115 protein-coding genes and 1 tRNA gene (2 of these 116 running past the window's edge) are annotated in these 110,655 nt (G+C 71.1%); 50 read left to right on the forward strand and 66 right to left on the reverse strand.

Annotated elements, in window-relative coordinates; all coding sequences use genetic code 11:
• The 5 genes in view from resB to Q9S71_RS01965 are tightly spaced (at most 24 nt apart) and all read right to left on the reverse strand, a layout consistent with a single transcriptional unit that may run on beyond the window.
• Nucleotides 1-1,039, reverse strand: partial view of a cytochrome c biogenesis protein ResB gene (resB, locus tag Q9S71_RS01945; protein ID WP_311861672.1) — the 5' portion only. It extends 713 nt beyond the left edge of the window; 1,039 of the gene's 1,752 nt are visible here — the first part of the coding sequence; its start codon is at nt 1,037-1,039; its stop codon lies beyond the left edge, outside the window.
• A complete protein-coding gene (locus Q9S71_RS01950; RefSeq protein ID WP_311860210.1) occupies nt 1,017-1,832 on the reverse strand; it encodes a cytochrome c biogenesis CcdA family protein in 816 nt (271 codons plus the stop codon). The genes resB and Q9S71_RS01950 overlap by 23 nt, the downstream gene beginning before the upstream one ends.
• Nucleotides 1,829-2,428 carry a TlpA family protein disulfide reductase gene (locus Q9S71_RS01955; protein ID WP_311860211.1) on the reverse strand — a complete coding sequence of 200 codons (600 nt, stop codon included), beginning with the start codon at nt 2,426-2,428 and terminating at the stop codon, nt 1,829-1,831. The genes Q9S71_RS01950 and Q9S71_RS01955 overlap by 4 nt, the downstream gene beginning before the upstream one ends.
• The gene (locus Q9S71_RS01960; RefSeq protein ID WP_311860212.1) at nt 2,425-3,054 is read right to left on the reverse strand and encodes a histidine phosphatase family protein; all 630 of its coding nucleotides are present in this window, start codon (nt 3,052-3,054) and stop codon (nt 2,425-2,427) included. Before Q9S71_RS01960 ends, Q9S71_RS01955 begins: the two co-directional genes overlap by 4 nt.
• A 24-nt stretch (nt 3,055-3,078) precedes the next feature.
• Nucleotides 3,079-3,753: a DedA family protein gene (locus Q9S71_RS01965; protein ID WP_311860213.1), complete on the reverse strand. Its 675-nt coding sequence runs from the start codon at nt 3,751-3,753 to the stop codon at nt 3,079-3,081.
• Nucleotides 3,754-3,864: 111 nt separating this feature from the next.
• Here Q9S71_RS01965 and aspS point away from each other — a divergent pair, with 111 nt between their 5' ends.
• The 6 genes from aspS (at nt 3,865) to Q9S71_RS01995 (ending at nt 10,573) form a co-directional block, all read left to right on the forward strand.
• The gene (aspS, locus tag Q9S71_RS01970) at nt 3,865-5,205 is read left to right on the forward strand and encodes an aspartate--tRNA(Asn) ligase (RefSeq protein WP_311860214.1); all 1,341 of its coding nucleotides are present in this window, start codon (nt 3,865-3,867) and stop codon (nt 5,203-5,205) included.
• 87 nt (nt 5,206-5,292) lie between these two features.
• Nucleotides 5,293-6,456, forward strand: coding sequence for a mechanosensitive ion channel family protein (locus Q9S71_RS01975; protein WP_311860215.1), 1,164 nt, complete (start codon nt 5,293-5,295; stop codon nt 6,454-6,456).
• 136 nt (nt 6,457-6,592) lie between these two features.
• Entirely contained in the window at nt 6,593-7,729 is a 1,137-nt protein-coding gene (locus Q9S71_RS01980; protein WP_311860216.1) for an ABC transporter substrate-binding protein, read from the forward strand.
• Nucleotides 7,726-8,670: an ABC transporter permease gene (locus tag Q9S71_RS01985; RefSeq protein WP_422880326.1), complete on the forward strand. Its 945-nt coding sequence runs from the start codon at nt 7,726-7,728 to the stop codon at nt 8,668-8,670. Before Q9S71_RS01980 ends, Q9S71_RS01985 begins: the two co-directional genes overlap by 4 nt.
• Nucleotides 8,667-9,470, forward strand: a complete 804-nt coding sequence (locus Q9S71_RS01990; RefSeq protein ID WP_253035503.1) for an ABC transporter permease — start codon at nt 8,667-8,669, stop codon at nt 9,468-9,470. Before Q9S71_RS01985 ends, Q9S71_RS01990 begins: the two co-directional genes overlap by 4 nt.
• Complete coding sequence (locus Q9S71_RS01995) at nt 9,467-10,573, forward strand: ABC transporter ATP-binding protein (RefSeq protein ID WP_311860217.1); 1,107 nt, start codon at nt 9,467-9,469, stop codon at nt 10,571-10,573. The genes Q9S71_RS01990 and Q9S71_RS01995 overlap by 4 nt, the downstream gene beginning before the upstream one ends.
• A gap of 5 nt (nt 10,574-10,578) precedes the next feature.
• Here Q9S71_RS01995 and Q9S71_RS02000 read toward each other — a convergent pair whose 3' ends face one another.
• From Q9S71_RS02000 to Q9S71_RS02020, 5 genes are all read right to left on the reverse strand, one after another.
• Nucleotides 10,579-10,878, reverse strand: a complete 300-nt coding sequence (locus tag Q9S71_RS02000) for a Dabb family protein (protein WP_311860218.1) — start codon at nt 10,876-10,878, stop codon at nt 10,579-10,581.
• The gene (locus Q9S71_RS02005; RefSeq protein WP_311860219.1) at nt 10,875-11,132 is read right to left on the reverse strand and encodes a glutaredoxin family protein; all 258 of its coding nucleotides are present in this window, start codon (nt 11,130-11,132) and stop codon (nt 10,875-10,877) included. Before Q9S71_RS02005 ends, Q9S71_RS02000 begins: the two co-directional genes overlap by 4 nt.
• Nucleotides 11,133-11,228: 96 nt before the next feature.
• The gene (locus Q9S71_RS02010; protein WP_003792170.1) at nt 11,229-11,327 is read right to left on the reverse strand and encodes a 30S ribosomal protein bS22; all 99 of its coding nucleotides are present in this window, start codon (nt 11,325-11,327) and stop codon (nt 11,229-11,231) included.
• Between the two features lie 81 nt (nt 11,328-11,408).
• Nucleotides 11,409-11,600: a helix-turn-helix domain-containing protein gene (locus tag Q9S71_RS02015; protein WP_018186843.1), complete on the reverse strand. Its 192-nt coding sequence runs from the start codon at nt 11,598-11,600 to the stop codon at nt 11,409-11,411.
• A gap of 99 nt (nt 11,601-11,699) precedes the next feature.
• Entirely contained in the window at nt 11,700-12,104 is a 405-nt protein-coding gene (locus Q9S71_RS02020) for an ArsR/SmtB family transcription factor (RefSeq protein ID WP_064003902.1), read from the reverse strand.
• A 67-nt stretch (nt 12,105-12,171) separates the two neighbouring features.
• Here Q9S71_RS02020 and Q9S71_RS02025 point away from each other — a divergent pair, with 67 nt between their 5' ends.
• The 3 genes from Q9S71_RS02025 to Q9S71_RS02035 are packed head-to-tail and all read left to right on the forward strand — an operon-like array spanning nt 12,172 to nt 15,426.
• Complete coding sequence (locus tag Q9S71_RS02025) at nt 12,172-13,614, forward strand: TrkH family potassium uptake protein (protein WP_311860220.1); 1,443 nt, start codon at nt 12,172-12,174, stop codon at nt 13,612-13,614.
• Complete coding sequence (locus Q9S71_RS02030) at nt 13,607-14,278, forward strand: potassium channel family protein (protein ID WP_064003900.1); 672 nt, start codon at nt 13,607-13,609, stop codon at nt 14,276-14,278. Before Q9S71_RS02025 ends, Q9S71_RS02030 begins: the two co-directional genes overlap by 8 nt.
• Before the next feature lie 29 nt (nt 14,279-14,307).
• On the forward strand, nt 14,308-15,426 hold the full coding sequence (locus tag Q9S71_RS02035) for an ECF transporter S component (RefSeq protein WP_311860221.1): 1,119 nt from the start codon (nt 14,308-14,310) through the stop codon (nt 15,424-15,426).
• A gap of 29 nt (nt 15,427-15,455) precedes the next feature.
• Here Q9S71_RS02035 and Q9S71_RS02040 read toward each other — a convergent pair whose 3' ends face one another.
• Complete coding sequence (locus Q9S71_RS02040; RefSeq protein ID WP_311285354.1) at nt 15,456-15,953, reverse strand: MarR family winged helix-turn-helix transcriptional regulator; 498 nt, start codon at nt 15,951-15,953, stop codon at nt 15,456-15,458.
• 64 nt (nt 15,954-16,017) lie between these two features.
• Here Q9S71_RS02040 and Q9S71_RS02045 point away from each other — a divergent pair, with 64 nt between their 5' ends.
• Nucleotides 16,018-17,280 (forward strand): MFS transporter, encoded by a 1,263-nt coding sequence (locus Q9S71_RS02045; RefSeq protein ID WP_311860222.1) that lies wholly within the window; start codon nt 16,018-16,020, stop codon nt 17,278-17,280.
• A 9-nt stretch (nt 17,281-17,289) separates the two neighbouring features.
• On the opposite strand, the gene proC is transcribed toward Q9S71_RS02045, so the two are convergent.
• Complete coding sequence (proC, locus tag Q9S71_RS02050; protein ID WP_217530610.1) at nt 17,290-18,123, reverse strand: pyrroline-5-carboxylate reductase; 834 nt, start codon at nt 18,121-18,123, stop codon at nt 17,290-17,292.
• 42 nt (nt 18,124-18,165) lie between these two features.
• Between proC and Q9S71_RS02055 the strand changes: the two genes are divergently transcribed.
• Nucleotides 18,166-19,278: an alpha/beta fold hydrolase gene (locus Q9S71_RS02055; protein ID WP_311860223.1), complete on the forward strand. Its 1,113-nt coding sequence runs from the start codon at nt 18,166-18,168 to the stop codon at nt 19,276-19,278.
• Nucleotides 19,279-19,293: 15 nt separating this feature from the next.
• Here the strand turns inward: Q9S71_RS02055 and Q9S71_RS02060 are convergent, their stop codons facing one another.
• Nucleotides 19,294-19,722 carry a nucleoside deaminase gene (locus tag Q9S71_RS02060; RefSeq protein ID WP_311861676.1) on the reverse strand — a complete coding sequence of 143 codons (429 nt, stop codon included), beginning with the start codon at nt 19,720-19,722 and terminating at the stop codon, nt 19,294-19,296.
• Between the two features lie 67 nt (nt 19,723-19,789).
• On the opposite strand from Q9S71_RS02060, the gene upp reads away from it, so the two are divergent.
• A complete protein-coding gene (gene upp / locus Q9S71_RS02065) occupies nt 19,790-20,422 on the forward strand; it encodes a uracil phosphoribosyltransferase (RefSeq protein WP_217530605.1) in 633 nt (210 codons plus the stop codon).
• Between the two features lie 11 nt (nt 20,423-20,433).
• Here the strand turns inward: upp and Q9S71_RS02070 are convergent, their stop codons facing one another.
• Nucleotides 20,434-23,937, reverse strand: a complete 3,504-nt coding sequence (locus Q9S71_RS02070) for a TM0106 family RecB-like putative nuclease (RefSeq protein WP_311860224.1) — start codon at nt 23,935-23,937, stop codon at nt 20,434-20,436.
• A 100-nt stretch (nt 23,938-24,037) separates the two neighbouring features.
• On the opposite strand from Q9S71_RS02070, the gene Q9S71_RS02075 reads away from it, so the two are divergent.
• Nucleotides 24,038-26,104 (forward strand): NAD(+) synthase, encoded by a 2,067-nt coding sequence (locus tag Q9S71_RS02075; RefSeq protein ID WP_311860225.1) that lies wholly within the window; start codon nt 24,038-24,040, stop codon nt 26,102-26,104.
• 23 nt (nt 26,105-26,127) lie between these two features.
• A complete protein-coding gene (locus Q9S71_RS02080) occupies nt 26,128-26,685 on the forward strand; it encodes a nucleosidase (RefSeq protein WP_064003891.1) in 558 nt (185 codons plus the stop codon).
• 12 nt (nt 26,686-26,697) lie between these two features.
• Here Q9S71_RS02080 and Q9S71_RS02085 read toward each other — a convergent pair whose 3' ends face one another.
• Genes Q9S71_RS02085 through Q9S71_RS02110 form a run of 6 tightly spaced genes read right to left on the reverse strand, consistent with a single transcriptional unit; the run spans nt 26,698 to nt 33,248 of the window.
• Nucleotides 26,698-26,877 carry a hypothetical protein gene (locus Q9S71_RS02085; protein WP_311860226.1) on the reverse strand — a complete coding sequence of 60 codons (180 nt, stop codon included), beginning with the start codon at nt 26,875-26,877 and terminating at the stop codon, nt 26,698-26,700.
• 25 nt (nt 26,878-26,902) lie between these two features.
• A complete protein-coding gene (locus Q9S71_RS02090) occupies nt 26,903-29,905 on the reverse strand; it encodes an AAA family ATPase (protein WP_311860227.1) in 3,003 nt (1,000 codons plus the stop codon).
• Complete coding sequence (locus Q9S71_RS02095) at nt 29,902-31,050, reverse strand: exonuclease SbcCD subunit D (RefSeq protein ID WP_311860228.1); 1,149 nt, start codon at nt 31,048-31,050, stop codon at nt 29,902-29,904. Before Q9S71_RS02095 ends, Q9S71_RS02090 begins: the two co-directional genes overlap by 4 nt.
• A gap of 55 nt (nt 31,051-31,105) precedes the next feature.
• On the reverse strand, nt 31,106-32,587 hold the full coding sequence (locus Q9S71_RS02100) for an MFS transporter (protein ID WP_311860229.1): 1,482 nt from the start codon (nt 32,585-32,587) through the stop codon (nt 31,106-31,108).
• Nucleotides 32,588-32,633: 46 nt separating this feature from the next.
• On the reverse strand, nt 32,634-32,951 hold the full coding sequence (locus tag Q9S71_RS02105; protein ID WP_311860230.1) for a DUF2277 domain-containing protein: 318 nt from the start codon (nt 32,949-32,951) through the stop codon (nt 32,634-32,636).
• A gap of 39 nt (nt 32,952-32,990) precedes the next feature.
• Nucleotides 32,991-33,248, reverse strand: a complete 258-nt coding sequence (locus Q9S71_RS02110; RefSeq protein WP_064003985.1) for a hypothetical protein — start codon at nt 33,246-33,248, stop codon at nt 32,991-32,993.
• A gap of 119 nt (nt 33,249-33,367) precedes the next feature.
• Here Q9S71_RS02110 and Q9S71_RS02115 point away from each other — a divergent pair, with 119 nt between their 5' ends.
• A complete protein-coding gene (locus tag Q9S71_RS02115; RefSeq protein ID WP_311860231.1) occupies nt 33,368-33,700 on the forward strand; it encodes a hypothetical protein in 333 nt (110 codons plus the stop codon).
• A gap of 4 nt (nt 33,701-33,704) precedes the next feature.
• On the opposite strand, the gene Q9S71_RS02120 is transcribed toward Q9S71_RS02115, so the two are convergent.
• On the reverse strand, nt 33,705-34,004 hold the full coding sequence (locus Q9S71_RS02120) for a GNAT family N-acetyltransferase (protein WP_253036044.1): 300 nt from the start codon (nt 34,002-34,004) through the stop codon (nt 33,705-33,707).
• Nucleotides 34,005-34,427: 423 nt separating this feature from the next.
• On the opposite strand from Q9S71_RS02120, the gene Q9S71_RS02125 reads away from it, so the two are divergent.
• From Q9S71_RS02125 to Q9S71_RS02135, 3 genes are all read left to right on the forward strand, one after another.
• Nucleotides 34,428-35,153, forward strand: coding sequence for a winged helix-turn-helix domain-containing protein (locus tag Q9S71_RS02125; RefSeq protein ID WP_217529269.1), 726 nt, complete (start codon nt 34,428-34,430; stop codon nt 35,151-35,153).
• A gap of 70 nt (nt 35,154-35,223) precedes the next feature.
• Nucleotides 35,224-36,159: a DNA-3-methyladenine glycosylase family protein gene (locus Q9S71_RS02130; protein WP_311861677.1), complete on the forward strand. Its 936-nt coding sequence runs from the start codon at nt 35,224-35,226 to the stop codon at nt 36,157-36,159.
• A gap of 24 nt (nt 36,160-36,183) precedes the next feature.
• Nucleotides 36,184-36,396, forward strand: a complete 213-nt coding sequence (locus tag Q9S71_RS02135; RefSeq protein WP_064003883.1) for a hypothetical protein — start codon at nt 36,184-36,186, stop codon at nt 36,394-36,396.
• A gap of 61 nt (nt 36,397-36,457) precedes the next feature.
• On the opposite strand, the gene Q9S71_RS02140 is transcribed toward Q9S71_RS02135, so the two are convergent.
• Complete coding sequence (locus tag Q9S71_RS02140; protein WP_311860232.1) at nt 36,458-36,607, reverse strand: hypothetical protein; 150 nt, start codon at nt 36,605-36,607, stop codon at nt 36,458-36,460.
• Nucleotides 36,608-36,917: 310 nt separating this feature from the next.
• Between Q9S71_RS02140 and Q9S71_RS02145 the strand changes: the two genes are divergently transcribed.
• On the forward strand, nt 36,918-38,087 hold the full coding sequence (locus Q9S71_RS02145) for an RtcB family protein (protein WP_311860233.1): 1,170 nt from the start codon (nt 36,918-36,920) through the stop codon (nt 38,085-38,087).
• Nucleotides 38,088-38,113: 26 nt separating this feature from the next.
• Here Q9S71_RS02145 and Q9S71_RS02150 read toward each other — a convergent pair whose 3' ends face one another.
• Entirely contained in the window at nt 38,114-38,944 is an 831-nt protein-coding gene (locus Q9S71_RS02150) for an aldo/keto reductase (protein WP_311860234.1), read from the reverse strand.
• A 116-nt stretch (nt 38,945-39,060) separates the two neighbouring features.
• Here Q9S71_RS02150 and Q9S71_RS02155 point away from each other — a divergent pair, with 116 nt between their 5' ends.
• From Q9S71_RS02155 to Q9S71_RS02165, 3 genes are read left to right on the forward strand one after another with little or no spacing between them, the layout of a single operon-like run.
• Nucleotides 39,061-40,332, forward strand: a complete 1,272-nt coding sequence (locus tag Q9S71_RS02155; RefSeq protein WP_311860235.1) for a sensor histidine kinase — start codon at nt 39,061-39,063, stop codon at nt 40,330-40,332.
• Entirely contained in the window at nt 40,320-41,012 is a 693-nt protein-coding gene (locus Q9S71_RS02160) for a response regulator transcription factor (protein ID WP_311860236.1), read from the forward strand. Before Q9S71_RS02155 ends, Q9S71_RS02160 begins: the two co-directional genes overlap by 13 nt.
• Nucleotides 41,009-41,872 carry a DUF4097 family beta strand repeat-containing protein gene (locus Q9S71_RS02165; RefSeq protein ID WP_311860237.1) on the forward strand — a complete coding sequence of 288 codons (864 nt, stop codon included), beginning with the start codon at nt 41,009-41,011 and terminating at the stop codon, nt 41,870-41,872. Before Q9S71_RS02160 ends, Q9S71_RS02165 begins: the two co-directional genes overlap by 4 nt.
• Before the next feature lie 83 nt (nt 41,873-41,955).
• Here Q9S71_RS02165 and aztD read toward each other — a convergent pair whose 3' ends face one another.
• The 4 genes from aztD to aztB are packed head-to-tail and all read right to left on the reverse strand — an operon-like array spanning nt 41,956 to nt 46,077.
• The gene (gene aztD, locus Q9S71_RS02170) at nt 41,956-43,134 is read right to left on the reverse strand and encodes a zinc metallochaperone AztD (RefSeq protein ID WP_311860238.1); all 1,179 of its coding nucleotides are present in this window, start codon (nt 43,132-43,134) and stop codon (nt 41,956-41,958) included.
• Between the two features lie 23 nt (nt 43,135-43,157).
• A complete protein-coding gene (locus Q9S71_RS02175) occupies nt 43,158-44,054 on the reverse strand; it encodes a metal ABC transporter solute-binding protein, Zn/Mn family (protein WP_311860239.1) in 897 nt (298 codons plus the stop codon).
• Nucleotides 44,051-45,235 (reverse strand): hypothetical protein, encoded by a 1,185-nt coding sequence (locus Q9S71_RS02180; RefSeq protein WP_311860240.1) that lies wholly within the window; start codon nt 45,233-45,235, stop codon nt 44,051-44,053. The genes Q9S71_RS02175 and Q9S71_RS02180 overlap by 4 nt, the downstream gene beginning before the upstream one ends.
• Nucleotides 45,232-46,077: a zinc ABC transporter permease AztB gene (gene aztB, locus Q9S71_RS02185; protein ID WP_311860241.1), complete on the reverse strand. Its 846-nt coding sequence runs from the start codon at nt 46,075-46,077 to the stop codon at nt 45,232-45,234. Before aztB ends, Q9S71_RS02180 begins: the two co-directional genes overlap by 4 nt.
• 54 nt (nt 46,078-46,131) lie before the next feature.
• On the opposite strand from aztB, the gene aztA reads away from it, so the two are divergent.
• The 3 genes from aztA (at nt 46,132) to Q9S71_RS02200 (ending at nt 48,868) form a co-directional block, all read left to right on the forward strand.
• Nucleotides 46,132-46,824 carry a zinc ABC transporter ATP-binding protein AztA gene (gene aztA / locus Q9S71_RS02190; RefSeq protein ID WP_311860242.1) on the forward strand — a complete coding sequence of 231 codons (693 nt, stop codon included), beginning with the start codon at nt 46,132-46,134 and terminating at the stop codon, nt 46,822-46,824.
• Nucleotides 46,821-48,503, forward strand: coding sequence for a glucose-6-phosphate isomerase (gene pgi, locus Q9S71_RS02195; protein ID WP_311860243.1), 1,683 nt, complete (start codon nt 46,821-46,823; stop codon nt 48,501-48,503). The genes aztA and pgi overlap by 4 nt, the downstream gene beginning before the upstream one ends.
• Nucleotides 48,504-48,583: 80 nt before the next feature.
• Nucleotides 48,584-48,868 carry a hypothetical protein gene (locus tag Q9S71_RS02200; protein ID WP_311860244.1) on the forward strand — a complete coding sequence of 95 codons (285 nt, stop codon included), beginning with the start codon at nt 48,584-48,586 and terminating at the stop codon, nt 48,866-48,868.
• A gap of 7 nt (nt 48,869-48,875) precedes the next feature.
• Here the strand turns inward: Q9S71_RS02200 and Q9S71_RS02205 are convergent, their stop codons facing one another.
• Nucleotides 48,876-50,117, reverse strand: a complete 1,242-nt coding sequence (locus tag Q9S71_RS02205) for an HNH endonuclease signature motif containing protein (RefSeq protein ID WP_311860246.1) — start codon at nt 50,115-50,117, stop codon at nt 48,876-48,878.
• A 660-nt stretch (nt 50,118-50,777) separates the two neighbouring features.
• Between Q9S71_RS02205 and Q9S71_RS02210 the strand changes: the two genes are divergently transcribed.
• Entirely contained in the window at nt 50,778-51,401 is a 624-nt protein-coding gene (locus Q9S71_RS02210; RefSeq protein WP_311860247.1) for a hypothetical protein, read from the forward strand.
• Nucleotides 51,402-51,462: 61 nt separating this feature from the next.
• The gene (locus tag Q9S71_RS02215; RefSeq protein WP_311860248.1) at nt 51,463-51,837 is read left to right on the forward strand and encodes a VOC family protein; all 375 of its coding nucleotides are present in this window, start codon (nt 51,463-51,465) and stop codon (nt 51,835-51,837) included.
• A 3-nt stretch (nt 51,838-51,840) separates the two neighbouring features.
• Here Q9S71_RS02215 and Q9S71_RS02220 read toward each other — a convergent pair whose 3' ends face one another.
• Together Q9S71_RS02220 and Q9S71_RS02225 are read right to left on the reverse strand one after the other, a co-directional pair.
• Nucleotides 51,841-52,422, reverse strand: a complete 582-nt coding sequence (locus Q9S71_RS02220) for a hypothetical protein (protein ID WP_311860249.1) — start codon at nt 52,420-52,422, stop codon at nt 51,841-51,843.
• A 32-nt stretch (nt 52,423-52,454) separates the two neighbouring features.
• A complete protein-coding gene (locus Q9S71_RS02225; RefSeq protein WP_311860250.1) occupies nt 52,455-53,006 on the reverse strand; it encodes a helix-turn-helix domain-containing protein in 552 nt (183 codons plus the stop codon).
• Nucleotides 53,007-53,073: 67 nt separating this feature from the next.
• On the opposite strand from Q9S71_RS02225, the gene Q9S71_RS02230 reads away from it, so the two are divergent.
• Nucleotides 53,074-54,003, forward strand: a complete 930-nt coding sequence (locus tag Q9S71_RS02230) for an NAD(P)/FAD-dependent oxidoreductase (protein WP_311860251.1) — start codon at nt 53,074-53,076, stop codon at nt 54,001-54,003.
• Here Q9S71_RS02230 and Q9S71_RS02235 read toward each other — a convergent pair.
• Nucleotides 53,986-54,627: a YdeI/OmpD-associated family protein gene (locus Q9S71_RS02235; RefSeq protein ID WP_311860253.1), complete on the reverse strand. Its 642-nt coding sequence runs from the start codon at nt 54,625-54,627 to the stop codon at nt 53,986-53,988. The genes Q9S71_RS02230 and Q9S71_RS02235 overlap by 18 nt on opposite strands.
• Nucleotides 54,628-54,660: 33 nt before the next feature.
• Nucleotides 54,661-55,362 (reverse strand): NRDE family protein, encoded by a 702-nt coding sequence (locus Q9S71_RS02240; RefSeq protein ID WP_311860254.1) that lies wholly within the window; start codon nt 55,360-55,362, stop codon nt 54,661-54,663.
• A 42-nt stretch (nt 55,363-55,404) separates the two neighbouring features.
• Here Q9S71_RS02240 and coaBC point away from each other — a divergent pair, with 42 nt between their 5' ends.
• Genes coaBC through Q9S71_RS02255 form a run of 3 tightly spaced genes read left to right on the forward strand, consistent with a single transcriptional unit; the run spans nt 55,405 to nt 59,390 of the window.
• Entirely contained in the window at nt 55,405-56,610 is a 1,206-nt protein-coding gene (gene coaBC / locus Q9S71_RS02245; RefSeq protein ID WP_311860255.1) for a bifunctional phosphopantothenoylcysteine decarboxylase/phosphopantothenate--cysteine ligase CoaBC, read from the forward strand.
• 58 nt (nt 56,611-56,668) lie between these two features.
• Nucleotides 56,669-58,471, forward strand: a complete 1,803-nt coding sequence (locus Q9S71_RS02250) for an AMP-dependent synthetase/ligase (RefSeq protein WP_311860256.1) — start codon at nt 56,669-56,671, stop codon at nt 58,469-58,471.
• A gap of 19 nt (nt 58,472-58,490) precedes the next feature.
• The gene (locus Q9S71_RS02255) at nt 58,491-59,390 is read left to right on the forward strand and encodes a DUF1295 domain-containing protein (RefSeq protein WP_311860257.1); all 900 of its coding nucleotides are present in this window, start codon (nt 58,491-58,493) and stop codon (nt 59,388-59,390) included.
• 121 nt (nt 59,391-59,511) lie between these two features.
• Here Q9S71_RS02255 and Q9S71_RS02260 read toward each other — a convergent pair whose 3' ends face one another.
• The 3 genes from Q9S71_RS02260 to Q9S71_RS02270 are packed head-to-tail and all read right to left on the reverse strand — an operon-like array spanning nt 59,512 to nt 63,086.
• Nucleotides 59,512-61,596: a S9 family peptidase gene (locus Q9S71_RS02260; protein WP_311860259.1), complete on the reverse strand. Its 2,085-nt coding sequence runs from the start codon at nt 61,594-61,596 to the stop codon at nt 59,512-59,514.
• A gap of 44 nt (nt 61,597-61,640) precedes the next feature.
• The gene (locus Q9S71_RS02265) at nt 61,641-62,213 is read right to left on the reverse strand and encodes a cysteine hydrolase family protein (RefSeq protein ID WP_311860260.1); all 573 of its coding nucleotides are present in this window, start codon (nt 62,211-62,213) and stop codon (nt 61,641-61,643) included.
• A gap of 36 nt (nt 62,214-62,249) precedes the next feature.
• Complete coding sequence (locus tag Q9S71_RS02270) at nt 62,250-63,086, reverse strand: DUF72 domain-containing protein (protein ID WP_311860261.1); 837 nt, start codon at nt 63,084-63,086, stop codon at nt 62,250-62,252.
• Between the two features lie 93 nt (nt 63,087-63,179).
• On the opposite strand from Q9S71_RS02270, the gene Q9S71_RS02275 reads away from it, so the two are divergent.
• A complete protein-coding gene (locus tag Q9S71_RS02275; RefSeq protein ID WP_311860262.1) occupies nt 63,180-64,835 on the forward strand; it encodes a RecQ family ATP-dependent DNA helicase in 1,656 nt (551 codons plus the stop codon).
• 260 nt (nt 64,836-65,095) lie between these two features.
• Here Q9S71_RS02275 and Q9S71_RS02280 read toward each other — a convergent pair whose 3' ends face one another.
• From Q9S71_RS02280 to Q9S71_RS02290, 3 genes are all read right to left on the reverse strand, one after another.
• The gene (locus Q9S71_RS02280; RefSeq protein WP_311860263.1) at nt 65,096-65,980 is read right to left on the reverse strand and encodes an aldo/keto reductase; all 885 of its coding nucleotides are present in this window, start codon (nt 65,978-65,980) and stop codon (nt 65,096-65,098) included.
• A gap of 80 nt (nt 65,981-66,060) precedes the next feature.
• A complete protein-coding gene (locus Q9S71_RS02285) occupies nt 66,061-67,770 on the reverse strand; it encodes a long-chain-fatty-acid--CoA ligase (RefSeq protein WP_311860264.1) in 1,710 nt (569 codons plus the stop codon).
• A gap of 73 nt (nt 67,771-67,843) precedes the next feature.
• Nucleotides 67,844-68,461, reverse strand: coding sequence for a TetR/AcrR family transcriptional regulator (locus tag Q9S71_RS02290; protein WP_311860265.1), 618 nt, complete (start codon nt 68,459-68,461; stop codon nt 67,844-67,846).
• A gap of 75 nt (nt 68,462-68,536) precedes the next feature.
• On the opposite strand from Q9S71_RS02290, the gene Q9S71_RS02295 reads away from it, so the two are divergent.
• The 3 genes from Q9S71_RS02295 (at nt 68,537) to Q9S71_RS02305 (ending at nt 70,805) form a co-directional block, all read left to right on the forward strand.
• On the forward strand, nt 68,537-69,148 hold the full coding sequence (locus tag Q9S71_RS02295; protein ID WP_311860266.1) for a GNAT family N-acetyltransferase: 612 nt from the start codon (nt 68,537-68,539) through the stop codon (nt 69,146-69,148).
• Nucleotides 69,149-69,157: 9 nt separating this feature from the next.
• A complete protein-coding gene (locus tag Q9S71_RS02300; protein ID WP_311860267.1) occupies nt 69,158-69,676 on the forward strand; it encodes a DUF2087 domain-containing protein in 519 nt (172 codons plus the stop codon).
• Nucleotides 69,677-69,737: 61 nt separating this feature from the next.
• A complete protein-coding gene (locus tag Q9S71_RS02305) occupies nt 69,738-70,805 on the forward strand; it encodes a sodium:calcium antiporter (protein WP_311860268.1) in 1,068 nt (355 codons plus the stop codon).
• 7 nt (nt 70,806-70,812) lie between these two features.
• On the opposite strand, the gene Q9S71_RS02310 is transcribed toward Q9S71_RS02305, so the two are convergent.
• The gene (locus tag Q9S71_RS02310) at nt 70,813-71,859 is read right to left on the reverse strand and encodes an LD-carboxypeptidase (protein ID WP_311860269.1); all 1,047 of its coding nucleotides are present in this window, start codon (nt 71,857-71,859) and stop codon (nt 70,813-70,815) included.
• Nucleotides 71,860-71,976: 117 nt separating this feature from the next.
• Between Q9S71_RS02310 and Q9S71_RS02315 the strand changes: the two genes are divergently transcribed.
• The gene (locus Q9S71_RS02315) at nt 71,977-74,031 is read left to right on the forward strand and encodes a PhoX family protein (protein ID WP_422880343.1); all 2,055 of its coding nucleotides are present in this window, start codon (nt 71,977-71,979) and stop codon (nt 74,029-74,031) included.
• A 74-nt stretch (nt 74,032-74,105) separates the two neighbouring features.
• On the opposite strand, the gene Q9S71_RS02320 is transcribed toward Q9S71_RS02315, so the two are convergent.
• The 11 genes from Q9S71_RS02320 to Q9S71_RS02370 form a co-directional block, all read right to left on the reverse strand.
• Nucleotides 74,106-74,690 carry a TetR/AcrR family transcriptional regulator gene (locus Q9S71_RS02320; protein ID WP_311860271.1) on the reverse strand — a complete coding sequence of 195 codons (585 nt, stop codon included), beginning with the start codon at nt 74,688-74,690 and terminating at the stop codon, nt 74,106-74,108.
• Nucleotides 74,687-75,427 carry an SDR family oxidoreductase gene (locus Q9S71_RS02325; protein WP_251578392.1) on the reverse strand — a complete coding sequence of 247 codons (741 nt, stop codon included), beginning with the start codon at nt 75,425-75,427 and terminating at the stop codon, nt 74,687-74,689. The genes Q9S71_RS02320 and Q9S71_RS02325 overlap by 4 nt, the downstream gene beginning before the upstream one ends.
• A 216-nt stretch (nt 75,428-75,643) precedes the next feature.
• Nucleotides 75,644-76,351 carry a hypothetical protein gene (locus tag Q9S71_RS02330; protein ID WP_311860272.1) on the reverse strand — a complete coding sequence of 236 codons (708 nt, stop codon included), beginning with the start codon at nt 76,349-76,351 and terminating at the stop codon, nt 75,644-75,646.
• A 90-nt stretch (nt 76,352-76,441) separates the two neighbouring features.
• Nucleotides 76,442-76,837, reverse strand: a complete 396-nt coding sequence (locus Q9S71_RS02335) for a ubiquitination-like system serine protease family protein (protein ID WP_311860273.1) — start codon at nt 76,835-76,837, stop codon at nt 76,442-76,444.
• Nucleotides 76,834-77,970, reverse strand: a complete 1,137-nt coding sequence (locus Q9S71_RS02340) for a ThiF family adenylyltransferase (RefSeq protein ID WP_311860274.1) — start codon at nt 77,968-77,970, stop codon at nt 76,834-76,836. The genes Q9S71_RS02335 and Q9S71_RS02340 overlap by 4 nt, the downstream gene beginning before the upstream one ends.
• A gap of 2 nt (nt 77,971-77,972) precedes the next feature.
• Entirely contained in the window at nt 77,973-78,275 is a 303-nt protein-coding gene (locus Q9S71_RS02345; protein WP_311860275.1) for a multiubiquitin domain-containing protein, read from the reverse strand.
• An 81-nt stretch (nt 78,276-78,356) separates the two neighbouring features.
• Nucleotides 78,357-79,286 (reverse strand): ImmA/IrrE family metallo-endopeptidase, encoded by a 930-nt coding sequence (locus Q9S71_RS02350; protein ID WP_311860276.1) that lies wholly within the window; start codon nt 79,284-79,286, stop codon nt 78,357-78,359.
• 24 nt (nt 79,287-79,310) lie between these two features.
• A complete protein-coding gene (locus tag Q9S71_RS02355; protein ID WP_311860277.1) occupies nt 79,311-80,219 on the reverse strand; it encodes a hypothetical protein in 909 nt (302 codons plus the stop codon).
• On the reverse strand, nt 80,219-81,172 hold the full coding sequence (locus Q9S71_RS02360) for a sigma-70 RNA polymerase sigma factor region 4 domain-containing protein (RefSeq protein WP_311860279.1): 954 nt from the start codon (nt 81,170-81,172) through the stop codon (nt 80,219-80,221). Before Q9S71_RS02360 ends, Q9S71_RS02355 begins: the two co-directional genes overlap by 1 nt.
• A gap of 517 nt (nt 81,173-81,689) precedes the next feature.
• The gene (locus tag Q9S71_RS02365) at nt 81,690-83,501 is read right to left on the reverse strand and encodes an acid phosphatase (RefSeq protein WP_311860280.1); all 1,812 of its coding nucleotides are present in this window, start codon (nt 83,499-83,501) and stop codon (nt 81,690-81,692) included.
• Between the two features lie 156 nt (nt 83,502-83,657).
• Complete coding sequence (locus Q9S71_RS02370; RefSeq protein WP_311860281.1) at nt 83,658-85,448, reverse strand: DUF2207 domain-containing protein; 1,791 nt, start codon at nt 85,446-85,448, stop codon at nt 83,658-83,660.
• A 36-nt stretch (nt 85,449-85,484) separates the two neighbouring features.
• Here Q9S71_RS02370 and Q9S71_RS02375 point away from each other — a divergent pair, with 36 nt between their 5' ends.
• Nucleotides 85,485-85,913 carry a MarR family winged helix-turn-helix transcriptional regulator gene (locus tag Q9S71_RS02375; protein WP_064003846.1) on the forward strand — a complete coding sequence of 143 codons (429 nt, stop codon included), beginning with the start codon at nt 85,485-85,487 and terminating at the stop codon, nt 85,911-85,913.
• A gap of 74 nt (nt 85,914-85,987) precedes the next feature.
• Here the strand turns inward: Q9S71_RS02375 and Q9S71_RS02380 are convergent, their stop codons facing one another.
• A complete protein-coding gene (locus tag Q9S71_RS02380) occupies nt 85,988-86,437 on the reverse strand; it encodes an Hsp20/alpha crystallin family protein (RefSeq protein WP_253035427.1) in 450 nt (149 codons plus the stop codon).
• A 139-nt stretch (nt 86,438-86,576) separates the two neighbouring features.
• On the opposite strand from Q9S71_RS02380, the gene Q9S71_RS02385 reads away from it, so the two are divergent.
• Together Q9S71_RS02385 and Q9S71_RS02390 are read left to right on the forward strand one after the other, a co-directional pair.
• Nucleotides 86,577-88,628: a prolyl oligopeptidase family serine peptidase gene (locus tag Q9S71_RS02385; protein WP_311860283.1), complete on the forward strand. Its 2,052-nt coding sequence runs from the start codon at nt 86,577-86,579 to the stop codon at nt 88,626-88,628.
• 45 nt (nt 88,629-88,673) lie between these two features.
• Nucleotides 88,674-90,110: an alpha-amylase family protein gene (locus tag Q9S71_RS02390; RefSeq protein WP_311860284.1), complete on the forward strand. Its 1,437-nt coding sequence runs from the start codon at nt 88,674-88,676 to the stop codon at nt 90,108-90,110.
• A 54-nt stretch (nt 90,111-90,164) separates the two neighbouring features.
• On the opposite strand, the gene Q9S71_RS02395 is transcribed toward Q9S71_RS02390, so the two are convergent.
• The 7 genes from Q9S71_RS02395 to Q9S71_RS02425 form a co-directional block, all read right to left on the reverse strand.
• Entirely contained in the window at nt 90,165-90,587 is a 423-nt protein-coding gene (locus tag Q9S71_RS02395) for an organic hydroperoxide resistance protein (RefSeq protein WP_311860285.1), read from the reverse strand.
• A gap of 13 nt (nt 90,588-90,600) precedes the next feature.
• A complete protein-coding gene (locus tag Q9S71_RS02400; RefSeq protein ID WP_422880344.1) occupies nt 90,601-91,023 on the reverse strand; it encodes a MarR family winged helix-turn-helix transcriptional regulator in 423 nt (140 codons plus the stop codon).
• Nucleotides 91,024-91,193: 170 nt separating this feature from the next.
• The gene (locus Q9S71_RS02405; protein ID WP_311860287.1) at nt 91,194-92,237 is read right to left on the reverse strand and encodes a zinc-binding dehydrogenase; all 1,044 of its coding nucleotides are present in this window, start codon (nt 92,235-92,237) and stop codon (nt 91,194-91,196) included.
• A 32-nt stretch (nt 92,238-92,269) separates the two neighbouring features.
• On the reverse strand, nt 92,270-92,587 hold the full coding sequence (locus Q9S71_RS02410) for a carboxymuconolactone decarboxylase family protein (RefSeq protein WP_311860288.1): 318 nt from the start codon (nt 92,585-92,587) through the stop codon (nt 92,270-92,272).
• Complete coding sequence (locus Q9S71_RS02415; RefSeq protein WP_311860289.1) at nt 92,584-92,991, reverse strand: (R)-mandelonitrile lyase; 408 nt, start codon at nt 92,989-92,991, stop codon at nt 92,584-92,586. Before Q9S71_RS02415 ends, Q9S71_RS02410 begins: the two co-directional genes overlap by 4 nt.
• 55 nt (nt 92,992-93,046) lie before the next feature.
• Nucleotides 93,047-93,286: a DUF2255 family protein gene (locus Q9S71_RS02420; protein WP_311860290.1), complete on the reverse strand. Its 240-nt coding sequence runs from the start codon at nt 93,284-93,286 to the stop codon at nt 93,047-93,049.
• Nucleotides 93,283-94,185: a helix-turn-helix transcriptional regulator gene (locus Q9S71_RS02425; protein ID WP_311860291.1), complete on the reverse strand. Its 903-nt coding sequence runs from the start codon at nt 94,183-94,185 to the stop codon at nt 93,283-93,285. The genes Q9S71_RS02420 and Q9S71_RS02425 overlap by 4 nt, the downstream gene beginning before the upstream one ends.
• A gap of 209 nt (nt 94,186-94,394) precedes the next feature.
• Between Q9S71_RS02425 and Q9S71_RS02430 the strand changes: the two genes are divergently transcribed.
• Entirely contained in the window at nt 94,395-95,657 is a 1,263-nt protein-coding gene (locus Q9S71_RS02430; RefSeq protein WP_311860292.1) for a multidrug effflux MFS transporter, read from the forward strand.
• A gap of 295 nt (nt 95,658-95,952) precedes the next feature.
• Nucleotides 95,953-96,315, forward strand: coding sequence for a cyclophilin-like fold protein (locus tag Q9S71_RS02435; RefSeq protein ID WP_311860294.1), 363 nt, complete (start codon nt 95,953-95,955; stop codon nt 96,313-96,315).
• 197 nt (nt 96,316-96,512) lie between these two features.
• Here Q9S71_RS02435 and Q9S71_RS02440 read toward each other — a convergent pair.
• The 5 genes from Q9S71_RS02440 to Q9S71_RS02460 all read right to left on the reverse strand — a co-directional run bounded on the left by Q9S71_RS02440 (nt 96,513) and on the right by Q9S71_RS02460 (nt 100,831).
• A tRNA-Arg gene (locus Q9S71_RS02440) sits at nt 96,513-96,585 on the reverse strand.
• A gap of 62 nt (nt 96,586-96,647) precedes the next feature.
• Entirely contained in the window at nt 96,648-97,292 is a 645-nt protein-coding gene (locus Q9S71_RS02445; RefSeq protein WP_311860296.1) for an asparagine synthase, read from the reverse strand.
• A 49-nt stretch (nt 97,293-97,341) separates the two neighbouring features.
• Nucleotides 97,342-98,817 (reverse strand): serine hydrolase domain-containing protein, encoded by a 1,476-nt coding sequence (locus Q9S71_RS02450; protein ID WP_311860297.1) that lies wholly within the window; start codon nt 98,815-98,817, stop codon nt 97,342-97,344.
• A 29-nt stretch (nt 98,818-98,846) separates the two neighbouring features.
• Nucleotides 98,847-99,800, reverse strand: a complete 954-nt coding sequence (locus Q9S71_RS02455; protein ID WP_311860298.1) for an aldose 1-epimerase family protein — start codon at nt 99,798-99,800, stop codon at nt 98,847-98,849.
• Nucleotides 99,797-100,831, reverse strand: a complete 1,035-nt coding sequence (locus Q9S71_RS02460; protein WP_311860299.1) for a zinc-binding dehydrogenase — start codon at nt 100,829-100,831, stop codon at nt 99,797-99,799. Before Q9S71_RS02460 ends, Q9S71_RS02455 begins: the two co-directional genes overlap by 4 nt.
• 52 nt (nt 100,832-100,883) lie before the next feature.
• On the opposite strand from Q9S71_RS02460, the gene Q9S71_RS02465 reads away from it, so the two are divergent.
• Nucleotides 100,884-102,122 carry an FAD-dependent oxidoreductase gene (locus Q9S71_RS02465; protein WP_311860300.1) on the forward strand — a complete coding sequence of 413 codons (1,239 nt, stop codon included), beginning with the start codon at nt 100,884-100,886 and terminating at the stop codon, nt 102,120-102,122.
• A 3-nt stretch (nt 102,123-102,125) separates the two neighbouring features.
• On the opposite strand, the gene Q9S71_RS02470 is transcribed toward Q9S71_RS02465, so the two are convergent.
• Nucleotides 102,126-102,968, reverse strand: coding sequence for a sulfurtransferase (locus tag Q9S71_RS02470; protein WP_311860302.1), 843 nt, complete (start codon nt 102,966-102,968; stop codon nt 102,126-102,128).
• A 186-nt stretch (nt 102,969-103,154) separates the two neighbouring features.
• A complete protein-coding gene (locus Q9S71_RS02475) occupies nt 103,155-103,763 on the reverse strand; it encodes a hypothetical protein (RefSeq protein WP_064003835.1) in 609 nt (202 codons plus the stop codon).
• A 272-nt stretch (nt 103,764-104,035) separates the two neighbouring features.
• Here Q9S71_RS02475 and Q9S71_RS02480 point away from each other — a divergent pair, with 272 nt between their 5' ends.
• The 6 genes from Q9S71_RS02480 (at nt 104,036) to Q9S71_RS02505 (ending at nt 107,859) form a co-directional block, all read left to right on the forward strand.
• Entirely contained in the window at nt 104,036-104,746 is a 711-nt protein-coding gene (locus Q9S71_RS02480) for a WXG100-like domain-containing protein (protein ID WP_311860303.1), read from the forward strand.
• Nucleotides 104,743-105,360: a hypothetical protein gene (locus tag Q9S71_RS02485; protein WP_311860304.1), complete on the forward strand. Its 618-nt coding sequence runs from the start codon at nt 104,743-104,745 to the stop codon at nt 105,358-105,360. Before Q9S71_RS02480 ends, Q9S71_RS02485 begins: the two co-directional genes overlap by 4 nt.
• Nucleotides 105,357-105,824, forward strand: coding sequence for a hypothetical protein (locus Q9S71_RS02490; protein ID WP_311860305.1), 468 nt, complete (start codon nt 105,357-105,359; stop codon nt 105,822-105,824). Before Q9S71_RS02485 ends, Q9S71_RS02490 begins: the two co-directional genes overlap by 4 nt.
• A gap of 33 nt (nt 105,825-105,857) precedes the next feature.
• A complete protein-coding gene (locus Q9S71_RS02495) occupies nt 105,858-106,316 on the forward strand; it encodes a hypothetical protein (RefSeq protein ID WP_311860306.1) in 459 nt (152 codons plus the stop codon).
• A gap of 204 nt (nt 106,317-106,520) precedes the next feature.
• Nucleotides 106,521-107,222: a WXG100-like domain-containing protein gene (locus Q9S71_RS02500; RefSeq protein ID WP_311861679.1), complete on the forward strand. Its 702-nt coding sequence runs from the start codon at nt 106,521-106,523 to the stop codon at nt 107,220-107,222.
• 1 nt (nt 107,223) lies between these two features.
• Nucleotides 107,224-107,859, forward strand: coding sequence for a hypothetical protein (locus tag Q9S71_RS02505; protein WP_311860307.1), 636 nt, complete (start codon nt 107,224-107,226; stop codon nt 107,857-107,859).
• 137 nt (nt 107,860-107,996) lie between these two features.
• Here Q9S71_RS02505 and Q9S71_RS02510 read toward each other — a convergent pair whose 3' ends face one another.
• A complete protein-coding gene (locus Q9S71_RS02510) occupies nt 107,997-108,620 on the reverse strand; it encodes a TetR/AcrR family transcriptional regulator (RefSeq protein ID WP_311860308.1) in 624 nt (207 codons plus the stop codon).
• Nucleotides 108,621-108,686: 66 nt separating this feature from the next.
• On the opposite strand from Q9S71_RS02510, the gene Q9S71_RS02515 reads away from it, so the two are divergent.
• Together Q9S71_RS02515 and Q9S71_RS02520 are read left to right on the forward strand one after the other, a co-directional pair.
• Complete coding sequence (locus Q9S71_RS02515) at nt 108,687-109,721, forward strand: agmatine deiminase family protein (protein WP_311860309.1); 1,035 nt, start codon at nt 108,687-108,689, stop codon at nt 109,719-109,721.
• Nucleotides 109,718-110,655: the 5' portion of an amidase gene (locus Q9S71_RS02520; RefSeq protein WP_311860310.1), read on the forward strand. The gene runs 775 nt beyond the window's last position; 938 of the gene's 1,713 nt are visible here — the first part of the coding sequence; the start codon lies at nt 109,718-109,720; the stop codon falls past the right edge of the window. Before Q9S71_RS02515 ends, Q9S71_RS02520 begins: the two co-directional genes overlap by 4 nt.

Genomic DNA, 110,655 nt, shown 5'->3' on the forward strand with positions numbered 1-110,655 from the left:
TGATCGTCGGCGCGTAGCCGTTGCCCATGAGGTAGACCCGGTCGCCGGCCATCGTGATCGGGTGGTTCACTTCGATCACCTGGTCCTCGGGCTCCTGACCCGGGAACCGCGTCGTGACGTGCGCGGCGAAGTCGCCCGCCTGCCCCGAGCCGGGCGCGTAGGTCACGTCGAACCGGTCGAGGGTGATCGAGTACGGCGTCAGCGCCTCGGTGTCGACGAACCGGCCGGGGTTGAACGACGTGTACCCGAGGCCGAGCGAGTTGACGAAGCCGTCGCCCTCGGTGATCACGGTCTGTCCCGTGTAGGTGAAGCCGCCGCCGATGCCGACGGACAGGAGCACGCCGACGAGGGCGCCGTGGAAGATCAGGTTGCCGGTCTCGCGCAGGTAGCCGCGCTCGGCCGAGACCGACGCGACGCCGTTCCGGTCGTAGCGCTCGACGCGGTAGCGGGCCGAGCGCAGCTGCGCCTCGGCGAGGTCGACGGCGTGCGTGGCGTGGCCCGCGGCATCCTCTCCCTCGGGCACCGCGACCGTCGTCTCGCTGTGGTCGGCGAGGCGCGAGAGCCGCACGGGCGTCCGCGGCGGGCGGGCCTGCAGCGCCTTCCAGTGGTGCTTCGTGCGCGGGAGGACGCATCCGATCAGCGAGATGAACAGCAGGATGTAGATCGCCGAGAACCACACCGAGGTGTACACGTCGAACAGCTGCAGCGCGTCGAACGTCGGGTACAGATCGGGGTTCGTGGCGCGCCACTGCGTGACGCCGTTCGGGTCGGCGCTGCGCTGGGGCACGAGCGATCCGGGGATCGCGGCGATCGCGAGCAGCAGCAGGAGGACGAGGGCCGTCCGCATGCTCGTCAGTTGACGCCAGCCCCACCGGAGCCACCCGACGAACCCCAGCGCGGGCTGGGTGATGCCGTCGGACTCCTCGCGTCCGCGCACGGCGGGGTCGAGGCGGTCCTCGGTGCGGTCGAGGTGGTCGCCCGGTCGGAGCGGGCCGTCGACGACGTCGGCGCGCGGGTCAGAGGAACGTCGGGACACCAGCCACCACCCCCTGGAACGAGGCCATCAGGGTCGTCCAGATCCCCGTCACCATGAGGAGGCCGAGGAGGACGAGCATCGCACCGCCGATGATGTTGACGACGCGGATGTGGCGGCGGATGAACGCGACCGACCGCGTCGCCCACGACGCACCGAGGGCGAGCAGGACGAAGGGGATGCCGAGTCCCAGCGAGTAGGCGACGGCGAGCAGACCCGCGCGCGTCGGATCCGCCTGACTGTAGGCCATGCTCAGGATCGTCGCGAGGGTCGGCCCGATGCACGGCGCCCAGCCGACGCCCATCGCGACCCCGAGCAGCGGCGCCCCGACGAGTCCGAGGTTCTGCGTGAGCTGCGGACGGTACGTGCGCTGCGCGAGTCCGAACACCCCGACGAAGATCAGGCCCATGACGATCACGACGGCGCCGAGCACCCGCGTGATGACCTCCTCGTACTGCAGGAAGAGGCGTCCGAGGCTTCCCGCGAACACCCCCATCGACAGGAACACGACGGTGAACCCGGCGATGAACAGCAGCACGCCGACCAGCAGCCGGCCGCGTCCGATGGCGGGGCGGGCGGGTGCCGCGGTCGCCGTTGCGACGCCGGTGCCGGATGCCGCGGCCCGGGCCACCGGCATCCGTCGTCCGTCCTTCGGGGTCATCGCGCCGCCGAGGAAGCCGAGATAGCCGGGGACGAGCGGGAGGACGCAGGGCGAGAGGAACGAGACCAGACCGGCGAGCGCGGCGATCGGGATCGCGATCCAGAGCGCCCCGTCCGCGACGACCGCGCCGGGGTTCACTGCTTCTCCGCCAGGGTGTCCTCGACGAGGTCGCGGAGGGTCGTGGCATCCGGCAGCTGGCCGAACAGGCGCGCGGCCACGCGCCCCTCGCGGTCGACGACGAGGGTCGTCGGGGCCGCCTGGAGCGAGGTCCAGTCGGCGAACGCGAGCTTCAGGTCGACGTCGCCGCGGGCGAGGATCGACGGGTAGGTGATGCCGTAGGTCTCGTCGAACGAGGTGGCCTGCTCAGGGCCGTCGTAGATGTTGACGCCGAGGAACTGGGCGCCGTCGGCCTTCGTGTCCTGGAACGTCTCCTCGAGGACGGGCGCTTCGGCGCGGCAGGGGCCGCAGGCGGCGTACCAGAAGTTCAGCACGACGACGTCGCCCGCGAAGTCGTCGCTCGAGATCGTCGACCCGTCGACGGCGGTCCCCGAGAACGAGAGCGCCTCGCCGCGCTTGTCGGCGGGGATCGTCTCGACCCGCCCGTCGCTGGAGATGAAGCCCTGCGTGTTGCCTTCGCGGTAGAGGTTCGCGAGGTCGTCGTTCTGCCCCGAGCAGGCGGCGAGGCCCGCGGTGAGCGCGATCGCCGCGACGGCGGCGAGGATGCGGCGCCTCATACGGCCCCCACGTCCACGGCGCCCGCGGTCGGGGCGGGCTCGACGTAGTCGACCTCGCGCCACACGTCGCCCGCGAGCTCGAAGCTCGTGATGCTCGACAGGTCGCACCGGCGACGGCGCGGGTCGTGCCGCAGCGGCAGCCCCGCGACCGAGAGGTGCGTGATCCAGATCGGCAGCTGGTGCGAGACGATGACGGCGTCGCCCGACGGGGTCCGGTTCCACGCGTCGCGCATCGCGGCCTGCATGCGCTCGACCACGTCGAAGTAGGCCTCGCCCCAGCTGGGGAGGGCGGGGGTGCGCAGGTGCCACCAGTTGAGCGGGTTGCGCAGGGCACGCTGCATCCGCTTGCCCTCGAAGACGTTCGTCGGCTCGAGGACGCGGGCGTCGATGACGGGCGTGAGGCCGAACAGCTCCGCGATCGGCGCCGCGGACTCGCGTGCCCGTTCGAGGGGCGAGGACACGAGCGACTTGACCGGTCGCCCCTGTGCCTTGAGGTGCTCGGCGGCGAAGCGTGCCATGTCGCGGCCGTCGTCGCTCAGATGGAAACCCGGGAGGCGTCCGTACAGCACGCGCTCGGGGTTATGGACCTCCCCGTGGCGCACGAGATGGAGGCGGGCGGCGGGCACCCCCCCAGTCTACGTGCGGCCCTCCTATGCGGGGCCTGAGCGCCGGTCGCGCACGACGGCGCGGATGCGGACGAACAGGAACCACGCCACCAGCAGGACGACGATGACGATGACGATGTTCTGGAACACCCCCGCGTACTGCTCGACGATGTGCCAGTTCTCGCCGAGGAAGAAGCCTGCGAGCACGAAGATCGAGTTCCAGATGAGGCTGCCCGCCGCGGTGAGGAGGCCGAACTTCCACCAGTGCATCTTCGAGACGCCCGCCGGGATCGAGATGAGGCTGCGGAAGAGGGGCACCATCCGGCCGAAGAAGACGGCCGCGGACCCGTGACGGTCGAACCAGGCGACCGTCTTCGTGACGTCCTCGCCCTTCATGAGCGGCATCTTCTCGGCGACGCGCGTGAGGCGGTCGGCGCCGAGCACGCGGCCGAGCCCATACAGGAGGTAGGCGCCGGCGACCGATCCGAACGTGGTCCAGCCGATCGCCTCGGCGAGGGTGAACGAGCCGCGCGACGCGGCGAGACCGGCGACCGGCAGCACCGCTTCGCTCGGGATCGGCGGGAACAGGCTCTCGAGACCGACCGCGATCGCCGCGCCGATCGGACCGATCGTCTCCATCAGCGTCACGAGCCAGTCGGCCAGCGCGGAGAGCCAGGAGCCGCCGCCGGAGCCGGACGCGGCGTGGAACATGTCGGTCATCGGGTGCTCTCTCGCGCTCGGTGATCGGATGCCCGGCCGGGCCCCCTGTGGTGCTCCAGCCTAGGCGGGCGGGCATGGGCGCCGGCTGGGTGCCGCGTAGACTCGTCCCTCGTGAGTGAACGCACCCTCGTCCAGCAGCTGCAGTCCCGTGAAGACGGTCCCGTCTCGGTCTCCGGATGGGTCGAGACCGTCCGTGATCAGAAGAAGGTGCAGTTCGTCATCCTCCGCGACGAAACCGGCGCGGTGCAGCTCGTGAACCCCGCGACCCGTCCGGCCGAGGACGGCACGGAGCAGGATGCCGCGGCCCTGGCGCTCACCGACCTGATCTCGAACCTGTCGACCGGCACCTTCCTGACCGCGACGGGCGAGCTCAAGCACGACGAGCGGGTCAAGCTCGGCGGTGTCGAGATCAAGATCAGCGGACTCGAGATCGCGGCCGCCGCCCTCCCCGAGACGCCGATCGCGGCCGACTCGGGTCTCGACAAGCGCATGGACTGGCGCTTCATCGACCTGCGCCAGCGCCGCAACAACCTGGTGTTCCGGGTGCAGACGACCCTCGAGCACGCGATGCGCTCGTACTGGATCGAGCGCGACTACATCGAGGTCCACTCCCCCAAGCTCATGGCGTCGCCCTCGGAGTCCAACGCCGAGCTGTTCGAGGTTCCCTACTTCGAGGAGAAGATGGCCTACCTCGCGCAGAGCCCGCAGTTCTTCAAGCAGATGGCCCAGGTCGCCGGCTTCGGCAAGATCTTCGAGATCGCCCCCGCGTTCCGCGCCGACCCCTCCTTCACCTCGCGCCACGCGACCGAGTTCACCTCGATCGACGCCGAGATCAGCTGGATCGACTCGCACGAGGACGTCGCGCGCATGCAGGAGGAACTCCTGCAGACCGCGATCCGCGCCGTCGCCGAGAAGCACGGCGACGAGATCAAGGCCCTCTTCGACATCGACGTGGTCGTCCCCGAGCTGCCGTTCCCCCGCATCCCGCTCGCCGAGGCGCGCGAGATCGTCGCCGCCCGCGGCTACGAGATCCCCCGCACCGACGGCGACCTCGACCCCGAGGGCGAGCGTCAGATCGCCGCGCACGTGCAGGAGACCTACGGTCACCAGTTCGTGTTCGTCACCGACTACCACCCCGAGATCCGCGCTTTCTACCACATGCGCGACGAAGAGACCGGGCTGACCAAGTCGTACGACCTGCTCTTCAACGGCGTCGAGATCACGACCGGCGCGCAGCGCGAGCACCGCGTCGACGTCCTCATCGAGCAGGCGAAGGAGAAGGGTCTCGACCCCGAGCACCTCGACTTCTACCTCGACTTCTTCCGCTTCGGCGCGCCGCCCCATGGCGGCTTCGGCATGGGCCTGGCCCGTGTCCTCATGCTGCTGCTCGGGCAGGACTCGATCCGCGAGGTCACCTACCTCTTCCGCGGACCCACCCGACTCGCGCCGTAAGGCGACACCCGCACGTTCGGCAAGCGCTCGGCTTCGGCCGGGCGCTCGTCGTATCGTGGCTGATTCCCCGACGGAAGGATCAGCTGCATGTGGGATGGATGGTTGGACTTCGCGATCGCGACCCTCGTCGGGATCGCGGTCGGGATCGTCGTCGCCGTCGTCGCGACGATCGTGCTGGCGATCGTTGCGCGCCGCCGCCGGTGGGCGGGGGTCCTGAGCCGGCAGTCCCGGGCACCGTTCCGGATGCTGCTGCTCGTCGTCGCCCTCTGGGCCGCCGTGCGTGCGGCGTTCCCCGATGACACGTGGCGCGGCATCCTGGATCAGCTCCTGACGATCCTCATCATCGCGGCGAGCGCGTGGCTGCTGGCCTCGCTCGTCGTGGTCGCCACCGACGTCGCGCTCGGTCGCTACCGCATCGATGTGCCCGACAACCGGGTGGCCCGCCGCATCCGTACCCAGACGCTCGTCGTGCGGCGCCTCGCCATCGCGATCATCGTCATCATCGGCATCGGGGCGGTCCTCTTGACCTTCGACGCGGTCCGGGCGATCGGGGCGAGTGTGCTCGCATCGGCGGGGATCGCGTCGATCGTCGCGGGCCTCGCCGCGCAGTCCGTCCTCGCGAACGTCTTCGCGGGGCTGCAGATCGTCTTCAGCGACGCGCTGCGGGTCGACGACGTCGTCGTCGCCGACGGCGAGTGGGGGCGCGTCGGCGAGATCACCCTCAGCTACGTCGTGCTCGACCTGTGGGACGACCGCCGCCTCGTCCTGCCGTGCACCTACTTCACGACGACCCCGTTCGAGAACTGGACCCGGAGGGGCTCGGAGCTCCTCGGCGCCGTCGAGATGGACCTCGACTGGAACGTCTCCCCTGACCGGATGCGGGAGCACCTGCACGAGGTCGTGGCGGCGACCGAGCTCTGGGACGGGCGCACGGCCGTGCTGCAGGTGACCGACGCGGTCGCCGGCTATGTGCGCGTCCGCATCCTCGTGACGGCGAAAGACGCTCCGACGCTCTTCGACCTGCGCTGCCTGGTCCGCGAGGCGATGGTCACCTGGGTGCAGCGCACCCTGCCCGACGCCGTGCCCGTGCAGCGGGTGCGGATGACGGATGCCGCCGGTACGGCACCGGCCGACGACCCCGCGGCACGCCCCCACGACGGCCTCTTCACGGGCAGCGTCGAGGCCGAGCGCCGCGCATCGACCTTCACGAACGCGATCCAGATCGTGCGCGAGTCCGACGCCGAGCGCTGAACGGGCATCCGTCGCCCGGGCGTCACCGTCCGTTCATCCGCCGTGGGCCCGCCATCCATCCGGCGGTCGTAGCTTCCCCTCGTCCCCCCGTGCGCCGCGCTCATCAGCGCGCGCAGGACCACCCGAGAGGAACCGCATGTCCCGTCCCTTCCCGCGCCGCGCGTCCGTCGTCGTCGGCCTCACCACCATCGCCGCGCTGTCGCTGGCGGCCTGCGCCGGCAGCCCTGACGCGGAGAACGCCGCCGGCGAGACGCCGGTGGCCGCCACCGCGACGAGCGTCGCCGACTTCGGCTCGTTCGCGGATCTGGAGGCCGCGGCCAAGGCCGAGGGCAACCTGAACGTCATCGCGCTCCCCCGCGACTGGGCCAACTACGGCGAGATCCTCGACCTCTTCGCCGAGCGCTACCCCGAGATCACGATCAACGAGCAGTCGCCCGACATCTCGAGCGCCGAGGAGATCACCGCCGCCGAGACGAACGAGGGCCTCGACACCGCTCCCGACGTCTTCGATCTGGGCCTCACCGTCGCCCTGCAGAACACCGACCGCTTCGCCCCCTACAAGGTGCAGACGTGGGACGAGATCCCCGACGCGCTCAAGGAGCCGACGGGTCTGTTCGTGGGCGACTACGGCGGGTACATGTCGGTCGGCTACGACTCGGCGAAGTTCGACGCCCCCGCCGAGCTCGACGACCTGCTCGGCGACGGGTTCCGCGGCTCGGTCGCCATCAACGGCGACCCCACGCAGGCGGGCGCGGCCTTCGCCGCCGTGGGCCTGGCCGCCGTGCAGTCGGGCGGGACGCTCGACGACTTCCAGCCCGGCATCGACTTCTTCAGCGAGCTGAACAAGGCCGGCAACATGCTCAAGCTCGACGTCACGAGCGCGACGGTCGCGAGCGGCGAGACCCCCGTCGTCTTCGACTGGGACTACCTCAACGCCGCGCACAAGGCCGACGTCCCCACCTGGGAGACGGTGGTCTTCGACGGTGTCGGCTACGCCGGGTACTACAACCAGGCCATCAACGTCGACGCCCCGAACCCGGCCGCCGCTCGGCTCTGGCAGGAGTTCCTCTACAGCGACGAGGTGCAGAACCTGTGGCTGAAGGGCGGGGCGCGCCCCGTCCGCATGGAGGCGATGACGGATGCCGGCACGATCGACGCCGACCTGGCCGCCGCGCTCCCCGAAGCCCCGGCCGAGACCGTCGTGCCGACCGAGGCGCAGTCGACCGCCGCGGGCGAGCTGCTGGGCGCGAACTGGGCCGCCGCGGTCCAGTGACCCCCACGGCACCGGCGGGGATCCCGGCGACGGGCGTCCCGCGCGGCGCCCCCGAGGGGTCGGAGCAGCACGCTCCGGCCCCTCGCGGGCGGCGCCGCATCGACTGGTCGTGGGTCGGCCTCACGCCGTTCGCCGTCTACCTGGCGGCCTTCCTCGTCCTCCCCACCGTCCTCGCCCTCGCGACCGGGTTCGTCGACGGGTCGGGAGCCCTCACGGGGGACAACCTCGCGGCGCTCGTCGATCCGGTCGTCCTCGCCACCTTCGCGAACTCGACCTGGGTGTCCCTCCTGACCGCCCTGATCGGCGCGGTGGTCGGCGCCCTCGTCTGCCTCGCGATGCTGGGGCTCCCCGAGACCGGGATCGTGCGGACGACGGTGGATGCGGCATCCGGGGTCCTCGCGCAGTTCGGCGGCGTGATGCTCGCCTTCGTCCTCATCGCGACCATCGGGACCCAGGGCGTCGTGACCCGTCTGCTCAGCGACCTCTTCGGGCTGCAGATCTTCGCCGGCGGGGCGTGGATCTACGCGCTGCCGGGGCTCATCCCGGCCTACATCATCTTCCAGGTGCCCCTCATGGTCATCACCTTCATGCCGGCGCTGTCGGCGCTCAAACCCCAGTGGCTCGAGGCGCACCTCACCCTCGGCGGCACCCGGCGCGGCTTCTGGCCGCAGATCGGGATGCCGGTCCTCGCCCCGTCCTTCCTCGCCAGCTTCCTGCTGCTGTTCGCGAACGCGTTCTCGTCGTACGCGACGGCGGCCGCCCTCGCCAGCCAGGGGTCGCAGATCGTCCCGCTGCAGATCCGTACCGCCCTCACGAGCGAGACCGTGCTCGGACGCGAGAACCTCGCCGGTGCGCTCGCAATGGGGATGATCGTCGTGGTCGCCGTCGTCATGGTCGCGTACACCCTCATCCAGCGCCGCGCAGCCCGGTGGCAGTCGTGAGCCGCGCGACCCTCGCCCCGTCGGCGGCGACGCGCTGGGCGATCGGGCTCCTCGTCGGGGCGGTCTTCGCCGTCCCGTTCGTCGCGACGGCCCTGTTCACCCTGACCGCCGCCGACGGCTCGCTCACCCTCGACCGCTGGGCGGCCCTGTTCGACCCGGCGCTCTCGGCGAAGTACCGGCCGGTGTGGACGGGCCTCGTCAACTCGCTCATCCTCGCGGCGGTGACGGTGGCGATCGTCCTTCTGGTGTTCGCGCCGACGATGGTGCTGGTGAACCTGCGGTTCCCGCGCCTGCGCCGCGCTTTCGAGTTCCTCGCCCTCCTTCCCATCACGATCCCCGCGATCGTCCTCGTGGTCGGCTTGGCCCCCATCTACCTGCAGATCGGCCGCACCTTCGGGACGGGCGCCTGGACCCTCGCCTTCGCCTACGGGGTGCTCGTCCTGCCGTTCGCCTACCGCTCGATCCAGGCCGCGATCGACGCCGTCGACCTCGCGACGCTGACCGAGGCCGCCCGCACCCTCGGCGCGGGGTGGGGCACCGTGCTGGTGCGCGTGGTCGCTCCGAACCTGCGACAGGGGCTGCTCGCGGCATCCCTCATCTCCGTCGCGGTCGTCCTCGGAGAGTTCACCATCGCCTCGCTGCTGAACCGGCAGGTGCTGCAGACCGGGCTCGTCGTCATCAACAAGCAGGATGCCTGGGCCTCCGCGATCTTCACGCTGCTGGCCCTCGCGTTCGCCTTCGTCCTGCTCCTCGTCATCGGCCGCGCGGGACGCGTCGGCACCGGAAGGAAGACCCCGTGACCCTCGAATCCACCCCCACCGCCCGGATCCTCCCCCGCACCGCCGACAACACCCTGCTCGCCGGCGCGAGCGAGGGGACGCGGGTCGAGCTGCGCGGCATCGTGAAGGACTACGGCCCGACCCGCGTGCTGCACGGCGTCGACCTGGACGTCGCTCCCGGCGAGTTCGTATCGTTGCTGGGGCCGTCCGGATGCGGCAAGACCACCGCCCTGCGTGTCATCGCCGGCCTGGAGGACGCGACCGGCGGGATCGTCGCCTTCGGTGGAACGGACGTCTCGCGGACGCCCACCAACAAGCGCGACATCGGGATGGTGTTCCAGGCGTACTCGCTCTTCCCTCACCTGCGCGTCGTCGACAACGTCGCCTTCGGGCTGCGCCGGCGGCGCGTCGACACCGCCACCGCGCGCCGCCGATCGGGCGAGGCGCTCGAGCTCGTCGGCCTCGACCACCTCGCCGACCGCTTCCCGCACCAGCTCTCCGGCGGACAGCAGCAGCGCGTCGCCCTCGCTCGCGCCTTGGTGACCGAGCCGCGGGTGCTCCTCCTCGACGAGCCGCTCTCGGCGCTCGACGCGAAGGTGCGGGTCCAGCTCCGCGACGAGATCCGCCGCATCCAGCTGCGCCTCGGGATCACGACCGTATTCGTCACGCACGACCAGGAGGAGGCGCTCGCGGTCTCGGACCGCATCGCCGTCATGGCAGCGGGGCGCATCGCGCAGATCGGCACCCCCGAGGACCTGTACCTACGACCCGCCACCCCCGAGGTCGCCGGATTCGTCGGGCTCTCCAGCGCCGTCCCGGGGACCGCCGCGGCCCGAGCGGTCGAGGTCTGGGCCACGTCCGTCCCGATCCTCGGTGACGCTCCCGACGGCCCCGTCGAGGCGCTCATCCGTCCCGAGAACGTGCGCCTGGTGGGCGCGGGCGAGGGCATCGGCGCTGTCGTCGAGGAGAGCACGTTCCTCGGCAGCATCCGCCGCACCCTGGTCCGCACCGATGACGGCGCGCTGGTGCGGCTGCAGCATCCCGCCGACGACCGACTCGAGTACGGCGAACGGGTCCGCATCGCCGTGGCGCCGGTCCCGGTGCCCGTCCGGCCCCGCGGCTGAGGCCGTCAGACCTCGAAGTCGACAGCCATGCGGCCGCCGGCGACGCTGCGGATGTACGCGGCGACCTCCTGATGCGCGGGATGCGTCTGGTACGCCTCGAGCGCGTCGAGGTCGTCGACGTCCATCACGAGCGAGACGTCGGCGTTCGCCTCGGGGACGGCGACGTTGGTCCCCACGCTGAGGGAGCGGATGACGGGCACGGCGGTCTCGAGACCCCGCAGCAGGCGCACCACCTCGGCGGCGTGCTCGGCACGGATGTCCGCGTCGGTGGCCGCCATCTTCCAGATAACGACGTGGCGGATCATGCGGAGCCCTTCTCGACGAGCGCGACGCGCAGCCGGTCGGCGGACACGCGCCAGTGGGCGTGCAGGTCGCCGTCGATGAGGACCACGGGGATCTTCTCCCACCATGTCGCGTAGAGGGCCGGGTCCTCGGTGATCGACAGCTCCTCGACGTCGACCCGCCCCTCGGGGAGCTCGGCGACGACGGCGTCGACGATCTCGCGTGCGACGTCGCAGAGGTGGCAGTCGGGTTTGGAGATGAGGGTGAGTGCGGTCACGGCATCCATTCTCCCCCGCTCATCCACGCCGCGGACGCAACACGAAGCGCCCCGACGTCCGGCGGACCGGACGGGGGCGCTTGTGTGCGATGCCGCTTACTTCTTGTTGCGGCGCTGGTGGCGAGTCTTGCGAAGCAGCTTGCGGTGCTTCTTCTTCGCCATGCGCTTGCGGCGCTTCTTGATGACTGAACCCACGGTAAACCTCACTAAGTCGGGGTCTGGACGCGCGGTGTCGGCGTCCGGGAACGGCAAGACGGAAAAATGCCTCGGATCAGTCTAGCCGACGTCGGCGATGGGACGTTGCAGAGCGGCTGTGACCGCTGTTTCGGGCACTCGGTAGCTGCGACCGAAGCGCACGGCGGGGAGTTCCCCGGAGTGGACGAGGCGATAGACGGTCATCTTCGAGACGCGCATGAGGTCGGCGACCTCCGCGACCGTGAGAAAGCGCACATCCGAGATGTCCGACATCGTGTCCCCTTTGTGGTTATCAGCCCCCGTGAATCCCTCCACATTAGGGGGTGGGTGAGAGGCGTGTAAACCTGTGTGACTCGTGGGGCGGAAGGAGGGTCAGCGGCCCGGCAGTTTGTTGAACACGCTCGTCACGGCATGCTTCGCCGAGGCGGCCGCGCGACCCACGACCTCGGCGGCATGCGCTGCGCCGTCCGGCAGGGCGTGCGCCGCCGGCGCGTCGTCCTCGTCGACCGCGAAGAACGGGAACAGCCAGTCGTCCACCGCGTCCAGCGGCGCGGGCGACAGGCTGTAGTAGCGGTGCTGGCCCTCTTCGCGCACGGAGACGAGGGATGCCTCCCGCAGTACCTTCAGGTGCTTCGAGACCGTCGGCTGGCTGACCCCGAGGGCGGAGACGATCTGCGAGACGCTCGTCCCCTTCTCCCCCGACGCCCCTCGTTCACGGAGCAGCTGGAGGATGTCCCGACGGGTCCCGTCGGCGATCACGTCGAAGATGTCCGCCATGGCATTAGGTTAGCCCGCCCGCGCGCGGGAGTACCATGACAACGATCCGAACGAGGAAGGGGCGCGAATGACGGGCCTTGCCGTCGATGAGCGCGCCCCCCGGCGCGGACCGGCGTGGCATCGCCGCGCGTTCTCCGCGATGCGCGATCTCGCGACCGCGTCGCCCTCGCGCTTCGCCGTCCTCATCTTCTCGGCCCTCATCCTGTTGTTCACAGCGATCTTCTCGCTGCCGGTGATGGCCTCGGACGGGCAGGTGACGCCCCTGCCCGACGCCCTGTTCACGGCGGTCTCCACGATCTGCGTCACGGGCCTCGCGACGGTGGACATGGCCACGCACTGGTCGCCCCTCGGTCACGTGGTGGTGTTCATCGGTGTCAACGTCGGCGCCCTCGGCGTCTTGACCCTCGCCTCGATCCTCGGCCTCGTGATCTCCAAGCGCCTGGGGCTCCGCGCCAAGCTGCTCGCCGCCGGCGACAGCAACCCGATGCGCGCCCACGGCGGACCGGTCAACGAAGGCCAGGCCGTCCGGCTCGGCGAGGTGGGTCAGCTGCTGGCGACCGTCGCCCTGTCGACCCTCGTCATCGAGGCCGCCCTCGCCGTCCTGCTGTACCCCATGCTGCTCGCCAGCGGCATCGACCCGCTCACCGCGCTGTGGGAGGCGCCGTACTACGCGGCCATGGCGTTCACGAACACGGGCTTCGCGCCCAACTCCGAGGGCCTGGCGCCGTTCGCGCAGAACTACCTGCTGCTCAGCGTCCTCATGGCGGGCGTCTTCCTCGGCTCGATCGGCTTCCCGGTCATCTACGCCCTCTGGAAGCATCACTGGCACGTCCGTCGGTGGTCGATCCACGTCAAGCTGACGCTCATCACGACGGTCGTCCTGTTCTTCGCGGGCGCGATCGCGTTCGTGATCCTGGAGTACGGCAACCCCCAGACCTTCGGGACGATGGATGCCTGGGACACGACGTTCCAGGCCCTGTTCCTGTCCGCGATGACCCGTTCGGGCGGCTTCTCGATCATCGACATCGGCGAGCTGCACGAATCCTCGATCGTCGTCGGGTCGATGCTCATGTTCGTCGGCGGCGGATCCGCCTCCACGGCGGGCGGCATCAAGGTCACGACCCTCGCCGTCCTCGCCCTCGCGGTGTGGTCCGAGGCGAAGGGCCGGCCGAGCGTCTCGGCGTTCGGGCGCCGCATCCCGAGCGACGTCCAGCGCGTCGCCCTCTCGGTCGTCGCGTGGGGCGCGACGATCGTGGCGCTGTCGACAATCACGATCGCGCACCTGACGAAGGCGCCCCTCGACGAGGTCCTGTTCGACGTCGTGTCGGGCTTCGCCACCGTGGGGCTGTCGACCGGGCTGACGCAGGAACTCCCCGACCCCGCCGTCTTCGTCATGGCGCTGACGATGTTCATGGGCCGCGTTGGTACAGTGACACTCGCCGCGGCGGTGGCCGCGACCAGCCGAACGCAGCACTACGCGCTGCCCGTGGAAAGGCCCATCGTTGGTTGAGCAGTTGCGCAGCGATTCGCCCGTCCTCGTCATCGGACTCGGTCGCTTCGGCGCCGCGTGCGCGGGCGAACTCGACCGCCTCGACCGCGACGTCCTCGCGATCGACGACAACCTCGATCTCGTGCAGAAATGGTCCGAGCGCGTCACGCACGCCGTCCAGGCCGATGCGCGCAACATCGAGGCGCTGAAGCAGATCGGTGCGCAGGACTTCCAGGTCGCCGTCGTCGCCGTGGGGTCCTCGATCGAGGCATCCGTCCTCATCACGGCCAACCTGGTCGACCTGAAGGTCCCGCAGATCTGGGCGAAGGCGGTCTCGCAGTCGCACGGCAAGATCCTCGCCCGCGTCGGCGCCAACCACGTCATCTACCCCGAGCGCGAAGCCGGCGAGCGCGTCGCGCACCTCGTCAGCGGGCGCATGCTCGACTTCATCCGCTTCGACGACGACTTCGTCCTCGCCAAGATGTACCCGCCGCGGTTCATCCGGGGCGTCGGCCTCAACGAGTCGGGCGTCCGCTCGAAGTACAACGTGACGGTCGTCGGCGTGAAGAGCCCCGGCAAGCCGTTCCGCTACGCCGAAGCGACGACCGTCGTGACCAACCACGACCTCATCATCGTGTCGGGGACGAACTCCGACATCGAACGCTTCGCCTCGCTCGACCGCTGAGCCCGCTCAGGCGACACCAGGACACATCGATGGCATCATCCGATGACGCCGAGCGGGCGACCCCGCCGCACGACGCGCGGCTCCATGAGGCGCTGCAGTCGATGCGATTCGCCGCCGGCGGGCCGTCGTACGCCGAGATCGCCGCACGGGTCACACGGCTGCGCGCGAGCCGCGTCGGCGGCGCCCGCAGCGTCACCGTCGCGCGTTCGACCGTCTACGACCTCTTCCGGCCCGACCGAACGAGAGTCGATCGGGCCCTCGTCGCCGACGTGATCCTCGCCCTCGGCGGATCGGAGCACGACGCCGCCCACTGGCGTCGCCACGCCGCGGTCGTGAACTCCCTCGGACACCGACCGGAGTCCGTCGCCGAGGCACCGGCCCCGCCCGCCGCCGCCCCGGAGACCCCGGAGAACCCAGACGACCCCGAGCAACCGCCGCACGATCCCACACCATCGCGCAGGCACACCGCGACGCAGCGCGACGCCGACGAGCCACGGACGCTCGATCCGCGCCCGCCGCGCACGACGGCCTCGCGCGTCGGGGTGATGGCGATCATCATCGCCCTCTGCACCCTCGCGAACGTCGTCGGGGGCCAGCTCGTGCTCTGGTCGTCGCTCCCGCTGTTCCTCGACATGGTGGGCACGGCGATCGCCTCGATCGTCCTCGGCCCCTGGTACGGGGTGCTGGTCGCGATCGCCACCCAGCTGACCGGCGCGGCCTACCATTCGAGCCCGATCGGGCTGCCGTTCACCGCCGTCGGGATCGTCGGTGCGCTGCTGTGGGGGTACGGCACGCGCTCGTGGGGCCTCGGACGGACACCCGTGCGGTTCTTCGTCCTGACGGTGATGGTCGCGCTGGCCTGCACCCTGGTGGCGACACCGATCACCCTCGCCGTCTACGGCGGCTACTCCGCACATGTCGCGACCGTCGCGTTCACGGATCAGCTGCTCCACCTCGGCGATGCCCTCTGGACCGCGGTGCTGTCCGCGAACCTGGTCTCCTCGCTCATCGACAAGATGATCTCCGGATTCATCGCGCTCACCGTGGGGTCGTCGCTCGTCCACCGGATCGACTCGCATCGCCGAGGGCGCGGCGCCGACGCGCTGCTGTTCGACCCGCCACGTCTGATCTTCCGCGCCTCCGCCTGAGGTCGCAGCGCCCGGCCGCCGGCGTGGTCTCAGGCCTCGCGCTGCGCGTTCGCCAGCAGCCGGGCGAGCAGATCGGCGAGCGTCTGCTGCTCGGCCTCGCTGAGCCCGTCCAGCAGGCGGGCGTCGTGCGCGAGCGCGCGCGGCATCTCCCGCTCGACGACGGCACGACCGGCATCCGTCAACGAGAGCTCCACCGCCCGACCGTCGCGCGTCGACCGCTCCCGGCGCAGGAGCCCGGCGGATTCGAGCCTGCTCGTGAGCTTCGTGGTGGCCGCACCGCTGAGCATCGTCTCGGCGGTGACCTCGCTGGCACGCAGGGGCCGACCGGTGCGGGCCAGCGCGCAGAGGACGTCGAACTCCGAGCGCGAGACGCCGCTGTCGGCCAGCAGCCGCTCGATCTGCGCGGTCGCCAACGCGGAGGCGCGGTTGAGCCTGCCCCACACGTCGATCGGCGACGTGTCGATCGCCGGCATCTGCTCCGCCCACGCGGCACGGATGCGGGCGATGAAGTCGGCGCGCTCGGTCACCGCTCCACTGTACCGACGCGGACCATTTATTTCACTGGTGAAGCATCTGTGTATAATCGGAGGAATGACCGCGCTCGACACCGGAACCCGCCCCACCGTCCCCGCCGCGTCGACACGCGGACCGCGGCTGCTCTCGCAGCCGCCCGCCGTCTGGGCCATCGCCTTCGCCGCGATGGTCGCGTTCATGGGGATCGGCCTCGTCGGTCCGATCCTTCCGACGGTCGCCGCCGCGCTGCAGGCGACCCCCGTGCAGACCTCGCTGCTGTTCACGAGCTACCTGACGGTGACGGCCTCGGCGATGTTCTTCACGAGCTGGCTGTCGACCCGCATCGGCACCCGCGCGGTCATGATCCTCGGGCTCGCCGTCATCGCCCTCGCCGCGATCGGCTGCGCACTGTCGCCCAGCATCGGCGCCCTCATCGGCTTCCGCGCCGTCTGGGGCCTGGGGAACGCGCTGTTCCTCTCGACGGCGCTCGCCTCGATCGTCTCCGCCTCGGGCGGGCGCAGCGAGCACGCCGTGATCCTCTACGAGGCGGCCCTCGGGATCGGACTGGCGGTCGGCCCGATGCTGGGCGGCCTCCTCGGCGAGATCGGGTGGTTCGCGCCCTTCTGGGGAACGGCGTCGCTGTTCGCCGTGGGGGTCGCCGCCCTCCTCACCCTCGTCCGCGATCCGGGTCACGCGGCGGAGCGCAGCCGGGTCAGCGCCCCCTTCCGTGCCTTCGCCGATCGCGGACTGCTCGCGATCAGCGTCGTGGCTTTCCTCTACAACGCCGGCTTCTTCGTGACGCTGTCGTACACGCCCTACGCCCTGGAACTGCCGGCGGTCGGCATCGGCCTCGTCATGATGGGCTTCGGCGTCGGTCTCGCGATCGCGGGCGTCCTCATCGCTCCGCGGCTGACCCGGCGCTTCCCGGTCGTGACCGTGCTGCTCTGGTTCCTCGTCGCGTTCGCCGTGACGCACGTGCTGGCGGCGCTGAGCGCCGGATCCCGGCCGCTGCTCGTGGTCTGCGTCGTGCTGCTCGGCATCGAGATCGGTGCCGTGAACACGATCCTCACCGAGGCCGCGATGGAGGCGACCGCGCTCCCCCGCGCCGTCGCCAGTTCCGCCTACTCCGGCTTCCGGTTCTTCGGCGGCGCGATCGGCGCCCCCGTCGGCACCGCGCTGGCCGTCTTCGGCGTCGGCGCCCCGTACGCCGCTGCGGCCCTGGCGGCGGCCGCCGGCGCCGCGCTCCTGTTCGCGTTCCGGGGGCTCATCGGACGCGCCGACCACACCGCCCGGCTCACCGAACGGACGACCGCAGAGGACCTGACGCTCGGCGACGCTTGAGCGGATGCCTCAGACGCCGGTCGCGAGCTCGCGGGCGCGGGCCAGTGCGGCATCCGTCGCCTGCGAGAACAGCCCGTCGAGATTCGCTGTCTGGAGGACGCCGATCGCGCGCTCGGTCGTGCCCTTGGGACTGGTCACGCGGCGGCGGAGCTCGGCGGGGTCGTCGCCGGTGGCGGCGAGCAGAGCCGTCGCACCGATGAAGGTCTGCTCGGCCATGAGGCGGGCGTCGGCCTCGTCGAAGCCCTTGCCGCGGGCGGCCTCTGTGAGCGCCTCGACGAGCAGGAACACGTAGGCCGGGCCGGATCCCGAGATGGTCGAGAGCGCGTCGATCTGCGCCTCGGGCACCTCGATGACGACGCCGCAGGTCTCGAACAGCGCACGGACGAGCGCGACGTGCTCCGCGGTCGCGGTCGACCCGGCGGCGAGACCGGTGACGGCCTTGCCGACCACGGCCGGCGTGTTCGGCATCGAGCGGATGACGGGGATCTCGGGCCCGACGATCGACTCGAACGTCTCGATCGTGACGCCCGCCGCCAGGCTGACGACGATCGTCCCGGGGCGCAGGGCGCCGGCGATCTCGCGCAGCAGGTCGGGGACCATCGCAGGCTTGACGCCGATGAGGACGATGTCGGCGGATGCCGCGGCATCCGTGTTCGCCGACGGCACCTCCGCGAGCGCCGCACTCGAGACGGCGTCCAGCCCCTCGAGCTCGGCGGCCTTCGCGGCCGTGCGGTTGGTCACCACGACGGACGAGGCCCGGCCCGAGCGGGAGATCCCCTGCGCGATCGCACCCCCCATCGAACCGGCTCCGAGGATGGCGACGGGAGGGAGGTGGTGCGTCATGCCCCCATCCTGTCATCCACCCCCGCGGCTTATCATCGGCTCATGACCCTCCTCGACGGAATCACGTCCCGCATCATCGACACGGACCGGCTGAGCGTCAACATCCTCGAGCGCGCCGGCGATACGGTCGACGCCGCCCCCGAGCGCACCGTCGTCCTGCTGCACGGCGCCCTGTCCTCCGCCCTCGTCTGGCAGGAGCTCATGCAGGACCTCCCCGCCGAGTTCCGGGTCGTCGCGGTCGATCTGCGCGGTTTCGGCGGCACCGAGCACATGCCCGTCGACGCCTCCCGCGGGGTCCGCGACCTGAGCGACGACGTGGCGCTCACGCTCACCGAGCTCGGCATCGAGGCGCCGCACCTCGTCGGATGGGACCTCGGCGGAGCGGTCGCCTTGCAGTTCGCGCTCGACCACCCGGTGCGCACGATCCTGCTCGAGTCCCCCGTCTCGCCGTTCGGCCTCGGCGGCACGCGGCTCGACGGGTCGCGCCTGACCGACGACGACGCCGGCTGCGGCGCGGGGACCGCGAACCCCGAGTTCGTGCGCCGCTTGACCGCGCGCGAGGCGGGCGCGGAGGCATCCACCTCGCCGCGGAGCGTCTTCCGTGCCTCCTTCGTCGCCGAGGGTTTCGAGACCGAGCACGAAGACCTCTGGGTCGAGGCCATGCTCTCCACCTCCACCGCGACCGGCAACTACCCCGGCGAATCCGTCCCGAGCCCGCACTGGCCCGGCTACGCGCCCGGCCGGTTCGGTGTGCTCAACGCCCTCGCGCCGCGCAACTTCGACGTCTCGGGCATCGTCGACCTGCCCGAGAAGCCGTCGATCCTCTGGATCCGCGGCGTGCTCGACCCGCTCATCTCCGACACGTCCTTCTCGGACCCCAATCACTTGGGGTCGCTCGGGATCCTCCCCGACTGGCCCGGCGCCGACGTCGCCCCGGCCCAGCCGATGGTGTCGCAGACCCGCGAGGTGCTCCGTCGCTACACGGATGCCGGGGGCATCGCGACCGAGCTCGCCCTGCCCGGCGTGGGGCACACCCCCCACCTCGAGCGGCCCGCCGTGTTCCGGCGCGCGCTGCTCGAACTGACGGGGTACATCGGCTCGCCCGCGTCCCCCGCGCCGCCCACCGAGGCGATCATCCTCAGCTCGTCCGACTGACGAGCGAGGGGCACCTCAGCGCTTCGCGTCGAAGAAGCCGCGCAGGAGGGTCGCGGCCTCGCCCGCACGGACCCCGCCGAGGACCTCTGCGCGGTGCGGCATCCGTCTGTCGCGGAGCAGGTCGTGGACGGAACCGGCCGCACCCGCCTTCTCGTCCCACGCGCCGAATACGACGCGCGCCACCCGCGTCTGCAGGATCGCACCCGCGCACATGACGCACGGCTCGAGAGTGACGACGAGGGTGCAGTCGTCGAGGTTCCACGATCCGAGGGCGGATGCCGCGGCTCGCAGTGCCACGACCTCCGCGTGAGCGAGGGGGTCGCCGTCGCGTTCGCGGAGGTTGCGTCCCTCCCCGACGACCCGGCCCGCTTGCGTGACGACCGCGCCGACGGGGACGTCGCCGTGGACCGACGCGAGGGCGGCGAGCTCGAGCGCCCGCACCATCGCCGCGTCGTCGGCGGCGGGGACGGGCAGGCTCACGTCGTCAGCGTAGCCCCGGTAGCCTGGACCCATGCGTGTGCACGTCGCCGACCACCCCCTCATCACCCACAAGCTCACGGTGCTGCGCGACAAGCGCACGACGTCGCCGGTGTTCCGCCAGCTGACGGCCGAGCTCATCACCCTCCTCGCCTACGAGGCGACCCGCGGCGTACGTGTCGAGGAGATCGAGATCGACACGCCCGTCACCCGCACGACCGGGCTCAAGATCAGCGAGCCGCGGCCGCTCGTCGTCCCGATCCTGCGCGCGGGCCTCGGCATGCTCGACGGCATGACGACGCTGCTGCCGACGGCCGAGGTCGGATTCCTCGGCATGGCGCGCAACGAGGAGACCTTCGAGCCCTACACGTACGCCGAGCGTCTGCCCGACGACCTCAGCGACCGCCAGTGCTTCGTCCTCGACCCGATGCTCGCCACGGGCGGTTCGCTCGGCGCGGCGATCGACTTCCTCTTCGCGCGCGGCGCGCAGGACGTTACGGCGGTCTGCATCCTCGCAGCGCCCGAGGGTCTCGCGGCGATCGAGAAGCAGGTCGGCGACCGCGACGTCACCCTCGTCTTGGGCGCTCTCGACGAGCGCCTGAACGAGAAGGGCTACATCGTCCCCGGTCTCGGCGACGCCGGCGACCGCTTGTACGGCACGGTCTGACACCGCACGGCCTATCGCGGGACCGCGACGGCCTCCGATGGGATGCCGGTGGCTCCGACGAGGCGGGCGAACGCGCTGAGCCGCGCGACGCCGTCGGGGGTGCGCGGCAGGTCGTCGAGCACGCCGGTGCCGTAGACGACGAACGCGGTGTGCATCGCGCGCGAGACCGCGACGTTGATGCGGTTCTGCAGCAGCAGGAACTCGAGCCCGCGTGGCGCATCCCGCCCCGACGAGGCGGCGAGCGAGACGATCACGACGGCCGCCTCCTGCCCCTGGAACCGGTCGACCGTGCCCACGCGGACGCCGGAGAACCCGGCGGCGGTGAGGACCTCCTCGACGAGCACCTGCTGCGCGTTGTACGGCGTCACGACGATGACGTCCTCCGGCCCGAGCGGGCGTGAGGTCGCGCCGTCGGTCCACGGGTTGCCGACGAGGTCGCGGACGATCCGCAGGACCTCGTCCGCCTCCTCTGGCGACTGCGTCGCGTTGCGGGTGTGCGCGAGCGGCACGGGCACGACCCCGGCGGGGACGCCGTCGAGGCGGCGCAGCGCCGTGTCGGGGTGCGCCTCGAGTTGCCCCTCGTAGGCCAACTGCGACACCGGCTCGGCGACCTCCGGACGCATCCGGCGAGTGCGCGCGAGGAAGTAGCCGCGGTCGGCGGGGATCACCGCATGGTCGTCCATCACCCAGCCGAGCGCCGACGTGTCGACCGGCTCGGGGTGGGTGCCCTGGCTGACCTGCGGCAACTGCTGCGGGTCGCCGAGCAGGAGCAGACGGCGAGCGGAGGCGGCGACGGCGATCGTGGAGGCGAGCGAGAACTGCCCCGCCTCGTCGATGACGAGCAAGTCGAGCGAGCGGCGGCCCACCCGCCCGGTGTGGGTCAGGTCCCACGCCGTACCGCCCACGACGAAGCCGGCGGGCTGCGACCCGATGTAGGCCGCGAGCTGGTTCTTCGCGATCGCGGTGAAGCGCTCGACCCCCGTCGCCGCACCCTTGGGGGCCTTAGCGACCTGGGCCGCATCCAGCCCCGCCTCGACGATGCGATCGAGCATGTGCTCGACGACGTTGTGCGACTGCGCGACGACGCCGACCCGGAACCCGCGCTCGCGGACCAGCCGCGCCACGACGTGCGATCCGACATAGGTCTTGCCCGTGCCGGGCGGACCCTGCACGGCGAGGTAGCCGTCGTCGAGGCCGGCGAGCGCCGCCGCGATGTCGGCGACGTCGTCGCCCGTGCGCGGCAGCGGTGTCTCGCGCCGCGGCGGGCGACGCAACAGGAGGTCGGTGGCGGGATCGGCGGGCAGCGCGGGAGCGGCGGCCAGGACCGCATCCGCCCACTCGTCGATCGCCGCCTGCTGACTGCCGGCGCGCGGCGGTGCGGGCGGTGTCAGGGCGACCGGGAGCTCCTGCCACGTGAAGCCCTGTAAGGCGTTCTCCTCGATCACGACGCCGTCGTCGAGGACGTCGACGACGGACACGGAGCGCGCGGCGTGGATCCACCGCGGGCTGGTCTCGATCGGGAACGGCGCCGGCAGCTCGTAGACGGCGTACGGGTTCTGCCCCACCGTCAGCCGGGTGCCGGGGGCGAACTCGCCGCGGATCTCGACGACCCGGCGGACGGCCGTGAGCCCCTCGGGGCGGTGCCAGTCCGTCAGGACGCGGCACCGGTCGCGGTCGACGACGACGACGTCGCGGGTGTCCTCCCAGACCGACACCGGTTCGCGCAGGCGGAGGAAGTGCGTGGCCCAGAAGGTCTTCGCCTCGCGCGGGTAGTAGTCGATGGCCGCCGCGCCCAGGCGCAGCGCCTGCGCGGTGGCCTCGTCCTCGGCATCCGCGGCGAACCGCGAGAGCGCCTCGGCGCGCGGCGACGGCTCGTACACCGCCTCGCCCGCCTCCGGCTCGCGGGAGGGCACGAGCTTCGCTTCGCGCGCGCGGTCGACGAGCCAGTCGCGCAGGCGCCGCGTCGACACGCAGTCGTACCGGTTGTAATCGGCGAGGTCGTCGAGGATGCGGCGGGCCGCCGCGTCGTCGCCGGCGTCTTGCAGCGCCCGCGCCTCGACGTAGCGGACGATCGAGTCGTCGCCGCGCTGCACGTCGCTCGTGCGGACCTCGTCGCCCATGTACAGCGGCTCGAGCTTCTTGATCGAGTACGAGCGCGACCCGACCCGCAGCGCGCGGCGCACGATCGGGTAGAGATCGACGAAGACGCCGTCGCGCAGCAGCCGGTCGACGGCAGCCTCGCCCACACCGTGCCGGGCCGCCATCGCGAGCAGGTGCGTGGGCTCGTAGGGTGCGTAGTGGTAGATGTGCATGCCCGGGTGTGCTCGCCGGCGGACGGCGACGAACTCGAGGAAGTCCTCGAGCGCCCGCTTCTCGTCGGCGAACGAGTGCGCCCAGAGCGCGGAATACTGCTCGGTCTCGTCTACCCAGCCGAAGAGGTAGTCGATCCCCCACTGCACCGCCGCCCCTTCGGTGTAGAGCGGATCGCCCTCGAAGTCGAAGAACAGGTCGCCGTGGTCGGGTCGGGGAAGGGCACCCAGCGCCTTCGGGAAGACGACGTCGAAGGTCGGGATCGCGGGCCCCGTCTGCGCGGGGGCGTCGTCGACGCCGCCGGCGGGGCTCTCGAGCTGCAGCCGCGCCTGGGTGCGCAGCCCCGAGAAGGTGTCCCACGACATCCGCGGCGGTGCCTCGCGGGAGGCGGCGAGCGCGTCGATCGTCGTGACGTCAGCAGCCCGCAGCCGGTCGCGCTGGACCGGCCGCATCCCCGCCACCAGCAGCAGGTCGCGGTGCGCGACGACCTCGAGGTCGCACGTCGCGCACCGTCCGCACGCCACGACGCGCAGGTCGCCCCGGTCGTCACCCCACGGGATGGGCGACCCCGCGGACCCGGCGGCGACGTCGCGGTCGGCGATGAGGGCCCGGAGCCGGGCGCGGCGCAGCCCGAACACGGGAAGGAGGTCGCGGACCGCGTGGGTCGACACGGTGCCGTCACCCAGCAACAGCTGCACCTCGTCGGCGCGGGGGACACCGAGCCGATCGAGCTGGTCCACGTATGCCGCCAGCTGCATGAGGGCGGTCACCCGGGCGTGCCGGGCGAGCTTCGTGTCCTGCACGATCCACCGGCCGTCGTCGGCACGCACGAGGAAGTCCGCGAATCCGACGAACTCGTCGGTCGAGAACGCCGCCTGATAGACGACGTGCACGGCGGGGTCGGCGAGCGTCGCATCCGTCGCCGCCACCGCCGCGGCGAGGCCCGCGGCATCCGACGATCGCGTCTCGGGGATCTCGACCACCGCTCCGGGGTGCGCGGCACGGTACGCCTCGTACACGCGACGCTCGTGCTGCGTGCCCAGCCGACCCGCCCGCTCGAGCGTGAGGTCCTCGGGGTCCTCGACCGCCGCGATCCGGCCGAGCTTCGCGTCGATCGCCCGCAGCCAGGCGAACTCGCACTCGGCCGCGGCCTTCAGGTCGCTCGCGCTCCAGACGATCCGGCCGTCGTCTTCGATGTATCGCATGATCCCCTCTCGCAATCGACACTATCCGCGGTCACCGACACGCCTCCCGCACGCGCACAAGCCCCGTGGCGGCCGACGGGCCACCTGACAGACTGGACGCGTGACCCAGGACCTGCCCTTCGAGAACCCGTACCGGCACGGGTACGCGCGCGTCGCGGCGTGCACGGTGCCGGTCGTCATCGCCGACCCCGCCGCGAACGCCGACGCGATCCTGGCGAGCGCGCGCGCCTGCCACGACGACGGCGTCGCGGTCGCCGTCTTCCCCGAGCTGGGCCTCACCGGGTACGCGATCGAGGACCTCGTGATGCAGGACGTCGTCCTCGACGCCGTCCTCGTCGCGATCGAACGGCTCGCCGCGGCATCCGCCGACCTCTCCCCCCTGCTCATCGTCGGCGCGCCCCTGCGGATCGGGAACCGGCTCTACAACTGCGCCGTCGTCATCCACCGGGGCCGGGTGCTCGGCGTCGCCCCCAAGTCCCACCTGCCCACCTACCGCGAGTTCTATGAGTCGCGCTGGTATGCGCGCGGCGATGACGCCCCCGCGACCGTGACCCTGGGGGGCGACGCGGTGCCGGTCGGCACCGACCTGCTGTTCGAGGCGACCGACGTGCCCGGGCTCGTCGTCCACGCGGAGATCTGCGAGGACTTCTGGGTGCCCGTGCCGCCGTCCTCCCACGCGGCCCTCGCCGGGGCGACCGTGCTCGCCAACCTGTCGGGCAGCCCGATCACGATCGCCCGTGCCGAGGACCGCCGCATCCTCGTGCAGTCGCAGTCCTTCCGGTGCCTGGCCGCCTACGTCTACGCCGCCGCCGGACAGGGCGAGTCGACCAACGACGTCTCGTGGGACGGGCAGACGATCATCTACGAGAACGGCGCCCTTCTCGCTGAGACCGAGCGCTTCCCCGACGGTCCGCGCCGGGCGATCGCCGACGTCGACCTCGACCGCCTGCGCCAGGACCGGCTGCGCCAGGGCACCTTCGAGGACAACCTGCGCACGACCGGGGCGCAGGTGCGCCGCATCCCGTTCACCGTCGCCCCGCCGGCGTCGGTCCGGGGCCTGCGCCGCCCTCTGGACCGGTTCCCGTTCGTCCCCGACGACCCGGCCCGCCTCGACCTCGACTGCTACGAGGCGTTCAACATCCAGGTGTCCGGCCTCGAGCAGCGCCTGCGTGCGATCGGGCAGCCGAAGCCCGTCATCGGCGTCTCGGGCGGTCTCGACTCGACGCATGCGCTGCTCGTCACCGCGCGCGCGATGGACCGCATGGGACGTCCCCGGAGCGATATCCTCGCCTTCACGATGCCGGGCTTCGCAACCGGCGACCACACGAAGTCGAATGCGATCGCCCTCGCCGAGGCCATCGGCGCGACCATCGAGACGATCGACATCCGGCCGATGGCCACCGAGCTGCTGGCCGGCCTCGGACACCCCTTCGCGAAGGGCGAGCCGGTGTACGACGTGACGTTCGAGAACGTGCAGGCGGGCGCCCGGACCGACTTCCTGTTCCGCCTCGCGAACCAGCGCGGCGGCATCGTCATCGGCACCTCCGACCTCTCCGAGCTCGCCCTCGGGTGGGCGACCTACGGCGTCGGCGACCACATGGCGCACTACGGCGTCAACGCCGGCGTGCCGAAGACCCTCATCCAGCACCTCATCCGGTGGGTCATCGCGCACAGCGACGAATCCGGTACGACCCTCACCGACCGGGCGAAGGAGGTGCTGCAGGCGGTCCTCGACACCGAGATCAGCCCCGAGCTGGTGCCGGCGGACGCCGACGGCAAGGTGCAGTCGACAGAGAGCACGATCGGACCGTACGCGCTGCACGACTTCACCCTGTTCCACGTGCTGCGCTACGGGTTCCGCCCCTCGAAGATCGTGTTCCTGGCCGAGCAGGCCTGGGCGGACGCGGATGCCGGGGCGTGGCCGCCGGGCTTCCCCGAGGACGAGCGGTACGCCTTCGACCGCGAGACGATCGTGCGCTGGCTGCGGGTGTTCCTGCAGCGCTACTTCGGCTTCGCGCAGTTCAAACGCAGCGCGGTGCCGAACGCGCCGAAGGTGTCGCCCGCGGGCTCGCTGTCGCCGCGCGGCGACTGGCGGGCGCCGTCCGACGGGAACGCCGCGGCCTGGCTCGCCGAGCTGGATGCCGCCTTCCCCCGCCCCTCGGACTGACCGCCGGGTGGGATGATGGATCGGTGAAGCTCCTCGTCGCCGCCCTCGATTCCGAACTCGTCGCCTTCCCCGAGGAGCTCCCCGGCTTCGACCGGCTCGTGACGGGCCCCGGCAAGCTGCAGGCGACGTACGCCCTGACGCGCGCGCTCGACCGGGCCGACTACGACGAGATCGTCGTCGTGGGGACGGCGGGCTCGGTGGATGCCGCCGCCGTCGGCGTGCACGATGTGACCACCGCACTGCAGCACGACGTGTCGGACGTCGACGGCATCGCCGGTCAGCACGTGTCGCTCCCGACGACGGTGTCGATCGCGGGGCGGGAGGGGACGACGATCGCCACGGGCGACCACTTCGTCGACGACGCCGACACGGTCGAGGCGATCCGCTCCCTCGGCGGCACGCTGGTCGACATGGAGGCCTACGCGTACATCTGGGTGGCGCAGCAGTTCGGCGTCCCGATCCGGGTGCTGAAGGCCGTGTCCGACAGCGCGCAGGACGACGCGATCACCGACTGGCGGGAGGCCGTCGCCGCGTGCAGCGTCCAGCTGCGCGAGCGCATCACCGAGCTCTACGGCGTCTGAGCCCCGCGGTCGTCAGGCGTCGCGGCGCGCGAAAAGCGAGCGCAGCACGAAGAAGACGATGAGCGCGACGATCGCCACGACGACCAGCTTCGCCGCGAAGAAGACGAGCTTCAGCACGACGTCGACGACGATCCACGCGACGACGATCGCGACGATGACGCCCAGGACCGTCCAGATCATGCCCTTCTTCATGGGTCCAGCCTAGGGGGCGTGGCTCTCATCCGGCGGCAGGGCTCAGCGCCGCCTGCCGAACGACGCTGGGTCCTTCCGGCGTCGCCTCGACGACGAGTTGAGCGGGGATCTGGTCCTTCATCGCCTCGACGTGGCTGATGACCCCCACGACCCGCCCGCCGGCGCGCAGCTCGTCGAGCGTCCGCATCGCGAGCTCGAGGGTCTCGGGGTCGAGCGAGCCGAACCCCTCGTCGATGAAGAGGGTGTCGAGCCGGATGCCGCCGGCGCGCGAGGTGACCACCTCGGCGAGTCCCAGCGCGAGGGCGAGGGAGGCGAGGAAGGTCTCTCCGCCCGACAGCGACTGCGGCGAGCGGAGTCGACCGGTGTGCGCGTCGAGGACCTCGATGGACAGACCGGATGCCGCGCCCCGCGCCTGCTTGGCGTCGGAATGCCGCAGCGTGTACCGGCCCGACGACATCTCGGCGAGCCGGAGGTTCGCGGCGGCGACGATCTCCTCGAGCTCCCCAGCCAGCACGAACGTCTCGAGGTCCATCTTCATCGTGTTCGGCGCGCGGCCCGCGACGGTGTCTGCCAGACGTGTGACCGCCGCGGCATCCTCGGCCTGCGTCGCGACGGCACCGATGGCCGTCTCGATGCGCTGGAGGAGGTCGCGCAGCCCCGTCGCCACGCCCGCGGCATCGGCCTCGGCGGCGATGGCAGCGGTGCGCGCCTCGTCGGCCGCCGCAGCCGCATCCGCTGCGGCCTCGACCGCGCCGGGGTCGAGGGTCTCGTCGACGGAGGCGAGCTCGAGCTCGAAGGCGCGTGCCTTCGCGGCGGCGAGGGCCGCGGCGTGCGCGTCGATGCGCTCCGAGACCCGCGCCAGCTCGGCGGCGGGGAGCAGCGCGTCGAGGACGTCGGCCGGGCCGATGAACGCGGAGTCCGCGAGGCGTTCGTCGCGGTCGCGATCGGCGGCGTCCGCGGCCTCGCGACGCGTCTGCTCGTGGCGGCGGGCCTCGAGCAGACGACCGGCGAGCCGGCGGTGGTCGTCGTCCGCCGCGATCCGCGCGGCGACGCTGTCGTAGTCGCCCCGGGCCGCGTCGACGGCCCGCCGTGCCGAGGCGAGCGCGCCCTCGGCCGCGGCGATCTCCTCACGGAGTGAGCCGGAGCGCTGTCGCAGCTGCACCGCCTCGCCCTGGGCGGCGGCCTCGAGCTCATCGATCTCGGCGGCGGCCTTCTCGAGGCCGTCGAGACGGTCGCGGGCGGTGCGGGCGGCGGTGAGCTCGGCGTCGAGGTCGGCCAGCGCGGTCGCGAGGGCGTCGACACCCCGGTCGCCCGCGGTGGCCGCGGCGGCCGCGACGGCCTCCCGCGCGGCGGCGGCGGCCTGCGCGGCATCCCGCTCCGCTGCTGCAGCGTCGTCGCGGGCGCGCTCGGCGGCGGCGAGGTCGTCGTCGGTGACGTGCGCGGTGTCGTGCGCCGCGGGGCGGGGGTGCGCGGTGGCGCCGCAGACGGCGCACGGCTCGCCGTCGACGAGGGATGCCGCGAGCTCGCCCGCGTACCCGCGCAGGCGGCGGCGGAGCAGCTCGCCCACGTGCGCGGAGGCCGCCGCGGATCGTGCGTTGGCCTCGGCGTAAGCCGCGTCGGCGGCCGCGGCGCTTTGCGTCAATCGTTCGAGGGACCGCGCCGCGTCGAGGCGGGTCGCGAGCTCGGCCCGCGCTGCGGCGAGGTCGTCGTGTCGGCCCGCGACGGCACGGGTCTCTGCGAGGTCGGTCGCCACGCGCTGGCGGCGCTCGGGCACGGCGGCGAGCGCGGCGTCGAGGGCGTCGAGCGCCGCGTCGACCTCGGCCAGCTCCTCGCGGCGCAGCCGCTGCGCGTCGGCGAGGGCCGCGGCATCCCGCTCTTCCTCGGCGGCGGCCTGCGCGCGGGCGATGCGGCCGGTGAGGTCCTCGATCACGGCGGGCAGGTCGTCGTCCGCGGAGCCGCCCGCGGCGACCCACTCGGCCTCGGCCGCACGGCGAGACTCCTGCGCAGCGGACCATTCGCCCGCGGCACGGACGGCCGATTCGACGGGAGCCCGCAGCGCGTCGGCGGCGCGGGCCCGCTCGACCCGGGCGCGGAGGGCGGCGACCTCGGGGGTCTCCGCCTCGCGGGCGGCGAGGTCGTCCCGCGCCGTCTGCAGGTCGGCGAGCCGCCGAGCGACCTCGACGAGTCGTCGGTGTTCGGCGACCGCGGCGTCGGCGCGTGTGGTCGCGAGCGCTCGTTCGTTGCCGCGGGCCTCGACCCGGTACTCCGCCCGGACGAGCGCGCGCTCGACCGCGGACGTCCGCGCGATCACGTCCGCCTCGGCCGGCGGCTCGCCGCCGTCGGCGGGATGGAGTCCGTGCTCGGTGATCTCGCGCTCGGCGACGTCGAGCAGCGTCCGGACGCGGGTGCTGCTCTCGTCGAGCCGCTTCTGCGCGTCGCGGCGGCGCTCCTCGAGTGCCTCCTTGTAGGCCTCGAACCGCCGCGTGCCGAACAGGGTGCGCAACAGCTGCTGCCGCTCGGCGTTGGGCGCGAGGAGGAACCGCGAGAACTTGTTCTGCGCGAGCAGGATCACCTGCTGGAACTGCTGCGCGCTGAGCCCGAGCACCTCGTCGAGGGCGAGCCCGACCTCGCGCTGCTTCGCCGCGCGCCCCACCCATGCGCCGTCGACCCATTCCTCGAGCTCGGCTCGCGCGGGCTCGAGGGTGAGGCCGCCGCCGCGTTTGGCGGGACGCTCGTACTCCGGCGCACGCGTGACGCGCCACCGCGTGCCGCCGACGGTGAACTCGAGCCGCACCTCGGTCGGGTCGGTCAGGAAGCTGTGGTCGCTGCGCAGCCGGCGGTCGCCGCCGTCGTACCGGGGCACCGAGCCGTAGAGCGCGAAGCTGACCCCGTCGAGGATGCTGGACTTGCCGGCGCCGGTCCGCCCCGAGATGAGGAAGAGTCCGTCGTCGTCGAACGCGTCGAAGTCGACGCTCTGGCGCTCGCGGAACGGCCCGAAGCCGGTCAGTTCGAGGCGATGCAGCTTCACGCGAGCGCCTCCTGGCGCACCCGCTCGTCGAGCACGTCCTCGAGGATCTCGGCCTCGCGCTCGGTCGCCCCCTGACCCTCGCGCACGTGCGAGAGGAAGGCCTCGACGAGCTCGCGGTCGGTGCGCGCCGCGCGCACCCGCTCGACGTAGCTCTGCCGGTCGCCCTGTCGCACCACGGCGGGGGCATGCACGACCTTGGCGCAGAACGGGAAGCGCTGCTGCAGACGACGCAGCGGGTCGGCTTCGGGGAGGTCGTCGGTGTACTCGACGCACACCCAGGCGTCCTCGGCGTCGGCGTACGCCTCGTCCGCCAGGATGTCGGCGAACGGGCCGCGGAGGGTCACGAGCCGGCGCGGCACCGGCAGCGCCAGCCACTGGACGGTCGAGAATCCGTCGGCGTCGAGGTCGACGAGCCACGACCCGCGGGGCTTGTCGCCCTCGCCGAAACTGTAGTGCAGCGGCGCCCCGGCATAGCGGACGTTCTCGGCCAGTCGCTGACGGCCGTGGATGTGCCCCAGCGCCATGTAGTCGACCCCGTCGAAGGTCGACAGCGGCACCACGTCGAGCCCGCCCTGCTGGATGTCGCGCTCGAGGTGCGGCGTCGGCTCGACGCCCGCGGCGAAGCAGTGCGCGATCGCCACCGAGCGGCCACCCCGCTCGGCGAGGTCGGCGCGGACGAGGTCCATCGCCCGGCCGAGGACCGCGGCCTGGGTGCGGACCCCCTCCCACCGGTGCCGCAACAGCGCGGGCTCGAGGTACGGGATGCCGTAGAAGTGCACCGGCCCGTGGGCGTCGTCGATCGTGAGCGGGGTGCCGACGGCATCCGAATCGGTCAGGACGTGGATGCCGTCGCGCAGCAGCCCCGCCTGGAAACCCAGCCGCGCGGCGGAGTCGTGGTTGCCGCTCGTGACGACGACCCGGGCGCCGGCGTCGGCGATGCCGCGGAGCGCGTCGGAGAGCAGGGTGTAGCACGCGGCGGCGGGGGTCGCGGAGTCGAACACGTCGCCCGCGACGATGACGACGTCGACGTCGTGCGCGCGCACCTGGGCGGTCAGCTCGTCGAGCACGCCGCGGAGGGCGTCGAGCGTGGAGTGACCGTGGAAGGTCCGCCCGATGTGCCAGTCGGAGGTGTGCAGGATGCGCATGCTCACACGGTAGATCGGGCGTCGGACATCGCCCCCGAGGCGTGCCGGGACCGCGTCAGTCGGTGCCCGGGACGAGGGTGCCGCGGCGTCGCAGCCCGATGAGGTCGACGACCGAGACGAGCGTCGCGATCGCCAGGAAGACGCCGACCGCGGCCATGCCGTAGGCGTACGCGTCGTGGTACACCGCGAGGGAGTCGAGCCCGGCATCCTTCTCGCGGTAGATCGACGCGTAGAACAGCGACAGTCCGATCGCGGTGCCCACCGCCGTCCCGACGCGCTGCCCGAGCTGGCCGACCGAGCCGGCGAGGCCGCCCTCGCGCACGGCGATCTCGGACAGCGTCAACGTCTGGTTGGGCGAGACGACGAGCCCGCCGCCCGCCCCGGCGACGAGCAGGGCAGCAGCCATGCCGTAGGCGACGGTCTCGCGGGGCATCGTGTAGGCGACGATGGTCAGCGCGACGACGCTCACGAGCACCGTCACGAGCCCGATCGTCACGAGCTGCCGGCCGAGTCGGTTCACGAGCAGACCGCCGTAGTACGAGCTCGCCGCGCTCGCGACGGCGAACCCGATGGAGACCATGCCGGCGAACACCGGCTCGAGGCCCACCCCGAGCTGCAGGAACAGCGTGCCGAGCAGGAACATGGGCGGGATCGCGGTGAAGTAGGCGACGACCACGAGCGTGCCGTTGCGGAACGACCGGATGCGGAACATCCGGAACGGGATGAGGGGCTGACGACCGGATGCCGCGTACCGCCGCTCCCACCAGAAGAACAGCGCCGCGAACAGGACGAACGCGGTCAGCAGCCACCACCGGTTCGGGTCGTCCTCGGGTGAGCCGGTCGTGAACAGGAACGGCCACATGAGCGAGACGATCATGAGGCCGAAGAGCACGATGCCGACGGGGTCGAGCTGGAGGGGCCGGCCGCTGGCCTGACGGGTCTGCGGCAGGATCCAGATCACCCCGGCGAGCACGAGCAGGCACAGCGGCACGTTGAACCAGAAGATGCCGCGCCAGCCGTCGGTCTCGCCGCCGATCGCGATCATGAGTCCGCCGAGCGTCGGCCCGAAGGCCGTCGCGATGCCGATCGTCGCCCCGAACAGACCGAACGCGCGGCCTCGCTCCTTGCCGGTGAAGAGCTGCTGGATCGTGCCCATGACCTGCGGCATCTGGATGCCCGCGGCGATGCCCTGGACGAGCCGCGCGGCCATGAGCACCTCGATGCTCGGGGCGAGCGCGCAGGCCGCGCTCGTCACGGTGAACAGGCTCAGCCCGACGATGAACAGCACCTTGCGGGACCGCTGGTCGCCGAGCCGCCCGAAGGGCACGAGCGCGAGCCCGAACGTGAGGATGTAGCCCGAGACCACCAGCTGCAGCTGCGTGGAGGTCGCACCCAGCGACGCCTCGATCGCCGGCAGACCGACGTTGACCTTGCTGAGATCGAGGATCGTGAACGCCGCCACCGAGACGCAGACCCAGAAGGCCCGCCAGCGCTGTGAGGAGGAGAGGGGGATGCTGGCGGTGGCGGGGGATGTCATGACCGTCCCACGCTACCGGCCCGGCGGTGGCTCGAGGCGGGCGTGCTCAGGATGCCGCGGCGCGCTCCGCCTTCTTGCGCTCCTGGAACTCGCGCAGCGCCTCGTACCGGTCGGTCGAGCGCGCGCGGCGTTTCTCGGCCTCCTCGTCGCGGTCCTTCGGTGGCACGCTCGAGACCAACTCGTCGAGCAGGCGGCGCGTCGCGGCGGCGATCTGGTCGACGGCGCGGTCGAACGCTTCTTGGTTGGCACGCGAGGGTTTGGTCATCCCGCTGATCTTGCGGACGTACTGCAGGGCGGCGTCGTGGCATTCGGCGTCCGTCGCGGCGGGCTCGAAGTTGTGGAGCGGCACGATGTTGCGGCACATGGCCGCCACGGTACGCCGCGCACCACCCCGCCACCAGGGTCACTCGGCGCGACGCTCCGCCTGCTCGTCGGTCAGCACATCGGGGTCGAGCCCCTGCTGGATCTCGGCGCTCTCGACGAACGGGTCGGGGGCGGCATCCGGCATCGGTGCACCCTCGCCGCGACCGCGGTCGGCGGCATCCTGCTGTTCCTTCTCCTCGTTCGTCACCGCGCCTGCGGCGATGATGGAGGACTCGTCCTCCGACCAGCCGCCGGCCGGGGCGGCCTCGCTCGTCCGGTCGTCCGCGTCATGTTCCATGGCCGTCTCCTCCGTCATCTGGTGCAGCCATCGTCCGGTGCGGCGGCGTCGCCGTCGACGGGCTTGACCGCGTCGCCGAGGGACGGCTACGAACGAGGAGGACACGGAAAGGGAGCAGGATGTCGGGACACGGGCGCGACACGGCGGGAGGGCCCTTCGTGGTGACCCTCGTCGTCGATCTGCCGATCGCCAAGCCGGACGCCCTCGAGACGATCGCGTTCGCGTGCGACGGTGTCGTCGAGCACGCGCGCACCGCCTATCCGCGCGTCAGCCTGTCGCCGGGGGCATGGGCCGAGGTGCAGATCCCGAAGTTCGGCGATCCGCCGCCCCTCGCGGTCGACGTCTGCTCGGACGAGTCGGGCGAGGTCGCGCGGGCCGCGGCCGACCGCCTGAAGGGCGCGCTCGAGCGACTCGGGTGGCGGATCCGCGATCCGCGACCCGGCGAGGCCTGATCACTCAGGCCGTGCGACGCTCCTGCAGGAGCGTCTCGTGTCCGGGGTTCGCCTCGAACCAGTCGGCGACGTACCAGCAGACCGGGATGACACGACGGTCGCCGCGTCGCTCGAGGTCGTCGACCGCGCGGCGCACCAGCTCGCCGGCGTAGCCCGACCCTCGGAACGTGGGGATCGTGTAGGCGCGCGTGAGGGCCACGGTGCGGCCGTCGTCGTTGTAATCGAGGACGCTGACGAGGTCTTTGCCGCGGTGCAGGGTGTAGCGCGCGGCATCCTTCTCATCGGTGAAGATCAGGTCGCTCATGCGATCACGCTACGCCGATCCGGCGACGCGCGGACAACGCCCAGCGGATTGAGCAATCTGTCACATTCCGTCATGCGGACGTCGCCCCGGGCGGGCGGTTTGACACATGGCGACGCGCTTCGTCATAATCGGCCACATGACTGACTTCGCACGCACTCTGTCCGCCCGGGAGGCGAACGGAACTGCCGGCATCATGATGCCGCAGCGTGCTGTCATGTGTTGCCGAATGTGTCGCTGACACGGTGATCCCCGCCGGGTCGCGCCGCCGTTTCTGAACACGGCGTCGTCCGACCCCCGAGGCTCCGGCTCCTCCGCCCACAACGCGGATGCCGGTGGCCTCGCACATCGGCCCCAGTGAGGCCATCCGCGCAACACTCCCGAACCCACGTCCCGCTCCGGGTTCCCCCTTCGAAGGACATCGCCATGTCGACCTCCGCTCTCCTCTCCGCTCCCACCGCCCCCCGCCACCTCCGCGCCGTCGAGGACATCGCGCCGGCCCGTCCCGCAGCTCCCCGCCCCGCGCCGTCCGCGAGCGGACTGCCCGCCGGAACCGCGCCGCGCGGCTTCGCCCTCTACGTCGGCCTCGACGAGCTGAAGGCCGCCGCCGACGGTGTCAGCCTCTCCGTCATCGTCGACGCGCTCCGCCGCACCATCGCCGAGCTCGCGCCCTCCGCCGAGACGCACGCGACCGTCGCCCTCGCCCCCGTCGGCGCCGGCGGCCGCGACGTCGACGTCGTACGGCTCGCGCTGCACGAGCCGGCCGCCGTGGCACGCACGAAGCCCGAGGAGCCGCTCGACGAGCACGTCCCCGGCGGCGTCACGATCGACATCTCCCGTCGTCGCGTGCACATCGACGGTGAGACCGCCGCGCTCACGTTCAAGGAGTTCGAGCTGCTGCAGTACCTGGTGCTGCGCGAAGGTCGCACGATCGAGCGCACCGAGCTCGTCTCGTCGCTGTGGAGCCACGCCGACGGCGACGACGCTCCCGGCGAGCGCACGATCGACGTGCACGTGCGCCGCCTGCGCTCGAAGCTCGGCCGCTACGAGGACATCGTCCGCACCGTGCGCGGCATCGGCTACCGGTTCGACCGCCACGCCGACGTCGTCATCCGCTACGGCCACGGCACCCCTTCGCCCGACCGCTTCTGACCGTCGCGCCGGGTGCGCTGTCAGCACCCGGACGTAGGGTGTCGGCATGAGGACGGGACTGCGCGAACGGATGCCGCATCCGCCGCCGCCCTCGTCGGTGAAGCCGCTCGAGGCCGAGTACCGACCGAAGGTCCCGACCGATGTGGCGGGCGCGATCCGCTATCAGCAGCGGGGCGCGCACGACCCGTCGCAGACCACGGTCGACGGCGTGATCTGGCGCGCGACGCGGACACCGGAGGGCATCGCCACGGTCGCGATCCGGCCCGGGCTCCGGACCGTGCGTGCGGCGGCGTGGGGTCCCGGCGCGGCGTGGACGCTGGATCAGCTGCCGCGGCTGTGCGGGGCGGACGACGACCCCGAGGGGTTCGATGCGTCGCGGCATCCGCTCATCGCGGCGACCCACCATAGGCGACCCGACCTGCGGATCGGCGCCACCGACCTCGTCTTCGACGCGCTGGCGAGCAGTGTCTTCGAACAGAAGGTGACGGGGCTGCAGGCGTTCGGCGCGTGGCGCTGGATCCTGACGCACCACGGCGAGCCCGCCCCCGGCCCGACGCCGCGGCCGATGTACGCGCCGCCGGCGGACTGGCGCATGATCCCGAGCTGGTCGTGGCATCGTGCGGGGCTCGAGCCACCGCAGTCCCGAACGATCGTGGATGCCGCCCGCCGCCGCACCTCGATCGAACGCGCCGCCGTCGCGGCGATCACGGGCGACGAACGCGACCGGGTGTTCACGAGCCTGCCCGGCGTCGGCGTCTGGACGAGCGCCGAGACCCGCATCCGCGCTTTCGGCGACCCCGACGCCGTGAGCTTCGGGGACTATCACGTCGCCCATCAGGTCGGCTACGCGCTGACCGGATCACGCGTCGACGACGACGGCATGCGGGAGCTGCTCGAACCGTGGAAGGGTCACCGGCAGCGCGTGATCCGTCTGATCGGTGCGAGCGGCGTCGTGGAGCCGCGGCGCGGTCCGCGCCTCGCGCCGGAGGATCACCGGGCCCGCTGAGGACCCCGCCCGTAGGCTGGGCGCATGGCGCAGCGGCAGCGGGGACGACGGTTCTGGGTGATCGGCACGGTTCTGCTGTTCGTCGGCGGCATCCTGTTCGGACTGATCCTGCAGAACGTGTGGATCGGCCTCGTCCTGGCCGCCGCGATCTCGATCGGCTGGCTCATCGCCTACGAGTCGCGCCGCGGTCGCAACGAGGGCATCTACGACCGCGACGACGACGGCGCGCAGCTCTGACGTGAGCACAGACATTCCGCTCGACCTGAGCGACGGCTGGTGGGGCTACCTCGCCTGAGACCTACCCCACGCGGGAGCGACGGTCGGCGGCATCCTCGCTCCCGTGTCGTGCGGCCAGCCGCACGACCCAGTAGATCCCCCAGACGATCAACGCGATCATCAGGACCACTCCGAGGATGATCAGGAGATGCCAGCCGACGAGTCCACCCATGCGGCCACCCTGCCACACGTCTCAGGCATGCGCACGATCGACCTTTGACGCGACACGCCCGGGCCGCTAACGTAGCAGGGCTGTGCCGACCGGCACGGCGAGAACCCGGAGGACGCCATGACCACGCAGCAGCGTGATCTGCTCCAGCGGAACGAGACCAAGGTCCCGTTCCGCTACGAGCCGTACCCTCCGGCGCGCGCCGTCTGACGCCATCACCGTCCGACGCCCCGCACCGCACAGGTCCGGGGCGTCTTCTCGTGTGTTCCTCTCCGCACGAAGGCTCCCGGGCCCTCCACGAAGGAAAGGAACCATGGAGAAGCTCTCGAACAGGCTGCTGTCGTGGGCGAGCATCATCGACGAGAAGACCGTCGAACAGGCTCGCACCTCGTCACGCATGCCGTTCATCCACCCGCACCTGGCGCTCATGCCGGATGCGCACCTCGGCAAGGGGGCGACCGTCGGCTCGGTCATCCCGACGCTGGGCGCCATCATGCCGGCGGCCGTCGGCGTCGACATCGGATGCGGCATGATCGCCGTCCGCACGCAGTTCACGAAGGCGCAGCTCGTGGAGCGCGACCTCGCGAGCCTGCGGGAGCAGATCGAACGCGCGATCCCGCTGTCGGCCGGCCGCGACAACCGCAAGATCGTCGCCACCGCAGAGCCGCGCGTCGCCGAGCTGGAGGAGCTCGCCGCGGAGAACGGGTTCGACCCGGCATCCTACGCGGGGCACTGGCGGAACCAGCTCGGGTCACTCGGGTCGGGGAACCACTTCATCGAGATCTCGGTCGACGAGACCGACGCGGTGTGGATGTTCCTGCATTCCGGCTCGCGGGGCGTCGGCAACAAGATCGCCACGCATCACATCGCCGTCGCGCAGCGGCTGGCGACGCAGTGGTGGATCGACCTGCCCGATCGCGACCTCGCCTACCTCGTAGAGGGGACGGACGAGTTCTGGGAGTACATCCGCCAGCTGCGGTGGGCCCAGCACTTCGCCCTCCTCAACCGGGAGGAGATGATGGACCGGGTCTCGCGGCAACTCTCCGAGGTGATGGGAGAGGACGTCGTCGAGCACGAGCGGATCAACTGCCACCACAACTTCACCGAGCGCGAGAAGCACTTCGGCAAGGAGGTGTGGGTGTCGCGGAAGGGCGCCATCCAGGCGGACAAGGGACGGCCCGGGCTCATCCCGGGGTCGATGGGCACGGCCTCGTACGTCGTCTCCGGACTCGGCAACCCGCTCTCGCTGAACTCCTCACCGCACGGCGCAGGGCGGGAGTACTCGCGGTCGGCAGCCCGTCGGACGTTCACGCACGAGCAGCTGCGGGAAGCCATGACGGGCATCGAGTTCCGCGACACGGACGCGTTCATCGACGAGATCCCGCAGGCCTACAAGCCGATCGACCGGGTCATGGCCGACGCCGCCGACCTCGTCGAGATCCGGCACACGCTGCGCCAGCTCGTCAACGTGAAGGGCGACTGACCGGCGCTCTCTCCGGGCGGCGGCCCCTACATCTCCTCGTGGGTGTCGGGGTCGCCGTCCCACAGCCGGCCGCGCTCGAGCGCGGAGACTGCGGCGACCTCGTCGTCCGTGAGCGAGAACCCGAAGACGTCGGCGTTCTCGGCCTGGCGCGCCGGATCGGCGGACTTCGGGATCGGCGTGGTCCCCAGCTGCACGTGCCAGCGGAGCACGACCTGGGTGGGGGTGACGCCGTGGGCGGCGGCGGCATCCGTCACCACCTGTTCGCTCAAGAGCTCCGACCGCCGCGCGAGCGGGCTCCAGCTCTCGGTGCGGATCCCCTGCGACGCGTGGAACGCGCGCAGGTGCGCCTGCGGAAAGTACGGGTGCAGCTCGACTTGGTTCACCGCGGGCACGACACCGGTCGCCTCGATGATGCGGGCGAGCATCGGCTCGGTGAAGTTCGAGACGCCGACCGATCCGACGCGCCCCTCCTTCTGCAAGTCGACCATCGCGCGGTAGGTGTCGACGTACTTGTCGACGCTCGGGTTGGGCCAGTGAATGAGGTGCAGGTCGATGCGGTCGAGTCCGAGGCGTTCGAGCGAGCCCTCGGCGCTGCGACGCGTCTCGTCGTACCCGTGGTCGCGTCCGGGGACCTTCGTCGTGACGATGAGGTCGTCACGGATGCCGCTCTGCCGCACGGCCTCGCCGACCTCGCGCTCATTCTCGTAGTTCACGGCCGAGTCGAGCAGCCGGTAGCCGCCCTCGATCGCCGCGACGATGGCGTTCGTGCCGTCCTCGCCGCGGAGGTTGTACGTGCCGAGACCGAGCTGCGGGAACGCGGTGCCGTCGTTCAGAGAGACGGTGGGGATGCTGACCATTCCGTCACCGTACGCCGGATCCCGCACCCGAGGGCAGCATCTCCGGGGGATAACCCGAACGGAGGTCTCCGGACGGCCCCGATGTGGCCCGCGGACCCCGCCCCTAGCGTGGTGACATGACTTCCGACACCTCCGTCCCGCCCCGACGGCTCCGGCCGCTGCGGCGCCTCGGCGCCCTCGCGCAGCTGGCCGCCGTCGCGGTGGCGGGCACCGGCATCCTCACCACCGTCGTCACCCTGGTCAGCACGGGGATCGGCACAGTGCTCGTCCTCGGCATCGGCATCCTCTTCCTCATCGCGGCGCTGTACCTCGCGTGGGCGGCGTCGTGGCTCGAGCACGAGCGCGCCGAGGGCCTGTACCGGCACGGCATCCTCCCGCTCCGGATCCGCACGAGCGGGCAGCCCGGGTTCCGCGGACTGCTCCGCACCCTGTGGCTGCAGTTCGTCGACGGCGGGATGTGGCGCGGCATCGGCAGCCTCGCGATCGCCACCGTCCTCGGGTGGATCGTCATCGGGGCGACCTGGGCGGTCATCGGGTCGGTCGGCCTCGCGTTCTCGCCGCTGACCGGGGATGCGGGCGGCACGCTGCCCCTCACCGGGATCGCCGTCGCGGACGGCTGGGCCGTCGCCGGGGGCGTCATCGCGGCCCTGGTGAGCCTCGGCATCCTGTTCGGGATCTCCCTCCTCGACGACCTGCTGACCCGGTCGATCCTCGTCCCCTCGCGCGAGGCCGTCCTCGCCGAGCAGGCGCGTGCCGCCGGCGCGCAGCGTGCCGGCGCGGTGCGGGCCAGCGAGGTCGAGCGGACCCGCATCGAACGCGACCTGCACGACGGCGTCCAGCCGCGGCTCGTCTCGGTCGGGATGACCCTCGGGCTCGCGCAGCAGAAGATCGACTCCGACCCGGTCGCCGCGAAGGCGCTGATCGACGAGGCGCACACCTCGACGAAGGCCGCCATCACCGAGCTGCGACAGCTGGCCCGCGGCATCCATGCGTCCGTCCTCGACGACCGGGGACTGGATGCCGCCCTCTCGGCCCTCGCGGCACGGTCGCACGTGCCCGTCGCCCTCGACGTCCGCCTCGACGAGAGGTGCAGCGCCACCTCGGAGGCCGCGGTCTACTTCGTCATCGCCGAGTCCCTCACCAACGCCGCCAAGCACGCCCGCGCCACCGAGGTGCGCGTCGTGGTCCGCAGCCGCGGCGACGCCCAGACCGGCCGGCTCATCTGGGCGCGCGTCGAGGACAACGGCATCGGCGGGGCGCGCGTGCTCCCCGGCGGCGGCCTCGACGGGATCATGAACCGGGTGCTCGCCGCCGGCGGCACCGCGACACTCGACAGCCCGGCCGGTGGGCCGACGTCCCTGGAGGTGACGGTCCCGTGCGCATCCTGATCTGCGAGGACTCCACGCTGCTGCGCGAAGGCCTGGTGCGCGTGCTCGAGGACGCCGGTCACACCGTCGTCGCAGCCCTCCCCCACGCCGACGCCCTCGTCGACACGGTGACCGAGACCGGGCCCGAGCTCTGCATCCTCGACGTGCGGCTGCCGCCGACCTTCACCGACGAGGGCATCCGGGCGGCGCTGACGCTGCGGGCGCAGCATCCGACCCTCCCCGTCCTGGTGCTCAGTCAGTACGTCGAGGAACGCTACGCGAGCGACCTCATCACCGGTCAGAACGCCGCCCTCGGCTACCTGCTGAAGGACCGTGTCGCCGACGTGCGGGACTTCCTCGACTCGATCGATCGGATCGCCGCCGGCGCGACGGTCCTCGACCCCGAGGTGGTCGCGCAGCTGCTGACGCGCCGCGCCCGCGACGAGCGGATGTCGCGCCTCACCGACCGCGAACGCTCGGTGCTCGCGCTCATCGCCGAGGGCAAGAGCAACGCCGCGATCGCGTCGGCGCTGTTCGTCTCGGAGGCGAGCGTCGAGAAGTACATCACCTCCCTCTTCCAGAAGCTCGGCCTCGAACAGGACGAGCACGGCAACCGACGGGTGCTCGCGGCGCTCGTCCACCTCGAACACAGCGCACCGCCCGCCCCCGGGCATCCCGATCAGAACGGAACACTCCGATGAGCATCGACCTCACTCCTCCTCCCACCGCGTCGGCACCCACGGGCGCGCAGCCGCCGCAGCCCCAGCCGCCACGCGCGTCGGCGCAGATCGTCGCCATCATCGCGATGTGCCTGGGCAGCGTGCTGCTGCTCGGCGCACTGGTGTCGGGAATCGGCTCGATCGCCTACGCCGCGTCCGTTCGCGGCACCGGCGGCGGAACCGCCGACACGAGCGGGGTGGACGCCCTCTCGCTCGACGTCTCGGCGGGCCACGTGGTGGTGCAGTACGCCGACGTCGACCAGGCGATCCTCGAAGTCGCCGGCGGCGACGGGAACTGGAGGCTCGAGCGTCGCGACGCGACCCTCAGCCTCAGCAACGACCGCCCCTGGTGGGCGTTCCAGGTCGGGTTCGGCTGGGACGACAACCGGGCCACTCTGACCCTCCCCGCCGCGATGGAGGAGCAGCGGCTCGACGCGGACTTCGACGTCTCGGCGGGCTCGCTCACCACCGACGGAACCTACGGGCGCCTCGAGTTGCACGTCGGCGCGGGTGACGCGGACGTCTCGGGCACCGCCGACGACGTGCGGGTCGACGTCAGCGCCGGCGAGGCGGATGTGCGCATCGACGGCGCCGCGCGCGCGAACCTCACGATCGGCGCGGGCCAGATCATCGCCGACCTGACGGGCACTGCGCTCGACGAGATCCGGGCCGACGTCAGCGCCGGCACCCTCGTCGCGACCGTCCCGAACGAGCCGTACGACGTGACCTCCGACGTCTCGGCGGGCTCGTTCGACAACCAGCTCGACACGTCCGACGGCGCCACCCGCACCGTCGACGTGCAGGTCTCCGCCGGCTCCGCCACCTTCCGCCCCGCCGACTGACCCGCTTCGCGCCACGAGCCGACGCGAAGTGCGCTCCACACCCCGTGGAGGCAGCACTTCGCGTCGGCTCGACGCTGTGTAGGTCAGCCGACGACGGCGATCTCGTTGGGGACGTGGTCGAGGGCGACGGTGTGCACGATCTCGTCCGTCTCGAGGTCGACGACGACGAGCTCGCTGTCGGCCGGGTCGGTGACGTAGGCGAGGGAGCCGGCGACCTTCACGGACGGGTGCGGGTCCTGCCACTCGGCGGGGCCCTCCCACGGGTCGACGACGGGCAGCGATCCGGTGATCTCGCCCGTGGCGGGGTCGATCGAGTGCAGCTGACCGTCGGTGCCGATCAGGACCGCCTCGTCATCCGGGCCGCGCCCCACGCCGCGGTAGGTGTACTCGACACCGTCGGGCAGCGCGACCTTCTCGAGGGTGTTCGCCTCGGTGTCGATCAGAGTGATGTTGCGCAGGAGGTACCCCTCGGCATCCGGGTCGTCCTTGTAGTCCATGACGACGAGCGGGCTGCTCTCGGAGACGTAGGCGTTGCCCATCCGGCCGTACTCGTCGGGCGAGGTGAGCTTCGCGATCTCGCCGTCCTTCACGACGAGGGCTCCGTTCTCGCATCCGAACACGACGACCTCGTCCTTCGCGGTGCCCTCGCCGTGGACGCCGGGGCACTCGTCGTTCGACGCGATCTCGGTGCGGTCCTCGTCGAGGACGCGGATGCCGGTGCGCCCCGACTCGTCGCCGACGGTCGTCAGCAGGGTGCCGTCCTCCAGCTCGACCGAGACGCCGTGGTGCGCGGTGACGCCGGGGACGACCTCGGCCTTCGGGAGGGCGTCGCCGGTCTTCGCCAGCTCGGCGGAGTCGAAGATCGTGGTGTCGCTCGTCGCGTCGTCGTACAGTACGGTCTTGCCCGCGTGCGAGACGACGTGTCCCGCAGCCGCGGCGGGGACGACCAGCTCGGTCAGCTCCGGCTTCTGCACGTCGAGCAGCTGGAAGCCCTTCGAGGTGGTGACCATGACGTGGCGGCCGTCACCGGCGGAGTTCAGGCGGATGAAATCCTCCGAAGCGAACTCGCCGAGGTTCTCGTAGTCCTCGCCACCGAGGACGAGCACGCCGCCCTCGTATCCGACGGCGACACGGGGTCCGTCCGGTGCGGTCTGTGCGGCACTGTCGGCGGGAGCGGATGCCGGTGGTGCGGCGCTCGCGCATCCGGCCAGCACGAGGGCAGCGGCACCGGCGAGGGCGCCGAACTGCAGGGTCTTCTTCATGGGTTTCCTTTCCAGGGGATGCCTCACGGGGTGAGGCCGTCGGCGATGCTCTGCAGGTTGCGTCGCATCATGTCGAGGTAGGTGCCACCCGGGGAGCCTTCGGGGGCGAGGGATTCGGTGAACAGCGAGACGACGTCGACGTCGCGGCCGGCTTCGTCGGCGAGCACCCGCATGAGCCGGTCGGGTTGCGAGGAGTCGGCGAAGATCGTCGTCACGCCGGCCTCGTCGATCGCGTCGACGAGGTCCTGCAGGTCGGCGGCGCTGGGGGCGGCGAGCGTGGTGCCCCCAGGGATCGCCGCCCCGAGGATCCGCACGTCGTAGCGGCGCGCGAGGTAGCCGAAGACGTGGTGGTTGGTGACGAGCGCCCGGTGCTCGGCGGGGATCGCACCGAGGGTGTCGGCCATCTCGGCATCCAGCTCGTCCAGCTGGTCGAGGTACGCCGCCGCGGCGTCGTCGATGACGGATGCCTCGACCCCGTCGATCCGCGCGAGGGCGGGCGCGAGCGCCTCGACGACCCGCGCGGTCTGGGTGGGGTCGGTCCAGAAGTGGGGGTCGACGGCATCCGAGTCGGCGTAGTCCAGCGGATCGATGTGGTCGCCCGCGACGAACGACGTCGCGCCGTCGGCGACCGCGGCGTCGACCTGGTGCTGCACGCCCTCCTCGAGCCCGAGGCCGTTGGACACGAGGAGGTCGGCCGTGCGCAGGGTCGCGGCCTCGCGCGCCGACAGCTCGAACGAGTGCGGATCACTGCCGCGCGGCATGAGGGTGACGACCTCGACCTCGTCGCCGACGAGGTTCGCGGTGATGTCGCCGAGCAGGTCGGTCGTGACGACGACGGTGGGACGGTCGGGTCCGGCGGCGGCGCACCCGGTGAGTGCGGCGACGCCCGCGACCAGGACCACGGCGAGCGCGCGCCTCATCGGCCCGTCTCCGCGACGAAGGCGGGGGCGTCCGCGTCGAAGGTGCGGGCGATGCGCGCGGAGTCGACGTGGTCGATCTCGAACAGGGCGTCCTCGGCGGGTCCGTTCAGGTAGGTGCGGTTCGCGTCGATCTGCAGCGTGACGCCGGGGGCGAGGGCGGCATCGGCGAGAGATGCCGCCACGAGCGGCTCCGTGCGGGCGAGGGGCTTCCCGGTCTCGCCGTCGAGGACGAGCGCCTCGCCCGTCGCGGTGAGCGCCACGATGTGCTGGTCGGCGTCGTCGACTGCGACGACCCGCGCAAGGGGCTCGCCGGCGTCGATGCGGGTCCACGTGCGTTCGCGGGTGTCGAGCAGCCAGAATGCGGAGCCGCCGGTCGCGCCGGCGACGGTCGGGCGCCCCTCGCGCGCGGCGAACGAGACGGCGCGGTCCTCGGCGCCCGCGGGGTAGGGGATCCGCTCGAACGTGGTGCCGTCGGCATCCGTCACCGCCAGCACCGCTCCGTCGGCACAGCCCACGACGACGCCGACGTTCGTGGTGATCGAACCGGCGGGCTCGGTGCAGGGGACGGTCTCGAGCTCGGCGCCCGTCGCATCGACGTGGCGGAGGCCGTCGGCATCCGTCACGAGGGCGCCGGTCGGAAGCGGGACGACCATGCCGGCGCCGGCGGGCACGTCGAGGCGGAAGCGCTCCTCGAGGCGTCCTTTCTTGAGCGCGTCGAGGTCGAGGAGGACAGCTTCTCCCCCGTCGAAGTGGACGCCGGCGCCGAGGTCGCTCGCGACGACGGTCGGTTCGCCGTCGCCGGTGAGGTCGCCGAGCAGAGCCGCGGGAGCCTCGTAGTAGTGGAAGTGGTCGACGTGGTTCCAGGTCCAGACACCGCTGTCGACGATCCCGACGCCGCCGTCGCGGCCCGCGTAGAGGAAGCGGCCGTCGGTCTCGAGCGAGGTCGGCGGGGCGATCTCGCCGAGGCTCTCGCTCGTCTCGTCGAGCAGGTCGAGGTGGTGCACCTCACCGGCCGGGGTGACGCTCGTGAGATGCAGCGCCGGCTCGGCGAGCTCGGTCGCGCCGGCGATGGCGCCGTGTCCGTCGCCGGTCGGTTCGGGGGCGGACGACGGCGCCGACTGGCAGCCGGCGAGGGCGAGGGCGAGCACGGTCACGAGGGCGATCGGGGCGCGGCGGTTCATGCGGTCCTTTCGTCGAGGGCGGGGCGGGTGGGACGGACGAGGGCGCGGATGCCGGTGGACACCGCGCCCGAGCAGATCGCCGTGAAGGCGACGGTGGCTCCCGCGGCGGTGCCGAGGTGCCACGAGAGGACGAGGCCGGCCGCGACGGCGACGACGCCGATGACGGCGGCGAGCAGCATCGTGGGGACGATGCGGCGGGTCCACGCGCCGGCGGCGACGGCGGGACCGAGCAGCATCCCGACCACGAGCAGCGAGCCGACGGCCTGGTAGGCCGAGACGACGGCGAGCGTGACGAGACCGACGAGCAGGACGTGCGCGAGGCGCGGGCGCATCCCCAGCAGGTGCGCCTGGCGCGGGTCGACGGTGAGGGCGACGAAGGAGCGGTGTCCGGCGGCGGCGACCAGCAGCGTGACGACCGCGGCGCCTGCGAGCAGCACGAGGTCGCCCCGCTCGATCGCCAGGATGTCGCCGAAGAGGATGGCCGAGGCATCCGTCGCGAAACTGCGCGAGGCGGAGATGACGATCACGCCGAGCGAGAGGCTCGCGACGAAGAGCAGTCCGATGCTCGTGTCGGCCGACAGCCGCCCGCGGCGTTGGAGCGCGCCGACACCGACGGACATGACGGCGGCGCTGACAGCCGCGCCCGCGACGGGCGGGAAGCCGGTGAGGGTGGCGATCGCGATGCCGGGGAGCATGCCGTGGGCCATCGCCTCGCCGAGGAACGCCATGCCGCGCAGGACGACCCACGTTCCGACGACCGCGCAGACGACGGCGACGAGCGCGCCGCCGAGGAGGGCGCGCTGGACGAAGGCGACGGCGAACGGGTCGAGGAGGACGGACACGGTGCCCGACTGTACACGTAATTGAGAACGGTTTTCATTTGCAATAATTGCCGGATGCCGCGCCCCGAAGAGTCCGTCGTCCGCCTGCGCGACGTCCGCGTCGACCTCGAGGGGCACCGCGCGCTCGACGGGGTCGACCTCGACGTGCACGCCGGCCGACTCACCGCCGTCATCGGCGCGAACGGGTCGGGGAAGTCGACGCTCGTCTCGGTGCTCGCCGGACTTCGCGCACCCACGTCGGGGTCGGTGCAGCGGCGCCCCGGCACCGCCGTCGCCCTCGTCGCGCAGCAGACCGACGGCAGCGCGCGCCTGCCGCTCACCGTCACCGACCTCGTGACGATGGGCCGGTGGCGTGAGCGCGGCGCGTTCCGCCCGCTGCGGCGGAGCGACCGGGACCGCGTCGCCGAGGCGATCGACGCGGTCGGGCTGGCGCGACTCGCCAGGCGTCCGCTCGGCGCCCTCTCCGGCGGTCAGCGGCAGCGGGCGTTCGTCGCGCAGGCCCTCGCGCAGGACGCGGATCTGCTGCTGCTCGACGAGCCGACGAGCGGTCTCGACGACGCGTCGCGGCGGGCCGCGGCATCCGCTCTGCGCGTCGCGACGGGCAGGGGCGCGGCGGTCGTCGTCGTGACGCACGACCTCGGCGAACTCGGGGAGGTCGATGAGGTGGTGATGCTGGCGGAGGGCCGGATCGGCGCGTCTGTCATGCGTGGACGGAGCCTCGAGAACGTGAGTAGCGTTGAGGGGTGACCAACGCTCCGATCGATGCCACCACCACCTCCGCCTGGGCTGAACTCGAGTCGCTGAAGGCGGGCTTCACCCCGGACCTCCGCGGCTGGTTCGCGTCGGACCCGGAGCGCGTCGCCAAGCTGACGCACGACGTCGCGGATCTGCACGTCGACCTGTCGAAGAACCTCGTGACCGACGAGGTCGTCGCCGCGCTGGTGCGTCTCGCCGAGCAGACCGGTGTGGCCGAGCGGTACGCGGCGATGCTGGCGGGCAAGCACATCAACACGACCGAGGACCGCGCCGTGCTGCACACGGCGCTCCGCCGTCCGGCAGACGCCGTGCCGTCGCTGACGGTCGACGGCCAGGATGTGGACGCCGACGTGCAGGGCGTGCTCGACGCGATGGCGGAGTTCGCCGGACGGGTGCGGTCGGGTGAGTTCACCGGCATCACGGGCAAGAAGGTCGAGACGGTCGTCAACATCGGCATCGGCGGGTCGGACCTCGGTCCGGTGATGATCTCGGCGGCGCTGGAGCCGTATGCGGATGCCGGCATCTCGGCGCGCTTCGTCTCGAACATCGACCCGTTCGACATCGCGTCGAAGACGAAGGACCTCGACCCCGAGACGACGCTGTTCATCGTCGCGTCGAAGACGTTCACGACGCTCGAGACGCTGACGAACGCGCGCCTCGCGCGGGACTGGCTGTGGGAGGGCCTCGCGTCGGCGGGGGCGATCGACGGCAGCGACGAGCAGAAGAAGGATGCCGTCGCCCACCATTTCGTCGCGGTGTCGACCGCGCTCGACAAGGTCGCGGAGTTCGGGATCGACACGGCGAACGCGTTCGGCTTCTGGGACTGGGTGGGCGGTCGCTACTCGGTGGATTCGGCGATCGGGCTGTCGCTCGTGATCGAGTTCGGGCCCGACACGTTCCGCGAGCTGCTCGCCGGATTCCACGCCGTGGACGAGCACGTTCGCACGACGCCGCTGGCGCAGAACGTCCCGGTCCTGATGGGGCTGTTGAACGTCTGGTACACGAATTTCCTGGGCGCGCAGTCGCACGCGGTGCTGCCGTACGCGCAGCAGTTGAGCCGGTTCGCCGCGTACCTGCAGCAGCTGACGATGGAGTCGAACGGCAAGTCGGTGCGGTGGGACGGCTCCCCCGTCACGACCGACACCGGCGAGGTGTTCTGGGGTGAGCCGGGGACGAACGGGCAGCACGCGTTCTACCAGCTGATCCACCAGGGGACGCGGCTGATCCCGGCGGACTTCATCGCGTTCGCGAACCCGGCGTACGCGCTGACGGACGGTGATCGTGACGTGCACGGGCTGTTCCTCGCAAACTTCCTCGCGCAGACGAAGGCGCTGGCGTTCGGCAAGACGGCCGAGGAGGTCGAGGCCGAGGGCACGACCGGCGCGCTCGTCGCGGCGCGGACGTTCCCGGGCAACCGTCCGACGACGTCGATCTTCGCGCCGTCGTTGACGCCGCGGGTGCTGGGCGAGCTCGTCGCGCTGTACGAGCACATCACCTTCACGCAGGGCGTGATCTGGGGCATCAACTCGTTCGACCAGTGGGGTGTGGAGCTCGGCAAGCAGCTCGCGATGCAGATCGCGCCGGCGATCGAGGGCGACAGCGACGCGTTCGAGTCGCAGGATGCCTCGACGAAGGCGCTGCTGGAGTACTACCGCGACCACCGGGCCTGACGCGCCCGGTGCGCCTCGAGATCGAGGTCGGGGGCTGGGAGCATGACTGTTGCGGCCCTGAGCTCGTCCGATTCACGAACGTGGAATGGACCGTGATCCCCGTGGCCGACGGTCCATTCCTCGAGACGCATCACGGATTGGATGAGACGGACGGCCCCGAGGTCATCGACGTCACCGGCACGATCGTGGAGCTGGAGGCCATCGAGCGAGATGGTTCACGCACGACGATCGCACGTGTGCCCAGCGGGCGCGCCCTCCGCGGGATGGACGAAGACGAGGCGGGTGACGTCATCGAGCTGTACACCGACCGCGTCGTCGACGTATCTGACGATGGCTTCATCGTGACCGTAGAGGTGAGGGACTGACGATCGGCTAGAACGGTGGTGGTCCGGGTGGGTCGACGGTGAATTGCGGGATGCGGCGTTCGGGCCTCACGAGGTAGACCCGGCCTGCGGGTGAGGTCCATTCGAGTGCGCCGCCGGGTTTCGCTCTGACCTGCCAGTCGGAGTGGTGTTTGAGGGTGTGATGCCCGCGGCACAGCGGGGCGAGGTTGTCGGCGGCGGTGGTCCCGCCGTGATGCCAGTCGACGGTGTGGTCGAGGTCGCACCGGTCGGCGGGGATCCCGCAGCCGGGTGCCATACACCGGGCGGCCCGCCAGGCGACCAGCCGTCGAAGGTCGGCCGGGGGCCGGTACTGCTCGCGTCCGACAGAAAGGACGACTCCCGTCTCGGGGTGGGTGAGCACCCGCATCCACCCGGATGCTGCCCCGCACAGCTCCCGGGCGCGGTCGAGGGGGATCGGGCCGACACCGTCGACCTGCGCGGCCGGGCCGTCGCCGGTGAGGAGCGTGAGGGCGGGGACGGTGACCGCCACAGTCGGACGGATCCCGCGCGCGGTATCGGGCAACGCGTCGGTTTCGCCGTCGAGGAGGAGGTCCCCGAACACATCGGCGCGTTTCTGATCCGGGGTGCGCTCATCGTCGGCGGAGTCGAGGGTCTTCGCGATCGCGGTGAGCCTGCCGGCGATCGCGTGCGCTTCGACTGCGGGGAGGTGTGCGGTCAGCCACGCCATCCCGTCGACGCCCGCATCGACACGCACGTGCCGGTGTGCGACGGCCGCGGCGTGCTGTTCGGCGAGGGTCGCTTCCTGCTCGCGGTCGACGATGCGTTTCATCGCGCGCCGGAACGGACCCGTCGGCAACTCCTCCGCGAGCGACAGAACCTCCGCAACCAGCGCCGCGGTGACGTCGTCGAGCTGATCCAAACCGTCGACGATGATCGTCGCGTGGGTGTCGGTGATGTCCGCACGGCTCATCGCCTCCCACACTTGCGGGTACCGACGCATCAGCGCGTGCCCGACACCCATCAACCGTCCCGCGGCGTGCTCGGTGATCCGCAATGCGGCTGCGACCTCGAGCCGCACCGACCGTTCCACGAACGCCACCGGTTCCTCCCGGCGGCGGGCGTCGGCGATCGCGTCATCCCACAACTCGACGATGCACGCGTACCGCTGCCCGGCATGCACCGTCGCCATGTCCGCGCACATCACCACCCAGTCCAGGGTCGACGGGATCCCCTCCGGGACCTCGTCGCGACCCTCAACCGAACTGGACATAGTCCCAGACTAGGAGGGGGTTCCGACATCGCTTTCGGCACCGTGGCCTCGCGCTCGACACCCCGAACCGCCCGCCTCGCGCCCCCGGCATCCCCTCCCTGATCGACACCGGGGCCCTACGCCACCGCTCCCCTGTCACGAAGTGCAGGCCACCACGGCATGTTGCGACAGGCGAGCCAACCTTGCACTACGCCGCCCACCTTCCCCTGTCACGAAGTGCCGCAGGCGGCGGCGTGTTGCGACAGGGGAACACCACCCCCGGCATCCCCTTCCCGGAACGACACCAGGCCCCGCGGCCACCGCTTCCCTGCCACGAAGTGCAGGCCGCCGCGGCATGTTTCGACAGGCGAGCGGACCCCGCCTTACACCTCCCGCCCTCCCCTGTCGCAAAGTGCCGCAGGCGGCGGCGTGTTGCGACAGGGGAACACCACCCCCGGCATCCCCTTTCACGAACGACACCGGGCCTCGCCGCCACCGCTCCCTTGTCACGAAGTGCAGGCCGCCGCGGCGTGTTGCGACAGGCGAGCGAAGCTCGCCCTACGCCGCCCACCTTCCTCCGTCCCAAAGTGCCGCAGGCGACCGCGTGTTGCGACAGGGGAACGCCGCGCCTGCCCGAACCACACCACACCACACCGCGGCGGTACGCGCTAGCGTGCAGGCATGCGCGGACGCAGACTCACCTGGACGATCGGCGGCGTCGGACTGATCGGCGCGGGTGTCGCCGGGATGCTGCAGGGTGCCACCCTGGGAACGCCCCTCACCGACACGCTCGCCCTCCTCGTCGACATCCTGTGGGCGGCGTCGGTCCTCGTGTTCGCGATCGGCTCGTCGTCGCACGACAGCGTCACCGCGCGGAGGCCGCTCGGCACGATCGCGCTCATCCTCCTCGCGCTCTGGTCGCCCGCGATGCGGGTCATCGGCCTGTTCCAGGACCCGACGAACCCGACGCCGATCGTCCCATGGGAGGTCACGATCCTCGTCCCGCTCGCGCTCAGCGTCGTCGCCGTCGTACAGATCGCGCGCGCCGGTGTCGTGCCGCGCCGGTGGCGGTGGATGCCGGCGATCGCCCTCGGCGTGCAGGTGGCATCGGTCGCCCTCGGCCAGCTCCTCATGATGGATCAGGCGACCGCGATGCAGACCGTCGGACTCGCCTCCGCCCTCGGGATGATCGGCTTCCTCGCCGGCACCCTCGGTCTCGGCATCGTCGCACTCCTCGCTGTCGCCTCAGAACGACCGGCATCCGTTCCCGTGTTCTCGTCGCCGAACGACTTACCTACCGACTGACCCTGGACAACTCCCAGCCGCAGCGGGACCCTGGTCGCACACCTCGGCGAAGGAGACGACCATGTTCCAGGTAGACGGCGCTTACAGCGGCTTCGCGGTCGACGACATCGATGCGGCGCGAGAGTTCTATGCCGACACCCTCGACCTGAAGGTCGTCACGCTCGACAACGGCTTCCTGCAGCTCCACCTGGCGTCGGGAGCCGCTGTGCTCATCTACGCGAAGCCGCACCACGAGCCGGCCGGCTTCACGATCCTCAACTTCCCCGTCGACGACGTCGACGCCGCCGTCGACGAGCTCAACGCGAAGGGTGTCGATACCGCGATCTACGACGACATGCCCACCGACTCGAAGGGCATCATGCGCGAGACGGGCGGCCCGGTGATCGCATGGTTCCGCGACCCGGCCGGCAACGTGCTCGCCGTGCACGAGCGCTGAGGCTCAGTCCTCCCAGTACCCCACCGCGCACAGCAGCCGCGTTTCGTCGTCGGCACCCGCGGGCGGTTCGATCGCCGGCGGGAAGACACCCCACTGACGCCATTCGTCGGCGTGCGGCACGACGTGCTCATTCAACCCCGCGATGAGCTGGGGCGACAGGCGGAACGGGATGCCGAGCCGTTTCGCGATCAGCCACGCCTGGAACGCGCGGTACGTCGCCAGGTGCGCATACCCCTCGTTCGCGGGATAGTCGCCGTACTGGAAGCGGAACACCGTCCCGGGCTCGACACCTTCGCGCACCGCAGCAGTCGCGGTGTCGTTCAGCCGGTCGTACGACGCGATCGGGTCGTCGCCGAGCAGATCCGCGTCCCGGAACTCGTCGCCGTCGGCGACCGACTTCCCGGCGAGGACATCGGGGACCCACGCCTCGTCGTACGCGTGCGCGAAGAGGATGTCGCGGAAGGTGGGGTCAGGGGTGGACGTCCACTCCTGCGGCGCCGGCTTCGACAGGTCGGCCGCGTCGATGCGATCGATGACGGAGCGCAACGCGGCATCCGCCTGGAGGAACAGCTCATCGGCTCTCATGGCGACACGGTACGACCGGCCCCCGACATCCGTCATGCCCCGTGCACGTGGATGCGCTCGCCCGACGCGCTGAAGATGCTCACCACCTCGGCCGGGCCGTCCGAGCTGGCGCTGATGCTGTGCGGCAGGCGCGTGTCGAACTCCGCCGCCTCGCCCGCCCCGATGAGATGCTCCCGCCCGTCGAGCACGAGCCGGATCGTGCCACTCAGGACGTAGAACCACTCCACCCCCTCGTGCACCTTCGGCGACGGCGCGGCACGAGAGGCGGGGAAGCGGATCTTGTACGTCTGGACCGGCGAGTGCTCGAGCGTGAGCGGCGCGACCACTCTGCCGTGCCGCCGCTCGGTCGCCCGCCGCACCCGCGGGTCGGCGGGCTCCCCGCGCACGAGGTCGTCGAGACGCAGATCGAGGACCGAGACGAGCGGAAGCAGCAGTTCGAGGGATGCCTGGCGTCGCCCGGACTCCAGCCGCGAGAGCGTGCTCGTCGACATCCCCGCCTTCGACGCGAGGTCGGCCAAGGTCCATCCGCGCTGCTGCCGCGCCGCGCGCAGCCGCGCACCGACCCGGCTGAGATCCATCGCCATGCGGATCAGTTTGCCATTTCCGCAAGACCATTTGCCGAAAGGACAGCCACCGACACAGGGTGGAGTCATGACAGACGTCCGATACGACGGCGTCATCGTGGGCGGCGGCACCGCCGGCCTCAGCGCCGCCCAGATGCTCGGCCGCGCCCGACGCCGCACCCTCGTGATCGACGCCGGCGCGCCCCGCAACCGTTTCGCCGCGCACATGCACGGCGTCCTCGGTCACGACGGCCGCTCCCCCGCCGACCTCCTCGAGACCGGACGCGCCGAAGCACGCGCCTACGGGGTCGAGTTCCTCGACGGGGCCGTCCTGTCGCTCGCCGACGACGGCGACCGGATCACCGTCACCCACGAGCGCGGAGAGGTCTCCGCACGGGGCGTCGTGCTCACGACGGGTGTCGTCGACGACCTGCCCGAGATAGCCGGGCTCCGCGAGCAGTGGGGCCGCGGCGTCTTCCACTGCCCGTACTGCCACGGCTACGAGGTCGCGGGCCGCCGCCTCGGCGTGCTCGCGACGTCGCCCGCGAGCCTGCATCAGATCGAGCTCATCCGGCAGTGGAGCGATGACGTGACGGCGTTCACGGCCGCGATGGGCGAGCTCGACGAGACGGTCGCGGGCCGCCTCTCGGCGCGCGGCATCCGGATCGTCACCTCCCCCGTCACCCGTCTGCGCACCGAGGACGACGCGATCGTCGCGGTCGCGACGGCGGACGGAACCGCGCACCCGATCGACGCCCTGCTCACCGCGCCGACGCCCCGGCTGAGCCTCGCCTTCGCCGAGAACCTGGCCCTCGCCGTGTCCGACACCCCGGGCGAGGGAGTCCGTGTCGACATGCGGGGCGCCACCAGCCACCCGCGCGTGTTCGCCGCCGGCAACGTCGTCACGCCGTTCGGCAACGTGCCGCTGTCGATGGGTCAGGGATCGATGGCGGGCGCCGGGCTCAACGCGGCGCTCGTGACGGAGGACGCGGCGCGCGCGTCACTCCTGCGCGGCTGAGGCAGCCGCCGCGGCGGCACGTGCCAGCCACGCGGGTGGCTCGCCGTAGCGCTGGAACGGCACGAGCCGCCCGGCCGCGGAGTCTTCGACGAGCGTCGCGAGCCGGTCGGCGCGCGTCTGCTCGCGCTTCGCGCTCTGCACCCAGTTCGCGACCGCCCGCCGGTACGACGGTGTCGCGGCGTCCCAGAACGCCTGGGCGGCGGGGTTCGCGGCGAGGGATGCCGCCTGCTCCACCGTCAGCTCGTTGCGCTGCTCGTGCGAGTAGACCCCGGTGAGGTCGGCCGTGCGCTTCTCATAGGCGGCGAGCCCGGCCGGGTGCATGCGCCCCTCGGCCTGCAGGCGTTCGACGTGCGCGATGTTGACGGCGCTCCACACCGAGCGCGTTCTGCGCGGCGTCCACCGCTGGATGCGGGCGCCGTCGCCGATGCCGCGGCTGATCGAGTCGATCCACCCGAAGCGCAGCGCCTCGGGCACCGCGTCGGCCCACGTCAGCCCCTGACGCGGGTCACCCTTCTTGTAGAACACCGTCCACACCTCGGGAGCGGTCGCGTGGTGCGCCTCGAGCCAGTCGCCGAACTCCGTCGCCGAGGCGAAGAAGATCGGTTCGGATGCCGGTTCCACCATGCCCGCGAAGCTACCACCGGCATCCGACGCCGCTCAGCGCAGCTGCAGGCTGTTCCAGGCGCCGGGCTCCTCGAGCTCGCCGTAGACGACCTCGGCGCCACCTGAGGAGACGGATGCCGCGCACACGAGCAGCGACAGCGTCGGATACCCGTGCGGCCGGTTGTCGCGGATGATCGCTCGGTCGTCGGTCGGGGGCAGCGCCGTCGTGCGCTCGAGGGCACCCAGCCAGTCCGCCACCCAGTCGTCGTCCGCCGGCGCGGCGAAGGCGTCGTGCCACGCGACGATGCGCGCCGTCTTCGGATCGTCGACGTCGTCGTGCGCGATCATGTGGACGCCCGGGGCGAGGTCGACGGTGCGGACGGCGGCGCCGTCCCACATCGCGACGCGCGCACGACCGGGGGTCACCGTCAGGAGGTTGAAACCGTGGGTCGGCGGGGCGTCCGGCAGTCCGCCCCCGGAGGCGGCGTCGAGCACGATGTGCCCGCGCGAGCCGGTCGCGAGCGAATCGTCGATGAGGTCGGCGCGGTTGAGGACGACGGCCAGACGCGCACCGGCGGGATCGGCCGCGAGCCACGCGCCGCCGGCGCGGGTGTCGCGCACCCCGATGACACCGGGACGGTCCGGCCACCAGGCGCCGAGCGGATCCCACGCGCGCCCCGGGTCCTCGTCGCGCACGGCGAGCAGACGGATCGCCGCGGCGGGATCCTCCGGGACGTGGACGATGACGGTGCACATCGTTCCGGCCTTTCGCGTCCGACCCCGTGGGAGGATCGGACCATGTTCGTCGTCGTGGGCGTCTCGGGCGGCATCGCCGCGTACAAGACGGTGCAGGTGGTCCGTGCGCTGGTGACCAACGGGCACGAGGTGCACGTTGTTCCCACCGAGGACGCGCTCCGCTTCGTGGGGACCGCCACGTGGGAGGCGATCAGCCGCCATCCTGTCACGACGAGCGTGCACGACGACGTCGCCGAGGTGCGTCACGTCGCCCTCGGCACGCAGGCCGACCTCGTGATCGTCGCGCCGGCGACCGCCAACACGCTCGCGAAGATGGCCGCCGGGATCTCCGACAACCTGCTCGGCGTCACCCTCCTCGCGACGACTGCGCCCGTCGTCGTCGCCCCGGCGATGCACACGGCCATGTGGGACCACGCCGCGACGCAGGCGAACATCGCGACCCTCCGCGAGCGCGGCGTGCACATCGTCGGCCCCGCCGACGGACCGTTGACCGGCGGCGACAGCGGCCCGGGGCGCATGGTCGAACCCGACGAGATCGTCGCGGCGGCCCTCGCCGCCGCCGGAGCCCCGGCATCCGATCTCGCGGACCTCCGCGTCGCGGTCTCGACCGGCGGAACGCGCGAACCGATCGACCCGGTGCGCTACCTCGGCAACCGCTCCAGCGGAAAGCAGGGTGTCGCCGTCGCCCTCGCCGCCGCCGATCGCGGCGCGTACGTCCACCTCGTCGCCGCGCACGTCGAGGGCACCGTGCTCGACCGCGCTCTGCACCACCCGAGGATCGCCGTCGAGCGCGCACTCACGGCCGGGGAGATGGATGCCGCGATGCGGGCCGCGGCCGGCGAGGCCGACGTCGTCGTCATGGCCGCCGCGGTCGCCGACTTCTCGGTGCGCGAGGTCTCGGACGTCAAGATCCGCAAGGAGGACGGCACCCTCACGCTCGATCTGATCGAGAACCCCGACATCCTCGCCGGCCTCGTCCGGGACCGCCGTCCGGGACAGACCCTCGTCGGGTTCGCGGCCGAGACCGCGGCCGACGAGACGGAGCTGCGCGAGCGCGGCATCCGCAAGCGCGCGCGGAAGGGCGTGGACCTTCTCGCCGTGAATCGCGTCGGCTGGACGCAGGGCTTCGAGTCGGGCGAGAACGCCGTGCTGTTCGTTGACGCGTCGGACGAGGTCACTGCCCGCGCGAGCGGGACGAAGAGCGCCGTCGCCGACGCGCTCTGGGACGCCGTGCTGCGCCTGCGCTGACCGCGTCGTCGCGCGGAACCCGCGGCATCCGATTCGTCGAACGCTCCGAATCATCTGCGTGCCGCAGATTCACACTCCCCTTCTCGCGCCCGCGGACGGGTACCGCAACGTCACCGACCTGCTCGTCCGGCGGGCCGAGCGCGCGCCGGATCACGCCGCGTTCGACGTCCCGGTCGGCGACGGATCGTGGCGTCAGGTGTCGACGGCGCAGTTCCTCGCCGACGTCCGGCGACTCGCGAAGGGGCTCATCGCCGCCGGGGTCGCCGCCGGCGACAGCCTCGCGATCCTCGCCTCGACCCGCTACGAGTGGGCGGTCGCCGACCTCGCCGCGTGGTTCGCCGGCGCCGTCGTCGTCCCCGTCTACGAGACGTCCGCGCCCGTCCAGGTCGCCGGCATCGTGCGCGACGCCGACGTCGTGCTCGGCGTCGGGGGGACCGAGGCGCAGACCCGGCTGCTCGCGGACGCCTTCGCCGAGACCGGCACCGGCCGGCTCGGGGCGTACGCGATGGACCCGCGCGACCGGGTGACCGGCGGCATCCCGGTCCTCGACGACCTGCGTGCGCGCGCCGACGAGGTGACGGATGCCGACCTCGAGCAGCGTCGCACCGCCGCCGACCGCGACACGCCCGCGACCATCGTCTACACCTCTGGCACGACCGGCGAGCCCAAGGGCGCTGTTCTCACGCACGAGAACTTCCTCGGCCAGGTGCTCAACATCGCGGCGGCGTACGGCGAGGTCGTCCACGAGCGCGGGAACACGATCATCTTCCTGCCCCTCGCCCACGTCCTCGCGCGCGGGCTGCAGCTGATCTGCCTCGCGAACGGCATGCGGATCGCCCACCTCAGCGAGCCGAGCACCGTCGTCGAGACCCTTCCCGTCCTGCGGCCGACGTTCCTCGTGGTCGTCCCGCGCGTCCTCGAGCGGATCCAGGCGGCGGCCGCGCAGAAAGCGGATGCCGCGCACCTCACCCGTGTCTGGCGCGCGGCCGTCGCCACGGCCGTCTCGAGCGGGCGGGCTGCGGAGCGCAGCGCGGACGGGCGGGCACCGGCATCCGTTCGTCGGCGCCTGTTCGAGGTGCTGTTCTACCGGCGCCTGCGCGCCGTGATGGGCGGCCGGGTGGACTACATTCTGTCGGGTGGGGCGCGGCTCGACCCCGAGGTGTCGCTGTTCTTCCGCGGGATCGGTGTGCCCGTGATCGAGGGGTACGGCCTCACCGAGACCACCGCACCGCTCACCGGCAACCTGCCCGGCGACATCCGCGCCGGGACTGTCGGACGCCCCCTGCCCGGTTCCACCGTGCGGATCGGCGACGACGGCGAGATCCTCGCGAAGGGGATCGGCGTCTTCCGCGGTTACCGCGACCCCGCGCACGACGCGGACGCGTTCGTCGACGGGTTCTTCCGCACCGGCGACCTCGGCCGCTTCGACGCGGACGGACGACTCGTCATCGAGGGTCGCGCGAAGGACGTCATCGTCACCTCCACCGGCAAGACCGTCGTCCCGGCGCCGTGGGAGTTCGCCGTCGAGTCCGACCCGCTTGTCTCGCACGCCGTCATGGTCGGCGAAGGGCGCTCGTACCTGTCGGCGCTCATCCTGCTCGACCCCGAGGAGGTCGCCGCCCGCGGCGGCGCCCCCGCCGGCGGCGCGCTGCGCGAGGTGGCCGACGCGGACCTGCGCGCCCGCATCCAGCGCAGCATCGACGCCGCCAACGCGCGCGTCGCCCGCAGCGAGCAGGTGCGACGGTTCGTCCTCGTCGCGGCCGACCTCGCCGACACGACCATCGTGACCCCGACGCTCAAGATCAAGCGTCGCGTCCTGCTCGAGCGCGGTTCCGACGTCGTCGCCGCCCTCTACCGCTGACCCCACCCGAAAGGCCCCCATGTCCCCGCAGAACCGTTCCGCGCTCCTCACCGTCGTGGTGGGACTCGTCATCGGCGCGCTCGTCGCCCTCGCCGGCAGCCAGGGCGGCGCCACCGTCGGCGGCGTGCCCGTCTTCGCGATCGCCGTCGCCGCCGCGTTCGCCGTGCAGGTGCTGGTCTACATCCCCTCGGCGATCGCCCGCACCGAGCGCTTCTTCGACGCGACCGGCAGCGCGACCTTCATCCTCGTCACCGTCGGCGTCGTGCTGCTCTCGCCGTCCCCCGACGCGCGGTCGCTGGCCCTCGCCGCCATGGTGATCGTCTGGGCGGTGCGCCTGGGATCGTTCCTCTTCATCCGTATCCACCGCTCCGGCAGCGACGACCGCTTCGACGCGATCAAGGTCAACCCGCTGTCGTTCCTACGCGTCTGGATCATGCAGGGCCTCTGGGTGAGCATCACCGCCGCGGCAGCGTGGATCGCGATCGCCTCGGGCGATCAGCGCGGCTTCGACGTCTTCGCCGTCGTCGGCATCGTCGTCTGGGTCGTCGGCATGCTGATCGAGGTCGTCGCGGACGCGCAGAAGACCGCCTTCAAGGCCGACCCGGCGAACAAGGGCCGGTTCATCCGCACCGGGCTGTGGTCGCGGTCGCGGCATCCCAACTACTTCGGCGAGATCCTCGCCTGGATCGGCGTCGCCCTCGTCGCGGCGCCCGTCTTCGAGGGCTGGCAGTGGATCGGTCTGCTCTCCCCGGTCTTCGTGATCCTGCTCCTCACCCGCGTGAGCGGTGTGCCGCTGCTGGAGAGGAAGGCCGACGAGCGCTGGGGCGGTGACGCCGACTACGAGGCGTACAAGACCGCGACGCCCGTGCTCGTCCCCATGATCGTGCGTCCGAAGGCCGTGAAGGCCGCCGCACGCTGACCCGTTCGGGCAACGGGGAACGGAAGCGGGCACGGGGGTCGTGCCCGCTTCACCCGCTCCGGGGACGCGGGATGCCGCACGTCGGCATCCGACGCGACGACTCGCGTCCCCGGAACGCGACTCAGCCGAGCCCGGCGACCTTCGGCGCGGGCTCGCCGTGCACGTGCTCGCCGAGGAAGCCGAACACCGTCTCGTACCAGACGACGGCGTGCTGGGGCTTCAGTACCCAGTGGTTCTCGTCGGGGAAGTACAGGAACCGGTGCACCGTCGTGCCGTCGTCCTCGCCGAAGTGCTCGTTGAGCTCCGACCAGAGGCGCAGGCTCTCGCCGATCGGCACGCGGTAGTCGCGGTCGCCGTGGATCACGAGCAGCGGCGTCGAGATGTCCTGCACGAAGCGGTGCGGTGAGTTCTCGATCATTCCCTCGGGCGTGAAGATCTCCTGCCAGTACGACGAACTGTCGGTCGTGCCCGCGAACTGGTCGAGCGCCCACAGGCTCGCGTGCGTGACGATCGCGCGGAACCGGTCGGTGTGGCCCGCGACCCAGTTGGCCATGTACCCGCCGAACGAGCCGCCCATCGCCGCGGTCTTCGTCTCGTCGATGTCGGCCCGTGCCACGACCTCGTCGGTGATCGACATGAGGTCGGTGTAGGGCTTGGCGCCCCAGCTGTTCCAGCCGCGGGCGATGAACTCGAGGCCGTACCCGGTCGACAGGGCGGGGTCGGGCAGCAGCACGGCGTACCCGCGGGCGAGGGCGAGCTGCGGGTTCCAGCGCCAGCTCCAGGCGTTCCAGCTGTTCAGCGGCCCGCCGTGGATCCACAGGAGCAGGGGTGCAGGGGATGCCGCATCCGCCCCCTCGGGCAGGAGCAGCCAGCCGCGTACCCGGGCGCCGTCCTCGGCCGTCGTCTCGACCTCCGTCATCGTGCCGGCGGGCGTCGGCAGCGGAGCCGGGGTCGCCAGCACGGTCACGGTGCCGTCGGGGTCGATGCGGACCGGATGCGGCGGCACCATCCACGACGAGCGGAGCGCGACGAGCGCACCCGTCGCGCGGTCGACCGACACGTTCGAGTACGCGTGGTCGTCGGTCGTCAGCTGCACGGGGGCGCCGCCGTCGAGCGGCACGCGGAACACCGGCCCGCGCCCGTCCTGGTCGGCCGTCACGATGAGCGCGGTGTCGTCGTGGGCGAACGCGATGCTCGTCGGCCAGCGGTCCCAGCCCTCGGCGAGGCGGCGCGGCTCGGAGCCGTCGATCCCGGCAACCCAGAGCTCCTGATCGGCGGGCCCGGTGGGGTCGGAGAACGCCGCCCGCCCGTAGGCGATCGACCGGCCGTCATGGCTGATCACGGGTGATTCGAAGTACGTCGAGCGCTCCTCGAAGAGAATCGTCCGGTCCCCCGACGCGACGTCGATCGAGACGACCGCGAACCGCTCGGCACGCCCCTGCGGAAAGCGCATCGCGGCGATGAGCGTGCGCCCGTCGGGGGTGAGCGCGGCGCCGGCGGTGTCGGCTGTGCGGCCGGGCGCGGGCGTCAGGTCGCGCGGGCGCGGAAGGGATGCCGGGTAGGGGGTCGTGGCATCCGGTTCGTCCTCGGCCGTGTCGGAGGCGGCGAACGACCGGACCGAGTCGGAGAGGTCGCCGAGGTCGAGCGAGAGCAGGTGCGGCTCGGCGGGGCCGAGGTCGTGATCCCAGTACCGCACCGGGTAGGTCGTGTGCAGAATCGCCGACAGCTTGCGCTTCTTGCGCTCGGCGCGCAGCGTCGCGTCGGCCTCGAACGAGTCGGCCGAGGGCAGCAGGTCGGCCGACAGGACGGCGACGGATGCCGCATCCGCGACGGCCGCGATCCCCGATACTCCCCCGGCCAGGCGGGTGATCGCGCGGGCGTCACCGCCGCCCGCGGGCAGCAGCCAGAGCTGCGCCGCGTCGTCGTCTCCGTCGCCCTCGGCGTCGGGGCGGGCGCTCACGAACAGCAGGTCGCCGTCCGCCGTGAATGCGGCGCCCTGCTCGCCCTTCGCCGATCGCGTGAGCCGCCGCGCCGAGCCGCCGCCTGTCGCGGGGACCTCCCACAGTGCGCGGTCGTACCCGGTCTTGTCCTTGTTCAGCGTCGCGACGGTGAGGACGGCGCGGGTGCCGTCGGGCGACAGCGCGACGGCGTCGATGCGGGGCAGGGCGATGTAGTCCTCGAGCGAGGCGAAGGGGGTATGCGGCATCCCTCCACGCTAACCGCGCACCCGCCGGGGCGACAGGACCCGGCTCAGCGCACCAGGTCGGCGGTGGTGACGACCGTCGCGAACTCGCCGTCGAGGTTCGTCGCGGTGACAGCCGCCAGTGTCGCGGCCGGGACGACCGTGCCGTCGGGCGCCGTGCGGTCGAACGAGTGGGTCGCGTCGAGGGCGAAGTACACGTCGTACCCGAGGTTGCCGCCCACGCGCGCCGTGGTCTCGCAGCAGTGGTTCGTCGAGATGCCGGTCACGACGAGCTGCGCGATGTCATTCGCGCGCAGCCACGCGTCGAGGTCGGGCGACCCGTGGAACGAGGAGTTGACGCTCTTCGTGACGAGCAGATCCGGCGTGCCGGTGACCTCGGGCTTGAGGTCGTTGCCCGGCTGCCCGGGCCGCAACGGCGAGGCATCCGACGTCGAATCGTGCCGGACGAACACGACCGGCCACCCCCGCTCGCGCCACCGGGCCAGGAGCGCGGCGATGTTCGCCTCGCACGCCGGATTGTCACGCTCGCCCCAGTGGGCGGTGTCGTCGAATCCGCGCTGCACGTCGACGACGAGGAGGGCGGCACGGTCGAGGGCGAGGTCTCGCGGCGGGATCTGCACGCTCCGAGCCTGACACGTCGCACGTCCCGGCAGCTGTCACGGAACGGAGGGATCCTGCCGAACCCGCTCCCCCAACGCGAGGGCGTCGTGCGGGGCGAAGCCGCGCGCATCGTTGTCGAAGTAGACGTACACGTCCCGGGCCGGATCGCCCTCGGCCCACCCGCGGATGCGGCCGGCCCAGGCATCCAGCTGCGTCGAGGTGTAGCCGCTCGCGTAGAGATCCTCCGCCCCGTGCAGGCGAACGTAGGTGAAGGATGCCGTCTGTTCGCCGAACGCCGGGAACCGCCCTGCCGTGTCGGCCACCACGAGCGAAACGTCGTGCGCGCGGAGGATCGCCGCGGCATCCGGGCTCTCGAAGGAAGCGGACCGCGGCTCGAACGCGTAGCGGATCGGCCGGTCCGCCTCGATCTCGAGCCAGCTCCGTCCGTCCACGCGGGCGTCGTGCCGACGCGCGAGCTCGAGGGCCTCGCCCGTCGTGCGCGGGAGGCCCGCAACGAACGCCTCGAGCACCTCCGGCTCGAAGGCGAGCCGCTCGGGGAGCTGCCAGAGCACCGGCCCCAGCTTCGGGCCGAGCGCGAGCACGCCCGAGGCGAAGAAGTTGGCGAGCGCCGTCTCCACACCGCGCAGGCGCAGCATGTGCGAGACGTAACGGGAGCCCTTGACGGCGAAGACGAACCCGTCGGGCGTCTCGTCGCGCCAGCGCTGGTAGCTCGCCGGGCGTTGCAGGGAGTAGAACGATCCGTTGAGTTCGACCGTCGGCATCCGCTCGGCGACATAGGCGAGCTCGCGCCGCTGCACCAGGCCGGACGGGTAGAAGTCGCCCCGCCAGCGCGGGTAGCGCCACCCCGAGATCCCGACCCTCACCGTCGCCACCGCGCACTCCTCTCCATCCGCCCGACCCTGTGCCCCTGCGCCGCGGGTGTCAAGGGTGTCCGCGGATGCCGCATCCTCGACGACCGTGGAGGGATGCCACGCCGCTCCACCTCTGCACCGTCCGCCCCCGATCGCGCCGAGGTCGAGCGCGTCGCCGCCGAGCGGTTCGGACTGACGCACCTGCGCCCGGCCCAGCTCGACGCGATCGAGGCGGCCGCCGGCGGGCGCGACGTGCTCGTGGTCTGGGCGACGGGGTCGGGCAAGTCCGCCGTCTACCAGGTGACCGCGGCCCTGCGCCCGGGCGTGACCGTCGTGGTCTCCCCGCTCATCGCCCTGCAGGAGGACCAGCTCGCGGGTCTCGAGCACGCACCCGACGCCCCGAAAGCGGTCGCCCTCCACTCGGGTCGCGCCGAGAAGGCCCGCGCCGACGCGTGGCGTCGCCTGCGCGCGGGCGAGGCGACCTACGTCCTGCTCGCTCCCGAGCAGCTCGCCAACGACGAGGTCGTCGCCGAGCTCGCGAAACTCGACATCGCCCTGCTGGCCGTCGACGAGGCGCACTGCATCGCCTCGTGGGGGCACGACTTCCGTCCCGACTACCTGGCCCTCGGAGAGGTCGCGGCGCGGCTCGGGCGGCCCCCGATCCTCGCGCTGACGGCGACGGCATCCACTCCCGTCCGGGAGGAGATCGCCGCCCGTCTCGGGCTCGACGACCCCTCCGTGCACCTCGGCGACGTCGACCGGCCGTCGATCCGCCTCGGTGTGCGCCGTCACGGCGACGACCGCGAGAAGCGCGCCGCCGTCGTCGACGAGGTCGCGTCGCTGCCGGTCCCCGGGCTGCTCTACACCTCGACGCGACGCTCGGCGGAGCTCTACGCCGACGAGCTCGTCGGCCGCGGCAAGCGGGCGCGCGCGTACCACGCGGGCCTGCCGGCGAAGGAGCGCGCCGAGGTGCACCGGCAGTTCCTCTGCGACGACCTCGACGTCGTCGTCGCGACGAGCGCCTTCGGCATGGGGATCGACAAGGAGAACGTGCGCTTCGTCATCCACGCCGACGTCCCCGAGTCCATCGACGCCTACTTCCAGGAGCTCGGCCGCGCCGGCCGCGACGGCGAAGAGGCCCACGGCACCCTGCACTACCGCGCCGAAGACCTCGCCCTGCGCCGCTACTTCGCGACGAAGAATCCGGATGCCGCGGAGCTGCGCACCCTCATGCGCGCCATGTCGACCCGGGCTCGCACGAAGTCCGCCCTCGCGAAGGACGCGGGCCTGTCACCCCGGCGCGTCACCGGACTGCTGACGCTGCTCGTCGACACCGGGTCGGCGCGCGCGTCGAAGTCGGGCGTCTCGCTACGGCGGAATCTCGACGAGCGCGCCGCCGTGAAGGCCGCGCTGGAACGGGTCGAGGAGCGCGAGCGCATCGAACGCTCCCGCATCGAGACGATGCGCGAGTACGCCGAGACGCGGCGCTGCCGCCGACAGGTGCTGCTCGGCTACTTCGGGCAGGAACTTGATGAGCCGTGCGGCAACTGCGACACGTGCGCGGCGGGAGCCGCCGACGCCGCGCGGGCCGCGGCATCCCCCTCCGACGCGGGCTTCGAGATCGACGAGAAGGTCTCGCACCGCGAGTGGGGTGCCGGCACCGTCGTCTCGATCGACGACGACCGGATGCGGGTCTTCTTCGATAGCGAGGGTTACAAGGTGCTGTCGCTCGAGATCGTCGAGCGGGAACACCTGCTCAAGGCCGGCTGACGTCCCGAGTGCAGGTCAGCCGGCGGCTTCGGGCCGCCACGGTCGCCACTTCTCGCCCTGAACCTGCACTCGGCACAACCACCGCGGCTCAGGGTCGAGCTAGCCGCGGACCCCATCGCCGACGACGTACCGGGCGTCACCGCAGGCCGACGCGTGCCGAGTACAGGTCAGGCAGCCGCATCAGGCCCGTACGGGCCACGCAACGCACGCTGAATCTGCACCCGGCACGCCCGACCGGACCCCGGAGGTCGAAGCCCGCCTCAGACGTCGATACCGACCGCGGCGGAGCAGCGGGCGAGCTCGTCGGCCGAGAGCTCAAGGTTCCGCGCCTGGAACGAGTCGGTGATGGATGCCGGGCGGCTCGCCCCGGGGATGGGGATGACGGTCTCGCCGAGCGACAGCTCCCACGCGAGGACGACCTGCTGCGGGCTGACGCCGTGGTCGCGGCCGATCTCGGCGAACGCGGTGAACCGCTCGCCGACCGTGCCCGCGCCGCCGATGCCGCCGAGGGGGCTCCACGGCAGGAAGGCGATGCCGTGCTCGACGCAGTACCTCAGCTCGCCGTAGCTGCCCGGGTGCCGCGGCGAGAACTCGTTCTGCACGCTCGTGAGACCTCCCTCGCCGAGCACCTCCTGCGCGATCTGGATCTCCTCGACGCTCGCGTTCGAGATGCCGACCGTGCGGACGAGGCCCTCGTCCTGCAGGGTCTTCAGGTTCTGCATGATCTCGCCGTAGACCATCCACCGGTCGGGCCGGTGGTACTGGTACAGGTCGATGACGTCGACCTGCAGGTTCTGCAGCGACTTCTGCACGGCGCGGCGGAGGTAATCGAGCGAGCCGTCGCGCCCGAAGTCCTTCTCCGCGGTGCGCGTGATGCCACCCTTCGTGGCGACGACGATCGACGACCGGTCGCCGTCCCAGCCGGCGAGCGCGTCGGCGACGATGCGCTCGTTGTGGCCCATCTCGTCCCAGCTGGGCGCGTAGATGTCGGCGGTGTCGATCAGGGTGACGCCGGCGTCCAGCGCCGCCCGCACGGTCGCCACCGCGTCGTCGTGCGACGGGATGCCGTTGCCGTTCATCGAGACCGGCATGGCGCCGAGTCCGATGGCCGAGACGGTGAACGGTCCGAGAGTGCGCTGCGACATGGGTCTCCTTCGACGGGGTGGTGGGGGTGCGGCATCCACCCTGCCATCCACGGATGCCGGCGGCGAGAGCCCTTGACAGATCAGCGCGCGGTCAGCTGCTCGCGCACCTGACGGCGCAGCACCTTGCCGATCTGCGACCGCGGCAGGTCGTCGAGCTGCACGACCTTGCGCGGCACCTTGTACGACGCGAGGTGCGAGCGGGCGAAGTCCTTGAGAGCGGATGCCTCGAACACCGTCCCCTCCTTCATCACGACGGCGGCGACAACGTCCTCGCCGCCGGTCGGCCGCGGCACGCCGACGACCGCGGCGGATTCGACGTCGGGGTGGAGGGTGAGCACCTGCTCGACCTCGCTCGGGCTGACGTTGAAGCCGCCCGTGATGATGAGCTCCTTGACGCGGTCGACGACGGTGACGAAACCGTCCTCCGAGACCGTGACGATGTCGCCGGTGCGCAGCCACCCGCCGTCGAGGAGGACCGCGGCGGTGTCCTCGGGCCGGCGCCAGTACCCCTGGAACACCTGGGGTCCGCGGATGAGCAGCTCGCCCGCTTCGCCCGCCGGACGGTCGACGGTCGGATCGTCGGGGTCGACGACGCGGATCTCGGTGCTCGGGAAGGGCACGCCGACCGTGCCGGGGCGCCGCGTCGGGCCGATAGGGTTGCCGAGCGCGACGGGTGAGGTCTCGGTCATGCCGTAGCCCTCGACGAGCAGACCGCCCGTCGCCTCCTCCCACCGCGTCACCGTCGGGACGGGCAGGCTCATGGCGCCCGAGATCGCGAAGCGGATGCTGGAGAGGTCGACGCCCTTGCGGGTGCTCGCGCGCGACAGCGCGTCGTAGATCGGCGGGACGCCGGGCAGGAAGGTGGGCGGCGACTTCCTGAGCGCGCCGACGACGAGGTCGACGTCGAACTTCGGGAACAGCACGATGCGTGCGCCGATCGACACCGCGAAGGTGAGGCAGAGCGTCAGCCCGTAGGCGTGGAACATCGGCAGGACGGCGTAGAAGGTCTCCTCGCCTTCGCGGAGCCCCGGCACCCACGCGCGCCCCTGCGCCGCGTTGGAGCGGAGGTTGCGGTGCGACAAGACGGCGGCCTTCGGCATCCCGGTCGTCCCGCTCGTCAGCTGCAGGAGCGCCGTGTCGTCGAGGACGGGGCGCGGGTGCTTGCGCGACAGCCGGCGGGCCCTGGTGAACTGCGACCACCGGATGACGCCGCGCGCGGTGGGCTTCGAGGTCATCGCCTCGCGCCGCTCCCGCAGCGCCGGCACCGGCACCCGCAGGGCCGTGCGCATCGCCCACGGCAGCGCATCGGTCATGTCGACCGCGACGATCGCGCCGGGGGCGACGTCGCTCGGGAACTCCGCGACGATGTCGGCGACCTTGTCCCAGACGATCGCGACGACCGCCTCGTGCACCTCGAACTGGTGCCGCAGTTCGCGGGCGGTGTAGGTCGGGTTGTGCTCGACGACGATCGCGCCGATCCGCAGCGCGGCGTAGAAAGCGACGATGTGCTGGGGGCAGTTGGGCAGCACGAGCGCGACCCGGTCACCCGCGCTCACGCCCAGTTTGCGCAGCGCGTTCGCCGCTCGGGAGACCTGTTCGCCGAGCTCGGCGTAGGTCGTCTCGGAACCGAAGAACTCCGTCGCGACCTTGCTGCCGTAGCGCTCGACCGCATTGTCGAGCAGGTCCACGAGGGTCTCGTCGACGGGGTCGATGTCGCTCGGGACGCCGGGCGCGTACGCGGCCAGCCAGGGGCGGTCCTGCAGATCGGATGCCGGGGGTGTCGGGCTCATGGTGATGTCCTCCTCGGTGTCCCGCCAGCGTAGGGCGGCGCTCCATGCGTCGGCTGAGGGTTGACGCGGGGGGTCAACGGCGGCGCTCGAAGGCGGCGAGCCCGGCCGACAGCGCCTGGATGACGTCGTCGACATGGGCGTCGTCGCCGGTCGCGAGCCACCACCCCGCCAGTCCCTCGGCGGCCGCGTGGATGACGGCGACGAGCGTGGCGGTGGGGACCGTCGTCGCGGCGCCGCGGGCCGCCGCCCACGCCTCGACCAGCCCCTCGATCTCGGTGCGCACCGCCTCGGCGTCGGCGCGGGCCGCGTCGGCGAGCGCCGCCGACGCGCGGGCCATCGCGGTGAGCTCGGCCAGTCGCTCGTGGCGCACGCGGTCGCGCTGGAGTTCGGCGATCACGGTCGTCAGCGCCGCGGCGACCGCCTCCGCGAGTGGCAGGGGGGCGAGCGGCTCGGCCCAGAGTCGCCCCGTCAGGAGTTCGGACTCACGGCGCAGCAGTGCCGAGACGAGCTCGGTCTTCGAGCCGAACGCGTAGCTGACGACGCGGTGGGCGACGCCGGCGCGCTGGGCGACGGTGCGCAGCGACAGGGCGGAGACCCCGTCGTCCACCATCACCTGCACGGCGGCGTCGAGCAGTTGCCGACGTCGGTCGTCGACGTCGAGGTAGGTCCGGCGGGGTGACGGGTCGTTCACAGTGTTCTCCGAGCGGGCGGCGCGTGGGCGACTCCATACTAGTTTTATCCACCCGGACCAATTTAAGGAGAGATCATGATCACCGTGACCCCCGCCCGCGCCGACGACCTCGCTCCCGCCGCCGCGATCCTCGCCGAGGCGTTCGAGAAGGACCCGGTCATGGCGAGCGTCGTGCCCGGCTCGGCCCGGCGACGCGAGCGGCTCACCGACCTGTTCCACGCACTCCTCGCCAGCGGTCCCTACGCGACGGGCACAGTCGACCTCGCCCACGACGCCGACGGCACGATCCTCGGTGTCGCCGCCTGGGAGGGGCCGCACGCCGAGCGCGGCTCCCTCGCGCGCCAGGTGGGCGAGCTCCCGCGGTTCGGTCGCGCGCTGGGCTGGCTCGGCATCCCCCGCGCCCTCGCCCTGCTCTCGCGACTGGCCCGCCACCGGCCGCGCGCCCCGCACTGGTACCTGGCCGAGATCGGGGTGAGCGCCGCCGTGCGCGGCAAGGGCGTCGGCAAGGCGCTGCTGTCGGCGCAGCTCGACACCCTCGACACGACGCGCCAGGTCGCGTACCTCGAGTCGTCCACGCCCGACAACCGCCGTCTCTACCGGCGCCTCGGGTTCGAGGAGCTCAGCCCGATTGAGGGCGTGCCGGGAGCGCAGCCGGTCGCCATGCTGAGGCTGCCCGCCGCGCGGTAGCGTGCAGGAATGGAGCGATCAGGCGATGGCCAATGGCGTCCGCTAGTCGCGGCCCTCGCGAACGACCGCGTCCGCGAGGTGTTCGCCCGGTTGACGCTCGGTGCGGACGCGGACACCGCCCTCGAGAGCCCGTCGCCGTCACGTCGGCGCCATGTCGTCGAGACGCTGCGGCGCGCCGGTCTCATCACGGACGACCTGCGCGCAGACGGCGACGCGTTCGCCCGCCTCCTCGCCTCCGCACCCGCGACGCCGAGGCCGGCGGGGGTCGAGCGCTATCTCGCGCGGGACGGGCGTCTCGCCGGCTACCCGTCGAGCCCGAACGAGCGTCGCGAGCTGCTGACCGTTCTCGCCCGTCGCGTACTCCGACCCGGGGAGGTGCTCGACGAGCACGGGATCAACGAGCGGCTCGCAGCGCTCACCGACGACGTCGCCGTGCTCCGGCGTTACCTGGTCGATCACGAGCTCGTCGAGCGGACGCGCTCGGGCACCGCGTACGCGCTGGTCGCGGAGCCGCCTCCGTCGGAATAGACATCCGCAGCGCGTCGTCAACCGCTGTACCGATCACCCGGTCCGGGTGTGCACTGGTGCGGTGAACTCGCTTCCGTTCTGGCTGGTCGTGATCGTCTTCGTCGCAGCCGCCGCCGTCGTGTGGGTCGCCGGCATCCAACTCTCGAAGACCACCGACGTGCTCGACGCGCGCTGGCACATCGGCAGCGCCTTCGGCGGACTGATCATCCTCGCCGTCGCGACGAACCTGCCCGAGATCGCCATCACGGTCAGCGCCGCCGCGGCGGGCAATCTCGGGGTCGCCGTCGGGAACATCCTCGGCGGCATCGCGCTGCAGACCGTCGTCCTCGTCGTGCTCGATGCGTTCGGCCGCCGGGGCCGCGGGGTGAAGCCGTTGACCTACCGGGCGGCATCCCTCGTCCTGGTCCTCGAGGGGCTCGTCGTGGTGGCCGTGCTCGCCGCCGTCGTGGCCGGCAGTCAGCTGCCGGCCGGACTGGTGGCCTTGCACCTGACTCCGGACGTGGTCCTCATCACCGCGCTCTGGGTCGCGGGTCTGCTGCTCGTGCAGCGCGCCGGCCGCCACCTGCCCTGGAGCGGCAGCGGAACCGCCGACGGCGCCTCGCCGCACACCCCCGGGCACCGGCGCTCGAAGCCGCAGCATCCCCACAAGAGCCGGCCGACGTGGCTCGTCGTCACGATCTTCCTCGTCGCCGCGGCCGCGACCCTCGGCGCCGGCGTCGTCCTCGAGCGCGCCGGCGACGCCATCGCGGAGGACATCGGGCTCTCGGGCGTCCTGTTCGGCGCCACGTTCCTGGCTCTCGCGACCGCGCTTCCTGAGATCTCGACCGGCCTGCAGGCTATCCGCCAAGGCGACGACAACCTCGCGATGAGCGACATCTTCGGCGGCAACGCGTTCCTCCCGGTCCTCTTCCTCATCGCGTCGGTCATCTCGGGGCAGGCGGTCCTGCCGCGCGCGGGCGCGACGGACATCTACCTCACCGCCCTCGCCGCCCTCTTGACCCTGGTCTACGTCGTCGGGCTCATCTTCCGTCCCTCGCGGCGGGTGCTGGGGATGGGCGTCGATTCGCTGACGGTCCTCGTGCTCTACGCCGTGGGGATCGCCGGGCTGTTCGCCGTCGCCTCGGGCTGACCCAGGCTCAGTCGTACGACGCGAACACGCGTCGCTCGACGCCGTCGAGGCGCACGGTCCCGCCGTACGGCACGATCCACTGCGGCCGGGTGTGCCCGAAGGGCACCCCGACGCAGACGACGGCGTCGGGGTTGTACCGTCCGACCATTTCGGTGACCACCTCGCGCTGCGCCTCGCGGCGCGCGCGGCGCGTCTCGGCATCCGGCTCGTCGCCGAACGTGCTCACGGGCGGACGCGCGACGAGGACACCGGCAACCGCGTCCAGGACTCCGCGCTCCCCCAGCGCGCGGACCCAGCGCGAGACGAGACGGGGCGAGGGCAGTTCCTCGCTCGTCTCGAGCAGCAGGATGCCGCCGCGCAGGTCGTCGAGCTCCGGCATCCGTCCCGCCAGCCCGATCTCGTCGAGCACGTCGAGGCACCCGCCCCACGTGCGCCCTTCGACGACTCGCGCCGGGCCGGACCACGACCACGACTCGGTCGGGCCGCGATCGCCGTACGAGGTCAGCGCCCGCGGGTCGAGCCAGTCGACGCCGGTGTCCTCGGACTCGCCCGGCTCGGTCAGCTCGAGTTCGCCGCCGTCGAACAGCGCGGCGCGCAGCGACTGCAGATGGATGCCGTCGATTCCCGGTCCTGCGCCGATGTGCACCTGCGTCGACCCGCCGTAGAAGCCAGGGACGCCCGACTGCCACAGCGCGTTGAGCAGGTGCGTGTTGTCGCTGTACCCGACGAAGGGCTTCGGGTCGGCGAGCGCGCCCGCGAGATCGACGTGCGGCACGACGGTGATCTGGTCGTCGCCGCCGAGGCTCGCAAACACGGCACGGACGTCGGATGCCGCGAACGCCGCCATGGCGTCGGCCGCGCGGGTGCGCGGGTCGGCGCCCAGCATCCGCGTCGTCGAGAACTCGACGGGCTCGAGTTCCAGCTCGTCTCGGATGCGGCGGAGCGCCTGCTCGTGCACTGCGGGCGCGAAGCCGGGGGCGGCGAACGACGGCGACAGTACAGCGACGCGGTCGCCTCGGCGCAGTTTCGGGAGGGGCCGGAACGAGGCGGGCATGACCTCATCGTGGCATCCGCGCTACCGTCACCCGGTGTTCACCGGCGATTCACTCCGACGCAGGGACGCCGACGGATCCTGGAACGGATCTGCACGAGAGGACCCCCTGTGACCACTGTGGAACCCCCCACCACCCGCACGACGCTCCCCCTCGCGGCCCACGCCGTCGGCAAGCGCTCGGCGGTGACCTGCCAGTTCAAATGCGCGAACGCGTGCCTCGGCCCGGAATGCAACGGGTCCGCCAACCCAACGTTCCGCAGCATCGCCGAGATCGCGCTGTCGCGTCGCATGCTGATCGGCGCCGCCGCCGCGAGCGCGGTCGTCGTCGCCACCGACGCGTTCGGCGTCGTCAGCCCCTCCTCCGCCTCGGCGCATCCCGGCGGACCTGTCGAGTCGACGTGGGGCTGGGGACACCACAGCCTGCCGTTCCAGCCGATCGCTCCCGTCCCGGCATCCGTCGACGCGCTCACCGTGCCGAAGGGCTGGACCTGGTCGCCGATCATCCGCTGGGGCGACCCGCTCTTCTCCGACGCACCGACCTTCTCGCTCGACGCGCAGAGCCCGGCCGCGCAGGCCCGTCAGTTCGGCTACAACAGCGACTACCTCGACATCCTCGCCGATCGCAGCGGCAAGACGGGCGTGCTCGTCAACAACCACGAGTACGTGAACCCGAACATCATGTTCCCGCCGTCGACGGATGCCGCCGAGCTCCGCCGTCGCGGCGAGGTCTACAAGGCGGCGCAGGGCATGTCCGTCGTCGAGATCACGCGCCGTCGTCGCGGTGCCCCCTGGCGCTACGTCGTCGACGGCCGCCGCAACCGCCGGATCACCCTCGAGACGGTGTTCGAGCTGACCGGTCCCGCCGCGGGTTCCGACCTGGTCAAGACCGCCGCCGACCCCGAGGGTCGCTGGGTCAAGGGCACCCTCGGCAACTGCGCGGGCGGGACGACGCCGTGGGGCACGATCCTCTCGGGCGAGGAGAACTTCAACGGCTACTTCGCCTGGGCGGCCGACACGGCGGGCCAGAAGCGGTACCAGGCGAGCTCCTCGCGCACGACGTCGACCGGATGGGAGCAGTACGACCCCCGCTTCAACTCGTTCGACGCCGGCTACGTCAACGAGCCCAACCGCTTCGGGTACATCGTCGAGATCGACCCCGAGGACCCCACCTCGACGCCGAAGAAGCACACCGCGATGGGACGCTTTAAGCACGAGGGCGCGAACGTCATCGTGGCCGAGGACCGCCGCGTGGTGGCCTACATGGGCGACGACGAGCGCAACGACTACCTCTACAAGTTCGTCTCGAAGAACCGCATCAGCTCGTCGCGCAAGAAGAACATGACGCTGCTGTCGGAGGGCGACCTGTTCGTCGCCCGCTTCCGCGGCGACTCGCCGGCGGCGCAGATCGACGGCTCGGGCACGCTGCCCGCGGACGGCGCGTTCGACGGCACCGGCGAGTGGGTCCCGCTGACGCGCAACGGCAAGAGCGTCGTCCCGGGCATGACGATCGAGGAGGTGCTGGTCTTCACCCGCCTGGCCGCCGACAAGGTGGGGGCGACGAAGATGGACCGCCCCGAGGACGTGCAGCCGAGCCCCCGCACCGGCAAGGTCTACGTCGCGCTGACGAACAACACCGACCGCGGCAAGACCTCGATGGTGGATGAGGCGAACCCCCGCACGGGCAACCGGTACGGTCACGTGATCGAGCTGACCGAGCGCCGCGGCCAGGCCGGGACGAGCTTCGGCTGGAGCATCCTGCTGCAGTGCGGCAACCCGTCCGACCCGAGCACCTACTTCGCGGGCTACCCGAAGGACAAGGTGTCGCCGATCTCGTGCCCCGACAACCTCGCGTTCGACGAGGACGGCACCCTTTGGATCTCCACCGACGGCGCCCCCAGCACGATCGGGTTCAACGACGGACTGTTCCGCGTGCCGCTCGAAGGCCGGGAGCGCGGGCACGTGCAGCAGTTCCTCGCGGTCCCCCGCGAGGCCGAGACGTGCGGACCCGTCATCCACGCCCGCGAGAAGCTCGTGTTCGTCGCGGTGCAGCATCCCGGCGAGAACGGGACGGTCTTGGCACCCACGTCACTGTTCCCCGACTACGGGTCGACGCGACGGGGCGACGTGCCGAACGCGCCCCGCCCGTCGGTCGTGCAGGTCTACCCGGCCTAGCTCCGGCCGCAGCGCACGAGGGCTCGCACCCTCTCCGGGTGCGAGCCCTCGACGGCGTCCGAGGCGCGATGGCCTCAGTGCACCCCGGGCCACCACTCCGGCATCAGCCGGAAGATGCGGGCCTCGGCGGCTGCGGCATCCGTGTCGTCCTCGCGGATCCAGACGTCCATCACGCCGACCAGGCCCCCGGCGATGAAGGCCGCGGCCTCGTCGCGGTCGCGCGTGGACCGCGGTGCGTCGCGGACACCCGCCTCGGCGAGCTTCTCGAGGGCGATGTGTGCGCGTCGGCGCAGGCTGTCGCTCAGCGCGGCGTGCAGCGCGCCGCGGGCCGAGGACTCGAGGAGCGCCCGGTACAGCTCGCGCTGGCCGGCGAGCCACTCGAGCAGGCGACGGGTCACGGCGTGGTAGACGCGAGCCGCATCAGCTTCGGTGGCGATGTCCGCGCCGATCGCGGCGATCGCGTCGATCTCCTCCGTCAACATCGTGACGGCGAACTCGTCGACCCCCGCGGCGTGCTTGTAAAACGTGGTGCGGTGCACGCCCGCTTCACGGCAGAGTTCCGCGACCGACACCGCCGCGAGCGGCCGGTCCGCCAGCAGGCGGGCGAGCGCCGCGCGCAATGCGGCGCTCGTCCGGGCCTGCCGAGGGTCGATCGTCACGCCCCGTAGTGTGCCAGACCGGCCGTCTCTCCGCCGTCGGCGACGAACTCGGCGCCGGTCGAGAAGCTCGACTCGTCGCTGGCGAGGAACAGGACGAGCCGCGACAGCTCGACGGCCTCGCCCATGCGGTGCAGGGCGACGTGGTTCTGCGAGGCATCCAGCCCCTCGGTCATCGGGGTGCGGATCGCGCCCGGGTGCACCGAGTTGACGCGGATGTTGTAGCGCCCGAGGTCGAGGGCCGCGTTCTTGGTGAGCCCGCGCACGCCGAACTTCGAGGCGTTGTAGCCGGGCAGCGCTTCGTACCCCTGCAGTCCCGCCGTCGACGACACGTTGATGATAGAGCCGGCACCGCTGCGCTTGAGCGGCTCGATCGCCGCCTTGATGCCGTAGAAGACGCCCGTCAGGTTGATCGCGATGATCTGATCCCACTGCTCGAGGGAGTACTCCTCGATCGTCGCGAAGTTCGCGATCCCGGCGTTGTTCACGACGATGTCGAGCCGGCCGAACTCCTGCTCGGCCACGGCGACGGCCTTCTCCCAGTCCGCATATGCCGTCACATCCAGGTGCACATAACGGGCGGCGTCGCCCAGCTCGGCGGCGAGCGCTTCGCCCGCCTCGTCCAGAAGATCGCCGATGACGACCTTCGCGCCCTCCTGCACGAACAGCTTCGCGTGCTCGGCACCCATGCCGCGCGCGCCTCCGCTGATGAGTGCGACTTTCCCGGTGATTCGTCCCATGGTGGAACTCCTTTCGATCTGCCTCTAATCTACACCTGTCGATTAGCGACGGATCGGGTTCGCGTCGGCCTCAGCGCACCCCTCGTGTCCCTTCTCACAGAAGTTGGCAGTGAGTGAGAAGAATCGGACGCGGGATCCCGCGGGCGGCGCGCCAGCGATCTCCGCCGATCTGCCTCACGGAACATGTCAGCAACTGCGTTCGGTACACGAACGGGCTCACTTGAACGAGAACGTCTTGTAGCTGCTACGGACGTTGAATCGTCGTCCTTCCTTGCGTCGCTGCAGGAAGCCGGCGATCGTGTCGATGTCGTCGGGACGCATCTTCAGCGCACGACACTTCGCGCGCACCTGATCGACCGTGATCGGCACCCAGCGCTCGGGCCGGTTCATCATGTCCGCCTTGAGCTTGTCCTCTTCGTTCCACTTGAGCCCGGTCGAGTATCCGGCCGCCATCGCCGCGACGTACTCGAGGATGCCGTCGACGCCGTTCGGCAGCGGTTCGTACTCGACCTCATCCCGGCTCGCAACCGGCTCCACGATCCGGTCCGCGAACAGCTGGACGGGATTCACATCTTCGATCCACTCAGCAGCCTCGTCCTCGTTCCACTCGATCACGGCAAGCGCGTCGAGGTCCTGACCCCAGAGCTTCTTGAAGTGCTCACGATTCGGCCACGCGTGGAGGACTCTCCCCGACAGCATGCCGATGGAGAACCCGCGCCAGATCACCTGCCGCACGTTGGGGTGAGCGATCAGCTGCTTGAGGACCGGGCTATCCACCGCGCGCCGGGGAGTCACCACGACCACCTGGCCGCCGGGCTGCTCCAGGAGCCAACGGACTGCACGGACGTTCTGGGGCTCACGGGATCGCTCACCGTCGGTGAGACGTGAGATCGCGACCGGGTAGTTGTACGACTCTGACGACACGACATCTCCTTCACTCGGGATCCCGAAGGTAGCGCCCACCACCGACACTTCTCCTCCGCCTGCTGATTTCGCTGCGAGCCGCCCCGCCCATCAGCGCAACCAGTTGAAGATCGCCCTGAGCGCTTGTGCGAGCCGCGGCCCTCGCATCGCGTGAAGCTCCTGGACTGCCGCATGGTCTCGTGCGTGGGCTCGCGCGTGCTGCTTTTCGGTCATCTCCGAAAGCCATCGGATTTGAGAGTCGCGAATGATGTAATGCGACCGGCAAGCCAGCGCCCCGTTGCCGATGGACGGCGAGAGGGTGACCTGGCCGTCGTAATGGAGCGTCCACCCCGCTTTCCCCAGTGGGGTCACGATCTCCTCGTCACATCCGCAGCAGCAGAGGTGAGCGGCGATATTGTGCGTCCCGCTGATGTACACCAATCCGGGCTCCAAGACGGCCGGGAGTACCTCCACGAACTGGTGGTCGACCTCGAGATGGCGGCTCATCGGGAGAGCACCGTAATCGTGTTGTCGCTGACGGGATACGCAAACACCGCCGCGTCAGTGGCCATGTCGGCGTAGAACCCAAGGAGTCGCTTCCACTGGACGACTGCCAAAGCCGCGTTGAGCGCGTTGAGGTCTGAGATCTGGATGTTGCGCCCGTACTCATCCGGTGCCGTACCGCCGGGGATCCGGATGCGCCGCTCGGCCGTGCTGGCAGACACACGCAGTAGTCCTGTCAGCCCGCTGCCGGTATCCGTGACCCCCATGCCCACATCGATGAACGAGACTCCAGCCTCTTCTAGGGCGCCGACGATCCCCTCCCTGTCGGACCCGTCGTCGAGAGCGAGGAACACGAAGTCGAAGTCCGCGACCTCGGCGACGGTGTCGCGCTCGAAGAACACCGGGTGCGGAAAGATGCCACGCTTTAGCCGGGAGTATTGTGCAGACCAGTACTCCGCCTTGTTCGGCTTGCCCCGCAGATCCAGAAGGTTCGCAGCACCCGGCGCTCGAAAGGCGTTGTGGTTGAGGAAGACGTCGCCGTCGTAGAGGTGGATCTCTGCGACGGGCGTCTTCGCTACGAGATCCAGAATGTGCGACCCCGTACCGCCGAGGCCGACGATCGCGATCTTCAACCCGGTGAAAACTTTGTTCACGCCGGTGATACCAGCCCTGCTGGACGCGGAGTCGCGGTAGACAAACGGGGAGCCATCGACGGCAGCCTCATGGACCGGATAGGTGCGAGCGGTGGCACGCGGGTCGATGACACGCGCCCAGCGTGCGAGCAGCTCGACGTAGGTGATGACCTTGTCGTAGTAGTTCGCATAGTTGCCGGCGGGCGGCTTCGCCGAGAAGTAGAAGTCGGTGCTAAGTCCCGGCAGGAACTCGTTGCACTGGGGGCTGTTGATGACTTTGGAGAGCGGCCTGCCGTCGCTGTCGCAAGGTACCGCCCCGCCGAAGTGAGTGGTGTGGTCCGGCGGTGTCGTCAGCACGTCACCCGCGAGCGCGGCCGGCATCACCAGCCGACCGCGCTGCACGGTCTTGTCGGTGGTCACATAGGGCACGTCGTCGACGACCAGGAACCCGTCGATCAGCTGGACGTCGTACCCCTCGTCGAGGAGGCGAGTGAAGTCGTCCATGCTCAGGACCGCGTCGTGATCTGGACGGCGAAGCTCGTGCCCTTCTTGACCCGGACTCGTCCGCCCGGCGTCAGCGAGCCCGACTCGTTGCCGTGCTGCGCGCGAGTGTAGGTCACGATGTACTCTGTGTCCGCTCCGGGGGCCTGCCCCGGGAAGGCGAGCTCGACGACTTGCTCGTAGGTGACCTCCTTGCCGTCGACGAGGTGGGGGCGCGCGTTGACGAAGATCTCGATCACGTTGCCATTGGGGCGCCCCCGGTCACTGGTCTCGAACTCGTCGTCGGTGATGTTGTGCTGGTCAGCCATGAGGACTCCCGTCCGTTGGAGGGGCCGGTTGCCCCCGTCACTTGTGAATGACGAGACAGCTCCCGAATCGTCCAATGTGTCTCAGGCAGCGCACTCCCTGCACATCTCGGCACCGATGTCGAACTGGGCAGGGTGCTTTACGAGCCAGCACCTTTCGCATAAGCGCGCCTTGGGTTCGACAGGCTCCTCGACTTGCACCTTGCCGAACGTTGCGGTGCCGTCGCGGGGTGGCGAGTACGAGAGCCACGGCGCGGCCTCCTCCACCATGAGCATGATCATCCGATCACCCGCCCACGCTGCCTGCCCGTAAAGCGTGTTCGAGGTCCCTCCGTTGCTGTAGCGGATGTGAGCGTCGCTGCGCGTGACGATCTCCCCTTCGTCGCGGCGTTCCAGCATGGTTCGAACGAGCGGGTTCGCCGACTGGTCGCTCGTCCGGCGCGGCGGGAAGAGGCCACCGCGGGACGCCGCGAACGTGATTGTCCCAGTTTCGTCGAGAACGGCTACGACGCCAGCCGACGTGAGTAGCCCGGCCAATCGCACGCTGATTGCCGCGCGCGAAGCGTTCGAGAGCGCGAACAGCTCTACGGCGCTCCGGGCGCTGGGGCCGTCCCCGCCCAGAGCACTCGCGACCATGTCGTCCGGAAGCAGCACACGGGCCGCGAACGCGTCGCACGCCGCTTCCTCGAACGAGTCCGGCTCTGGATGCATGAGTACTGTCTCCCCGAGCGTCAGATCAGTGCGCTGCAGGTGATGGCCGAGTTCATGAAGCAGCGTGAAATGCTGGCGCCGTACCGACATCGACTGAGTGACGACCAGGGTCGGCGGACTATCGCGGTATCCGCCCGCAACGGAGCACTCCAGCTGCGCTTCGGCTGGCACGAACTCCGGAACGCTGGTCACCGTGACGTCCTCGCGTTGGTCGAGCGCACCGAACGCATCAAGCGTCAGCGCCTCAATGTCACCGTCACGGCTACACCAGACGGCGATCATCGCCGCGACCTGCGCGGCCACCCCATCCACAATCCTCGCCACTGGTCAGGCGCTCTCTGACGCAAGCACAGCCTGAATTCGTTGACGCCAGAGTTCGCGTCCGCTGCCCCTATCGCGCGCTGCAAGTGCAAACGCGCTTCGCCCCAACTCTTCACGGGCCTCGATTTCGTCGCGCGCACCGACGCGGGCACGAATCACAGAACGCCATCGCGGCTCCATCAGTTCGCGCTCCAAGTCGTCCGGGAGCGGCCGAGCCACAGCGAGCACGTCCGCGACCGGCACGCCCGCGACGTTTGCGACCGCCTCTGCCTGATCGGGGGTGAGCGCGCGCTGACCCTTGATAACCGACATGGCAACTGCCTGCGTGATCCCTAGCGTCTCGATGAGTGCCGGCAGGCTCAGCGGGAACTTCATCGCCTGCTGCGCCTTCGGGGTCCGCGTGCGCTGCGGACGCACCGACGCGAGTTCATCGATACTGTCGCGCAACTCGTCGATGGCGATAGCCGCGCCGGAGCCAGGCAGAGGAGTAGCGCCGAACCGTGGACTGTCACCGTGCCCGAGACTAGCGGCGCATGGCGAATGAGGTCCGCTAATTACCCGGTGCGTCACGTCCTTTGGGAGTTCGGCGATGACATCGTGGAGCACGATGAATGACATCGTCGCGTTGACGTTCGGCCAAATCGCCACGCGACCGCGCAGCGGGCTGTCCCCGCCGTCAAGTACCACCGCGTTGGCGTCTGCAACACCCGGTTCGAGACTCACCGGATTGACGGTGACCTCGGCTGCTTCGTGGTCGACGCCGACGACGAGAACGGTTGCCTCGTAGCGGCCCCAGATCACCTCGCGAAGCTGACCGGGACGCACGTCATCGCTGCGGTCGGCTGGTCGACCCGGTGCGCTCGGCGGGAACTGCGCCGCCAACGCCGCCCAACGACCCTCAATGTCCTTCGTCATCACGCTCCTCCTACTGGGATAGACGGGACGGCGAAGTCATCGTCCAGGATCAGCCTGAGTACGTCCGTCATCACCTGCCGGGCACGAGTCCGATCGCCCCCGAGTTCGAGAAGCCTCGCCTTCGCGCTCTGAATGCGACTGTATGCCGTACTGCGCCCGACGCCCAGGCGAGAAGCGACCTCCCGTGGATTATCCCCAAACCGCAGGGCAAGCCTTTCAGCCGCGGTGAGCCGGTCGAAGATCTCCTGCGCGCCGCGGGAGTCGGCCGCCTGTTCGGCCGCCTCGAAGATCGCGTCATCGCTCGGATGGGTGTCTTCTGCGTCCTCAACTTCTGCGGTGCGGTGTCGCGCCGTCAGCCAGTCTCCGTCCTCGAGGACGGATGGGAATCGCTGCGCGCACAGGTACGTAAGGTCGGAGATGTGCAGGCGTCCGCTCAACTTCAGGACCGCCGTGACCATCTCCTCAAGTTGCCCCGTCTTTCCAAGCACGAGTCCCCCGCCGGCGTCGACAATCACATCGACACGGATGTCTGCGGCTACTGCGTAAATCTCCTCGAAGCTCGCGACGCGGTCTGTATCCTCCTCGCCTTCGAGGAACCAGTGGTGCGCGACCGACGACGCATGGAACAGCGGAGACCGCTGTAGCCGCTTCTCAAGCCGATGTCTCAAGGCACCGTAGGGTGTGGCCCGAGCGCGATCGATCAACCAATTTCGCCCCCAACGTCGCGTCAGACGCGTTGCCGCCTCGTCGTCGGGGGCAGCGAGAACGGCGTCAACGTAGCTGGTGGCGCGGTCCGCGAAGAACTCGAGCGCCAGATCCTCAGCCGTATCGATCTCCGCCAGGCCTCGGAAGCTTCGCAACTCAGTGTCGAACACCCGCAGAAGCATCGACAGCGCAGTTGGGCCCAGTTCGCCTCGCGCGCGCGCCTCATCCCGGATGAGCGTCGTGATCACGCCCAGATCCCTCACCTCCCGGCCATGTCGCTGGTCCATCCGCTACGCGTGATTGCGCGGCAGCTCGCCCCACCTGTGATGCGGGGGCAGACCGAAAGCCCTTAATATTCGTTCAGGACCGCAGCACTACTTCATCTGCCCCGGCCTCCGTAAGACGGCCGCGAACGGCGCACCGCCAATGATCGCATCGTCCCGCCCTCATTCGTCGAACATACGCTCGGGCACACGCCGAGGTTCCGACAGGTCGGATCGAGCCCTGACGGGTCGAGTGAGAGGTTCTGACAAGTCCATAAGAATCTGACAGGTCCGTAGAGATGGGACACCAGTGCACCCCTTGCCCGCCCATCACAAATTGATAACAAGAAACCCTTGCCACCGTTATCTCGTCGTTATACATTCGTTGCACGGTAGATGTTTTGCTGTGGCAGCTACCGACATGTGATTGCAGGACACTCTTGGTGCAAAGGGACAAGGGCCGGCTGGATGCCTCTCCAGCCGGCCCTTACTGCGTGACGCGTCAGACGGTCGCGTTCCGACGGCGTCGCATTACCAGCAGGGCGCCGAGCGCGAGCAGCGCCGCACCTGCACCGCCTGCGATCCACACCGGACCCGACTGACCGCCGGCTGACGCGAGCTCGTCGCCGACGGCGACGACCTCTTCCGCGGCCACAGTGACAGAGGCCCAGCCGACCAGCTCACCCGACTCGTCGACGACGGCCACCCGGTGACGACCCTCGTCGAGGTCGGCCGGCAGCGCGAAGCTCGCCGAGCCGGCGGCATCCGCCGTCACCCAGCCGAGAGCGGTGGGCGTCGAGTAGAGGAAGCCGTAGTAGCGCTCCCCCGCGGTCAGGCCCGAGACGACGACGCGATCGCCGCGGACGGACACCTGGATGCCGCCTTCCGCCGCAGCCGGCAGATCGTCACCGTTCGCGACCGGAGCGCTCGGAGCGCCACCGGTCGAGGGGAGCGAGGGCTGCGGGGCCGGAGTCGGCTCGGGCGTGGGCGTGGGCGTCGGCTCGGGCGTGGGCGTGGGCGTGGGCGTCGGCTCGGGCGTCGGCTCGGGGCTCGGCGCCGGGGTCGGCTCGGGTTCGGGGGTCGGCTCGCCACCGGCATCCCCGATCACGACCGAACCGTCGTCCTTCACCGTCACCTCCGCCGCCATGGCCGCGGCGAGGTTGAGACGCTGCCAGCTCTCCTGCTCGCCGACGTCGAGCGGGTTGCCCGAATCCGAGGCGGTCAGCGCGAGCACCTGGCGGCGCTGCTCCGGCGTCAGGTCGGGCTGCGCCGAGACGAGGAGCTCCTCCGCTCCTGCCGGCACGACGACAGGCTCACCCTTCGGCCCGACGTCGGGGAAGCCGTAGCCGAGGTGCTCCTCGTAGTAGGCCAGGGCGTCCTCCGTCGACATGTACGGGGTGTCCTCGGCGATGCAGTTCTCGAGCGTGTCGCCACAGCCCGCCTCGAGGACGTCGCGGATCTCCCGGCCCGCTTCGTCGACGAGGGCGCGCATCTCGGGGTCGGCGAGTCGCAGGGCGATGATCTTCTGCCCCATCATCCGGCCGCTGATGACGTCGAGGGCGTAGTGCGCCGCCATGACGATGCGGTTGTTCCCGGCCTCGGCGGTGCGGGCGAGGATCTGCGGCGCGAGCTCGGGCAGCATCTCGGCGAGCGCCGTCCCCTGCCAGTACGCCTGCGAGGTGTGCCCCGAGGGGAACGATCCGCTCGTCGACCCCCAGGCGTCTCCGCCCTCCTTGTCGCGGTACTCGAGCTGCGTCGTCGTGTCGAGCCGCAGGTAGGGGCGGTCGTAGTCGAAGTAGTTCTTCGGCGGGTTGCTCGACGAGGTCGAGCCGAGCTTGCCGCTCTCCTTGCTGAGCAGCCACGTCGTCTTGGGCAGCTCGCCGGCCAGCGCCGCCTCGGCGTAGATCGCGCCGAGCTTCTCGCCGAACGCGTCGGCCATGCTGATCGACATGTCCTCGTACTGGTCGACGATGGCGCGCTGGACCTGCGCGCCGGATGCCGTCAGGTTGATGCGGCTCGTGATCTCGTCGTTGTAGTCCATGACGGCCGCGTCACCGCCCTCACCGCGGTCGGTGCGGAGGTCGTCGAAGACGTCCATCATCTGCACCGACCAGTTGCCGGCGCTGGGGGCGCTCGAATCCCCGGTCGACGCCGCCGCGTCCGACGCGTATGTCGCGTTCTTCTGCTCCTCGGTGAAGCCGGTGGCGGCGAATGCCGGCCCGGCGGTCAGGGTGCAGGCGACGAGGATGCCGAGTCCGCCGATCGCCGTGCCGGCGCGGACACCGGCTCGACCTGTCTGTTTCTTCACGCTCACGGGCGCGCCTCACTTCCGTTGGGGTGCGGGGGTGGTCGCAGACTATCGACGCTCGTGCCTCTTGTCAGGACATAGCAACAAGAGTCTTCGTGAGAATCCTCTCCTCGAGAGGCGAACGCAGCGTGACGGCGTGGTTACCGTCCGACGTCGGATCGGTCAGACCCCGCCGCCACCGCCGCCGCCTCCTCCGCCGCCGGCACTCCCGCCGCCGCTGGACCCGCCCGTCGACGCGGACGAGGTCGATGCCGCCGACAGCGACCCGATGCTCGACGAGAACGAGGCCGCGTCGAAACCGCCGGTGCCCGCGTACCAGACCGGCGCCGCGACGCCCGCGGAGGCGTAGAGCACCGCGAGGTGCCCCGCCCACTGCTTCTCCTGCCCGAACACGACCGCATAGGGCAGCAGGCGCTCGTAGAGGTCGAGCATCACCCGCGGATCCCCCGTGTCGACGGGACGGCGCTCCGCACCTCGGGGCGATTGCAGCATCCGGATGCGGTCCGCCTCCGCCCATTCGATGAACTGACGCAGCCCCGCGAGATGGTCCCGCACCTCGGCGCCGCTCTCCGTGAGCGGCTTGCGGGCGATCATCCCGATCACCACGACGGCCACCGCGATCCCGCCGAACAGCCCGATGAGCGGCCACAGCGGATCGACCGCCCGATCGGACAGCGCGATCGTCGCGATGACGAGGACGGCCACGAGCACCGCCGCGACGACGGCCGGGACCGCTCGCACCCACGCGGGGACCTCGCGTCGGAAACCGCGATCGCGGAGCGCCGACTCGGCATCCTTCAAGATCCGCTGCGCCGTCGAGGAGAGGCGCGTGTCCGAGGTGCCGAACTCGAAACGGTCACCCGTCCGGCCGTCGGGGAACAGTCCCGTCAGGAGCGCCCGGCCGTCGGCATCGGCACGCGAGGTGTCCACCAGTTCGGCGACGAGCTTCGCGGACCCCCATCGGGGCTTCTCCCCCTCGGTGATGCGGATGGAACCGACGATGGCCTGCTCGAGCACCTCGGCGGGGATGGCCTTGCCGGTCTTTTGCAGCAGCACCGCGGCGTGCAGCGCGTCGACCCCCGCGGGCGGTTCGGATTCCGCGATCACCGTCGGCCTGCCGGCTTCGTCGGAGAGGTGGCGGCGCCGCAGCCACAGCGTCCACCCCGCGACCCCGACGAGGCCCGCACCGGCAGCGGCGTGCCCCCAGCCCAGCGGTGTGCCGAGGTACGAGGTGTCGAGCGGCTCGAAGGTGCCGTCGGCGAACCCGACCGCGAAGGTCAGAGATTCGCGTGGGCCGAGCTCGGCCTGCCGCGCGACGATCGTCGCGCCCGAGGAGGACGTGTCGATGTCGATGCCGTCGCACGGCGTCTCGGCCCCGAACGGTCCGGCATAGCAGGCGAGGGAGCCGGCGGCATCCGCGATCTCGCCGTCCAGATGCAGCCTCACCGTCACCTCACCGAACGGCTGCGCCCAATCGAACCCGTTCACGTCCCAGTAGAGCTCGAGTCCCGTGTCGGGGAACTCTCGCGTCACGTTGTCGAGGGTGTAGGTGAGGACGAAGGTCTGGCGACCGTGGACGTAATCCTCGGATCTCGCCGTCACGACCAGTCCGTCCTCGCCGTCGTCGGTCTCGACGACCTCCCACGGGTCGCCCTCCGCGTCCACCGCCGATTCGAGGCTCGGCCGCAGCGGCTGACCGTCGTACTCGTCGGGGATCACCCGTCGGATGCCGCGGTTCTGGTCGGTCTCGGGGAACCGCGCCACGAACTCCTCGACCACCCGCATCCGACTCGTGCCGTCCTCGGCGCGGGTCAGCGTGTAGTCGACGGTCAGACTGTCGAAGGAGAAGTCCTCGACGTCGGCGTTCGCCGCCGAGGGAGCGCCCACGAGAACGCCGAGCGCGACGGCGACGACGGCTCCGGCACGGGCGAGACGACGGGACCAGGGCTGCACGCGGTCAACCCTATGAGCGACGCTACAGTTGACGCCATGACCGACCGCCGCCTCGCCATCGCTGCCTGGGAGAGCCTCTTCCGCGCGCAGCACGAGGTCCTGGCGGAGATCTCGCGGGACTTCGAGGACGACGACCTCTCGAGTGCCGAATACGACGTGCTCCTGACCGTCACGCGCTGCGAGGGTCACACCGCGCGGCTGCGCGACGTGACGGCGAACATGCTCATCAGCCAGCCGAGCGTGTCGCGCCTGGTCGACCGGATGGTGGCGCGGGGGCTCGTCGCGAAGTGCCCCGACCCCAACGACGGCCGCGGCGCCGTGCTGCGCGCCACGGAGCAGGGCGCGGCGATGTTCCGCCGGCTCGCGACGACGCACGGCCGCACCATCGCCGAGCGGATGTCGGTGCTCACCGACGACGAACTCGCCGAGCTCGAGCGGCTCACCGCTCGCCTGCGCGGCGTCTGACGACAGGAAGATCGCCCCGCACCCGAGACGGGGTGCGGGGCGATCGTCGTCTCACCGCCGGAGCGGTGCGCCGGTCACTGGTCGATCGGCTGCGGCTCGCTCTCGCGAGTGGTGATAGTCGGGGACGAACCGTCGGCGACGACCTCGACCTTGCGCGGCTTGGCCTTCTCGCTCACCGGGATGGTGACGGTCAGCACACCGTTGTTGTAGGTCGCGGTGATGGCGTCGGTGTCGATGCCCTGGCCGAGGTTCAGCTGGCGGAGGAAGCTCGCGGTCTCACGCTCGCGCGTGATCCACTTGACCCCCTCGCCCGACGACAGCGTGCGCTCGGCGCGGATGGTCAGCAGCTGGCCGTCGACGTCGATGTCGACCGACCCCGGGTCGATGCCGGGGAGGTCGGCGTTCAGCACGTAGTGGTCGCCGTCGCGGTACAGGTCCATCGGCATCCGTCGCGGGCCGCGGCGCGTGTCGAAGAGCGTCGACGCCAGGCGGTCGATTTCACGGAACGGGTCGTAGGTCGCCATGATTCTCTCCTTTGTGCAAGTGGTCTGAAAGTTGAGCCCCTGCGGCTCAAGTACGTCCAGATTAGCACTCGCGCATGGAGAGTGCCAATGGTTCTCGCACGGCGAACGACGCGGCGGAGGTGCCCCGTAGGCTGACCGCATGAGCGCCCACGAGATCGCCCCCGAGCCCGCCGACCCGTTCCTCTGGCTGGAGGAGATCGACGGATCCGCGGCTCGCGCGTGGGCCGCGGAGCGCACCGCCGAGACCGAAGGCGCCTATGCGGGCGCTGCCCGCGACGCGCTCGAGACCAGGCTCACCGGCATCCTGCAGGACCCCGACCGCCTCGTCGTCCCCAGTCGTCACGGCGACCTCATGTACGACCTGTGGCGGGATGCCGACAACCCGCGCGGCCTCTGGCGCCGGACGTCCCTTGCCGCCTTCACGGCGGGCACTCCGGACTGGGAGATCCTGCTCGACGTCGACGCACTGGGCCGCGAGGAGGGAAGGACCTGGGCCTTCGCCGGCGCGACGCACGGCCCGGCCGGCAGCGGCCGCGCGCTCGTGCGCCTGAGCCCCGACGGCGGTGACGCCGCCGTGGTGCGCGAGTTCGACCTGGAGACCCGCCGCTTCGTCGAGGACTCCCCCTTCGCCCTCGACGCGGAGAAGTCCATGATCGCGTGGGTCGACCGCGACACGCTGCTCGTCGCCACGGCCCTGCACGGCGGCGGCGTCACGGACTCGGGCTATCCGATCACCGCCCGCGCCTGGCGCCGCGGCGAATCGCTCGAGGACGCGCCGCCGATCCTCACGGGTGTCTCGTCGGACGTCGGCGTCTTCGCACACGTCGATCACACGGGCGGTTCCGCGACGCCGATCGTCGTCATCGCGCACGACTTCTTCCACTCCGAGGCGTGGGTGTGGAACGGCGCCGAACCGCACCTGATCGCCGTGCCGCAGGACGCGCACGCCGACGTGCACGGAGACCTGGTCGCCGTCCGGACGACGACGCCGTGGCGCATCGGCGACACGACGCATCCGTCGGGCACCCTCCTGCTCGGCCCCCTCGAGACCGTGACGAGCGGGGACGGGTCGGGACTCCGTGTCGCGTTCGCGCCGACCGACACCGCGGTGCTCGAGTCCTGGACGTGGACGAAGACCCGCCTCGTGCTGACGATCCTCGACCGCGTGCAGAGCCGGCTGGTGTCGCTCGACCCGGCGACGCTGACCGGTGTCGAGCTCGACCTCGGGCTCGGCGACGACGACCTCTTCAGCGCGAACGTCGCGACAGCCGACGACGACGAGGACGACCAGCTCTGGGTCGTCGCGCGCGGCTTCCTCACACCGCCCACCCTGCTCGTCCTCGACCCGGGAGCGGAGCCGCGGGTCGTCGACCGCAGCCGCGCGACCTTCGACGCGACGGGTCTCGTCGCCGAGCAGCACTGGGCGACGTCGGCCGACGGCACCCGGGTGCCGTACTTCGAGGTCGGCCCCCGCGAGCGTCACGGCGCTCTGCCCGTGCTGATGAACGGCTACGGCGGCTTCGAGCACGCGCTGACGCCGGAGTACCCGACGATCGTGGGCCCGGCTTGGCTCGAGCAGGGTCGGGTGTACGTCGTCGCGAACATCCGGGGCGGCGGTGAGTTCGGCCCGGAATGGCACCTCGCGGCGCTCCGTGAGAACCGCCACCGCGCGTACGAGGACTTCGCCGCCGTCGCCCGTGACCTCGTCGCCCGCGGCGTCTCGACCCCCGACCGCATCGCCTGCCACGGGCGCAGCAACGGCGGGCTGCTCGTCGGCAACATGCTGACCCAGTACCCCGACGACTTCGGCGCGATCGTGTGCGGCGTCCCGCTGCTCGACATGCGGCGGTACACGCGCCTGTCGGCCGGCGCGAGCTGGATCGCCGAGTACGGCGATCCCGACGACCCCGCCGACTGGGAGTTCGTGAAGACCTTCTCGCCGTACCACCTCATCGAGCCCGGGCGGCGGTACCCGGCATCCCTCATCTACGCGGCGGCCAGCGACGACCGGGTCGGGCCGGTGCAGGCGCGCAAGATGGCGGCGCGGTTGGCGGACGAGACGGATGCCGAGGTGCACTACCTCGAGCCCGTCGAAGGCGGTCATGCGGGCACCATCGACGCGGCGGCCACCGCGGCGCTGCATGCGACGATCCACGCGTTCCTCGACAGCACGGTGGGCCGCGCCGACTGAGGCGGGAACGCCCGCCCTCTACGCTGGGAGCGGGAGGTCCACCGCATGAGCACCATGGGGGCCGTCGAGGAGGAACTCGCGGCCACGCTGTCGACCGTCGCTGAGTGCACCCGCGTCGACGAGGCCGCGGCGGACCGCATCCGTCGGCACCTTCCCGCGCTGCACGACGCCCTCGCCGAGCGGGCGGACTCCTCGTCGTCGCTGCTGGCCGATCTCGTGACGGCAGCGGTAGTGGCGGCGAACGGTCGCTCGCTCGAACTCAAGGTGCACGGTGAGCAGCGCGCGGCCCACGCGCCTACTTCCCGCTCGCGCTACGCCCTCGGCGCGGCGTGCTTCGCGGATCGTTACGCCGGCAACCTCGCGGGGCTCCGCGACGAGATCCCAGCGCTGCGCGAACTCGGCGTGAGCGTGCTGCACGTGCAGTCGCCGTTCGCCCGGCGCGAGGACGGCGCCGTCGACCTGCGCCGCGGCGACCCCGGACTCGGCTCGATCGACCGGCTCTCCGACCTGGCGGCCGAACTGCGCCTGTCGGGGATCGCCCTGGCCGTCGACGTCCCCGCCGCCTCGGATCTGCGCGTGTTCGTCGACGATCTGCTGTTCCTGGCCGGCCGCGGCGTCGAGGTCTTCCTCGTCCCCGACCGCGAGACGGCGGCGGTCACCGCCCCGGTGCTCGCGATCGGTGCGCCCGGGGTCGAGGTGCTGCCGGCATCCCCCGGGTCCGCGCCGCTGTGGCAGGCGTTCGCCACGGGGGACGCCGCTCCCCTGCAGCACGCGCTCGAGCGGCGTGACGGACGCAGCGTCGTCGTCGCCGTCCGCGACGCCGACGCGGTCGTATGGCAGACGGATGCCGCCGAGCTCACCGCGCGCTACACCGACGGCTCCGCCTTCGGCCGGGGGATCGCGACCGACGGCGGCGTCGCGGGGACCACGGCCTCGCTCGCCGGCGTCGAGGCCGGCGACCCGCTCGGCGAGGCGCGGGTGGTGCTGGCCCACGCGCTCCTGCTGAGCCTGCCGGGGCTGCCGATGCTGTGGCTCGGCGACGAGGTGGGCCAGCTCAACGACCCGACGTTCCGCGACGATCCGGAGCGACGCGACGACGCCCGGTGGACGCACCGGGGCCAGAAGCCGCGGGACCGCTACGCCCAGATGACGGATGCCGCCACCTCGGCCGGCCGGCTCCGGCGCGACATCACGAAGCTCATCGCGGTGCGTCACACGACGCCGGAGTTCGACGGGGCGCGCCTCATCGGTTTCGACGTGCCGGCGCCGTCGGTCGTGGGCTACCAGCGACCCGGCGACGGGACCGTCGTGCTGATGCTGGCGAACGTCGCCGCCGAACCGGTGCACGTGCCGGCCGTGACGCTGTCGGGCTTCGCGCCGACCGCCCTCGATCTCGTCGAGGGTGTCGACGTCGGGATCGACGAAGGGCTCACGCTGCCCGCCTGCGGATTCCGCTGGCTGCGCGTGAGCCCTGTCGCTTGAGTCCGGTCCTCTGAGACCGGCCCTCTGAGTCCGGCCCTCTGAGACCGACGGAGGTCAGTCCTCGACGACCGTGACGGTGACCTCGATGTTGCCCCGGGTGGCGTTCGAGTAGGGGCAGACCTGGTGCGCGGCATCCGCGAGCGCCTGCGCCTGGTCGTGCGGGAGGTTGGGGATGACGACCTCGAGCTCGACGGCGAGGCCGAATCCGCCCTGGCCGTTCGAGCCGATGCTGACGCGCGAACCGACGCTGGTGTCCTCGAGGGTCACCTTCTGCGCGCGGGCGACGGACTGCAGGGCGCTGTGGAAGCAGGCGGCGTAGCCCGCGGCGAAGAACACCTCGGGGTTCGGAGCGCCACCGGCGCCACCCATCTCCTTGGGGACGCGCACGTCGGTGTCGACGAGACCGTCGGCGGTGCGGACGTGCCCGTTGCGGCCGCCTCCGGTCGCGAGGGCCTCTGCGGTGTAGAGGGCTTCCATGGGGGTCCTTTCGTCAGGAGGCGATCGCCTCGTCGGTGGTGCGCATGACGCGGTTCAGGTCGTGGACCACGTCGAGCAGCATCCGCGCCTTCTCTTCGTTCAGCCCGGTGCAGCGCGCGATCTCCGCGCCGACGACGGACAGCTCCGAGCGGAGAGTGCGGCCGTCGTCCGTCAGCGCGACCTCGACGACACGCTCGTCGTGGGGGCTGCGCGAACGGGAGACGACACCGCGCGCTTCGAGGCGGCGGATGAGGGGCGAGAGGGTGCCCGAATCGAGGAAGAGCTCTTCGCCCAGTTCCTTGACCGACCGGGGCTCCTGCTCGCCGAGGGCGACGATGACGAGGTACTGCGGGTACGTCAGCTTCCACGGCGCGAGCACACGCCGATAGGCCTGCGTGAACGCGTGGCTGGCCGAGTACACCCCGAAGCACACCATCTGCTCGATCGCTCTCATACGACAATGGTTGCACGCAATTGAATTGTGCACAACTTACCTGTCGTCGTGGACAGGCAATACTGATCGGATGACGACGACGGATGCCGCGACGGGCGATGAGCCGGCGGGACCTCGCGCCATGACGCAGGCTGCGCAAGGTCCCGCTCCCGTCAGATCGTGACGAGCGCCTTCAGCGTCGACCGTGCATCCATGTCGGCGTACGCGGCGGGCACATCGTCGATCGTGTAGGTGCGGTCGAACACCTTGCCGGGAGTGATCGTTCCGTCGAGGACGAGCGGGATCGACTCCTCGATGTAGGCACGAACAGGGGCCGGGCCGCCTGTGAGGGTCAGATTCCGGCCGAACAGCGACATGAAGCCGACGCCGGCCTTCTCATACTGCGGCACACCGACCCGCGAGATCACGCCGCCGGTGCGCGCGACGCGGTGCGACTGCTCGTAAGCGGGCATGAGGCCCACGGCTTCGAGCACGACGTGCGACCCGAAGCCGCCCGTGAGGTCGAGGACCTTCTGGATTCCCTCCTCGCCGCGCTCGGCGACGACATCGGTCGCGCCCCACTCGACGCCCAGATCGGTGCGATCCTTGTGTCGACCCATGAGGATGATCCGCTCCGCGCCCAGCTGCTTCGCGGCGAGCACCGCGGACAGACCGACCGCGCCGTCGCCGACCACCGTGACGGTCTGACCGGGCTGGATGCGTGCCATGTGCGCGGCGTGGTAACCCGTCAGGTACACATCCGACAGCGTCAGCAGAGACGGGAGGAGTTCCTCGTCCTTCTCTGTCACGCCGGGCACGACGACGAGACTGCCGTCGGCCAGCGGGATCCGGGCGAGCTCGGCCTGCAGTCCCGCCGTCTCGGGCGTCGCGTAGAAGCCGCCGTGCGGGCACGCCGTCTGGAACCCGTCCTTGCAGATCGGGCAGGTGTTGTCGGCGAACGCGAAGGGCGCGATGACGAGGTCGCCCTTCTTCACCTGGGTGACCGCTGACCCGAGCTCCTCGACGACGCCGAGGAGCTCGTGTCCCATGCTCTGACCATGCTCGCTCGCGCCCATTGAGTGGTACGGGTGGAGATCGGACCCGCATACGCAGGTGCGGACCGTGCGCACGATGGCGTCGGTGGGCTGCTGGATGACCGGATCTGCGACAGTCTCGACGCGGACGTCCCCCGCGCCGTACATGATGGTGGCCTTCATATGTCCTTCTCTTATATTCGGGTTGTCGTGGGTCAGCTGTGGGCGAAGACGGCGCGGACGACGCCAATCGCCGCCATGGCGCGCGGCCAGCCGACGTAGAACGCAAGGTGGGTGATCGCCTCGACGAGTTCGGTCTCGGTGACCCCGTTGTCGCGCGCGAAGCTCGCGTGGAACGTCAGCTGCTCGGTGGCGCCGAGCGTGACCAGAGCGGTCACGGTGACGAGGCTGCGGTCGCGCTTGGACAGCTCACTGCGCTCCCAGACCTCGTCGAAGAGGATCTTGTCGGTGTAGTGCGCGAGAGCGGGGGCGATGTCGCCGATGGCATCCGCTCCGCCCGTCCAGCCGCTCATTCGGTCTTCCCTTCGTACTCGGCGTCCGTGATGTGCTCTTTCCACACCGTCGTCGTCGCGGGGTCGTCGCCGTTCTCGAGCATCGCGATGTGCTCCATGAACGTGTCATCAGCAGACGCGTGCCAATGGTCCTGTCCGGGCGGCGTGTACAGCGTCTCGCCGGGACGGACCTCGATGATCTCGCCGTCGCGCGTGCCGAATCGGGCTACGCCCTGCGTGACGCGGAGGTACTGGCCGCGGGCGTGGGAGTGCCACGCCGTGCGCGCCCCCGGTGCGAACTTGACGACGGCGACGCTCATGCGCTGATCGGGTTCGTTGGGCACCGCGATCATGTCGACCCACACGTCACCGGCGAACTGCTCCGGCTGATTCTTGGCTGTCGGGCGCTGGGGCTCGATCCTCATAGCCTTCCTTCTCTGTTGTCGGGATTCTGGGGGGCGCCGCGCACTCGCACGACGATCAGACTCGCGGGCGGGTCGATCCGGCCGCCGTAATCTGTCCGGCGCGCTGTGACACCGCCGCCCGGTACCACCGCGATCCGACACCGTTCCACGCCCGCACGAACAGCCGGCCGTCGACGACGACGGACCAGATCCACGTCGGTGTCCCGGGAGTGATCCCGTCGGCCCGGAGCGGTGCGATATGCGGGTCGTCCGTGGCTGCGATGGCGGCGAGGTCCTCCTCACCCCACTCGGTCATCGGCCCACCGCCGACTCAGTGTCGGTCGACTCCTCGGGGGCAGACGGGTGTTCGGCAGCCCACGACGCCAGCAGGCGCAGTCGGTCGGCAGACGCGGATCCGGGTTCGGCCGTGTACACCAGCAGGACGTTCCCCGGCTCCGCCGTCACCGCGAGCTCCTCATACGCGAGGGTGAGCTCACCGACGACGGGATGCTGGAATCGTTTCGTCCCGGCCCCGTGCGTGCGCACGTCGTGCGCTGCCCACAGCCGCCGGAACGTCTCGCTCCGGGTCGACAACTCCCCTACCAGCTCCTGCAGGGCACGATCGTGGGGATCGCGGCCGGCCTCGGCCCGCATGATCGCGACACACATCCCCGCGAACACCTCCCAATCCGGGTAGAACTCGCGCGCCGCCGGATCGAGGAACTGGAATCTCGCGAGGTTAGGGACGCGACCGCCGTCGCCGATCACGGGCGAGTAGAAGGCGCGCCCGAGTTCGTTCACTGCGAGGAGATTCTGACGCGGGTCCCGGACGAACGCGACAGCGTCGGTGATCGCCCCGAGCGCCCAGTGGAGGCTCGCCCGCGGTGCCCCCGCCCTCGGTGCGCGTCGACGGGAGCGGCCGCTGGTCGGGATGCCGTCCGCCGCGCGCGCGAGGTCGAGCAGGTGAGCGCGCTCCGTGTCGTCGAGCTGCAGCGCATCGGACACCGCATCGAGCACGGCCGCCGAGGCGCCGGCGATGGCACCGCGCTCCAGCTTGGCGTAGTACTCGACACTCACGCCGGCGAGAGCCGCGACCTCACTGCGGCGAAGCCCGTCCACGCGCCGGTTCGATCCTGCGGTCAGCCCTGCCGCCTCCGGGGTGACCCGCGCGCGGCGCGACATCAGGAACTCACGCACCTCGGCCTTGTTGTCCATGCGTCGAGGCTAGATCGCAGGGCACCGCCGTGGGAGACCCTCCGGGTACACCCCCCGCGAGGCATCCCCGAAGCGAAATCGCTCACGCGTACCCGCGCACGGCCCGTGAGATCATCCCGCCGCGCAGACCATCGCCCCAGGGATGCCCCGCCGGTACACCCTTCACCGGTGACTCCCGCGAGCCGGGCGACCCGCGAGAGGGTGGCACCATGACCGCTCGCCAGCCCGCACGCGCCGCACACCGACGACTTCTGCCGGCTCTGTTGCTCCTGCTCACCGTGTTCGGCCCGATCTCGATGGACCTGTATCTGCCCGCGTTGCCCGCCCTGGCGGGGGAGCTCGGGGCGGCGACCTCGGTCGCGCAGCTCACCGTGACCGCCTGCCTCATCGGGCTCGCCGCCGGCCAACTCGTCGCAGGCCCTCTCTCCGACCGCTACGGCCGCCGCGGCATCCTGCTCGTCGGAATCGTCGCGTACATCGCAACGTCCGCCCTGTGCGCCGCGAGTCCGACCATCGAACTGCTCATCGCGGCGCGCGTCGTGCAGGGCATCGCCGGCGGCGTCGGCGTCGTGATCGCGAACGCCGCCGGGCGCGACACCTACTCCGGTGGCGAGCTGATCCGCTTCTACGGACGCCTCACGGTGGTCGGCGGGTTCGCCGCGATCGTCGGGCCGTTGATCGGAGGCCTGCTCAACACGATCGTCGACTGGCGCGGACTGTTCACCTTCCTCGCCGCCGCCGGAGCCGGCATCATGATCGCAACGCTGCTCGTGTTCACCGAGACGCTCCCCGCCTCCCGACGCACCCGCGGCGGATTCGCTCCCACCCTGCGTGACTTCCGCACCCTGCTGACCGACCGAGTGTTCCTGGGAGCCGTCCTCGCTCAAGGCTTCCTGTACGCAGCCCTGTTCGCCTATCTGTCCGGCGCGACGTTCGTCCTGCAGGACATCTACGGACTCACGCCGCAAGGGTATGCCGCCGCGTTCGGACTGAACTCCGCCGGCTTCATGGTCTTCGGCTACCTCGCCGGCCGCGCCACCGAGAGATGGAGCGTCACGGGCACGCTCCTCACCGGTCTCGCCGTCGCCGGGGTCGGCGCGCTCGGGCTGCTGCTGTCCGGCACCACCCCGACGCCACTGTGGGTGGTCATCGTGTCGCTGTTCACCCTCGCCAGCGGAGTCGCGATCACCTCGCCGCCCGCAACCACGCTCGCCCTCGCCGAGTACCCCGACATCGCAGGAACGGCGTCGTCGCTGCTCGGCATGGTGCGGTTCGGATTCGGAGGCGCCGCCGCACCGCTCGTCGGCGTCGCGGGAGCGCTGAGCATCCTCCCGCTCGGCATCGTCACGACCGCCGCCGTCGCGCTCGGCGCCGTCAGCTTTACCCTCGCGCGCCCGACAGTCGGCGCCGCACTGTCGATTCCCGTCGGCGAGCGTGCAGAGATCGAAGACGCGCCGGAAGCGATCGCGTGAACCGGGATGCCTTCGGAGTTCGCCTGTCGGCGGTGACTCCCCCGTTCGACACGAACTTGCTTCATCGGAGCAGACGGTATCCGCCCCTCTCGTCGGAGACATGATGACATCGAAACAAACGTGGCGCAGAACGTTGCCCCTCGGGACGCTCACGCTCGCGCTCGCCCTGACCGCGTGCGGCGGCGCCCGCGACGCGCAGCGTGAGGCCGCGGCAAGCAATCCGCCGACGCCGATCACCCCATCGGAGTCGGGAGCGACGGCATCCAATGATCAGCCTGACGACACGGAGGACGACATGCTGGGAACACGCGTAACCTTCGCCGCCGGTGACGTAACCGTCGAGGTGACGATAGAGCAGGACACTCCCACTACGCGGTCGTTCCTGGCGATGCTGCCGATGACTCTCGAGTTCTCCGACTTCGGCGGTAAGGAGAAGGTCGCGATGCCGACGGGCGAATGGGACTTCACCGGAGCGGCCGGCTTGAACCCGAAGGTCGGCGACCTGTTCTCCTACATGCCGTGGGGCAACCTCGGCTTCTTCTACAACACCGACGGCAACACCTTCGACGAAGCTCTCACCAAGATCGGCGAGACCGGAGACATCGATCAGATCCGACTGCTCGATGGGCAGCAGGTCATCATCGACGTCGCCGACTGAGCTGCAGATCGCGGTCGAGGATCTGTTCGAGAGACCTCATCGACACCACCCAGCGTCACTGCGCGCCGCCACACGCCATACGTATGTGTGCACCACGTCGCCACTCGCCGTTCGAACGTGGTGGCAGTACCCCGCAGAAACCACGAAAACCCGCGGAATTCCGCGGGTTTTCGTTGAAGGACTGTCTCAACACAGTGTGCGCCCGAAGGGACTCGAACCCCTAACCTTCTGATCCGTAGTCAGATGCTCTATCCATTGAGCTACGGGCGCATGGCCTGTTTCCGGGCCGAGGAACAGCATACGTCACCGCGGGCCGCATCCGAAATCGAAGCCTATTCGAGCTCGCCCGGATCGATCCCGCCGGGGCCGGCCTCGAGGATCGGCTCGGGCTCCGCGCCCTCTTCGCGCAGGGCCTGTTGCTTGGCGACGCTGCGTCGGTGCGCGCGGAGCTTGGGCAGGTCGACCAGGCGCAGCGCCTGCATGCGGGCCACCCGCATCCGCTCGTAATCAGCGTCGAGGTCGGGGCGCGCCGCCGTGATCCGCAGGGACCGGTCGATGTTCTTCGACACCTCAGCCCAGGCGGCGTCCCGCGCGTCGACGACGAGCTTGCGCAGCTCCTCCTTGTCCTCGGCCCGGGCGCGCAGCTCCTTCGCGACGTGCAGCGACTGCTTGCGGCGGCGACGGAGGTTGCGGACGTCGCGGCTGCGGTAGTCGTGCGTGCCGCTCGAGTCGGAGTAGCGCGTGCGCGCCGCCTTGCGCTCGCGGTCGGTGCGGGCGGCATCCGCTTCAGCCTCTTCGGCGAGCGAGACCAGGATGTCGCGGGCATCGCCGAGGAAGCGCTCCGGATCGAAGTCGTCACCGTCGACGAGGATGTCGACGAGGATGCGGTTCTTCAACGCCAAACGCGTCGCCGCGGACGCGATGTAGAGCCCCTCGGCGACGACGTCCCGGGTCCTGACCCGCTCATTGTCCGTCACGCTCACCCCTCACCGACGATTCTACCGAGGCAGGCGCAGCGGATGCCGGTCAGCCGAGCGACGGCAGCGCGTGACCGGCCGGGCCGTCGCCGCGCAGCGGCGGGAACCGCCAGGCGATCGAGGCCGCGCCGCCGGGGGCGATGTCGACGAGGAGCGAGTGCGGTGTCTGGATCATGCGCAACCGCGCGTGCCACGCACCGTCCGCGTCCACGCCCGCGACGGCGCGGAAGGGCACCGCGTCGAGCCCGTCGGCGGGCGCCGGCCACTCCCCCTCCGCCCACGTTCCGCGACCGACGGGAAGAGTCACATCGAGAGCGTCCCCCAAGAACCGGAGAGTCCACCCGTCGCCCGCCTCGGCGACCTCGACGCGCTCGGCACCCGGCACGGCCTCACCGAATGAGAACGGGCCCACGACCGGCGACGACACGTCGGCGTGGAAAGTCCCCGCGAAGCCCGCACCGGTGTCGTCCGGCAGCGGGAGCGCCAGCGACGAGAGCCGCTCCGCGAGTGCCGCATCGGCCTCGGCGGTGCCCGCCCCCGTCATCGCGGGGCGCAGGTGCGTCGTGATGAGGCTCAGCAGCTCCTGCATGTCGATCGTCTCGCCGGTCGTGACGATCACGGCATCCTCTTCGGGCCACACGATGATGAACTGCCCGTACGCCCCGTCGCCGCGGAAGCCGTGCCGGTTCATCCAGTACTGGAACCCGTACCCCTGCTGCCAGTCGATCGGCTCGGGTGCGCCGGGGCCGCGGTGCGCGGTGTCGTTGTCCATCTGCTTCGACGTGGCGGTGGCGACCCACTCGGGGTCGAGGATCTGCTCGCCCTGCCAACGGCCGCCGTCGAGGACGAGCTGCCCCGTCTTGGCGAGCGATTCGGTGAAGACGTGGATGCCGCTGAAGCCCATCTCGACGTCGCCGAGCATCATCCACTGCGCCTCGTGGATGCCGAGCGGTTCGAGCAGGCGGGGGCGCAGGTAGTCGAGGATCGTCCCGCCCGTCGTCTTGGCGACCAGCCGCCCGACGCCGTAGATGGTCGGCTGGCTGTAGGCGAAGACGCTGCCCGGCTCGCGCTCGGGCGGAACGCGGAAGAACCCGGCCAGCACGTCGCCGCCCGCACCCTCCGCCGCGGCTGCGGCACGGTCGAGCGCCTCGCTCTCGTGTCCGCTCGACATCGTCAGCGCGTGACGCACGAGGTACCGGCGGTACTTGTCGTCGACATCGTCGGGCACCAGCTCCGGGAAGTGGTCGATCATGACGTCGTCGAGTCCGAAACGTCCCTCCGCGACGGCGAGACCGGCAGCGGCGGACGTGAAGGTCTTCGACAGCGAGTACACGAGGTGCTTCAGATCGGGCGCGAAGGGCGCCCACCATCCCTCGGCGATCACGTTGCCGTGGCGCAGCACCATGAGGCTGTGCATCTCGGCTTCGGTCTGCCCGACGGCGTCGAGCAGGCGTTCGACACCGGCGGCATCCACCCCCTGCGCGGACGGGGTGGACCGGGGCAGGGAGGAGGACGTCGACGTCATGTCGCCATCCTAGGGATGACGACGCAGGGTCAGATCGCGGCGATGCGCCACGACGCCGAGAACTCGGCGCCCGGCTCGAGCACCAGCAGGCCCGCGTCGTAGTCGTACGAGCCGGCGTTGAACGCGTCGGGCGCGCACGTCATCGGCTCGACGGCGACACCGTTGCGGTGCGCCGGGTTCGCGGGCCCATCGGGCTTGTCGCCCGTGTACACCTGCACCCACGGGCACTCGGCACCCCAGGTGACCTCGACGCCGACACCCGACGGGTCGGTCAGGCGCAGGAGGGCCGTACCGGCGGCATCCGTCTCGAGATCGGTGAACGCGTGGTCCAGCTCGACGGTGCCGAGCGGCCGCGGCGCGCGCCGGTCGAACCGCTCGGGGTCGTGGTCGGTCACGGGGCGCAGCGCGAGGGGGCTGAGCCGGTCGGGCGTGACTTCGAGAACGGATGCCGCGGGCAGCGCGAGCGTCCATTCGTCGAGCGGCGCGGGGCCGGCCTTCAGGTACGGGTGCGGGCCGGTGCCGAACGGTGCGGGCCGGTCGCTGAGGTTGCGTGCACGCACCGTCTGCGTGAGGCCGTCCTCGCCGAGGGCGTACGTCGTCTCGACGCGCACACGCCACGGGTACCCCGACTGCGGGACGACGGTCGCGCCGAGGGTCACCGCGCTCTCGGTGCCCGAGACGCGCTCGAAGTCGGCCCACGAGAGCAGGCCGTGGAGGGCGTGCGAGCGTTCGGGTTCGGTCAGCGCCGCCACGAGCTCCTGGCCGTCGAAGGTGTACGTGCCGTCGACGATGCGGTTGGGCCAGGGGGCGAGCGTCGTGCCGCGGTAGTCGGGGCGCACCTCGTCGGCGTCGAACGGGACGATGAGGTCGCGGCCGTCGTGGCGGAGGACGCGCAGCGAGGCGCCGGTCGAGGCGATGACCGCCTCGTACGGGCCGAAGCGAAGGGTGTGCTGGGTGCCGGAGAGCGGCAGGGCGGAGGTCACGGGCGGAGCATCACTTTCAGGGCGGCGCGGTCATCCATCAGGCGGTAGCCGTCGGCGGCTTCGCCGAGGCTCAGTTCGCGATCGAAGACGGCCCCGGGGTCGACTGTACCGTCGAGGACGCCCGGCAGGAGGTCGTCGATGTAGGCCCGCACCGGTGCGACGCCGCCGGTGACCGTGACGTTCTTCTCGAACTGCACCCGCTGCAGCGGCGCGTCGGCGTACTGGGGCACGCCGACGCGGGTAACAGTGCCGCCGGCGCGCACGGCGCCGAGGGCCTGCTCGTACGCCGGCAGGTGACCGACCGCGTCGATGACGACGTGCGCGCCGAGGCCGCCGGTCAACTCGCGGACGGCGGCGACGCCCTCGTCCCCGCGGGCCGCGACGACGTCGGTCGCGCCGTAGCGGCGGCCCAGGTCGGTGCGCGCCTCGTGACGCCCCATGAGGATGATGCGCTCGGCGCCGAGCCGCCGTGCCGAGAGGACGGCGAGGAGGCCCACGGCGCCGTCGCCGATCACGACGACGTCCTTTCCGGGTGCGACACCGCCGGTCACAGCGGCGTGCCAGCCCGTGCCGTAGACGTCGCTGAGGGTCAGGAGGCCCGGCATCCGCGGGTCGTCCTCGGCGACGTCGACCCGATACAGGGTGCCGTCGGCGAACGGGGCGCGCCGACGCTCGGCCTGCGCACCGCCGGCACCCGTGGGCACCGAGAGGCCCGCGAAGCGGCACGAGGTCTGCAGCCCGGCGCGGCAGAACTCGCACGCGCCGCACGAGAACACGAACGGCACGATGACCACGTCACCGGGCGCGACCGTGCGGGCCTCGGAGCCAACCTCCTCGACGACGCCGATCATCTCGTGCCCCATCGAGCGCCCCCGCTCGGACGGGGTCATCGAGTGGTACGGATGCAGGTCGCTGCCGCAGACGCACGCGACGACGGTGCGGAGGACCGCGTCGGTGGGCTGTTCGATCCGGGGCTCGGGGGCGTCGATCACTCGGACGTCACCGGGACCGTACATATACGCAGCTCGCATCCTTGAATTCAACTACGGATGCCGGGGCGACGCGCTGTGCGAGGCTGTCGCCATGGCCGCACTCCACGATGTCGTCGTCATCGGCGCGGGCCTCGCCGGGCTCCGCTGCGCGACGCTGCTCGCTCGCGCCGGACGCGACGTCGTCGTCCTCGACGCGGCCGACGAGGTCGGCGGTCGGCAGCGCACCGACCGCGTCGACGGATTCCTGCTCGACCGGGGGTTCCAGGTCGTGAACCCCCGCTATGACGCGCTCGCCCGCGCGCTCGACCCCGCCGACCTCGACCTTCGTCCGTTCCCCGTCGGGGTGCGCGTCGTACGCGGCGGACGGTCGGACGTCCTCGCGGATCCGCTGCGGCACCCCGGGCTTCTGCCGGCCACCGTCGCGGGTGCGCTCTCGGGTCTCGTCTCGGCGCGCGACCTGGTGGCCGCGGCGCGGTGGCTCGTGCCGGCGCTGGTGCGCCCGGCATCCGTCGCCGACGGACACGACGAGACGCTGCACGAGACGTGGGACCGCGTCGGTCTGACCGGGCCCCTGCGCCGCTCGGCGCTCGAACCGTTCCTCACCGGCGTGCTCGCCGACGACGGCGCCGCGACGTCCAGCGCGTACGCGACGCTGCTCGCCCGGCTGTTCGCGCTCGGCCGCCCGGGCGTGCCCGCGCAGGGCGTCGCGACCCTGCCGCGACGGCTCGCCGACCTCGCCCGTGCGTCGGGGGCCGACATCCGTCTCTCCCATGCCGTGCGCGGCATGGACGTCCGCGCAGACCGTGTCGAGCTCGACGGGGCCGCGACGATCGCCGCGCGCGAGGTGGTCGTCGCCGTGGGCGGCGAGGCGCTGGCGGGGCTCACCGACCTGCCGGCACCGGCGATGCGGGGGCTGCAGACGTGGTGGTTCGGCACGGGGCCGCAGGCACCGGCATCCGCTCTGCTCGCGGTGGACGGCGAGCGCTCTGGCCCGATCGTCAACAGCGTCGTGATGTCGCGGACGGCCCCCGCCTACGCGCCGGCCGGCCGGCACCTCGTGGCGGCGAGCTGCCTGCTGGGCAGCGGTGCCGACGAGCGTGCCGTGCGCGCCCACATGGAGCGGATGTGGGGCGGCGAGGCGCGGAGCTGGGAGCTGCTGCGTCGCGACGACATCCCCCACGCGCTGCCGGCTCTGCCTCCGCCGCTGCGGCACGCGTCGCCGGTGCGGCTGTCCGAGCGGGTCATCGTCGCCGGCGATCACCGCGAGACGCCGTCGATCGCGGGCGCGCTCGTCTCGGCTGAGCGCGCGGCCCGGGCCGTCCTCGGCTGAGCGTTACGGGCGGTCGCCGGTCGCGACCGGGCGGTCGGGGTGGTTCGCCCACTGGCTCCACGACCCGCCGTAGAGCGCCGCGTCGACGCCGGCGAGGCTCAGCGCGAATGCGGCCTGCGCGGCCGACACCCCCGAGCCGCAGCTGACGCCGACGGTCGTGTCGCCGGTGACGCCGAGCGCCGCGTAGCGCTCGCGCAGTTGCTCGGACGAGAGGAAGCGCCCGAGCTCGTCGACGTTGCCGCCCGTCGGCGCGTTGACCGCGCCGGGGATGTGCCCTGCCCGCGGGTCCATCGGCTCGACGTCGCCGCGGTAGCGCTCGGGCGCGCGCACGTCGAAGAGGATCCCGGATGCCGGCAGTGCCGCCGCCTCGTCGATGTCCAGGCGCGGCAGGTGCCCCGGCGTCAGCGCGACGTCGCCGCGAGCCGCGTGCACGGGGCCCGACTCGAGCGGGAGCCCGGCGTCTCGCCACGCCCCGAGGCCGCCGTCGAGCACGCGAACGTCCGGCACACCGGCATCCGTCAGCACCCACCAGGCGCGCGCGGCGCCGAACGTCTGCCAGTCGTCGTAGACCACGACGGTGTCGCCCGTGTCGACGCCCCAGCGCCGGGCGGCGGTCTGCAGGTCGGCGATGTCGGGGAGCGGATGCCGGCCGTCCTCCGGCGCGCCATGGGCGGCGAGCTCGTCGTCGAGGCTCACGTACACCGCACCGGGGATGTGACCCGCCTCGTAGTCGGCCCGGCCGTCGGGCCGGTCGAGCCGCCACCGCACGTCGAGAACCGTCAGCGGCGCGGCATCCCGCATCATCCGCTCGAGTTCATGGGGGTCGATCAATCGCGCGCGTGCCATGGCTCGACCCTACGACCGCCCGCGCCGCCGCCCCAGCGCCGAGCCGACGCGAGGTGCCGGCATCCACTCCCGATGGCGGCCGTTCGCGTCGGCTCGACGAGCCTCACAGCGCAACGAGGCCCCGAGCCGGAAGAGCTCGGGGCCTCGTTGACGCGAGCGCAGGGCGGAGCGCCCTGCCGCGGGCGGTCAGTCGCCCAGGATGCCGTCGACGAGGTCGTTCACGTCGGACGTCACGTCGCCGACGGTGCTGTCGACGTCGCCCGTGATGCCGTCGACGAGGTCGCCAGTCGTGTTGGTGACGTCGCTCGTGATGTCACCGGTCTCGGTGGTGACATCGTTCGTGACGTCGCCCACCTCACCGCTCACGTCCGGCGAGACGTCCGTGTTCGTCTCGGGCGAGACGTCGGTGTTCGGCGAGACGTCCGTGTCGTTGCCCGAGCCGACATCGTTGCCGTTGCCGACCTCGTTGCCCGAACCGACCGGGGCGTCGAGCGACGTGTCGTTACCCGATCCGATCGGTGCATCGACGCTGTTGCCGGAGCCGATGGGCGCGTCGTTGCCGGAGCCGATGTCGCCCGTCGAGATGTCGCCGACCGACAGCAGATCGCCGCCGTCGACGGATCCGCCCAGCAACTCGTTGATGTTGAGGACGTCGGTGAATGCTTCCGTCGCCGTCGTGGTGGTGGTGTCCTCGCTCTCGGCCGCGTTGGCCGGCAGGGCGAAGCCGGCGGTCAGGGCGACCGCCGCGAGTCCGGTGGAGCCGAGGACGAGGGTCCGCTTCAGGTTGGTACGCATGTGTCTGTTTTCCTTCCTTCAGTGCGGCTTTCGCACGACAGGTCATCCGGGGGGCACCGCGGATCGGATTGGCCGGGCTGAGCGGAATCGGCCTGGCCGGGTGCTCTCGCGCTCTCGAGATCCGCGTGTTCACGCGGGCGAGCGGCGGAACCTGGAAACTCCTTATGAGACGCGCCGAGGCGACCCGGATGGCGGGTCGGACTCGAAATGGGGAGTTCTCCCCCTTCCCCCTCTCGCACCTCGCGCATAGCGTCGTGGCAGGAGGGGGCGCCATGGGCATGATGTTGCCGAACGAGCTGGTCTGGATCATGCAGAAGCTCGGATTCGAGTGGCCGGACATCGACGAGGACGAGATCCGCCGCGCAGCGACGATCGTCCGGACGTTCGGCGGTGAGCTGGAGGGTGTCATCCAGTCGGTCGACCGGGTCGTCAACAACGATCTCGCCACGGCCCTCCGGGGCCAGACCGGGCCCGCCACCGTCGCCGCGTGGAACACCACGCGCTCGCAGAACCTCCAGCGGCTCGTCGACATCATGCCGCCCGCCGCGACGGCGATGGATGTGGGGGCGGGTGTCGTGCTCGGACTCAAGATCAAGGTCATCGCCGACGTCACGACCACTGCACTGGCTCTCATCGGGATGCTGACCAACCCGATCACCGCCGCCGGCGCGGGTCCCATGCTCATCATCAAGAAGAAGCTGCTCAACGCGGCCGTCGACACCGTCGTCGAAGAGCTGGTCGCACAGCTCGCTCCCATGGTGATCGAGCCCCTCGCAGACGAGCTGCCCGCCATCATCGACGCGGTGCTCGACGCGCCGGTCGTCGAGGGCCAGGTCGGCGACTCGGATGAGTTCTACGCCGATCTACAGGCCCTCGGCAACGCGCAGGCGGCCCTGAACACCCACAGCACCGATCTGCAGCAGCTCACGGGCGACTTCATCGCGGATCTCGCTTCCCTCGACTTCGGAGGAGACGCCTCATGAGCGCCGTCGGCCGCGCCGTCAAAGACTCCCTCGACGCGCTGCGCCGCGGCGCAGACGACCTGCACGTCCGCCTCGACACCGGCGTCACCCGCAAGATCGACACCCACCTCACCCGGACGAACAGCGACGTGGAGGTGCTCGACGGGAACACCGTCGACCTGGATGCCCCGACCGTTCCCCCCACGAACCGGTTCGACGGCGACGGGTCGGGGTCCGGCGGTGAGCGCCGGCGCGGCGTCGATCGCGGTGACGGCCGCGACGACTACGGCCACTTCGTCGGAAGTGGCAACCGCCCGTGGGTCGACAAGGAGGGCCAGGGCCTCGACATCATCGAGCGTCGCTACGGCGCGCCGGTGTTTCGCGACCAGGTCAATGCCGGCATCCCGGGGCACAACCGATCCGGCACCGACGTCCCCCAGGTCCGTCGGTTCGATGGACTGTTCCGCAACGCCGACGGCACGTGGACGGGCGTGGAGATCAAGAGCGGCTCGGCGACGAGGAACCCCGCACAGCAGGGGTTCGACGACGCGATCAGCGGCGACAACCCGGCCTACGCGGTGCTCAACGGGGAGCGGATTAGGATCGTCGATGTGATCCTGCAGGAGGTACCGTGAGCACGCCGACGCACATCTTCCAGGAGAACGGTTCGAGCAGGTTCCCCCTGATCGACAATCTGCGGTCCTTCGAGGAGCAGATCCGGTTCACCCTGACGCAGATGGACGGCACCTCTTTTTGGGCACTCAGCCTCTGGCGGGCGCCCGAAGGTGCGAACCTCCGGGCGAGCTTGCCTCCGGCAGAGAACTACATCCAGTGCGCGGGCGACGCGGCGGGCGTGACGGTCGAAGTCCGCTCCGTAGACACGTTCGGCGCGGCGCACCAGTGCACCGTCGGCAAACCCGCCACGGGACTCCCGTCGGAGCCGACGGAGACGATTCGATGGGACAGCGGCCGGCACAGCACGCGGGTCTTCACGAACGAGGTCTTCACCCTCGACGAGGCAGCAGACCTGTTCATCGCCTACTACCGCGACGATCGCGTGCCCGCCGAGTACACCCTGCGTGAGCTCGGCGGCGTCTGACCCCGACCCCCAGCTGACCGGCTGGGGAGTTCTGTGACGACGCCGACGCACATCGTGCAGCTCAACGGGTTCGCGCGCTCTCCCTTGGTGGACGTGGCCCGTCCGTACGAGGACCAGATCCGGTTCTCCGTCCGGCGGATGGACGGCGCGAAGCTGTGGGCGTACAGCCTCTGGCGCGCACCGGACGGCGCCGACCTGTTGGCGGAGATTCCGTTCTCCGAGGAGTACATCCAGTGCGCCGGGGATGCCGAGGGGGTGACCGTCGAGGTCCGCGTGGTCGACGAGGCAGGCACGGCCCACCAGTACACCGTCGGCAAGCCGACCGGCGGCAGCGAGTCGGAGCCGACCGAGACGATCCGGTGGGACGAGGGACGACACAGCACGAAAGTGCACCCGCACGAGGTCTTCACTCTCGACGAGGCCGCCGACCTCTTCGTCGCCTGCTACCGCGACAACCACGTACCCGCCGACCACACACTGCGCGAGATCTGACCGTCGCCGAGCCGACGCCACCGGCATCCATCGCCACCCGATGACCGCCGTTCCCGTCGGGTCGAGGCGTCGCAGATGGTCGCGCGGCGGGCGGAGGGGCGACCATCTGGGACGTCTCGCGAGCGCGGCGGAATGGGTCGTTCTCCCCATCGCCGTCGGGGTGACTGCTCGCTACTGTCGACGGCGGAGGTGGTACCCGTGGGGATGATGTTGCCGAATGAGCTGATCTGGATCATGGACAAGATGGGGCTGGAATGGCCCGACATCGACGAGGACGAGGTCCACAAGGCCGCCGACCTCGTGCGCGGCTACCGCGACGACATGGAGTCGATCATCCAGGCCGTCGACAGCCGCGTGAACGGCGACCTGGCCACGGCGCTGCAGGGCAACGCTGGCACGGCGCAAGTCGAGGGGTGGAACCGCAACCGTTCCGACAACATGCAGAAGCTGCTCGACGTACTCGGTCCCGCGGCGACGGGCATAGACATCGCGGGCGGCATCGTCCTCGCGATGAAGATCAAGGTCATCGCCGAGGTGACCCTGACGCTCATGCAACTCGTCCCCCTGCTCGCCGCGGGTCCCTTCGGCGCCGGCGGCGCGGCGGTGCTGCTGCTCGCCCGCAAGAAGCTGCTCGCCATGGCGATGGAGGCCACGATCGAGCAGGTCATCAACGAGGTGCTGCCCCTCGCCGTCGAGCCGCTCGTCGAGCAGGTCCCGGTGATCGTCATGGCCCTCATGGACGCGCCCGTCGTCGAGGGCGCCGTCGGCGACGTGGACGAGTTCGAGGCCGACATCGCGGCGCTCGAGGCGGCCGCCGACGAGATGGACGCGCAGGCCGTCGACATCGAGGACCGCACCGATCGGCTGCTCGCGGACCTTGCCAACCTGCAGATCTCGGGAGACTGACATGACGATGAAGAGCCTCATGCGCGAGATCGTCGACGCCGTCGACGGCGCCGGCCGCGAGTTCAAGAAAGGGTTCGGGAGCGCGTTCCGCAAGCGCGGCGGCAAGCACCGCGCCGACGCCGCCCGCATCCGCGGCACGGACCGGCGCAACGCCGCGGACGCCGGGAAGCACCGTCGCGACGCCCCGGTGGCCAGCCACGCCAAGAAGTACGACCTGCTCACGGACGTCACTCGCGGGCGCGAACAGCTCGGCCGCACCGGACGCCACGCCGCGCCCGACTACAACGTCGCGAACGACCTCGGGACCTCGATCGGCAAGGCGGTGCGCGAGACCCCCGGCGAGGTGGGCAAGGAGGTGCTCGGCACGCCGAAGAAGATCCCCGGGCAGATCGTCGAGGAGCTGTACGAGGACGCCATCGGGCAGGACAACCCGGATGCCTACGGGCAGACCAGCAGCGGGGACATGGAGTTCCTCGCCCCCGCCGGCGAGGCGGCCGAGCTGCGCCGCCTGAGCCGGGGCGCCCTCGAGCAGCGCTTCGACCTCCCGCCCGGCACGCTCGACGGCGCGACGTTCGAGGTCCGCCCCGTCCCCGGCACGAACTTCGTCACCCTCGACATCTCGCGCCCCGACAACTGACGCCGACCTCGAGCCGACGCCACCGGCATCCGTTCGAGGCGGATGACCGCCGTTCCCGTCGGCTCGAGGCGTCGCAGATGGTCGCGGCGGGTGTGGCGGGGCGACCATCTGCGACGTCTCGACGTCTCGGCGGCGGATCAGCCGTGCAGCGCGCCGGGCGCGACGCCGAGCAGCGCGGCGAGCGCGCGTCGGGTGAGGTCGGCGCGCGAGGGATCGTCGCGCCAGCGGACGAGGCCATGGGCTCCGAGGCCGTCGATCATCGCGAGCAGGTGCCAGGCGACGGCATCCGCATCGACCTCGGCGAATTCGCCCCGCCCGGTTCCGCGCACGATCTCGGCCGCGAGCGCGCGCTGCCACGCGTCCATCTCGGCGCGTACGCGTGCGGCGAGCGCCTCGTTGCGGGCGCCGAGCGCCCAGCCCTGGACCCAGACGAGCGTGACGGCGCTCGGCTCATCCCCGAGGACGGTGTCGAGCAGGATGCCGAGCCGCGCCGTCGCAGCATCCGTCACCCTCATCGCGGCCACGACGGCGCGCAGCTCGTCCGCGACGACGGCGCCGAACGCCTCGGCGACGAGCGCGTCCATCCCGTCGGCGTGGTGCGCGACGAGTCCGGGGGCCACGCCGACGCGCGCGGCGACGGCGCGCAGCGTGACGGCGTCGAGACCGTCGGCGAGCGCGATCCCGCGCGCCGCGGCCGCGATCTCGTCACGGCGTTCGGCGGGGGTCTTGCGCCGCCGGCGGACGGTTGACGTCTGCGTCATGGACTCGATACCCTCCCCTTGTTGATCAAACGATCAATAAGCTACCCGACACCCGAGGGAGACGCCATGGCCTGGCGGATGCCGAGCGAGACCGCCCCGCACGAGCGCACGTGGATGGCGTTCCCCCGAGAGGGTCTCACCCTGGGTGACACCGACGCCGAACGCGAAGAGGGGTACGCCACCTGGGCCGCCGTCGCGGCCGCCGTCGCGCGGTTCGAGCCGGTCACGATGGTCGTCGATCCGACCGAGACGGCGCGCGCACGCCGCATGCTCCCGGGCGAGGTGACGCTCCTCGAGGCCCCCGTCGACGAGTACTGGATGCGGGACCACGGCCCCACCTTCGTGGTCGACGACGAGCGCCCCGGCGTCCTCGGTGCAGTCGACTGGATCTTCAACGGCTGGGGCGCGCCCGACTGGGCGCAGTGGCAGGATTCCGCGGCGCACGCGCGCCTCATCGCCGCCGAGGTAGGGGCCGAGCTCGTCTCGTCCGTCCTCGTGAACGAGGGCGGCGGCATCCACGTCGACGGCGAAGGCACGGTACTGCTCACCGAGACCGTGCAGCTCGACCCGCGGCGGAACCCCTTCGCCGACCGCGCCCGCGTCGAGGCAGAAATGGCCCGCACGCTCGGTGCCGCGAAGGCGGTCTGGCTGAGCCGCGGCCTGACCCGCGACTACGACGAGTTCGGCACGAACGGGCACGTCGACATCGTGGCGACGATCCCCTCACCCGGCCGCATCCTGCTGCACGATCAACGCGACCCGGCGCACCCCGACCACGCCGTCACCGCGCAGCTGCGCACCGAGCTCGAGGGGCAGACGGATGCCGCCGGTCGCCGCTTCGAGATCGTGTCGCTCCCCGCCCCCGAGACCCTGACCGACGCCCACGGGCCGGTCGACTGGAGCTACGTCAACCACCTCGTCGTCAACGGCGGTGTGATCGCGTGCGGCTTCGGCGAGGAGAAGGCCGACGCGCAGGCCCGCACGATCCTGGCCGAGGCGTACCCGGGCCGCGAGGTCGTCACGGTCGACGCCCGTGGCCTGTTCGCCCGCGGCGGCGGCATCCACTGCATCACGCAGCAGCAGCCGGCGGTGACGGCATGATCGACGTCGTCGAGGCGCCGATCGCCGACCTGCGCGCCGCCCTCGAGTCCGGCGAGGCCACGGCGGTCGAGCTCGTCGACGCCTACCTCGCGCGCATCGACGCGTACGACGGGCCCGACACGGAGACGGCGTTGAACGCCGTCGTGGTCCGCAACCCCGACGCGCGGGCCGAGGCCGCGGCATCCGACGCGCGTCGCGCCCGCGGCGAGACCCTCGGACCCCTCGACGGCATCCCCTACACGGCGAAGAACAGCTACCTCGTGCGCGGGCTGACCGCCGCGGCCGGGTCGCCCGCCTTCGCCGACCTCGTCGCGCAGCGCGACGCGTTCACGATCGAGCGCCTGCGTGCGGGCGGCGCGATCTGCCTCGGTCTCACGAACATGCCGCCGATGGCGAACGGCGGCATGCAGCGCGGCGTGTACGGCCGCGCCGAGAGTCCGTACAACGCCGAGTGGCTGACCGCGCCGTTCGCGTCCGGCTCGTCGAACGGGTCGGGCACGGCGACCGCCGCGAGCTTCGCCGCGTTCGGCCTCGGCGAGGAGACCTGGTCGTCGGGTCGCGGCCCCGCGTCGAACAACGCGCTCTGCGCCTACACGCCCTCGCGCGGTGTCATCTCGGTGCGCGGCAACTGGCCGCTCGTCCCGACGATGGACGTCGTCGTGCCGCACACCCGCACGATGGCCGACCTGCTCGAGGTGCTCGACGTCATCGTCGCCGACGACACCGAGACCCGCGGCGACTTCTGGCGGGTGCAGCCGTGGGTCGAGCTCCCCGCGGCGTCGCAGGTGCGGCCCGCGTCGTATCCCGCGCTGGCGGAGGGCGCCTCGCTCGCCGGGGCGCGTCTCGGCATCCCGCGGATGTACATCGGTGAGGACCCGGATGCCGGGACGGGCACCGGCATCGGCGGTCCGACGGGTCAGCGGATCGAGACCCG

Origin of the sequence: Microbacterium gawkjiense (genome assembly GCF_031932225.1) — a bacterium.
Classification (GTDB): domain Bacteria; phylum Actinomycetota; class Actinomycetes; order Actinomycetales; family Microbacteriaceae; genus Microbacterium; species Microbacterium gawkjiense.

Bases quoted from the DNA above. Each gene is read 5' to 3' on its own strand.
- Q9S71_RS02150 (WP_311860234.1), bottom strand. From the start codon at position 38,944: ATGGTCAGCATCCCCACCGTCTCTCTGAACGACGGCACCGCGTTCCCG.
- Q9S71_RS02175 (WP_311860239.1), bottom strand. From the start codon at position 44,054: ATGAGGCGCGCGCTCGCCGTGGTCCTGGTCGCGGGCGTCGCCGCACTC.
- Q9S71_RS02115 (WP_311860231.1), top strand. From the start codon at position 33,368: ATGTCGGGACACGGGCGCGACACGGCGGGAGGGCCCTTCGTGGTGACC.
- Q9S71_RS02125 (WP_217529269.1), top strand. From the start codon at position 34,428: ATGTCGACCTCCGCTCTCCTCTCCGCTCCCACCGCCCCCCGCCACCTC.
- Q9S71_RS02515 (WP_311860309.1), top strand. From the start codon at position 108,687: ATGGCCTGGCGGATGCCGAGCGAGACCGCCCCGCACGAGCGCACGTGG.
- Q9S71_RS02235 (WP_311860253.1), bottom strand. From the start codon at position 54,627: ATGGTGGAACCGGCATCCGAACCGATCTTCTTCGCCTCGGCGACGGAG.
- Q9S71_RS02165 (WP_311860237.1), top strand. From the start codon at position 41,009: ATGAGCATCGACCTCACTCCTCCTCCCACCGCGTCGGCACCCACGGGC.
- Q9S71_RS02280 (WP_311860263.1), bottom strand. From the start codon at position 65,980: ATGTCGCAGCGCACTCTCGGACCGTTCACCGTCTCGGCCATCGGACTC.
- Q9S71_RS02325 (WP_251578392.1), bottom strand. From the start codon at position 75,427: ATGGGACGAATCACCGGGAAAGTCGCACTCATCAGCGGAGGCGCGCGC.
- Q9S71_RS02045 (WP_311860222.1), top strand. From the start codon at position 16,018: ATGACCGCGCTCGACACCGGAACCCGCCCCACCGTCCCCGCCGCGTCG.
- aztD (WP_311860238.1), bottom strand. From the start codon at position 43,134: ATGAAGAAGACCCTGCAGTTCGGCGCCCTCGCCGGTGCCGCTGCCCTC.
- Q9S71_RS02210 (WP_311860247.1), top strand. From the start codon at position 50,778: ATGCGCGGACGCAGACTCACCTGGACGATCGGCGGCGTCGGACTGATC.
- Q9S71_RS02225 (WP_311860250.1), bottom strand. From the start codon at position 53,006: ATGGCGATGGATCTCAGCCGGGTCGGTGCGCGGCTGCGCGCGGCGCGG.
- Q9S71_RS02380 (WP_253035427.1), bottom strand. From the start codon at position 86,437: ATGGCGACCTACGACCCGTTCCGTGAAATCGACCGCCTGGCGTCGACG.
- Q9S71_RS01980 (WP_311860216.1), top strand. From the start codon at position 6,593: ATGTCCCGTCCCTTCCCGCGCCGCGCGTCCGTCGTCGTCGGCCTCACC.
- Q9S71_RS02110 (WP_064003985.1), bottom strand. From the start codon at position 33,248: ATGGAACATGACGCGGACGACCGGACGAGCGAGGCCGCCCCGGCCGGC.
- Q9S71_RS02205 (WP_311860246.1), bottom strand. From the start codon at position 50,117: ATGTCCAGTTCGGTTGAGGGTCGCGACGAGGTCCCGGAGGGGATCCCG.
- Q9S71_RS02480 (WP_311860303.1), top strand. From the start codon at position 104,036: ATGGGCATGATGTTGCCGAACGAGCTGGTCTGGATCATGCAGAAGCTC.
- Q9S71_RS02100 (WP_311860229.1), bottom strand. From the start codon at position 32,587: ATGACATCCCCCGCCACCGCCAGCATCCCCCTCTCCTCCTCACAGCGC.
- Q9S71_RS02335 (WP_311860273.1), bottom strand. From the start codon at position 76,837: ATGAGCCGCCATCTCGAGGTCGACCACCAGTTCGTGGAGGTACTCCCG.
- Q9S71_RS02215 (WP_311860248.1), top strand. From the start codon at position 51,463: ATGTTCCAGGTAGACGGCGCTTACAGCGGCTTCGCGGTCGACGACATC.
- Q9S71_RS02285 (WP_311860264.1), bottom strand. From the start codon at position 67,770: ATGAGCCCGACACCCCCGGCATCCGATCTGCAGGACCGCCCCTGGCTG.
- Q9S71_RS02415 (WP_311860289.1), bottom strand. From the start codon at position 92,991: ATGAGGATCGAGCCCCAGCGCCCGACAGCCAAGAATCAGCCGGAGCAG.
- Q9S71_RS02500 (WP_311861679.1), top strand. From the start codon at position 106,521: ATGATGTTGCCGAATGAGCTGATCTGGATCATGGACAAGATGGGGCTG.
- Q9S71_RS01965 (WP_311860213.1), bottom strand. From the start codon at position 3,753: ATGACCGACATGTTCCACGCCGCGTCCGGCTCCGGCGGCGGCTCCTGG.
- Q9S71_RS02130 (WP_311861677.1), top strand. From the start codon at position 35,224: ATGCCGCATCCGCCGCCGCCCTCGTCGGTGAAGCCGCTCGAGGCCGAG.
- Q9S71_RS02375 (WP_064003846.1), top strand. From the start codon at position 85,485: ATGACCGACCGCCGCCTCGCCATCGCTGCCTGGGAGAGCCTCTTCCGC.
- Q9S71_RS02025 (WP_311860220.1), top strand. From the start codon at position 12,172: ATGACGGGCCTTGCCGTCGATGAGCGCGCCCCCCGGCGCGGACCGGCG.
- Q9S71_RS02230 (WP_311860251.1), top strand. From the start codon at position 53,074: ATGACAGACGTCCGATACGACGGCGTCATCGTGGGCGGCGGCACCGCC.
- Q9S71_RS02000 (WP_311860218.1), bottom strand. From the start codon at position 10,878: ATGATCCGCCACGTCGTTATCTGGAAGATGGCGGCCACCGACGCGGAC.
- Q9S71_RS02070 (WP_311860224.1), bottom strand. From the start codon at position 23,937: ATGCGATACATCGAAGACGACGGCCGGATCGTCTGGAGCGCGAGCGAC.
- Q9S71_RS02310 (WP_311860269.1), bottom strand. From the start codon at position 71,859: ATGCCCGCCTCGTTCCGGCCCCTCCCGAAACTGCGCCGAGGCGACCGC.
- Q9S71_RS02405 (WP_311860287.1), bottom strand. From the start codon at position 92,237: ATGAAGGCCACCATCATGTACGGCGCGGGGGACGTCCGCGTCGAGACT.
- Q9S71_RS02385 (WP_311860283.1), top strand. From the start codon at position 86,577: ATGAGCGCCCACGAGATCGCCCCCGAGCCCGCCGACCCGTTCCTCTGG.
- Q9S71_RS02035 (WP_311860221.1), top strand. From the start codon at position 14,308: ATGGCATCATCCGATGACGCCGAGCGGGCGACCCCGCCGCACGACGCG.
- Q9S71_RS02085 (WP_311860226.1), bottom strand. From the start codon at position 26,877: ATGAAGAAGGGCATGATCTGGACGGTCCTGGGCGTCATCGTCGCGATC.
- Q9S71_RS02120 (WP_253036044.1), bottom strand. From the start codon at position 34,004: ATGAGCGACCTGATCTTCACCGATGAGAAGGATGCCGCGCGCTACACC.
- Q9S71_RS02510 (WP_311860308.1), bottom strand. From the start codon at position 108,620: ATGACGCAGACGTCAACCGTCCGCCGGCGGCGCAAGACCCCCGCCGAA.
- Q9S71_RS02410 (WP_311860288.1), bottom strand. From the start codon at position 92,587: ATGAGCGGCTGGACGGGCGGAGCGGATGCCATCGGCGACATCGCCCCC.
- Q9S71_RS01975 (WP_311860215.1), top strand. From the start codon at position 5,293: ATGTGGGATGGATGGTTGGACTTCGCGATCGCGACCCTCGTCGGGATC.
- Q9S71_RS02275 (WP_311860262.1), top strand. From the start codon at position 63,180: ATGCCACGCCGCTCCACCTCTGCACCGTCCGCCCCCGATCGCGCCGAG.
- coaBC (WP_311860255.1), top strand. From the start codon at position 55,405: ATGTTCGTCGTCGTGGGCGTCTCGGGCGGCATCGCCGCGTACAAGACG.
- Q9S71_RS02155 (WP_311860235.1), top strand. From the start codon at position 39,061: ATGACTTCCGACACCTCCGTCCCGCCCCGACGGCTCCGGCCGCTGCGG.
- Q9S71_RS02420 (WP_311860290.1), bottom strand. From the start codon at position 93,286: ATGACCGAGTGGGGTGAGGAGGACCTCGCCGCCATCGCAGCCACGGAC.
- Q9S71_RS02395 (WP_311860285.1), bottom strand. From the start codon at position 90,587: ATGGAAGCCCTCTACACCGCAGAGGCCCTCGCGACCGGAGGCGGCCGC.
- upp (WP_217530605.1), top strand. From the start codon at position 19,790: ATGCGTGTGCACGTCGCCGACCACCCCCTCATCACCCACAAGCTCACG.
- Q9S71_RS02390 (WP_311860284.1), top strand. From the start codon at position 88,674: ATGAGCACCATGGGGGCCGTCGAGGAGGAACTCGCGGCCACGCTGTCG.
- Q9S71_RS02140 (WP_311860232.1), bottom strand. From the start codon at position 36,607: ATGGGTGGACTCGTCGGCTGGCATCTCCTGATCATCCTCGGAGTGGTC.
- Q9S71_RS02435 (WP_311860294.1), top strand. From the start codon at position 95,953: ATGCTGGGAACACGCGTAACCTTCGCCGCCGGTGACGTAACCGTCGAG.
- Q9S71_RS02465 (WP_311860300.1), top strand. From the start codon at position 100,884: ATGGCCGCACTCCACGATGTCGTCGTCATCGGCGCGGGCCTCGCCGGG.
- Q9S71_RS02430 (WP_311860292.1), top strand. From the start codon at position 94,395: ATGACCGCTCGCCAGCCCGCACGCGCCGCACACCGACGACTTCTGCCG.
- Q9S71_RS02240 (WP_311860254.1), bottom strand. From the start codon at position 55,362: ATGTGCACCGTCATCGTCCACGTCCCGGAGGATCCCGCCGCGGCGATC.
- Q9S71_RS02485 (WP_311860304.1), top strand. From the start codon at position 104,743: ATGAGCGCCGTCGGCCGCGCCGTCAAAGACTCCCTCGACGCGCTGCGC.
- Q9S71_RS02355 (WP_311860277.1), bottom strand. From the start codon at position 80,219: ATGACGAAGGACATTGAGGGTCGTTGGGCGGCGTTGGCGGCGCAGTTC.
- Q9S71_RS02505 (WP_311860307.1), top strand. From the start codon at position 107,224: ATGACGATGAAGAGCCTCATGCGCGAGATCGTCGACGCCGTCGACGGC.
- Q9S71_RS02470 (WP_311860302.1), bottom strand. From the start codon at position 102,968: ATGGCACGCGCGCGATTGATCGACCCCCATGAACTCGAGCGGATGATG.
- Q9S71_RS02220 (WP_311860249.1), bottom strand. From the start codon at position 52,422: ATGAGAGCCGATGAGCTGTTCCTCCAGGCGGATGCCGCGTTGCGCTCC.
- proC (WP_217530610.1), bottom strand. From the start codon at position 18,123: ATGACGCACCACCTCCCTCCCGTCGCCATCCTCGGAGCCGGTTCGATG.
- Q9S71_RS02475 (WP_064003835.1), bottom strand. From the start codon at position 103,763: ATGCGTACCAACCTGAAGCGGACCCTCGTCCTCGGCTCCACCGGACTC.
- Q9S71_RS02015 (WP_018186843.1), bottom strand. From the start codon at position 11,600: ATGTCGGACATCTCGGATGTGCGCTTTCTCACGGTCGCGGAGGTCGCC.
- Q9S71_RS02105 (WP_311860230.1), bottom strand. From the start codon at position 32,951: ATGTGCCGCAACATCGTGCCGCTCCACAACTTCGAGCCCGCCGCGACG.
- Q9S71_RS02460 (WP_311860299.1), bottom strand. From the start codon at position 100,831: ATGCGAGCTGCGTATATGTACGGTCCCGGTGACGTCCGAGTGATCGAC.
- Q9S71_RS02020 (WP_064003902.1), bottom strand. From the start codon at position 12,104: ATGGCGGACATCTTCGACGTGATCGCCGACGGGACCCGTCGGGACATC.
- Q9S71_RS02255 (WP_311860257.1), top strand. From the start codon at position 58,491: ATGTCCCCGCAGAACCGTTCCGCGCTCCTCACCGTCGTGGTGGGACTC.
- Q9S71_RS02295 (WP_311860266.1), top strand. From the start codon at position 68,537: ATGATCACCGTGACCCCCGCCCGCGCCGACGACCTCGCTCCCGCCGCC.
- Q9S71_RS02095 (WP_311860228.1), bottom strand. From the start codon at position 31,050: ATGCGCATCCTGCACACCTCCGACTGGCACATCGGGCGGACCTTCCAC.
- Q9S71_RS02340 (WP_311860274.1), bottom strand. From the start codon at position 77,970: ATGGACGACTTCACTCGCCTCCTCGACGAGGGGTACGACGTCCAGCTG.
- aztA (WP_311860242.1), top strand. From the start codon at position 46,132: ATGCCGCGCCCCGAAGAGTCCGTCGTCCGCCTGCGCGACGTCCGCGTC.
- Q9S71_RS02145 (WP_311860233.1), top strand. From the start codon at position 36,918: ATGGAGAAGCTCTCGAACAGGCTGCTGTCGTGGGCGAGCATCATCGAC.
- Q9S71_RS02260 (WP_311860259.1), bottom strand. From the start codon at position 61,596: ATGCCGCATACCCCCTTCGCCTCGCTCGAGGACTACATCGCCCTGCCC.
- Q9S71_RS02055 (WP_311860223.1), top strand. From the start codon at position 18,166: ATGACCCTCCTCGACGGAATCACGTCCCGCATCATCGACACGGACCGG.
- Q9S71_RS02400 (WP_422880344.1), bottom strand. From the start codon at position 91,023: ATGGTGTGCTTCGGGGTGTACTCGGCCAGCCACGCGTTCACGCAGGCC.
- Q9S71_RS02300 (WP_311860267.1), top strand. From the start codon at position 69,158: ATGGAGCGATCAGGCGATGGCCAATGGCGTCCGCTAGTCGCGGCCCTC.
- Q9S71_RS02180 (WP_311860240.1), bottom strand. From the start codon at position 45,235: ATGAACCGCCGCGCCCCGATCGCCCTCGTGACCGTGCTCGCCCTCGCC.
- Q9S71_RS01955 (WP_311860211.1), bottom strand. From the start codon at position 2,428: ATGAGGCGCCGCATCCTCGCCGCCGTCGCGGCGATCGCGCTCACCGCG.
- Q9S71_RS02425 (WP_311860291.1), bottom strand. From the start codon at position 94,185: ATGGACAACAAGGCCGAGGTGCGTGAGTTCCTGATGTCGCGCCGCGCG.
- Q9S71_RS02345 (WP_311860275.1), bottom strand. From the start codon at position 78,275: ATGGCTGACCAGCACAACATCACCGACGACGAGTTCGAGACCAGTGAC.
- Q9S71_RS02060 (WP_311861676.1), bottom strand. From the start codon at position 19,722: ATGGTGCGGGCGCTCGAGCTCGCCGCCCTCGCGTCGGTCCACGGCGAC.
- Q9S71_RS02135 (WP_064003883.1), top strand. From the start codon at position 36,184: ATGGCGCAGCGGCAGCGGGGACGACGGTTCTGGGTGATCGGCACGGTT.
- Q9S71_RS02450 (WP_311860297.1), bottom strand. From the start codon at position 98,817: ATGACGTCGACGTCCTCCTCCCTGCCCCGGTCCACCCCGTCCGCGCAG.